Source organism: Hymenobacter koreensis, assembly GCF_039541855.1.
GTDB lineage: Bacteria > Bacteroidota > Bacteroidia > Cytophagales > Hymenobacteraceae > Solirubrum > Solirubrum koreensis.
On sequence record NZ_BAABHA010000004.1, the window covers coordinates 1 to 115,343 of the forward strand.

Here is a 115,343-nt window from a genome sequence, read left to right on the forward strand (position 1 = left end):
CTGGATTCTGTGGGCCAACGTCACGCTCTGCTTGAATCGGTTTCCTTAATTCCCAAACAGGCTCTTAATAACCCTTGCCTTTGCCCGTTTTCATTGAATAGAATACTCTCATGAAATACGGGTTTGTATTTATTTTTAACAGAAATAACCCTTGAGAATGACATTGTATCTAACGTGCCACCCTTGTAATAAACCGTTTTTATGTCCTCCATAGCTATTGCGTTAATAACTGTATCACGTTTGTAGATATCCGCATGTAAAGTACCATCCTGACTGAACCACCGAACGTGTGTACGTGGCCCTTCATAAAACCATTCCTCACTTAACTTGCCGTTTTTATAAAATATGCTCCACCGGGAATATGGCTCAAAAATCAATTCCCCTTTAGCATTCATACTTACTCTTAGTGGACCTCGATAAAAAACTTGTTTTGATTTAAAAGATCGGTACGATGTATGAGTCTTATTAATAACCTCGCCAGCTTTTAGCTTGGCTCTTTCGTCTTGCGTTAATTGCCTTCCATAATCAGACACCTTGAATGCCTTAGGCGTGCAAGACTGATAAAGGAAATTAATAACCCCACAAAGCATTACTAATGTTAGTCTCGTCATTTTAATTTTTTGATAAGTATTGGCTACAACCTACTCCACCCCAAACGACGCATACTTCCGCTTGCGCAGCCACGCGCGCACCAGCCCAAACACGGCCAGCAGGGCCAGCGGGGCGCCGAGGTTCAGCAACTGCCACTGACGCCTTTCGGCGTTGATTTTCACCTTGTCCAGCGGGCGGAGGGTGATTTGCTTGCTGCGCACGGCAATGAGGCCGGTTTCGTCGAGGAGGTAATCGACGGCGTTTTGCACGAGCTGGCGGTTGGCGAATTCAGTGGTGGCGAGGCGGTCGAAGCCCAGGCGCAGGGGGCGGCTGGTTTTCGGGTCCACGTCGTTGCGCACAAAGTCGCCGTCGGAAATGATGAGGACTTTGCTGGGGCGGGCGTTCGGGCTCTGGGCTGAGAGATACTGCGTGGTGCCGGGCTTGGCGCGGTTGGCAAACAGGGAGCGGAACTGGCCTTCGAGCAGGTAGCCCACGGGCTTGGGGCCGCTGCGGTAGAGCTTGGGGTCGGGCGGCAGGCGGGCGTCGTTCAGGTTAATGGGCACCGGGGCGGGCAGTACGCGGGTATAGCGCGAGGTGAACATGAGCGGCGTTTTGCGGATGCCCTGGGCCTTCACGGTGTCGATGGTGCTGACGAACTTGAGGTAGACCGCATCGAGGTTGCGGGTAATGGGGTGCGGACTGAAGTTGTTGACGAGTGGGTAAAACGGCCACGGCATGGGCTCTACCTGAGGTTTGTCGCCGGTGCGGCCCGTCACCAACGGAATCAGGCCGGAGTTGACGTCGAGCAGCAGGTCGCCGTTTACGCGGGCGCCGTAGGTGAAGAGCAAGTCGGTCAGGTTCAGATCGAGCGGGAACGAGAGCATGCCGCCGCGGTTGGCGCTGTCCAGGTTCACGCGCATGGCATCGAGGAAGAACAGGGCCCGGCCGCCCTGGGTGATGAACTCGTCGAGCTTGAACTTCTCGGCGTCGGTGTAGGCACGCTCGGGCTTGGCTACGATGACAGCCGAGAGGGACTTCATGTCCTGGTCTTTCACCTTGTTCAAGTCGATGCGGTAAATGCCGTAGTCGCGCTGTAGGGTGCCGATGAGGTCGGCAAGGTGCAGGTTGTCCGGCTCGCCGTGCCCCTCTACAATTCCAATGAGCTTGCGCTTGGTGGGCTCTAGGCGGCGTACGGCCGATGCCAGCTCATATTCCAACCCTTCGATGCTCTGGTTAAGGCGCACATCGGGCGGGGCGGCTTGGTTGCCGCGCAGCAGCAGCACGTTTTCCTCGCGGTTGCCCACGGTAACGGTGGCCCAGGGGAAGATGATTTTCTCCACGCGCTTGCCGCCTTCGTTGGCGCCGAGGTTGGTGGGACTCAGGCCCTTTTGCACCAAGCGCTGGTACTCCTTGTTGCGGTCGGCTTCGGAGGTAGCGGCAGAAGGGTCCACGAACACGTAGCGCAGCTTGGAGCCGGCGTGCACCTGCATTTCGTTTAGCGTTTCGCGGGTGGCCTGGGAAAGGCGGCGGAAGGCGGGCGGAAAGTCGCCGGCCAAGTACACGGTTACCGTAACCGGCTCGGGCATGGTTTCCAGCAGCTGCCGGGTGGCCGGCGACATGCTGTAGCGCTTGTCTTCGGTGAGGTCGACGCGGAAAAAGAATTGCTGGGCCACGAAGTTCAGAACCACGAGGCCTAGAATAACAAGTCCGAAGCGCAGCAGGTCGCGCTGCTTGCGCGGGGTGGCAGCGGGCGGGGTAACGGGGGCAGGCGTGGCGGCGGGAGTGGTTTCCATTCGTCAGGAGGTCCGGGTTACCAGTTGCGGCTTTGCAGCACGAGGCGAGTGGCGAGCAACATGCCGGCCACCACGGAGAAAAAATACAGCAGGTCGCGCGAGTCGATAAGGCCTTTGCTTAGGTCGCGGTAGTGGGCCGCAATACCCAGCTGCCCGATGTAGTAAGCCGGGCCACCATCGAATAAGGATGCCAGAGAATCGAAGCCGGAATACACCAGAAAGCAGCCGACAACGGCTACGAGGAAGGCAATGATCTGGTCCCGCGTCAGAGCCGAGGCCAACACCCCGATGGCGGCAAATACAGCCGCCAGCAAAGCCAACCCGATGAGCGAGCCGGCAAAAGCGGCCGAGTCGATGTTGCCGACGGGCGAGCCAAGCCGGTACACCGAGTAGTAGTAAAGCAGCGTGGGCACTAGGGCCAGCAGGGCCAGCAGCAGGCAGGCGAGGTACTTCCCTCCTACCAGCTGCCCGTCGGTGAGGGGGCGGGTGAGCAGCAGTTCAATGGTGCCGGCCTTTTTCTCCTCCGCAAATGTGCGCATGGTTATAGCCGGAATCAGGAACAGGAAAATCCAGGGGGCCAGGTTGAAGAGGGTTTGCAGATCGGCAAAACCGTAATCGAGCACGCTGCTGTCGGGAAAAACCCACACGAACAGACCGGTGGCCACCAGAAATACCCCGAGCACCACGTAGGCCACGGGGGAGTTGAGGAAGGCGTTGAATTCTTTGCGAAGTATGGCGAACATTCGAGGGAATGTGGCGGGGATGATGGGACGGTGAGCTCCCCTCCTTTTTGAAAGAGGGGACGCATCGGCTGGCCGATGCTGGAGTGGTTTGTCGATAGATAGTAAACTAATTACTACCTCACGCTTGTCGTTCGGCGCCGGGTCAACCACCCCGGCCTTTGGCCACCCCTCCTCGTCTGAGGAGGGGAGCTTTCGTTCTTATTTCTGCTTGGTGGTCAGTTCCTGGAACACTTGTTCCAAGGACTGCTCGTCCTGTCGCAAGCCGAGCAACAGCCAGCCTTGCTGAGCAGCCAGGCGGGAAATAGCGCCGCGCTGGTCGGTGCTGCCGGCCGTGCGAATCAGCCAGATGCCGCCCTGCCCCTGCTCTACCGACTTAATGCCGGGCAAGCGGCGCAGCGGCTCGGGGTCAATGGGGCCTTCGAACTCGGCGCGGATAACGGCGCCGCCTTTGGTGAGGCCAGCCAACTCACGTACGGGCGCATCGGCAACCAACTGGCCGCGACTGATGATAACCACCCGGTCGCAGAGGGCTTGCACCTCGGGCAGAATGTGGGTGCTGAAGATGACCGTTTTGTCCTGGCCCAACTCGCGGATGAGCTGGCGGATTTCGCCGATCTGGTTGGGGTCGAGGCCGGTGGTGGGTTCGTCGAGGATGAGCACCTGCGGGTCGTGCACCAGGGCCTGGGCCAGGCCCACGCGCTGCCGGTAGCCTTTCGAGAGGGCCCCGATTTGCTTGTTCTGCTCGCGGGTGAGGCCCACGCGGCCCACCAGGTCTTTCACTCGTTGCCGCAGCGTACCACCCGACAGGCCGTGCACCCGCCCGATGAAATCGAGGTACTCGTGCACATACATGTCCAGGTAAAGCGGGTTGTGCTCGGGCAGGTAGCCCACGCGCCGGCGCACTTCCAGAGGGTGTTCCACCACGTCGAAATCGGCCACGCGCACCGAACCGGCGCTGGGCGGCAGGTAGCCGGTGGCAATTTTCATGGTGGTCGACTTACCGGCGCCGTTCGGGCCAAGGAAGCCCAGGATTTCGCCGCGGCCGGCGGTAAACGTAATGTCGTTTACAGCGGCCTGCTCACCAAAGAGCTTGGTTAAATGTGTGATTTCAACCATAAGAGAGGCGAAAGTACGCGGTTGGCGGCGCATTGCCCGCACGGGTTCCCAAGGGAGTTATTTCGGGTTAAGGGTTGCTTCGCCAATCCAGGAAGCCACCAGCGGCACGATTACCCACAGGCCCAGCAGCACCAGCCAGGCCGCAGCCAGCAGCACAAACAGGGCCTGTACCCGCCGGCGTTCTGGCCGCGCCGCCCGCCATTGGCGCAGCGAATACCAAAGCAGCAATCCGGAAGCCCCCCAAATCAGCAACATACCAGAAGCGGCGAGTTATTAACCATCGGGTTTGCCCTCCGTGCCGGCCTCACGGCCGAACCGTGGGGGAATACGGTTGCCAATCGTTGAGCTCTATGCCGTAGGTCGTGCCTATTTTTTTAGCTTCGGCCATCGTCTGGTGCCAGGTATCGAAGCCAAACTCCGGATTGAGCGACGCCAGGTAATACAGGTAATACCCTTCGGTGTCGTCCGGGTCATCTTCAATCAGCAACCATTTCACCTCATCTTCCTGGTAAGCGGCTGGTACTTCGGCTATCCATTTCATGGGCTTTACTTTTTCTTGGGCTGGAGGGGCCGCATCTCTACGTCTACGATGTGGAAATTGAACGGGGTTTGGATGGCGTACAGAATCGCGCTGCCAATGTCTTCGGGCTGCATCATCTGGTTGTGGGCCGTGGTGCCGGGAATGTCGTCGAAGAAGTTGGTTTGCGTGGAGCCAGGGTAAATGCACGTTACCTTGATGCCGTCGGAGCGCACCTCCTTGAACAAGGAATGTGAAAAGCCGCGCACGGCGTACTTGGTGGCGCAGTAACCGGCCATCATTTCGATGCCGTTCAGGCCGGCAATGGAAGAAATGTTGATGATATGGCCCAGCTGCTGGCGCTTCATTTGGGGCAGCACGGCTTTGGTGCAGTAAAACAGCCCGTGCACGTTGGTATCGAACATCAGGTGCCAGTCGGCGGAGGAAAAGCCGTCGACCTCTCCGGCAATGCCCAGGCCGGCGTTATTTACCAGCACGTGAATTTCCTGACCCAGCTCGCGTTGGGTATTGGTAAAGGCCTCCTGCACCTGCACTTCGTCGCGCACGTCGCAGGCAAAAAACTGGAACCGCTCGTGCTGAAAGTTCTCGGGCGCATGGCGGCCCCAGCCGGCCACTACGGCGCCCTGATCGAGCAGCAACTGCGCTGTGGCCAGGCCAATACCTTTGCTGACGCCCGTGACTATGGCTACCTTGCCGTTCAAATCCATATCAGTTGGGAGGGGAAAAGTGGTTCAAGAAGCGTTAACGAATCGGAAGCCGGAGGGCGCGCAAGATAACCGCCCGCCTTTACGCGCATACGTGTGGCCGCTGCTGCTGGCTGTGCTGCTGAGTTTCGGCGGCTGCCGCAAAGACCACGAGCTTGACTGTTTTAAAAGCAACGGCAAGGTGACGGTGGAGCGGCGCGAGCTAAAGCCCTTCACCACCTTACGCGTGTTCGACAACATTGAGGTAATTGTGGTGCAGGACAGCGAGCGGTACGCCGAGGTGCGCACCGGCCGCAACTTGCAGGAAGATATTGTTCTGGACGAGCGCGACAATACCCTGCGTATTTCCAATACCAGCCGCTGCAACTGGGTACGCCGCTACGATGTGCCCCGGCAAGTATTCCTGCACACTCCCAATCTGAAAGAGGTGTTTCACATCGGCGAGAAAGTTGTGCGCAGCGAAGGTCCTTTTCGCCAGGACACGCTCTTCCTGCACCTCTCCCGCGCCGGCGACATTGAGTTCGATGTGGAGAGCAACTACCTCTGGGTTGATCAATACGAGTTGGGCGACATGCGCCTGTCGGGTCATACCAACGAGTTGCATGCCACCGTGGGCGACCTGGGCAGTCTGTACGCCAAGCCCCTGCGTGCCCGCCGCGGCTTCGTGACCCTTAACTTCAACGGCGACGGCAATGCCCACGTAACGGCCACCGAATTAATCAGCGCCGACATTGAAGGCCCGGGCTCGTTGTACTACGCCGGCTCACCACCCGAAAGGTACTTTCGCATTACCGGTAAGGGCCGGGCCGTAGCGGAGTAGCGAAGGCTACTAAATATCCCCCAGCTGCGGCCGGATTAATAACTCCTCTACTACGGCCTGCGGCGAGAGGCTGTAGGCCCCAAACACGGCTTCCGCTACGTCTTCAACTTTAATAAACCGTTCTTCGGGCAAGCCAGCGGCTTCCCAGCTGGCGGTATAGGTGGCGCCGGGCAGCACGGCCGTTACGCGTACGCCGGTTTCTTTCAGCTCTTCGCGCAGGTTTTTGGTGAAGCCGTACAAGGCGTATTTAGCCACGCTATACGCGCCGCCGTTGGCGTACGCCTTAATGCTGGCCACCGAGCAAATAGTAAAGACGTGGCCGGTGCGTTGCTGCAGCATAACGGGCAGCAGGGCCCGCGTTACGTCGTAGGCGCTGTACAGGTTCACGGCCATCATTTGGCGCAGTTGGCCTTCGGGCTCGGTGTGCAGGCTACCGGGCTGAAAGGCACCCGTGTTGTTTACCAGTACATCGATGGAACCACCTAAGCCAAGCACGAAAGCCGCGAAGCGCTGGGGACCTTCGGGCTGGCTGAGGTCGGCGGCACAGGTATGCACTGCTACATTCGGAAACTGCTGGGCCAGTTCCTGGCGTAGCTGATCGAGGTCGGAAGCCGAGCGGGCGCAGGTGATAAGGCGGAACCCGGCTTGCGCAAACCGCTCCAGAATGGCGCGCCCAATTCCCTTGCTGCCGCCCGTTACTACAATTGTTTTCTGCATAAGCCGTAAGATTGTTTCGCCGTTGCGTACGTAAGTGCGACCAGGCAGCTCGGCCGCTGGGCAGCCGTCGTGATTTTTCCTTTCTCCTCTGTATTATGATCCAAGTTTTCGGCCGGTTTCTGCTGTTTCTGCAGAGCATGCTCACCCGCACCGAGCGGGCAAAAGTACTCTGGAAGCGCGTTATCGACGAGGCCATTCTCATCGGCGTCGATTCGGTGTTTATCGTCAGCATTGTGGCAGCGTTTATTGGCGCCGTAACCTGCGTGCAAATTGCCTACAACCTCACCAATCCGCTCATTCCCAAGTCCACCATCGGCTTCATGGTGCGCGAAATGACCATTCTGGAGCTGGCCCCTACCATTTCCAGCATTGTGCTGGCCGGCAAAGTAGGGTCCAGCATTGCGGGCGGCTTGGGCACCATGCGCATCACCGAGCAAATCGACGCACTGGAAGTAATGGGTATTAACTCGGCCTCCTACCTCGTGCTGCCGCGCATACTGGGCGCCATCATCACGTTCCCGCTGCTGGTTATCCTGGCCATGATGCTTTCGATTCTGGGCGGTTACATTGCCGGTACCTTGTCGGGGGCGCTGTCGGCGCAGGAATACATTGAGGGTATTCGCGAAGCCTTTGTTCCGTATAACGTTACGTTTGCCCTGATCAAATCGGTGGTGTTTGCCTTCCTGGTGTCCACCATTTCGGCGTACCAAGGCTATTACACCCGCGGCGGGGCCCTGGAAGTAGGCGCGGCCAGCACCAAGGCCGTTACCAATTCCATCATTGCCATTCTGCTGGCCGACTACGTTCTGGCTCAGACGCTGCTCTAAACAATGCGTGAATGGTTGAATGAGTGGATGAGTGAATGAATCCAGAACGACATCCTTCAGCCATTCAGCCATTCACCCATTCAGCCATCGACTCCATGATTGAAGTTCATAACATACATAAAGCCTTTAATGGCAACCCGGTATTGAAGGGCGTTAACTGCGTCTTCGATACGGGCAAGTGCAACTTGGTACTGGGTGGCTCGGGCACCGGCAAATCGGTGCTGCTGCAGTGCATTGTGGGCCTCATGAAGCCCGATATCGGCTCCATCACCTTCGACGGCACCATGTTCACCAACAACAAGGTGGACATCCGGCAGGAAATCCGGAAGCAGATTGGTATGCTGTTCCAAGGCGGCGCCTTATTCGATTCCATGACGGTGGCCGAAAACACCGAGTTTCCGCTGAAAATGCTCACCCCTAACATGACCAAGGAGGAGCGCCGCGACCGGGTGGAGTTTTGCCTGAAGCGCGTGGGACTCGAAAACGCAGGCAACAAGATGCCGTCGGAAATTTCGGGCGGCATGAAAAAGCGCGTGGGCATTGCCCGCGCCATTGCCCCGAACTGCACCTACCTGTTCTGCGACGAGCCCAACTCCGGCCTCGACCCCGCCACCAGCATCAAAATCGACGAACTGATCTACGAAATTACCCACGAGTACAACATCACCACCGTCGTTATTACCCACGACATGAACTCGGTGGTGGAAATCGGGGACCATATCATCTTCCTCCACAAAGGCGAAAAGCTCTGGGACGGCAACAAAGACGAAATCCTGTACGCTGAGGTACCCGAGCTAAAAGACTTCATTTTTAGCAGCAGCCTCGTGCGCGCCGCCAAGCGCGTAGAAGACGAAGGCGGTAGCCTCGACGAGATTCGTAACGAGTCGTCCCAGGACCTATAGTTCCGGCTGCATAGCCTAACATCAGCAACGGTTCCGTTCAACGACGCGGGGCCGGCAAGCTTAGCTTGCCGGCCCCGCTGCGGTTCCGCGCAATTGTGGCTTCTTTCTCATCCGAAGAGGAGCCGCGAGGGTAGAACTTCACCAGCCCATGCGCTTGCGCAAGCTGGTGATGTGCGCCACGTGGTGCTTGCCGTGCCAGGCGTACATCACCAAAGCTTGGTCAAGGCGTACGGTTTGCTGCATGCCGGGGTGGTACCACGTGCGCAGCCATTGCGCATCGGTGAGCTGACTGCAAAGCACCACCCAGCGGGCATGAAGAGCATCAAGCAGGATAAGCGACACATCGGGCGGCACAATGGCCACGTCGGGCAGCTGGGCCCAGCCCGCTTCGTCGTAGGGTTTAATGGTGGGGTTATCCTCGGTTAGGGCCAGCCGAAAACGCGTGTAAGAATTCAGGTGCGAGTCGGGCAAGTGGTGCAGCACCTGGCGAACCGTCCAGCCGCCGGGGCGATATGGTGTTTCGAACTGGATTTCATTCAGGCCATCCAGCGCCTGGCGAAGCTCAGTAGGCAGCTGCATAAGCTGTTGCAGGTACGCAGCGCGTTCGGCCGCCGTTAAGGGCTGCTCGGGCAGCGTGTAATGGCCAATGGGGTAACGCAGGGTTTCGTCGGTTTCCATGGAGAGGAGCAGCAGCTGATAAGTAGGAAAGTGGCGCAAGTCTAACAAAAAGCCCGCGCTTGAAGCGCTGCGTATCCGGGATGGGGTCCGTTTGGTGCAAGCAATGCTTGCTTTGCAAAACGCCTTAAAAAGCCGCGCCCTGCTCCCGAAATCGGGAGCAGGGCGCGGCAGTATGCGTTGGAAAGTTACTCTTTCGTGCCGTTGCGGTTATTCAGCTCGTCGCGAATCTTGGCGGCTTTCTCGTAGTCTTCGCGCTCCAAGGCTTGCGCCAGCATCTTGGTCAGCTCGTCGGTCGAAACCTGCCCGCTGGGCTCACGGGGTTCAGCCGCAGGCTTGGAGCTGGTTTCGTCGCCGGCGTCATCGTCCTCGTCGGTATCGTCGTCCTCGTCGGAGTCGGCCGCATCGTCGAGGTCGGAGAGAATGATACCGGCTTCGCCCATTACGCTTTCCACCGTGTAAATGGGTACGCCAAAGCGCAGCCCAATGGCAATGGCATCGGACGGACGGGAGTCGAGGTCGAAGGTCGTGGCGCCGTCGGAGCACACGATTTTCGAATAAAACACGCCTTCCTTCAAATCGGAAATAAGCACTTCCAGCACGGTAACGTGCACCTGCTCGGCAAACGACTTAAACAAGTCGTGGGTGAGCGGGCGGTTGGGGTTTATTTTCTCGATTTGAATGGCAATGCTCTGCGCCTCAAACATGCCAATGATGATGGGCAGACGGCGGTTACCGTGCTTCTCGCCCAGAATCAGGGCAAAGGAGCCGGACTGCGACTGGCTGGACGAGAGGCCCAGTATTTCGAGCTGGATTTTCTTCACGCGGAGAATAATGACTGAATGAGCAACTGAGTGAATGAGTGAGGGACCAACGGCCTGGAGCGCGGTTCCGGAAGGCGGCACTTCCGGAACACGCTCGTTCAGTCATTCAATCATGCATTAACCCAGTTCCTTTACGGCTTGGGTCAGCTTGGGCAATACGTCAAAAACGTCGCCCACGATGCCGTAATCAGCCGCTTTGAAGAAGGGAGCTTCCGGATCTTTGTTGATGACCACAATCACCTTCGACGAGTTTACGCCCGCTAGGTGCTGAATGGCCCCCGAAATGCCGCAAGCAATGTACAGGTTCGGCGACACGGTGATGCCCGTTTGACCCACGTGCTCGTGGTGAGGACGCCAGTCCACGTCGGATACCGGCTTCGAGCAGGCTGTAGCCGCGCCCAATGCCTTGGCCAGGTCCTCAATGAGGTTCCAGTTCTCCGGGCCTTTCATGCCGCGGCCACCCGATACCACTTTGTCGGCTTCGGGCAGCAGCACGCCGCCGGCCTGGTCTTGCATCACCACTTGCTTCGGCGCATCGGTGAAATCAGCATCGGCGAGTTGCGCCGAGAACGACTGCACCTGGGCCGTTTGGCCGGCGTTGTGCAGCGCTTCGATGCTGTTCTTTTTAACGGCAATGATTTTACGGTCGCCGCTCAGCACCACGTTTGCAAAGGCTTTGCCCGAGAAGGCACCGCGCTTTACCATGAACGAGTTGCCGTTGGCCTGGGGCAGCTCTACTACGTTAGTAGCAAGGCTAGCTTTTAAGCGAATAGCGAGGCGCGAACCCACAGCCGCACCAATGTTCGAGTTGGCCAGTACAATTACCTTGGCTTGCTCCTGCTCGGAGGCGGCGGCAATCAGCTTGGTGTAGGCACCGTTCACGAAGTCTTTCAGACGCGGCTCGGCGTCGTACAGCACTTTGGTGATGCCTTGCTCGCCCAGTTGGGCCAGGCTGGCTTCGGAAGCTTCGCCCACGGCTACGGCTGTGGCGGTGGTGCCCAGCATTTGGGCCACTTGCGCACCGTACGAGGCCACTTCCAGCGAAGACTTTTTCACTTCGCCCTTATCGCATTCTACTACTACGAGTACAGACATTTTCGGAGGTGTTAGAAACTGAAAATCAGAACTGAGAGTAGTTACTCTCTACTGGCTTACGACTTGCTTACTACCAACAAACGGCTGAAAGCGAAGTTCTAAGCGCTGGGGTCTGACTTCTGGTATTAGATAACTTTGGCTTCGTTGCGGAGCAGCTTGATCAGGTCGCCAGCCGTTTCGGCCGGAATGAGCTTCACACCTTGCTTCTTGGGCGGCAACTGGTACTCGGCTACTTCCGTGGCCGCACCTTCGCCTACGGCTTCTACCACTTTCAGGGGCTTGGTGCGGGCCGTCATGATGCCGCGCATGTTCGGGATGCGGGGCTCGCACATCGGCTGCTGGCACGAGGCCACAAACGGGGCGTTTACTTCCACGATTTCCTTGCCGCCTTCAATTTCGCGCTCCAGCGTAGCGGTGTTGCCGCTCATATCCAGCTTCATGGCCGGGGCCACCGTGGGAATACCGAGCAGCTCGCCTACCATGCCGTGTACCTGAAAGCCGTTGTAATCAATGCTTTCCTTGCCCATCAAGATAACTTCGTAGCCGCCTTCTTTGGCGTAATGCGCGATTTGCTGCGCCACGAAGTAAGCGTCTTTGGGGGCGGCGTTAACGCGAATGGCGTCATCGGCACCAATGGCCAGGGCCTTGCGAATGTTGGGTTCGGTGTCGGCCTCGCCTACGTTCAGTACCGTAACGGTACCGCTGCCTTGGGCCTCTTTCAGCTCGATGGCGCGGGTGAGGGCGTATTCGTCCCAGGGGTTGATGACAAACTGCACACCAGCCTTATTGAACTCCTTGTTATCGGGCGTGAAGGTGATTTTGGTGGTCGTGTCGGGCACGTTGCTGATGCAAACCAGAAACTTCATCCGTATATCGTATGGGTCAGAAGATGCGGGCTAGGCCCTAATTTCGGGCCGAAGATACTGGAAAACTAACGCCCATGGAAACCGCACCAACCCGCTTGCAGCAACTGCTGGCCTTTTACGAAGAAGACCCCTCCGACCCGTTCACGGTGTATGCCATTGCAACCGAATACCGTTCGGCGGGCCAGCAGGAACAGGCCTGGCAGTATTACAATGAGCTGTTGACAAAGCACCCTTCTTACGTGGGCACTTACTACCACGCGGCCAAGCTTTTAGCCGAGCAAGGCGATGTTACCCAAGCCGAGCAAGTATACCGCACCGGCCTGCAAACGGCCCGCAAAGCCGGCCAGATGCACGCCGCCTCGGAGTTGCAACAGGCCCTAAACCAACTGCTGGGCCTGGATTACGAGGACGACTAAGCCGGCTGGGCTTCCGATAAACCAAAGAGCCGGTTCACTACCTCCACGGCCGAAGCGGCATCGGGCGCCCACACATCGGCGCCCACGTGCCGCCACAGCGCCGGATCTTGGTTAAACGGCTGCCCGCCTACCAGAATCTTGGCTTGGTTTACGGCCGGGGTGCTGCGGTAAGTGCTAATCAATTCCTTAATAAGCGGCACGTGGTGCGGCAAGGATGCGCCCAGCACCAGCAAATCGGCCCGGCGCGTTTCAATGGTGCGCAAAATGCTGCCCGTGGGCGTACTGGCGCCAAGGTAATAGGCGTCCCAGCCGGCATGTTCCAGAAAGTCGGTAACCATGCGCAGGCCCACGGCGTGCAAATCACCGGCTACGTTGGTGGCCACCAAGCGGCGACCATTGCGCGGTGTACTCACCAAGTACGGATTCAGCAACGACATCGTCAGCTCGGTGGTAGCGGTGCAGAAGTGCTCTTCGGCCACGCTCAGCTCGCCGTTGTGCCACCTTACGCCTATTTCCCGTTGCACGGGCTGCAATACTTGCAGGTATAAGTCGCGCACGTCGGTACCGGTTTTGGCCGCTTCCAGCAGCACATTGTAAGCACCGGGGCGGTCTGCTGCCAAAAGGCGTTCCAGATAATTGTCTACCAAGTGCTGCAACGGATTAACCGACGGCAGCGCCGGAGCGGCATTCCCATTCCATTCGGGTAAGGCCTCGGCCAGCTGACTAAATCCACTGCTTAATACGCCCGCGGCCAGCACGTACTCGGCCACAGGTAAGCGCAGCAGCAAGGCTTGGCGCAGCGCCGAGAGCTGGAGGGTGAGTTCCTGGTCGCGCTCGGGGCCGGGATTCTCCTGCCGGGCATGCAGCAAATGAGTTTCAAAAAGGGCCGGGCTATGCATGAGCACCGCGTCGGCTAGCGGCAGCAAATGCTCCCGCAATTGGCGGCGCACGTTGCTTTCATCAACTGAAGAAGTAGCCTGCTGTTGGTAGTGGGCTGTGGCAGCCAATGCCAGTTCGTTGGCTTCCTGATAGAATAAGTGGGCGACACGTTCCCGATTGGCAGAGTTATTATACGGCATGGGCGGTTAAACGAAACTATTCTCTTGGCGTTGGCTGGCTATCAGTTCAACTGACCCCAGTTCGGCCCTGGGCAGAAAAAAATTATTAAGGGTTGGTATTTCGCGTAAAAAATCGAACTGAACAGTTTCTAACTCCTGGCAGCGGAGCCTGCCAAACGGCATTATAACACTTACAATCAGCGCTTAAGTAACTGTCTCCGTTTTTCTTCCGGCTCCTTCCAACTGTGCTGGCTTCTTAGTACTAAATGCAAAATACAGGTTTCCTAAAATGCTTTTAACCCCTAAAAAAAAGTACAGATCATAGAAAACCTTAGTCCAGACAATACCGTAAAAGGCTGTTTTGCACGGCAGTTTGAACTATACCGGGCCAGGGTCTGTCGGTAGGGGATGCGTACGACCACTCTGTTGACCGCCGTCCTTTTTTTGGGCGCCTCCGGCCACACCTTGGCCCAGACCACCGATCCGACTGAAAACGAGGACGCGCCGTTCGTGCGCAACATCCGGCCCGACAGACCGGGACAAACGGTAACCACCAGCATGTTGCGGCCCGGCCAGTTTCAAGTAGAAGCCGGCACCTTGCGCCGCTTGCCTGGCAGTGGCCCCGCCACCTCCTACTCCACCGGTTTATTACGCGTGGGCTTCTGGAACCACATGGAGTTGCGCCTCACCCAGAACTACTTGGCTGCCCAGCCCCGCTCGGTGGTAGAGGGCACAGCCCCTGCTCCCTTTGGCATGGCTCCTCTCACAGTAGGCGCTAAATGGCTGGCTTCCTCAGAGCAGGACGCTCGTTCGCAAGTAGTGTTTCTGACCGAACTCACCTTGCCCAACACCGGCGACCGGTCCCTGAACATCGACAAGCCCGTAGCGGCTGCCCGCGCCTTGGTTTCCCAGCAAATTGGCAAGCGGTACGGCATTGAGGGCAACCTGGGCTTTAGCCAAAGCGGCTTTAAAGCGGCCGATACCAAGGTTGGCCAATTTCTTTACACGCTGGCGCTTAACGGTCCGATCAGCAAGAATTTTGGATTCTTTGCCGAAGGTTACGGCAGTGGCCGCGGTACCTACACCCACGGTGCTACCGCCGGCCTGAACTGGCGGCCTCTTCCCGGTTTGCGCCTCGATGTTACGGCGGGCCGCAGCTTAACCGGCCCCAGCCTCACAACTTTCGGCGGGGGACTTAGCATGCGCTTGCCCCGGTAGGCACCAGTAAATTATTAGCGGGCAGCAGGAGCCTCACATGTTTGTGTGATTGGCGGCAATGGACAATTCCCTTAGATTTGTCCCAATCATTCGCCGCATTCTCACAACCACTCCATGTCGCTCCGCTCCTTCTTCCGTTTTATCGTGTTGCTGGCCTTGTTGCTGGTGGGCCATTTTGCAACCCGGGCGCAATCGGCCTTGCCGGCTACGTCCTTCAATAAAACCACCACCGGGTTCGGCGACCCAGAGTCTATGGATCCACGCTACGCCTCGGCCTCCGAGTTACAGCAGTTGCAGGAACAGGTGCAGAATCTTACCCAGGCCTACTCTAACCTGGTGGAGCAGTACAACGAGCATCTCGCTTCCCTGAAAGCGGTGCAGAGCACCAGCCAACCGAAAGCTATTCGGGTTGGTAAGGTTGCCAAAAGCAATACGATTACCCGTAACAGCACGTGGCGTGCAGCACCTCCTGCTCATGTAGAAGCCGCCGAACTTTAATCTACTTCCCGCGAATACAACAAACTTACAGTCTACCCCGACGCAAAACGGCCACTCCGTAATGGAGTGGCCGTTTTGCGTCGGGGTAGGTACCGTTTACGGTTGCTTGTCGGCGGCCGCTAGCAGCGCCGTCAGGTCGCTTTCGGTTTTCAGGTTTCGCTGGGCGCGTTCCGATACGGTTTTCATCCGTCCAGCCAGTTCAGGCGCCGCCGCGGCAAATGACTTTTCGTTGAGCTTTACTTCTGCAATGGTGCCGTTGGGGCGGCGCAGGTAATACACGGTGCGGTCTATTACTTCGTCGTAGGTACGGTTGTCGCTGTAAGCGCCTTTAAAGTTAGCCTTGCGGTATTCTTTGCGGTAATGCTTCAGCAGGCTGTACTGCCCCTCGTACAGAACCTCCACAAACGCCTGCTTCTCGGAGGGGCTTTGGGCCTCATCGAACCGGCGGAAAAGGCGGCGCTGGTTCGGCACTAGTGCATCCTGAAAGGCAAAGCTCTTTACCGATGCCGGGTTTAACAGCACGGAATCGGGTCGGGTATTGTCGGGACGGGCGAGTATGTGGTTACGGAGTGCATCGTACTTCAGCCGCACGCTGGGAATGCGCACGTTCGAGTTAAGCGTAATGTCGGCCGGCAGCCACATGCGCATCACGTACGGCGTGCCTCTAACGCCTTCGTACCGGTCGTCGTAGGCAAAAGCCATGGCTCCACGCGTAATGGAGTTGATGTTTTCCGTAGCAGCCAAGCCCGAAGCGTTGGCCGTAGAACCGGCTGGCGTGGTCTGCTGCGCCCAACCCGGCAGGCTTACGCAGGCCCCAACCAACAAAGCCGAACAAAAGCTCAAGGTGCGCAAACGGTGAACCGGAGCAAATGGAGAGAAGCGAATCATAGATACAGCAAGCAGTTAGTCGGTAAGGAAACGCGTAACCTACAAAAACAGTGCAAAGTACGGACCTACCGGATAAGGCATGCCCGTACTTTGCCTGAAAGTAACTATTACCCGGTCGTTAGTTAAGCGTCAGCACCAAATCGTCGGCGTTTACCAAGGTGCCTTCGGTCAGGTTAAGGGCCTGCACACTGGCATCGGCCGGAGCGGTAATGGTGGTTTCCATTTTCATGGCCTCAATAATGAAGAGCGGGGTGTTGCGCTTCACCTTCTGGCCGCTTTCCACCAACACTTTCGAGAGCAGGCCCTGCAGCGGCGCCCCAATTTGCTTGGCGTTGCCTTTATCGGCTTTAGGGTTCGATACCGTTTTCACCTCCACCGACCGGTCGCGAACTTCTAGGTTACGCGTTTGACCGTTCAAAGTGAAAAAGATAGTCCGCATGCCGTCGTCGTTCACCTGCCCTACCGAGCGCAGTTGCACAATAATGGACTTGCCGCGGGCAATGTCGATGATGGTTTCCTCGCCGGAGCGCAGGCCGTAGAAGAACACGCGCGTGGGTACCACCGATACGTCGCCGTATTGCTGCTGATGCTCCCAGTACTGCTCGAACACCTTGGGGTAAAGCAGGTACGAAAGCAGGTCGGTGAATTTCACACCCGGGCCGAACTTCTGCTCGAACTTCTTCCACTCCTTCTTGAAGTCGACGGGTGCGAGGTGCTCGTTGGGGCGGTCGGTGAAGGGTTGCTCGTCTTTGAGCACCGCTTTCTGTACCTCGGCCGGCCAGCCGCCTTCGGGCTGCCCAATGTCGCCGCGCAACAACTCGCGCACCGATTCGGGGAAGCTCAACTGGTCGCCTTTCTCCAGCACGTCTTGCGTAGTCAGCTTGTTCGAGACCAAGAACAGGGCCATGTCGCCCACCACTTTCGACGACGGCGTCACCTTCACAATGTCGCCGAACAGCTGATTGACATCGGCAAATGTCTTCTTAATGTCATCGAACTTATCGAGCAAACCGAGCGACGCCGCCTGGGGCCGCAGGTTGGAATACTGACCGCCGGGAATCTCATGTTGGAAAACTTCCGAAGTGCCGGCCTTCAAACCCGACTCGAACGGGTAGTAGTAGTCGCGAACGGTTTCGAAGTAGTTCGAGAAGTCATTTAGGCTCTCTTGGTTGTACTCGCGGTGGCGCTCGGTGCCGCGCAGCATCTCCACAATGGAGTTGAAATTCGGCTGCGAGGTAAGCCCCGACAAAGAACCTAAAGCCACATCGATTACATCAACTCCTGCTTCAACTGCTTTTAAGTAAGTAGCTGATTGCAAAGACGAAGTATCGTGCGTATGCAGGTGAATCGGAATCTTCACCGTGTCGCGCAGGGCGGTTACCAACTCACTGGCGGCGTAAGGCTTGAGCAGCCCGGCCATGTCCTTGATGCACAGAATGTGCGCGCCGGCGTCCTCAATCTGTTTGGCAAGTCGCAGGTAGTAATCGAGATTGTATTTCTGGTTGCGCTTGGGGTCCAGAATGTCGCCGGTGTAGCAAATGGCGGCTTCGGCCAGGCCCTGAGTTTTGTTGCGCACGAAGCCAATACACGACTCCATGCCCTTCATCCAGTTCAGTGAATCGAAGATGCGGAAGACGTCGACGCCGGTTTCCCAGGCCTGCTGCACAAACCGCTCGGTGAGGTTATCGGGGTAGGCTTTGTAGCCCACGCCGTTCGCGCCACGGATGAGCATTTGCAGCAGAATGTTAGGCACGGCTTCGCGCAGTTTCGCCAGTCGCTCCCAGGGGTCCTCGTGCAGGAAACGCAGGGCCACATCGAAGGTGGCACCGCCCCAGCACTCCAGGCTGAACGTTTGCGGATGCATGCGGGCGTACCGATCGGCCATTTTCAGCATGTCGAAGGTACGCATGCGGGTGGCCAGCAAGCTTTGGTGCGCGTCGCGCAGGGTGGTGTCGGTGTAGTGAATCTGCTTGTCCTCACGCAGCCACTGGGCAAAGCCTTCGGGACCGAGTTCGGTGAGCTTTTGCTTAGTGCCGGGCGCGGGCGGCTGGGTCATGTCGGCCAGCGGCAGAATGGGTTTGGGCAGTTCGCGCTTCGGGTCGATGAGACCCTTCACGTCGGGGTTGCCGTTCACAATCACGTCGCCGAGGAAGCCCAGCACGCGGGTGCCTCGGTCCTGCTGCACCCGGAATTTAAACAGCTCGGGGTGGTCTTTAATAAAGTCCACGTTGGCGTGGCCGGCCTGAAACTCGGGGTGGCCGACGATGTTGTGTACGAACTGAATGTTGGTGCGCACTCCGCGGATTCGGAACTCCTCCAGGGTCCGCATCATCTTTTGGGCCGCGCCTTCCAGCGTGGGCGCGTGTGCCGAAATCTTAACCAGCAGCGAATCGAAGAACGGCGAAATTTTCACGCCCTGGTACACGGAGCCCTGGTCGAGACGAATACCGAAGCCACCAGCCGAACGGTAGGCCACGATGGTGCCGTAATCGGGTTTGAAGTCGTTTTCAGGGTCTTCGGTGGTGATGCGGCACTGGATGGCGTAGCCCACGCGCAGCGGCTTTTCGCCGGGTTCCAGGCCAATCTGCGGGTCGGTGAGCTTGTAGCCCGAGGCAATGTAGAGCTGGGTTTTGATCAGGTCGACACCGGTAATCATTTCCGTTACCGTGTGCTCCACCTGAATGCGCGGGTTCACCTCGATAAAGTAAATCCGGTCGTGCTCGGGGTTCACCAGGAATTCCACGGTACCCACGTTGTTGTAGCCCACGGCGCGGCAAATGCGCAGGGCGTACTCGTACAGCAAGTGGCGCTGGTGGTTGGGCAAATCCAGGGCGGGCGCTACTTCCACCACCTTCTGAAAGCGGCGTTGCACCGAACAGTCGCGCTCGTAGAGGTGCACCATGTTGCCGTGGTTGTCGGCCACAATCTGGATTTCGATGTGCTTGGGCCGCTCCACGAATTTCTCCAGAAACACGGTGGGGTCGCCGAACGCTTTTTGGGCTTCGTTGCGGGCCTCGAAGAAGCCTTTCTCCAGCTGCTCGTCGTCGCGGATGATGCGCATGCCGCGCCCGCCGCCGCCCGAGGCTGCCTTCAGCATAACCGGGTAACCGATGCGCTGGGCCTCCTGCTGAGCTACCTCGAAGCTGGTCAGGTCCTGCTCGCTGCTCTGAATGATGGGAACCTGACACTGTACGGCCACGCGCTTGGCGGCCACTTTGTCGCCGAGGGCATCCATGACCTCCGGCCGCGGGCCGACGAACGTTATGCCTTCCTCACCGCAGCGGCGGGCCAGGGTAGCGTTTTCGCTTAGAAAACCGTAGCCGGGGTGAATGGCATCCACGCCATTGGCCTTGGCTACCCGCAGAATTTCCTCGATGTCGAGGTAAGGCTTCAGCGGCTCTTCGTCGCGGCCTACCTGATACGCTTCGTCGGCCTTATAGCGGTGCAGCGAGTAACGGTCCTCGTAAGTGTAAATGGCTACCGTCTTGATGTTCAGCTCGGAAGCAGCGCGCAGGACGCGAATCGCAATTTCGCCGCGGTTGGCAACGAGCAGTTTGCGGATGTTCATGGCTCGGGGAAAGGGTTTGGGAAGTGGGAGCGGATTTGGGTCGAAGCTACGCAAAAGCCGGGCTTTCGGCTACGTTAGATAGTAGGCATGCCGAATAAAGTAGATGAATCCCGTATTATCAAATTGTTATGCGCTACCCCGTTTCAGTGCATTTTTTAAATTTTACTTGCGCTTTAATTAGCGCTTTTACCTCGCTTGTACTCTGACTCCATGTCTGATGGCTGGAGCCGAGGAGAGAGTTAAGGCGCTTGTTAAACCATCCTTAATTGCACGTCTTCATTTCTGCCGAGCCATATGAGCTCCGTTCAGTTTTAATATATCCGCGGCTATTTTTCGGGATAGGCGCCGCCCGGCTTCGCTTTGAAGATGGTTACCATCGGTGGTTGGGTAAGCGGCCGACAGCGCCATGTAACTGAGGTAGGGTACCCGGAATGCTTCGGCTTGTCGCTGCATCAGGGAGTCGAAGTCCGGCCAGTGCTGCTGTTCCATTTGCTTCATGCCCACCCCCGCTGGCAACCGCAACAGGTACACTTGGCCGTGCTGCTGCAGGAAAGTGATGGTTTGTCGCAAGGCCTGCATCCGCACATCGGACAGCTGCCAGTGGTTGACAAAGCTTCGGTAGCGGCGCATGCCACGCGAGGTACGCTCCTGCACCGAGGCACTGTCTAGCGGCACCGTCATTTCCAGCCAGCCGTCGGCGTGCAGGTATATGTCGTAATTCTTTAGGGGTGGCACCGCGAAGAGTTGGTACAAAGGCCGGTCGCCAAACCGTAGAATATACTCGATATTGGGGTTGAGGGCGGCCGCGTGCAGCTTGCTCATGAAGCTTTTGTCCTCGCGGAGGCGCTGATCCTGTCGTTCGGTGGAGTCGCAGGACAGAACCCACGGGTCCACGGCAAGTAGAAACACACCGTTTCGAGTGTGGGCGGCCACTTTTTTCTTGATTTGCGCGAGATAAGCCGGGCCGTAAGGCGAGTTGGTAATGGTGAAGGCGAAGTTTAGCATGGGTCCCTGGTACCGGCCACGCCCCAGCAAAGCCGGAGCCAGCACCCGCGGCTGCAAGCCCTGCGCAGCCCTAGACGAACCAATGATGAGCGAGCTGGCCGGGCCGGAGGTAAAGCGGCGGTAAAACGGATCGACCCGACCGGCATCGATGCGCGGGCCCAGCAGAGCCAGCACAGCGGCTACTACCAAGCATAGCAACCCGAGTTTGAGCACCAGTTGCCGCACGGTTAAAACTGAAAATAGATGAACTGACTGGAGTTAAATACCCCGAAAAACAGCACCGCCAGCACCAGCCCCACATACACCGACCAACGCACCGGGGCGAAACGAACCTGGAAAACTGCCGGCAGGCTTTCCTCCTGCTGGCTCAGCTCGATGATGAGCAGAGCCGCCAAGCACAGCAACGCCAGCGCGAATTGCCCGGTAGAATGCTCTAAATAAAGCCAATGCGTACGCCCATAAGCCGCGTTCGTGACTACCGCCCGAAGACTTTCCGGCCAGCCGGTGAACAAATGAGTAGCAATGTATTGGGCATCGGCCAGCGTGTTAGCCCGGAAGAAAATCCAGGCGAAACATACCAGCGCAAACGTACTGCTCAGGTTCAGGAACCGATGCAGGACTGGCAGCCGCAACAGGCCGGTAGCGTTAGCCAAGCGGTGGCGCATTTTTTCGGTGACCAGCCCGAACACCTGGTAAAAGCCGTGCAATGCCCCCCAGATAACGAACGTCCAAGCAGCTCCATGCCACAGGCCGCTTACCAGAAACACCACCAGGATATTGCGGTACCAGCGCCATTTTTCCACCCGGTTGCCCCCTAGCGGAATGTAGAGGTAGTCGCGGAACCAAGTGGAAAGCGAAATGTGCCAGCGCCCCCAAAACTCCCGAATGGAACCGGCAACGTACGGCCGGTTGAAGTTGCGCATCAGGGAAAACCCCATGACCTGCGCCGAACCCAGAGCTATGTCGGTATAGCCGGAAAAGTCGCAGTAAATCTGAAAGGCGAAAAACACAGTAGCCACCACCAGCGGCAGGCCTTGGTAATCGGTGGGGTTGTTGTAGACCTGATCCACGAACAGGGCCAGCCGATCGGCTACTACTACCTTTTTGAACAAGCCCCAGGCCATCAGCTTTAAGCCGGCCGTTACACGCTCGTACTGGAACGTGTGCCGCTGCCGAAACTGGTGCAGCATGTTTTGCGGCCGCTCAATGGGCCCGGCCACCAGCTGCGGGTAAAACATGACGTACAGCGCGTAGATGCCGAAATGCCGTTCGGCGGGCTGCCGCCCTCGGTACACCTCAAAGGTGTAGCTCATGGCCTGAAACGTGTGGAACGACAAGCCGATGGGCAACAAAATAGACAGGTACGGAACAGGATTCCGGGTGCCCAGCGTCTCGGTTAGGGCCGTGAGGCTGTCGTTCAGGAAATTGAAGTACTTAAACACCGCCAGCACCCCCACGTTGGCCACAATGCTGGCCAGCAGCAAGGCTTTGCGCCGCTGCGGGGTAGTACTGTTTTCAATCCAGATGCCGGCCGCGTAATCTATTACGATGGTACCGAACAGGATGAGAATGTAAACGGGCTTAAAGAACATGTAGAACGCGCAGCTGGCCAGCAGCAGCAGCGCCCAACGAAACCGGTGCGGCAACAGGAAATACAGCCCCGTAACCACCGGAAAGAATAGCAGAAACTCAAACGAGTTAAAGAGCACCGCAATCGAGCATTAAGTAGAGCCCATCGGCTGCACCGGACCACACCGGCGCAGCTCCGCAGCCTCCGAAAAGGGCGCAATCTACGCCTTACGCAGCAGAGACCGTTCCACGGGTGCGGGCAAGTGGCGGAAGGAAGATAAACCTTACAGTGCAGCCTGGGTTGTAAGTCCATTTCCGCTTCAACCCTCCTGCCGCATGGATTTTTCCGACAAAACCATACTTATCGTCGGCGCTTCGTCCGGCATTGGACTTGCCACGGCACAGTTGCTGGCGCAGCGTGGCGCCACGCTGGTTACCGCCTCCCGCCACCACTCAGCCGAACTGGCGGCATTGGCAACCACCCACATCGACCTGGATGTAACGCAGCCGTTCGGATCGGCTTTGGATGCCCTGCCCGAAACATTGCACGGTGTGGTGTATTGCCCGGGCTCGATTCTGTTGCGGCCCTTCGAGCGACTAGCCCCGGATCAGTTTCGCCAGGATTTCGAGCTGAACGTGCTGGGTGCCGTGCAAGTACTGCAAGCCGCAATGAAACGCCTCAAGAAGGCCAACGGCGCTTCGGTGGTGCTGTTTAGCACCGTGGCGGCTTACAACGGCATGCCCTTTCACGCCAGCATTGCCACGGCCAAAGCTGCACTCGAAGGCCTAACCCGCTCTTTGGCAGCCGAATACGCCGGCAGCAGCATTCGGGTAAACGCGCTGGCTCCCACCCTCACCGACACCCCCTTGGCCGCTGCGCTGCTCAATACGCCCGAGAAGCAGGAAGCCGGCGCCAAGCGTCACCCGTTGCAGCGCGTGGGCCAGCCCACCGACCTTGCTGAAACTGCAGCCTTCCTGCTTTCTGACGCCGCCAGCTTTATCACGGGCCAAATTATTCGTGTTGACGGTGGCTACTCCACGCTGAAGTAAGAATCGACGCTTAGCACAGAAGTCACCATCTTCTTCGCTTCTTCTGTACCAAGTAGTTAAGCACAAGTGCATTCCATGAAAATAGCCCTATTCTGGCACCGCCGCGACTTACGCCAGCACGACAACGCTGGCCTGGCAGCGGCCCTGCAAAGCGGCCTGCCTGTAGCCCCGCTGTTCATTTACGATTCGGATATCCTGGATTATGTGCCGCGTCCCCACGATGCACGCCTCACGTTCATTTACGACCACGTAGAGCAGCTGGCAGTACAAACGGAACAAACCGGTGGCGTATTTCTGGCTCATTATGGCAAGCCGGTATCCATTTTCAGGCAGTTATTGGCGAAGTATGAAATAGGAGCCGTTTTCACTAACGAAGACTACGAACCCTACGCTACCCAGCGCGACACCGAAGTAGCCCAGCTGCTGGCTGAGCACACAATACCGTTTACGGCGGTGAAAGACCAGGTCATCTTCGCCAAAAACGAGGTACTGGCAAAATCGGGTAAGCCGCACAAGAGCTTCGGGCCTTACCGCGACGCTTGGTTGGCGGCCTTGTTGCCGGACATGTTGCATCCTTTCCCTTCGTCGGAGTTGTTCACGCAAGAACATTTAGCGCAGCTGCCAGATGTACCTGCTCGGCCAACGCTGGAAGACATGGGCTTCGAGCGGTTTGAGCAGCAGGTTCCGGTAGCCGAATTGCCGCCCGAAAGTCTGGTGCGCACCTATCACGAAACGCGCAATTTCCCGGGTATGGTGAACAGCAGCACGCGCCGCTCGGTGCACCTGCGCTTTGGCACGCTTAGCGTACGGGAACTCATGCGGCAGGCCCAGAAGCTAAATCCCAAGCTGCTGGCCGAGTTGGTGTGGCGCGACTATTTCATGACGCTGCTCTGGCATTATCCCTTTACGGCGCACGAAAGCTTCGAGCCGCGCCTGCGAGAGGTTCCGTACCGCAACAACGAAGAAGAATTTCAACGTTGGTGCGACGGCCAGACCGGGTACCCGCTTGTGGATGCTGGCATGCGCGAGCTAAACGAAACGGGCTTCATACACAACCGCGCCCGCATTGCCGTGGCCGGTTTTCTGACCAAGCACCTGCTCATCGACTGGCGCCTCGGGGAACGGTATTTTGCCGATAAGCTGCTCGACTACGACCTCGCCCTGAACGTGGGTAACTGGCAATGGGTGGCCGGTACGGGCGTGGTAGCCGCCCCGTGGTTTCGGGTGTACAGCCCCGAAAACCAGCTGCAGAGCTACGACCCCAACCTGGAGTATGTGCGCCGCTGGGTGCCGGAATACGGCACAAACGCGTACGTAGCACCCGTTGTTGACCACAAATTTGCCCGCACCCGCGCCATCGACACGTTTCGGGCAGCGTACCGAGCGGCTGCCCAACCATCCTAGCCCATTACAGCACCAATACCAAAAAGGCCCGCCAGCTGGCGGGGCTTTTTTGGTGAGGAAGTCGGCTATTTGGCCAGTACTTTCACGCTCAGACGCCGGTTCATGGCGCGGCCTTCTTCGGTAACGTTCGGGGCAATGGTGTAGCGCGGGCCGTACCCGCGGGCTTCCATGCGGCTGGGACTAATGCCCATTTCCACGAGAGCCGCCCAGGCGGTTTGGGCGCGGGCCTCGCTGAGCAAGCGGTTTACCTTGGCCGTGCCGGTGCTATCGGTATAGCCGCCCAGCTTAATGCGGGTTTGGGGGTAGGCGCGCAGCAGGCTGGCAATGTTGCGCAGCTGTACCACCGACTCTTTGGTGAGCGTGGCTTTGCCGGCCTCGAAATACACGCGGTCAAAATTCATCCACCCGGCTGTTAGGTCAACGGTGTCAACTTTGAATTGCGCATCGGTGAGAAAACGGTGCAACTGGCTTTCGGTTGAATTAACCCCTACCCCCTCAATAACGCCGCCACCCGCTAGTTTCAAGGTAACCGGGGCGCCGGTGTGGTAAATGTAGTTGCCGCTTTTGGCATCGTAGTGGCCGCTCACCACCGGCATTATGCCCTTGGAAGCAGCACTGGTTTTACGAGGGGTGTATTTGGGCCGGGCTGTTTTGGCCGGTACCGGTGCTGCGGTTGCGGCTGCCGGAGTGGGCGTTACCGCAACGGGCGCCGGTGCAGGCGCAGGTGCCGGGGCGGGCTGGTAGGCCGCGTAGGCCGCCAGCCCAGACCCACTTTGGCTGGGCTTGGGCGGTGCCGCGGCGGCCGTTTTGAGCGGGCGGCTGGCGCGCTTTTTCCCAGTTGAAGCGTCGGCCTTTTCCAGGGCGAAAGTAAAAACAGCCGGCTTCTCCGACGTAAGGAATAAATCGTTTACCACCTGGGTCTGGAAACCGGGCTGAATGACCTGCACGATGTAAGGTCCGCCCACGAGCAAATTGGGCAGCACGAAGTTTCCGGCGGCGTCGGTTGAAGTAGCCCGGCGCATCCCCGAGGGTAGGTGCACAACGGTTACTGCGGCTTTAGCCACGGCTTGGTCGTTGGCCTGCACGCTCCCGCTTATGCCTACGCTGCCCGACTGGGCGTGTGTTATGAACGTCAATAACCAGAGCCACCCAAAAGCAGCAATTCGCAAAGCAAACACCGTACGCGTCATCAAGAACTTTAGTCGAACCATGAACAATCAAACATACTATAAATTATTGAATGCATACAAACCATATTGCCGAGTTTAATCTTCTTCTCGCCTAGCATTAAGCCCTTGGGAAGGCGTTATCCTAACGGCTGGGTAACCAATGCCGGCTCCTACCTGTTCTGCTAGGGCCATGGAAAAAGAACGCATCAAACAGGCCTACCTCGATTACGTGTTGCGCAAAAACCAGCCGCCGGCATCGGTTTTTAAGCTCACCCAGAAGCTGGGCATTCCCGAAGCCGAGTTCTACCAGTTTTACGCCACGTTCGAGGCCATCGACCGGGAAATTTGGGCTGACTTCGGCCGCGACGCCCGCTTGCGCGCCGCCGCCGAGCCGGTGTGGGAACAGTACAGCGCCCGCGAAAAGCTGCTGGGTTTTTATTACACGCTGCTCGAAATTCTCAAGCACAACCGCAGCTACGCGCTCATGTCGCTGCACCGGTCCATCAGCCGCATGCCCGGTCTCAGCCCGCGCGTGCTCGACGATTTTCGGCAGGATTTTGAGGTCTTCGTGGCCGACGTGCTGCGAGACGCCCGCCGCACCGAGGAGGTAGCCAGCCGCCCCCTGGTGCAAGACCAATACCCGCGCGCGTTTTGGCAGCAGGCCTTGTTTGTGCTCGGCTTCTTTGCCAAAGACGACAGCCTGAACTTCGAACGCACCGACGCGGCCGTGGAAAAAGCCGTGCGCCTAAGCTTCGATCTGGTAGGCCCGAACACCCTGGATTCGGCGTTTGACTTCGCCCGCTTCCTGTTTCACAGCCGCCGCTAATGGCCGAAAACCCGCTTACCCCCACCCCCGACGCGCCCGAGCCCCGCGTCACGCCCTTGGTATCGTTGCCCACCACCAAGGTGGCTCGAGCGGCCCGGTTCGCTAAAACCGGCCTTAAAGTGGGCGCCAATTACGTAAAGCACTATGCCCGCCGCTCGGTGGGCGCCGAAAGCGCCACCGAAGACCTGCACGCGGCCAACGCGGCGGAACTCTACGGCGCCCTCAGCGAGATGAAAGGCTCGGTGCTGAAAGTGGCCCAAATGATGGCCATGGAAAAGAACCTGCTGCCCCCGGCCTATGCCGAGCAGTTTGCCCAGGCTCAGTATCAAACGCCTCCCCTTTCGGGGCCGTTGGTTATCAAAGCATTCCGCGACGCGTTCGGCCGTTCACCCTTCGAGCTGTTCGACGACTTCGACCCCAGCGCCCGGCAGGCAGCCAGCATTGGGCAGGTACATTACGCTACCAAAAACGGCCAGCCGCTGGCCGTGAAGGTGCAGTACCCCGGCGTAGCCGACAGCATTCGGTCCGATATTCGGCTGGTGAAGCCCGTAGCCCTGCGGGTGCTCGGCCTCGACGAAAGCCAAGTGCGGCCTTACCTGGAAGAAGTGGAAACCCGCTTGCTCGAAGAAACCGACTACGCCTTAGAAATGCGCCGGGGCCAGGAAATAGCGGCCCTTTGCCAGCATTTGCCGCATCTGCAGTTTCCGCACTACTACCCGGAGCAGTCGGCGGCGCGTGTGCTTACCATGGATTGGCTGCCTGGCCAGCACCTCAAGGAGTTTCTGGCCCAGGAACCCAGCCAAGCCGTTCGCGACCAATTGGGCCAAGCCCTTTGGGATTTTTACACCTTTCAGCTGCACACCCTCCGGCAGGTTCATGCCGATCCGCACCCCGGCAACTTCCTGTTTCAGACGGCCGCTGGCGGCACCGTGGGCGTGCTGGATTTTGGCTGCGTAAAGGAAATTCCGGCCGATTTTCAGCAGCTGTTCCTGGCCCTGCTGGCGCCCGGTTTGCTCGATGATGGGGCGCGGTTTGAGCAATTGCTGACGGAGCTGGGCGTGCTCCGGCCCGCCGATGCCCCGGCGCAACGGGAATTGTACATCCGTACCATTCGTGCCTCGCTGGCCTTGGTGGGCCGCCCGTTCTGGCAGCCCACGTTCGATTTTGGCGACCCGGCCTACCTGCAGCAGCTGTATGCCCTCGGCGAAGAGCTCATGCAGGAACCGGAGCTGCGGCGGCAGCGTGAGCCTCGTGGCTCTGAGCATTTTATTTACTTAAACCGCACCTACGTAGGCCTGTACGCACTACTTACCGAACTCAAGGCCCATGTGCGTACCGGTGTGCAAGCGCCGGTGGCCGCCGCCTGAGGCAAAAGGCCTTTCAAAACATTTAAGCGGCGTTGTGGCTTCCTTGCCGTCACTCTTCATTTTTCAGTTTCATGAAACACCTGTTCCTGCTTCTGGCAGCGTTAATAACCAGCAGCGCCACCTTTGCCCAAAAAGCCAGTCTGTCGTGCTGTGCCCGGCCGGCTGCAACCGAAGCATTTGCCATGCTGGCTTCCAACGAGGAATTCTCCGGTGGCCACGATGCGCCGCTGCCCTACACCTTTCAGGGCGAAGGCAGCGCCATCGAATTCAAAACCCCTGACGGCAAAACCGGCCGCGGCTTCGAGATTAAAAGTGCTACGCCTTCTACCAAGTACTTGTTGGTTATTCACGAGTGGTGGGGCCTGAACGACTACATTAAGAAGGAAGCCGCCACGTTTGCCAGCGAATTGCCCGGCGTGAACGTTATTGCCGTGGACCTCTACGACGGCCAGGTAGCCAGCACCGCCGACGAAGCCGGCAAACTTATGCAAGGCGTAAAAACCGACCGGGCCGAGAGCATTCTGAAAGGCGTTATGAGCTACGCGGGCCCAAAAGCGCAATTTGCCTCGGTGGGCTGGTGCTTTGGCGGCGGCTGGTCGTTGCAGGCGGCGCTGCTCGGCGGCAAGCAAACGGTAGGTGCAGTTATGTATTACGGCATGCCCGAGAAAGACGTGAACAAGCTCAAAACCCTGAACTCCGACGTACTGGGCATTTTCGCCAGCCAGGAGAAGTGGATTAGCCCAGTGGTAGTTGCCCAGTTTCAGAAAGACATGGCCGCCGCCAAAAAGAACCTGACCGTGAAAAGCTACGACGCCGACCACGCGTTTGCTAACCCCTCGAACCCGAAGTACAACCAGCAGTTTGCCGCCGACGCACACGCCCTGACGCTGGCTTACCTGCGCAAAAACTTCAAATTAAAGACCAAAGCGTAACACCAACCCGGCCGGTTTTCTGGTCGTTAGTGAATGAAAGCGCCGGCAAATGCTGGCGCTTTTTTTATCCCATCTTTTGTACCTTATTTCCCGCAGTGACCCGCCAGGTCACCTATCTGCACAGACTTGCGAGCGGTACTTATCCTGCTGCGCTCCTTGCCTTACTTTCCCCTTTTGCCATGCCAACCGCTGCCTTATCGTCGCTGCTTGCTGAATACGGTGAAAGCCACCAAAACCCCACTAACAAGCTGGTGCATTGGGTGTGCGTGCCCCTTATTATGTTTTCCCTGCTGGGGTTGCTGTGGTGTATTCCAGTGCCCTACGCTATAGCGCGCCTAAGCCCATGGTTAAACTGGGCTACGCTGGTCATGCTGCTGGCGGTGGTATACTACCTTCGGCTGTCGGTCCCGCTGGCTATTGGGATGGTGCTGGTTAGCACTGGTATTGCGCTGCTGCTGCGTGGCATTGAGCAACAGAACGCATTACCGCTCTGGGCCCTTTGTCTCATTGTGTTTGTAGCCGCTTGGGCGGGGCAGTTCTGGGGCCACAAAGTGGAAGGCAAGAAGCCGTCCTTCCTTAAAGACATTCAGTTTCTGCTGATCGGGCCGCTCTGGCTCCTGCACTTCGTGTACCGTCGTTTGGGCTGGGCGTACTAAACCTTTCCTCTTATTTCCCTGACAAAAAGCCCGCTGCCAGTACTTTCTGGCAGCGGGCTTTTTGTCAGGGAAATGCACCAAGGCTACTGTGCAAGCGCCGGCCATGGCACCGTGGCCAGCCGCACGGCTAATTCAGCGGTGGCATCGGAAAGCTGTTCCCAGTTTGGCAATACAAAATATCCCTCTTGAAACCCGTCGCGGACCACGGTGGCCTCCAGCGCCTTTTCCACGTCGAATTCGTGGCGAATGGTGCCCTCGCCGAGGCAGTGGTGCAGCTCCGCAGCCGACGACAACAACCCCGCGCCGTACACGCGCAAGTCGTCGCCCTCGCGCACCAGCCCAAACTCGGCGGTGTGCCAGAACAGCCGCACCAACTGCTCTACGGCCTGGGCATCGGCGAGGTGATGGCGCGCCATGTGGCCGAAGTGCTCCATCCAAGCGGCCCAGTGCGTGTCGGTAAGCAAAGGCAGGTGGCCGAAGGCATCGTGGAAGAGGTCGGGGCCGGAAATGTAGTCGAAGTGCTGCATGGAGCGCATCCAGCGGGTTACGGGCATTTTCCGCTCGCCCAGCAAGGCCAGAAAAGTGCGGTCGTCTACGCGGCCGGGCGCGGGCACAATGTCCCAGCCGGTGAGGTTGCGCAAATGCTGACTTAGTGCCTTTAGGTCGGGAGCAGCATCGCGCGTGAGACCCAAGCGCTGCAGCCCCGTGACGAAGGGCGCGGCGGCGCGACGGTGCAACAGCGCCGTCTGTCGGTCGAACAGCACTTTCCACACGAGGTGGTCTTCGGCAGTAAGGTGGTGAGCTTCCATAAGGCAATCGGTCAAAAAAAAGCCCGGCCTCCGTTGTGCGGAGCCGGGCTGGGTTGTTTTCAGGTCAGGTAGTGTAGCTGTATCAAGCTTCAGGTTCCGACATGCAACGGCACGGCTCCAGTCCCATACATGGGGCGGACGCACAGTGTAAAGTTGCAGTTAATGGATTGGTTGAGCATGATGGGACCAAATATAAGAACGATTGGGAGCAATGCAAATCTGCACCGGCTATAAACTTCATCTTCAAGCAATAACATGCCACCGTGAAGCTGCGGGGAAAGTCCCAAGTACCTATCGAACGCTCATCAGGCTTCCTATATGATTTTGTGAGATAGAGACGCATCAACTTCGTAAAATACCTAATCTCTCCTCACCTTAGCCCGAACTTCTCACCGTAGAGCAACCCCCGCAATTATTTTCTTCGGAAAAGTTAAGCACGCTTCCTTTTTCGGTCGCGAATCACATTTCTTTAGCTACTCCTTATTATCAGCATTAAAATCTTAAATCATGAACAACAAAAACAAATTCTGGCTATTCATTGCAATAGCAGTTGCAGCGGCAAGCTCCGGTTGTGGCCTAACAGGCAGCGAGGACCTCACCCCAAAAGCGCCAACAGTTCAACAGGAAGTGAAAGGGGGAATGCGCAAGACTTATTATGTAGTAGATGAAACTGGAACCATCTTCGGTGTCCATTGCACTGCACCCGCTCGTAATTGCTTTCCCGACGTCATCATTCGTCCAATAACATGGACGCGTGCGGTAGCTGATTTAGACAATGTAATTTCCGAAGGCCCGGCTGCCGTCGGGGAGTATTTCAGAACGGATAGGTGGCATGAAACAATGCCGTACTTGCTGGACGACGTTCATGCAGAAGATCTGGCAAAGCTGCAATCCGGGGAGTATACGCTATACCGCCAAAACTCAAACAATGGAGCGGTTTATTATTTTGCCGGACGGGGGACCGTTAACTTAGAAGACCCCGAAATGGCTTTCCCCCTCTTTAAAGGCGAAGAATAGTTGAATGGCCCGCCTCCGGCCACACAAAGGCCGGAGGCGGGCCAATTATTTTAACATGAGTAAACGAGTACTCGTCTTGTTATTGCTGGCTGGGCTCAGCTGCTGCCAAAAAAAACCGGCCACGCCGGGGAAACCCCGTTTCGTCCGCACCTTTATTGTTCCGCAAACGCGGGGCGTAGGCCTATTTTCGCGCTTGCCCTTGCGGTATTTGTATGCGCGCAACCAGGGCCATTTGTATTTCTACGACGAGCACCGCCAGGAATTATTGACGCACACCCTGGGCGGCCCGGTAGCAAGCACCCGAAGGCGCAGTACCCATGGAATTTTCCCGGGCGGCTTCCCCGAGTCGTTTGTTCCAATCTCTCTCGATTCTCTTTACTTTCTTAACCGTGACGGTGACTTGTTGGTCTTATGCGATTCGGCCGGTGCCCGGCGCGGACAATGGCCGCGCTCGGCCCCGCTTGCATCCGGGGCTACCAACTATTTCTGGCACACCGGCCTGAGTGGCCTGCATGCGCAAGGGCGCTACGTATTGATGCAGCAAAGCATCAACGGAGGCGACGTATTCACCAACGAAACAGCCCGAAAAAAGTATTACGCCGCCCCTTTTGGGATACTGCTGGATACGCGTACCAACCGGGCCGTAAATAACTTAGGCCGCATTCCAGCAACCATTAATTCCGCCAACACGCAGTACACTTTCTATGGCCAAACGGCTATTTCAAGCGCCGGCCATTTCCTGTTTACTTACCCGTATAGCGAAGACGTGTGGGCCTACCGCCCGGACGGGACGTACCAAAAAAAGCAGGTATCTGCTGCCGCCTTTGTGGCTCCGCGCCCTTACCCGGCCGACAGCCTCTCCGACGACAAATATTCAATCTGGTACACGTACAATCAATTCCGCTTTGTCGATCTGATTGCCGATCCTTACCACCATGTGAACTATCGCATCCTGCAACATCCATCCCGAGTTACTTTTCAGGACGGACTCCGTGTTGTTACGCCCCCGGCGGCGTGGACGCTTGTAGTGTTCGATAACGACTTGCGTACATTGGGTGAGGTTTCGTTTCCCATTCGGCTGGACAAGAACGTAGTGCTACCTACCCCGCAAGGGCTGTTGATAAAAAAGAAGCACGATTTAAAATCAGATTGGGAATTTGAGTTATACCAATTACCGCTACCCAAACGATGATACGAGGCAGCTGGGTTTTCGCCGCAGGAGCTTGGCTGGTGGCCACGGCCTGCTCCCCCTCCCCATCTTCACCCGTAGAACAAGGTCCTGCGGCCCGCGTGGCGGCAGGAGGCCACTTCAACAGCTATTTAAAACGAAACTTCAACCAATCCATTCCCGGTGAGCCCCACACATACATTATTCTGCCCGCCAAAGGATGCGCCAGCTGTAACCGCACCCTGATTCGGGCTATTGTACAGCAACTGGTGGGGAAAAAAGTCACGCTGGTCACGTCGCAACGTGAGCTGCAACGCCTCTCCTTGTTGCCCGCTTCGGCCCAGGTGCTATACGACACAACGGCTCTTCCCGAACTGGACAGACTTGAATTGCCTTTCCCCAACTTCACGGGCCTCATCCGAACGCGCGACGGGGAGGTTACAAGCTTCAGCGCTTTCCACGAAGGCAATGCCGAGTCGGTTTTAGCTGGGGCCACGGCTACAGACCGGCCATAACTCCGGATGAGTGGATACGCTCCCAAGTGGTTTTTTACTTACTACAGGTAGCACCCGAAAGTGTCTACGCTCAAAAGCCTTGTCCCGTCCTACACCCAAGCCCTGAAGTTAGCTTTAACGCTTGCCCTCCTGCTCGTAACCCATGCTGAGTTGCGTGTCGCCGCTGACGGTAAGTAGCAGGTTGGCTCGTTCATCGGAAGGGTTCAGCAACAGCGCCGCCGAACCGGCCATAAAGCGCAGCGTTGCGCGTTGCCCGGGCGCCAGCGTGGCCTTGCCGAAGATGCCCCCGCCCCGGGGCCGCTCCTTGATTTCCACCGGCACTTTCCCAATGTTGTGCGCCGATACTTTAAACGCGCCGCGCTGCTCACCACCCAACACGAATTGCTTGCGCGGCTCGATCAGCAGGTTGGATTTTAGGTTGTCGCCGGCAAAGCAAAGCGTAGATACGAGCGTCAGAAGCCCAAGTGCCGCCGCAACAACCGCGGGCCGTTTGTCGGAGGCAATTCTCAACTCTTTGCTCGCAGTATTCGCGGCATTGACCGCCCGGCGCGTCAACCAGTAATCAAGTGAGTAGCGGCCGCCGCCTAGCACCGTTACCAGCGCGAAGCCCCAGAATAGCAACTGCTGAAAGTACATGCCCGTGATGGGCGACGGGTTTTCGTACCACAGAAAGGCCACCACGAAGAACTGGAATGCCAGCTGCAGCCCGCTCCAGCGCGTGAACAGCCCCAGCGCAATCAGCAAGCCACCCACAAACTCGCCCCACACAGCCGCACCCGCCCAGAAGTACGGCGAAGGAAACGTAAACCCGAGGCCGGCCACTTGTTGCACAAACCAGTCGGGCGGGCCGGGCACCTGGGCGTTGGCCACGGCGGCGAGGTTGGTGAGCTTGGCCCACCCGGCGCCATCGGCAATGGACAGACCGATGTGCAAACGGAACAGCAACCACACCGCATCGGCGGCGCGGTTGGTTAACGGAGTGGCGGCAAACAGGAGCTTTTTCATGACCAGACAATGATGGGTTGATTGATGGTCCAAAAGTGCCTGGGGGCTTCTTGAAAAGCGCTTTAGCTTATGATTTGGGACGCCTCACTTTGTGATTTGAGCCGGGTAGCGGCTTCACTAGGCGTCTCGTTTTTCAGTTTCTTGAACACCCGGTTGAAGGTAGATTTCGAGTTAAAGCCCGATTCCAAAGCAATGGCTACCAAGGAGTAATGCTGAAAGCGCGAGTCAGCCAGGAGACGCTCGGCTTCGTTTACCCGGTACCCGTTCACGAAATCGTTGAAGTTCTGCCCAAAACCGGCATTAATGACTTTTGAGAGCGTAGTGGTGTTGGTGTTCAGGCGCCCTGCTAATTGGGCCAAGGACAGATCGGGCTCCAGATACGGACGTTCGGCACGCATGAGGCGTTCCAACTGCTCTACCCAGCGCAGCTGCTCCGGGGCCAGTTGGGTTGCATCGGCTGGGGCCGGCGCTGCTTCGGTATTTTGGGTAGCAACGGCTAGTGCGGCCCCGGCTTCGGGCTCGAATTGCAAGGGCGTGCGCCACTGGTGCTGGGCTTGCCAGCCGGCCACGCTGAGGTAGTAAATGATGAGGCCGGTGAACAGGTAGCCGTACCAAAACTGCACGTACGAGAGCCCCGCGCCCACGTCGATCAGGTTGAACACAAACGACACCGCTGTGCCGATGAGGACGGCCACCAGCACGTGCCGCAGCCAGCGGAAGCGCCGCCGCTCGGTGTCGGAAAAGTTGTCGTTCAGGTAACGCGTGTACTGGCGGTACTCGCGCAACGTCAGGTAACTGTACGCTGCCAACGATGCGTAATTCAGCGCCCCGGCTACATCGTGCACCAAGCCAAAGTTGATTAGCGTGCCTTTGGTGCCGAAGTGCTCGGGCAAGGGCTGGCCAAGCCACTGGTGGCGCAGCAAAACATCAACCCCGAAGCAGAATGCGTACCAGCCGACATAAGCCGCCATGGGCGCGAAGTGCCAGTACTGACGGCCCCGTAGCCGAAACTCCGGATTGGTGAGGCTGCGGAAGTACAGGTAAAACAAGGGCCCCGCTCCCAAATGAAAGGAAAACGGGAAGTAAAACATGAAGGTAGAGTAGCCGTTGTGGGCGTCGTACCAGCCGGCAAAGCCCAGCATCCACTGCGCAATGTTGGCCGTGTACAGCAGGACGAGCAGCGCCAGCCACCGGTCGGCGGGCACGGCCAGGCGCCAGCTCCGCACCAGCAACAGCACGCCAAACACAATGCCCTGCACGAAGAAGGGCAACAACAAAGAGCTGTATTGGCTGAACTGAAATAACATAGACACGCAAAAGGCTGGGCGGAGCCGTTCTCACTCCAACCCAGCCCCTGCTGCAATGTTCACCTTATTTCGGTGCTATACCAATTCCTGCTCTACCAGTTCCTGCCGCAGCGCGTAGGTGCGGCGCATGGCCTCCACCAGCCGCGCCGATTCGTGGAAGTTCAGCGTCTGCTGCCCGTCGGAAGCGGCCCGCTCCGGCACCGGAGCCGTTTCGTACAAAATGCCGTCGGCGCCGGCCATGATGCCGGCCAGGGCGAGTGGTGCCACATGCTCGCGCAGGCCAATGCCGTGCGAGGGGTCGACGAACACCGGCAGGTGGGTTTTCTCTTTGAGAATAGGTACGGCGTTCAAATCCAAAGTATTGCGCGAAGCCGTTTCAAAAGTACGGATGCCCCGCTCGCAGAGAATAATGTCCTCGTTACCGCCTGAGAAAATGTACTCGGCCGAGTGCAGCAGTTCCTCGATGGTGCCCGATACGCCGCGCTTCAGCAGCACCGGCTTGTCGACGCCGCCCAGAGCATCGAGCAGGTTGAAATTTTGGGTGTTGCGGGCACCCACCTGGAACACGTCCACGAAATCGTACATCTCCTCCACCTGCGACACTTGCATAACTTCCGTTACTATGCGCAGGCCGTGCTGCCGGGCCAGGCGGTAAAAGTCGCGCAGGCCCTCCAGCCCCAGGCCCCGGAACGAGTACGGCGAGGAGCGGGGCTTGAACACGCCGCCGCGCATCATGCGCACCCCGTTTTGCACCAAGTGCTGCATCACGGCCTCCATCTGGTCCACGTTTTCGATGCTGCACGGGCCGGCCACTATGCTCAGGCTACCCTCGCCGAGGTGAATTCCGTCGCCCAAATCCAGCACCGTGGGGCGCACGCGCCACTTGCGGCTCACCAGCTTGTAGTCGTCGGACACGCGATGCACGTCGCGTACGCCGGGCAGGGCCGCAATGCGGCGCAGGTCTACGTCTTTTGGGCCGAGGGCTACGAGGTAATCGGCGTGCTGGGTGCGTACGGGCGTTACTTTAAAACGCAGCTGCCGCAGCTGGTCGATAAGAGCGGCTTGGGCGTCGGGCGACAGGTTGGGCTGGGGATGAATGATCATGGAAAGCGGAAAAGCAGGCGGCAAAAGAAAAAGATGGCACAGCGGCTAAGGCTGCGCAACGGGCAACGACGCCCCCATGATTTGCTGCACAAACGTGCGGGCCGCGTGGTGCGGATCGGTGGCGCCGTCGAGGGCGCGCAACAACGCCGAGCCGATGATGGCGCCATGGGCGTGTTGGCAGGCCCCGTCGAAAGAAGCTTTATCGGCAATACCGAAGCCCACAAGGCGGGGGTTGCGCAGGTTCATGGCGGCCACGCGGCGCAGGTAGGCTTCCTGACCGCTGTGGTCGGCGGTTTGGTTGCCGCCCGTCAGGCCCGGGCCCGATACCAGGTACAGGAATGCATCAGTCAGTTCGTCGAGGCGGCGGATGCGGGCCTCTGAGGTTTGCGGCGTAATGAGAAATACCGGACGCAGGTTATAGCGACGGAAGGTCTCCTGATAGAACTCAGCGTATTCCTCGGCGGGTAGATCGGGCAGGATTACGCCGTCGATTCCTGCCGAGGCGCATTTTTGGCAGAACTCTTCCATGCCATACTGCAGCACCGGGTTCAGGTAGCCCATGAGCAACAGCGGCGTATCGGGCAGTACTTCGCGCACGCCCTGCAGCTCATCGAGCAGGCGGCGCAGGCTCATGCCGTTGCGCAGAGCAGCAGTACTGGTTTGCTGAATCACGGGTCCGTCGGCAAGTGGATCAGAAAACGGCACCCCGATTTCGAGCACGTCGGCACCGCAGTCGGCCAACGTTTTCAGCAGCGGAATGGTATCGTGCAGGCCCGGGTAGCCAGCTGTAATGTACAGGTTCAGTACGCCGGAGGGCTTGCGGGCAAACAGGTCGGCGAAACGATTTTGCATGGGAAGGGGTGTCGCGGAAGTAAGTACGCTGTGCTTCGGTTGCTGCTTTAGACGACGTCTGTAGAATCTAGGCCAGGTTCAGCTCGCGCAGGTACGTTTCGAGGTCTTTGTCGCCCCGCCCCGAAAGGTTCAGCACCACTACATCAGTCGATTTCAGTGGCAGCTGGTCGAGGGCCGAAATGGCGTGCGCGGTTTCCAGGGCCGGAATGATGCCTTCGAGGCGGCTGCAGAGCAACACGGCCTGCAGGGCTTCGTTGTCGGTAATGCCGATGAACTGCGCGCGTTTGGAATCGGCCAGAAAGGCGTGCAGGGGCCCGATACCGGGGTAGTCGAGGCCGGCTGAAATGGAGTGCGGCTCGGTAATCTGGCCGTGCTCGTCCTGCATGAGCAGCGTACGGCTGCCGTGAATGATGCCCGGTCGGCCCAGCACCGAGGTAGCAGCCGAAAAGCCGGTATCCACGCCTTTGCCGGCCGCTTCCACGGCTACCAGCTGCACGCTGGGCTCGTCGAGGAAATGATAGAACGCCCCGGCCGCATTCGAGCCGCCACCCACGCAGGCCACCACGTAATCGGGCAGCTCCGAGCCGGTTTTATCCAGCAGCTGCTTGCGGATTTCCTCGCTGATAACCGACTGCAACCGTGCCACCAGATCGGGGTATGGGTGCGGACCCACTACTGAGCCAATGATGTAATGCGTATCAGTAGGGTTGCTAATCCAGTCCCGAATGGCTTCGTTGGTGGCGTCTTTCAGGGTTTGGCTGCCGCTCACGGCGGGTCGCACCTCGGCGCCCAACATGCGCATGCGGGCCACGTTGGGCTTTTGCCGCTCCATGTCTACGGCGCCCATGTACACGATGCATTCCAGCCCGCGCAGGGCGCACACGGTGGCCGTGGCCACGCCGTGCTGACCGGCGCCGGTTTCGGCAATGATGCGCTTCTTGCCCAGTCGCTCGGCCAGCAGAATCTGCCCCACGGTGTTGTTCACTTTGTGGGCACCGGTGTGGCAAAGGTCCTCGCGCTTTAGGTAAATGGTAGCGCCGTACCGCTCCGACAACCGTTTGGCCTCAAACAGCGGCGTGGGCCGGCCCACGTAATCGCGCAAGAGCTGCTGGTATTCCTCTTGAAATTTAGGATCGGCCAGAATGTCGAGGTATTGCTCGCGCAACTCCTCCACGTTCGGATAAAGCATTTCGGGGATGAAAGCGCCGCCGAATTGTCCGTAGTAACCGCGGGCGGTAGGTTGGTATTGGCTCATGGTGGGTTTCACGTTGTTTCTCGCTGGGTCTCGATTAAGCGCTGAGCGAGGGAGGTTATCCGTGGAGTTCGGTTAGCACCTGTTTGACAAGGGCTGAGGCTTTTAGGCCGGGAGCTTGCTCGAGTTTGCTGTTGAAATCGAAGCCGGCCAGGCTCGGTAGCTGCAGTTCCTTTAGCTGCGTCACGTTATCGGTACCAAGGCCGCCGGCCAGCAGATAAGGCACCGGCAGGTCGTAGGCTTGCAGTAGGCTCCAGTTGAAGGCGAAACCGTTGCCGCCAGCCGCAGGCCCCGCCGTATCGAAGACGAAAAACGAGCAGTGCGGTGCATAGGCATCCAGGTGGCGCGGGTCGAAGGCCTGCCCTATCCCAAATGCCTTGATAACGGACAAATCGGCTTCAGCCAACTCGGCGCACACCGCCGCCGATTCCTGCCCGTGCAGCTGCACCGCATCGAGGCCAAAGTGCAGGGCGTGACGGCGGATGACAGCTGGCTTTTCGTTTACAAACACGCCCACTTTCGGCACCTTCAGCCCGCGCATCTGGGCCGCATCCAAGGTATCGGCGGCGTAGCGCGGCGACTTGGGCGCGAAAATGAAGCCCAGCATATCGGGGCCAAGTGCCACCACCTGGGCTATGTTTTCGGGGTACTTCATACCGCACACCTTCACCAACCGGCGGTCCTGGGCAGGCGTCGGGAGCGGGTTCACTTGAGTGCGGGCAGCGGTTGACATGGATGAGGAATTAACGGGCGGCTTCCAGTTCGCGCAGCTGCTGCACCAGCGTGGCGCAGGCTTTTTCGGGGCGGCTGTTGCGCATGAACGTTTCACCGATCAGGAACCCATCGAAGCCGGCGCGGCGCAGCAGCTGCACATCCTGCGCGGTGCGCAAGCCACTTTCGGCCACGCGGCCCAGGTGCGCGGGCAATAGCTCCACCAGCTCCAGGCTGCGGTCGAGGCTCACGGAAAAGTCGCGCAGGTCGCGGTTGTTCACGCCCACCAGGTCCACGGCGTCGAGGGCCGCGTCGAGGGTACGCTCCAGCTCCACGCGGTCGTGTACTTCCAGCAGCACTTCCAGGCCCATTTCCTTGGCTTGCAGGCCCAAACGGCGCACTTGCTGCGGCTCCAACACCGAGGCAATCAGCAGCACGGCGTCGGCACCAATGCTACGAGCTTCCAGCAGCTGGTACTCATCCACCACGAAATCCTTGCGCAGAATCGGGCACAGATTAAAGCGCCGAGCCGTGGTCAGGTCTTCGTTTTTACCGCCGAAAAACTCGGTATCCGTGAGAATAGACAAGGCCGAAGCCCCGGCCTGCATGTAGCCGAGCGTGGTGCGCTCTACCGGAGCAAACTCGTTAATCCAGCCCTTGGAAGGCGAACGGCGCTTGAACTCGGCAATGATGCCGCTGAGCTCGGGCCGCCGCAGGTAGTTGAGCAACGACAGCGTGGGCGACGTTAGAAACGCACTGCGTTCCAGCAATTTGGTAGGCACCAGGTCGCGGCGTTCGGCCACTTCCTGCTGCTTGTGCGCCACAATGCGGGCGAGTACGTCGGGGGGAGCTATGATGGTAGGTGACATGCGTCAGAAGAAAGCGGTGTGAGAATACGCTGGCGGCGCCAGCAAGCGGCTGATTGGGTTACTGCGCGTTCAGCAGTGTGGTGAATGCGCGACGGGCGCGACCCGAATCGAGGGACGCATAGGCCGCGTCGAGGGCGTCGGGCAGGGTAAGCTTGGGGTTGAGGCAGCGGATGCCGAGGGCGGCATTGGCCGCTACCACGTCTACCTGAGCGCGGGTTCCTTTGCCATCGAGCACCTGGCGAAACAGCCGGGCCGATTCCTCTACGGTTTGGCCGCCGGCCAAATCCTCGGGGCAACAAGTGGGCAGGCCCATGGCAGCGGCGCTAAGCAACGTTTCGCCGTCTTCGGAAGTAGCAATTTTGGCCTCGCCGGTGAGGGAAAGTTCGTCGTAGCCATCGAGGGCGTGCACCACGGCGTAGCGCGTGCCGCTTTCCTGCAACAGGTATTGATAGAGGCGCAACAGTTCCAGGCTGTACACGCCCAGCAATTGAGCGGCCGGGCGGGCGGGGTTCACCAGCGGCCCCAACATGTTAAAGAAGGTACGCAGCCCCAGTTCCCGCCGCACCGGACCGGCGTGGCGCATGGCCGGGTGGAAAGCCGGCGCGTGCAGAAAACAAATGTTGGCCGCGTCGAGCTGGCGCTGCAACTGGTCGGTACTCGCCTCAAAATCGTAGCCAAAGTAGGCCAAGATGTTCGAGGAGCCCACCGCCGACGACACGCCGATGTTACCGTGCTTGGCCACTTTGTATCCGGCACCAGCCACCACAAAACAAGCCAGCGTGCTAATGTTGAGCGTGTTTTTGCCGTCGCCGCCTGTACCTACAATATCAAGCACCTCGTGGCTGTTGAGTTGCGGGTCACGGCAAAGCTCGAGCAGCGCGTCGCGGAATCCGGCCAACTCGGGCACCGTGATGGGGCGCAGCCGGTACACGGTGAGAAACGCGGCGGTTTCGGCGGGGTTTAGTTCGCCCTGCCCTAGGCGCAACATCACCTCGTGGGCCTCGGAGCGGCTCAGCGTGTGGTGGTCGAATAAGGCGGTGAGGGTGGCTTTCATAAGATAAGGTGTGGCAACAGGAGCGGATTAGTTGTCGAGCCAGTTTTGCAGGATGCGGTGGCCGTGCTCGGTCAGAATAGACTCGGGGTGGAATTGTACGCCACGCACGTCATACTCGCGGTGGCGTAGCGCCATTACTTCACCGTCGGCGTCGAAAGCGGTGGTTTCCAAACAGGCCGGCATGGAGGCAGGCAGCACCGCCCAGGAGTGGTAACGCCCCACCCGAAAGCGTTCCGGCAAGCCTTGGAATAACCGTTCGTCGGGGGCCGTTACCACGGCGTCGGTGGCTACACCGTGCAATACATTTGGCAGGTTCAGCAGCTCCGCTCCAAAGCTTTCAGCAATACCTTGGTGGCCCAGGCACACCCCCAAAATGCGTTTAGTGGGCGCGTAGCGGCGGATCAGTTCGGGCATCAGGCCCGCTTCCGAAGGAATACCCGGACCAGGCGAGAGTAGCACCGCGTCGTAGGCTTCTACTTCGTCAAGGGTAAGCTGGTCGTTGCGGCGTACGGTTAGCTCGTCGCCGCGGCCCAGCTCGCGCAGCACCTGCACGAGGTTGTAGGTAAACGAGTCGTAGTTATCAAAAACGAGAATGGACATGGCCGTTTGCGAAGGTGATGTTGCGGCGGAAGTTGAACGCCCAGAGGCTATTGCGCCGTCGTTAATTGAGAAGTGGCATCGGCGGGCTTTAGCTCAACGACCTGCACATCTTCGTGCGCCGCCGATGCCTGTTGCAGGGCTTGCCGCAGCGCCGCCAGCTTGTGGTGTACCTCGTTCAACTCCGATTCGACCTCTGATTTTGCCACCACACCCGCGCCGGCCTGGTAGAACAGCGTGCCGCCGATGCTCACGAACGAGCGGATGAAAATGGCGTGGTTGAAGTCGCCGTCGAAACCGAGGTGGCCAATGCAACCGCCGTACATGCCGCGGGCGGTGGGCTCCAGTTGGTCGATGAGCTGCATGGCCCGCACCTTGGGCGCGCCCGAAAGCGTACCGGCCGGAAAGGTATCGGCTGCCACTTGCAGCGGGTCGGTACCCTCGGCCAGGGTAGCGGCCACGTGGCTTACCAAGTGAATAACGTGCGAGTAGTACTGAATTTCCCGGAAGCGCCGTACTTCCACGGTGCGGCCGTGACGGGCCAGGTCGTTGCGGGCCAGGTCCACCAGCATCACGTGCTCGGCGTTTTCCTTGGGGTCTTCCACCAACTTTTGGGCCAGGGCGGCATCCTCGGCGTCGTGGCCGGTGCGGCGGAACGTGCCGGCAATGGGAAAAATGCTGGCTTCGCGGCCGTTCACCAGCAGCTGCGGCTCGGGCGAGGAGCCCAGCAAGCGGTAATGGCCGTAGTCGAAATAGAACAGGTACGGCGAGGGGTTAATGGCCCGCAGGGCGCGGTATACCTGAAACTCGTCGCCGCGGAAACGTTGCTGAAAGCGGCGGGAAAGCACAATCTGAAACACGTCGCCGCGCAGGCAGTGCTGGCGGCCGGCCGTGAGCATGGTGCGGAATTGGTCGTCGGTCTGGTTGGTAGTTTCCTCCCCTTCCAACGAAAACCCAAACGTGGGCCGCACCGGGCTGCGCACCACGCTCAGCAGGCGTTGCAGAGCAGCTTCGTCGGGAGCGGCATCGGCCGGCGTGTGCTCGAAAATGTGCAGCTCCTGCCGGAAGTGGTTCAAGGCCAGCACGTAGCGGTACAGGCCATAGCGGGCATCGGGCAGCGGGCCGGCACTGGGCTTGGTGTTATTGAATTTCACGTCCTCGCAAAACTGCGCGGCTCCGTAGCCCATAAACCCAAACAAGCCACCGGTAATGAAGGGTTGCTCGGCTTTGGGCGCTTTAAACCGACCGGCGAATTGCCGGAGGCGGTCCAGCGCCTCGTGGCGCGGGTCTTCCAGCGTGGTGTGCTGCTCCGAGCCATCGGGCAGGCGTTCCAGTAGCTCGGCTCCGCGCAGTTCAAATCGCGCCAACTCGTGGCAGGCGATGTACGAAAAGGCATTCTGCTGGGTGTGGTAATCGGAGCTTTCCAGCAGCAGGCAGCCGGGGTACTGGTCGCGCAGCCGCAGGTAGAGCCCCACGGGAGTCACGGTATCGGCGGGCAAGCGCAGGTGGCGGGTTCTAAGCTGAATGGGCGCGACGGACATATACAGGAGTAACGAGCGGTGTGGGAAAGGCCGGAAATGCAAGCAGCCCGGCTGGTAGGCCGGGCTGCTTGCATTTGTCTGGTTACAGGCAACATCAACGGTTACCACTTACCAACAGACATAGGCTATGAGTCCTGGCCGGGAATTGGGCAGGGCCACCACCAAAGCTGAAGATGAGCGGTACGGCGAATCATGGTGAGTGAGTGGTTGACGGTGCAAAAGTACAACGTATTGCAATAAATGCAAGCACTGACTGCAATATCAATACACATTCAAGGCAATTATTGCAATATTTTCAATATAACATGCCTATATGCAGCATTCAGTTAGTACTAGACTCCTTTGAGAAGGTTTTGTTGTCAATCTGTCAATATTTCGCTTGATTATTCTTTCACCAGCGTTTCGGCGGCGCTCTTTTTGCTATTGCGCAACCGCAATGTATAGGTACCGCGAAGCAGAGCGGCTACGTTCACTGGGGTTTCGGATTGGCGAAGCGTCTGCCGCATCACCACACGCCCCGTGGTGTCGACTACCTCTAGCTTTGCTTCCCGCCAACCTGCCGGAAGCTGTACCAGCACCGTTTCCGCTGCCGGATTAGGAAAAACACTGAAGCGCACAAATGTGCCCGCTGTGCGGGCCGCGGTGGGAACAGCTGGCCGGTACAGCCACTGGTATGCCGCCGGAAACTCCCTGCGCCAAAACCATTCGGCGTGCTGGCCATCGGCGCGCACCTGGTAATTCAGATCGGCGGTGGCATGCCCGCCGCGCTGCAATGAGTCGCGCACGGCCTGCATGAGTGGTACCATGGTTTGGCTTTCCTGCGCTCCGCACACGAAGTAAAAGCGGGTGGGCTGCCCTGCCGTGGCCGGGTGCTGGCGTAAGTAATTCTTCAGCTGAGCTTCCGCAAACCAGAAAGCGGGCGAAAAAACCCCTACCCGGCCGTACACGGCGGGGTACTTTACGGCGGCGTACAACGAGATGAGCCCGCCCATACTGGAGCCGGCAATACCCGTATTCAGGCGGTCGGGCAGGGTGCGGTAATTGGTATCGATGTAGGGCTTGAGGGTTTGCACCAGAAAATCAACGTACTGGTCGCCTTGCCCGCCGCCGTACTGCGGGTTGTTCCAGGGCGAGTATTCGTTAAGTCGCTGGCCCCCGCCGTTATCCACGGCCACGGCAATGCAGCCAGCGGGGTCAATGCCCTGCTGCTGAAGCTGGCTCATCGTTTCATCGACGCCCCACTCGCCCGAAAAGCTAGTGCAGTTGTCGAACACATTTTGGCCGTCGTGCAGGTACACCACCGGGTAGCGCCGGGTGCTGGTGGCGTAGTCGTTGGGCAAATACACCCACACCCGGCGGGTGCGCCCCAATTGGGGTATCTGAAACGATGTGCTGATAACCTGCACATTCGGCTGTAGCGCCGTGGACTGGCAGGGGCCAGCACCGCCGAGGTCTTTCCAGTTTGCCACCTGAAAGTCAACAGTAACCGGGGTGCTGCCTACCGTGTAGCGCCGGTTGGGAATGTCGGCGTACTGGGCATCGGCTTCCACCGAGGCCCAGGCGCCACGGGTAAACTTGAATTCCAAGGTTCCCGTAACCGTGGGAGCTAACGTCAGCTCGTAGCTGCCGTTCGGCTGCTTCACAAAGGCATGCGCCGCACTACCCGGGTTCCAGTTGTTGAAATTGCCCGCCACATACAACGTGGCATTAGCCGGCGTATTAGCTGGTACGCTGGTGATGCGCAACGTGGTTTGAGCGGAAATACTGCCGCTGAGCAGCAGTAACAGAGGTAGCAGAAGAGTTGATAGTCGCATGTGGAAACGGGAAAAGGCAAATCAACGATGGCCGGAGGAGGCTGTGAAAACGAATAATGAAGCGGTCCAGGGTTATTTCTTAGGGGTCGGCTTTCCCCAAGGATTCTTTCAGGCTCCGGCCTGGGCTATATAACCATCCCCAGGCAAGTGCACAACACCCAGGGGCTTGATTTACCACGGAATTGTAACCCCTCCCCAAGTGCTGTTTGCGGCCGCCTGCACCGCGAAGTTGGCTGATAGTTGACTTTGCTGGCGGCAAAACTTTATCTTGCGGAGTTTATTTAGCAATTAGCACGCAGAAAGGCTAACTTAAAAACCCGCACAGCTGCTTTCGCAATCGTTCCCGGTAACGTTTTTCACGCCCCCATCCCCACTCCCTATTTCCCCGACGCGTCTCACCCTTCAACCAATTTCATGTTCCCCATGAAGCACACTTACCTGCCGAAACTTTGGTTTCTGCTTTTCTTATTCATCTGTTGCAGCCTGAGCGCCGCGGCCCAAACGGGTAGCATCAGCGGCCGCTTGCTCGACGACAAAAATCAACCGTTGCCGGGTGTTACGGTATTGGTAGAAGGCACTCAGCTCGGTACATCAACCAACTCCGAAGGCAGTTTCCTGATCCAGAACGTGCCGGCAGGTGCGCAAACCGTGGTAGCCTCGTTTGTAGGTTACACCTCCAAGCGTCTGCCCGTAACGGTAACGGCGGGCCAAACCGTAACAATTGCCAATACTGTCCTGGCGGAAAACACCACTTTGCTGAGTGAAGCAGTGGTAGTGGGCTACGGCGTGCAGCGGCGGCAAGACGTAACGGGCTCCATTTCCACGGTGCAGTCCAAGGATTTCGTGCAGGGCCAAGTAACCAACCCCGAGCAGCTGGTACAGGGCAAGATTGCCGGCGTAAACGTAACGACCGGCGGCGGCGCGCCCGGCGCCGGTACTACCGTTCGCATACGGGGCAACTCCTCGCTCAACGCCAGCAACGACCCACTCTTCGTTATCGACGGGGTACCGGTGGACAAAGGCGGCATTTCCGGCGCCAGCAACCCGCTTACCCTCATCAACCCGAACGATATCGAGTCGGTAACCGTGCTCAAGGACGCCTCGGCCACGGCCATCTACGGCAGCCGGGCTTCGGCGGGGGTAATTCTCATCACCACCAAGCGCGGCGTGCAGGGCGAAAATCTGACCGTGAACCTGAACTCGCAAACCTCCGTTTCGCGCCGCGCCAACAAGTACGAGGTGCTGGGCGCCGACGAATTCCGGGAGCGGATTCGTGCCAACGGCAACGCCGGCCAGATAGCTACGCTGGGCGCGGCTAACACCGACTGGCAGGGCGAGATTTTCCGCTCTGCCGCCACCTTCGACAACAACGTGAGCCTGAACGGCAACGTGAAGAACGTGCCGTTCCGCATCTCGTACGGTAACCTCAACCAGCAGGGCATCGTCATCACCAACAAGCTGCAGCGCCACACCGGCTCCATTAGCCTCACCCCCGTGCTGCTCGACGGCAACCTGCGCATCGACGTGAATGCCAAAGGCTCCCGCGTTGACAACCGCTTCATCGACAACGGCCAGATTGGGGCCGCCGTCCTGTTTGACCCCACGCAGCCCGTTCGGTCTCCGGAAGCGCAGTTCAACCCGTTTGGCGGCTACTTCCAGTTTCTGCAGGCCAACGGCAACCCCCGTGGCTTGGCCCCGGGCAACCCCGTGGCCGCGCTCAACAACACCAACAACGTCAGCGTAGTCGACCGCTTCATCGGCAACGTGCAGCTCGATTACAAGCTGCCGTTCGTGCCGGGCCTGCGCGCCAACATCAACCTTGCCACCGACCTCTCGCGAGGCGAAGGCTCCACCACCATTAACCCGCAGGACTTTGGCAACTTCAACGCCGACCCTGTGACCAACCCCAACCGCGACCCCAACCTGAGCGGCCGCTACACACAGTTCCAGCAAGACAAGGACATGCGCCTGCTGGAAACCTACGTGGCCTACGCCAAAGATTTCAGCGGCACCAAGTTTGACATCCTGGCCGGCTACTCCTATCAGGATTTCCAGGACCAGGGACCCAACTTCCTGCCCCTGCGCTTCGACCGCACCACCCAGGTAAACCCCACCGAACGGCTGACCGTGCCCGGCTTTTACAGCCAGCTGACGCTGCTCTCGTACTTTGCCCGTACCACCCTGAACGTAAAGGACCGCTACCTGCTCACGGCCACGCTGCGTAACGACAACACCTCGCGCTTTGCCGAGGAAACCCGCAGCGGCTACTTTCCCGCCGTGGGCCTGGGCTGGCGCCTGAAGGGCGAGAATTTCCTGGCCAACAACGCCACCATTTCCGAGCTAAAGCTGCGCGCCGGCTGGGGCCAGACCGGGCAGCAGGATGTGGGTGGCCTCTACGACTTCCTGCCGCGTTACGTGATAGGCAACTCGGCCGCGCAGTACCAGTTCGGCCAGAACTTCATTACCACGGCTCGGCCCTCGGGCTACAACCGCGAGCTGCAGTGGGAAACCACCACCACGCTGAACGCGGGCCTGGACTGGGGTATTTTGGACAACCGCATTTCCGGTACCCTGGACGTGTACGACCGCCGCACCACTGACCTGCTGGCCAATGTAAACGTGCCGGCCGGCGCCAACCTCACCAACCAGCTCAACGCCAACATCGGCTCGCTGCGCAACCGCGGCATTGAATTGGGCATCAACGCGGCGCCCATTCAGTCGGAGGCGTTTAACTGGGACGTGAACTTCAACGTGGCCTACAACACCAACGAAATTACGGATCTGGGCCCGCAGGACGCCAACTTCCAGGGCTTCAACGTGGGCGGTATTCCCGGCGGCACAGGCAGCAACATCCAGATTCAGTCGGTGGGCTTCCCCATCAACAGCTTCTTCGTGCTCCAGCAGGTGTATAACGCCGACGGCCGCCCCGTAGAGGGTCTCTACGTAGACCGCGACGGCAACGGCATCATCAACGAGCGCGACTACTACCGCTACAAGCAGCCGAACGCGCTGACCAACCTGGGCTTCACGTCCAACATGGCCTACCGCGACTTCTCCCTCTCGTTTGTGCTGCGCGCCAGCCTGGGCAACTACGTGTTCAACGCCACGGCCGCTAACCTGGCCAACTACGCCAACGCCACCGGCTCCACAGGCTTTTTAACCAACCTGCCCACCGACGTACGCAACACGGGTTTCCGCACCCAGCAGATCTTCAGCGACTACTACATGGAGAACGGCTCGTTCCTGCGCGGCGAAAACATCACGCTCGGTTACAATGTTGGCAAAGTATTCCGCGAAGGATCGAATCTTCGCCTCACGGCGGCTGTTCAGAACGCATTCCTGGTTACCAAATACTCTGGCCTCGACCCCGAGATTTTTGGTGGCATCGACAACAACTTCTACCCACGTGCCCGCACGTTCACTTTCGGGATCAACGCCAGCTTCTAATTTTCCCAGCCGATGAATATGTTTTTAACCCGCGGATTGCTGATTGCCTCCGCTGCTTTGGCACTGGGCGCCGGCACCGTTTCCTGTACCAAGGACCTGGACCGCACCCCCAAATTTGAGCAAACGCCCGATAAAGTGTACGTGGACCTGGCCGGCTACCGCTCGGTGCTGGCCAAGCTCTACGCCGGCTTCGCCGTAACGGGCCAGCAGGGCCCGGCCGGCGCCGGCGACATCGGGGGCATCGACGAAGGTTTCTCCGATTACCTGCGCCAGTACTGGAGCGCCCAGGAGCTGTCCACCGACGAGGCCATCATTGCCTGGCCCGACGCCGGGGTGCGCGACTGGCACAACATGAACTGGACGTCGAGCAACCCCTTCATCCGGGGCCTTTACTACCGTATCTACTACGAAATTGCCATCTGCAACGAGTTCATCCGGGAGTCGGCCGATGACAAGCTTTCGACCCGCCTTTCCGGCGGCGACGTAGCCTCGGCCCGGCGCTTCCGGGCCGAGGCGCGTTTCCTGCGTGCGGTTTCCTACATGCACGCGCTCGACCTGTTCGGGGGCGGCCCGTTCGTTACCGAAAGCGACCCGGTGGGCTCGTTCCGCCCGCCCTACGCCTCCCGGCAGCAGCTGTTCGATTACGTGGAAAGCGAGTTGCTGGCTCTGAGCACCGACGCAGATTTTGCCGACGCCCGCACCAACGAGTACGCCCGAGTCGACAAAGCCGCGGCTTGGGCCATGCTTTCGCGTCTCTACTTGAACGCGCAGGTGTACACCGGCACGGCCCGCTACAACGACGCGGCCACCTACGCCAAGCGCGTGATTGATGCCGGCTACTCGCTGGCCACCCCGGCCGCTACCGCTGTTTCCTCGTCGTACGGCCGCTTGTTTATGGCCGACAACAACGTGGCCCCGCTTACCAACGAGATTGTGTGGCCCATTGCCTTCGATGTGAACAACACGCAGAGCTTCGGGGGCACCACTTTCCTGGTGAACGGTTCCACAGGCTCGCAGGCAGGTTGGCAAGCCCGCGTGGGCATGAGCACTGGCTGGCAGGGCATCCGAACTACCCGCAACCTGTTCCAGCTTTTCCCCGATACGGCTGCAGACCGCCGGGGACGCTTCTGGACCCAGGGGCAGACCCTCGAGATTGACGACCAAGGTGTGTTTACCCAAGGTTTTGGGGTAACCAAATACCGCAACGTGAACTCGGCGGGCATTGCCCAGGGCGGGGCCCAGAACCAGTCTAGCATTGACTTCCCCATGATTCGCCTGGCCGAGGTCATGCTGAACTACTCGGAAGCGGTGGCACGCGGTGGCACGGGCGACCGAGCCCTGGCGCTTTCCTACATAAACCAGATTCGTCGCCGCGGTTTTGGCCTGCCCATTGGCACGCCCAGCTCGGCGGCCGATGTGGCCACGCTCAGCGCTGATTTTATCCTCGACGAGCGTGCCCGGGAATTGCATTGGGAAGGCTTCCGCCGCACCGATCTGATTCGTTACGGCCGCTTTGTAGAGGGCACCTACCTCTGGCCTTGGAAAGGCGGGACGCGTAACGGCCGCGGCGTGGAAAGCTTCCGCGTACTGTATCCAATTCCGGCTTCTGACCTAGCGGTAAACCCTAACCTACGGCAGAATACCGGCTACTAATGCCTGAAGCAACCGGCCCCACCAAGGGGCCGGGGGTTTGCAATTCACTTTAAATTTTTCACAAACATGAAAAACTGGTTAACTAAACTAGTTGGGCTATGGCTCCTGCTGTTTGTCTTCTCGGCTTGCGAGAAAGACGAAACGCGGGTAGTCATGACCCAGGGCGCTGCCCCCCAGCTAACGGCCTCCTCTACCACGGCTTCTCTGGTACAGGCCAACGCCGCCAGCAACGCGGTTACCTACACCTGGACCGCAGCCGATTTTGGATACCAAGCGGCTGTTGGCTATGTCCTGCAATTTGCCCGCCAAGGCACCAACTTTGCTAACCCAATGGAGTTCAACATGGGCGCCGAGCTCAGCAAAACCTTCACGGTTGGAGAGCTGAACGGTTTGTACATGTCTTTCGACTGCAACGCGGCCGGGGTGAATGCCCGCCTCGACGTACGCGTGAAGGCTACCCTTACCGATGCCATGCCGCCCGTATTGTCGAACGTAACCACTATTCAGGCTACGCCCTACCAGGCGCAGCAGCTCCCAAGCGAACGGTGGGCCATCATCGGCTCGGCTACGGCCAACGGCTGGGGCACCGAAACCCCCATGAACTACGATTTTTGCACCCGTACCTGGACCATTACGCTCCCGCTAACGGCTGCCGAATTCAAGTTCCGCGCCAACAACAGCTGGGACAAAAACCTGGGCGACGAGGGCACCGGCGACGCCATGACCACTGGCCGCAAGCTGGTTTACAACGTGGCGCCCACTCCTAACCCGCCAAACATCGCGCTGCCTGCTGCCGGCACTTACACTGTTACGCTCGATGTAAACGCAACCCCCAACCCAATCTTCACGCTGCGCCGATAAACCGGGGCGAAGTACTACCCGTTCCATCAAAGTCCCGCTCATAGCCATGAGCGGGACTTTTGCATTCCATGGCCTTCCTAGGAACCGATACGCAGCTTATCAGAGCACGGGGTTCCCATTGCGGGGCTGCTACACATTCGCTGGCCCTTCCCACTATTCTGGAAAGGGCCCCGCACGGTTGTAGAGGCACCAGAAACTTACCCTGACCTGCCAGAGCAACTTTCAGGTCGGTGTATGGTCTGCATGTAGCGCGAACTGTGTACGCGTACGCAACAATTGTCGCGCAAACAGAGCAGGCCCTAGCGCGAACATGAGCACCGGTGTAAGTACCCGTTTATACGCAATTATACAGATAGTGAGGCCCCGTAGGCTCACTCTTGGCCCTGCACCCAAAGAGCCGGGGCTAGGGTTAACAGGCGCCAATTGAAGCCTACTAATCTGTGACTACTTTACAGCTCTGTCCTATTTTGTCGCCGCACGTACCGCCACCCAGTTACTCCGGTTTGCCCAAGGGTTTTCTGCTGCCAGCGTTTGCGGTCCATAGCCACAAACGCTGGCAGCCCTTGCGCAGCACAGCTGCACCGGGCCGCTCGCAGTTGGCGCTGGCTATTTTTCGGTTTTACCAGCCACAGCCTTCGGCCTACACCTGTTTGGCTCGCTGGGCGGCCCGCGTGTCCCAAACCAGATTGGAGCGGCCCCTTTACAGCGCCGCTGAGCTACGCAGGCTACGGCCCCACTGCGTGCGGGTAGCCAAAAGTTTTGAAAGCCAGAATAGCTATACCAAGCCTGTCTGAGCGTGGCAAGAGCTCGTGTTGTGTCTCACTATGTGGTTGCAGACATTACTACCGATTGCCGCACCAGACTCTTGCTTTCGTTGCTCGTTGCCACTGAATGTCGCCCCTTATGGTTCTGGCTTTATTTCCGAAAAGTACAGATGAGCAACAAGCAAACTTCTAACTCGCGCACAAAAAAGCCCTGGTGCTTTGCGTGCGCCAGGGCTTTTTTAATGTAAACCAAGTAATTGCTCTACAGCAGCGTCACCTTGCGGGTGGCTACCTGGTCGCCTACTTGTACTTTCACCAAGTAGGTTCCAGCGGCTACGGAAGCCGATTTCAGCAGTTCCTCTTTTTCGCCGGCCGTTTGCTTGCCTTCGAATACGGTGCTCACTTTGCGACCCATCAGGTCGGTCAGTTCGATGCGCACGTCCTGGGTGCCGCTGAGTACGCGGTACGAAACAACGGTGTTGTCCTGAACTGGGTTCGGGAACACGCTCATGGCTACGGCAGCTTCGGCGGCGCGGCGGTTGTTGGTAACCGTCAGGTTAGCCGTGCCAATTTGCAGCGTGGCGGCCTGAGTGCCGGGGAAAGCAGCGCTGGTAAAGTCGGGGTTGGTACCAGGGTTGGCGTTGGTGGCAGCAACTCCGCCCATGGGGATGAAGTCAGACGACAGGAAACCGCCGTCCTGGTTATTCTGCACCACAAAAATTCGCAGCTCTCCACCAGCGGCAGGAATGCCCATGGCGGCGCGGCTTACGCGGATTTCGAGGCCGTTGCCCGGGGCGTTGCCAATGGTGGCGGCGTTGCCGGCGTTGTAGCCGGGGTTGCTCGACAAGTTGGCGCTGGTGCGGTAGGCAATGGACGCGTTGGCAAAGCCTCCGAACGGAGCGGGCAGCGTAGCTGGTGTGTTGAGAGCGGCACCCGTCGTTGCGTTAAGCGGGGTGGTGCCGCTAGCCACCGTAGCGGTAGCTGTGTTGGGTGTGCCGGGGGTATATGCGATGGCGTCTACTTTCAGCTGGCCGGCAACATCGTTGCGCGAAACGGCTACACCTAGGTCAGCCGCCAAGTCAAGCCGGGCTCCCATATTCTGAAAAGACGTATTGGCAGCTGGAGGAGTGGCAGCAGCCGGTAAAGGCAGTGCCGTGCCAGCAGGGATACCGGCTACGCCTGGCCGGTCAATGAACATTTGGATGGAGTTTTGCAGGATGCCACCGTTGGTTTCCAGCGTGCCTACTACGAAGAAGTAGAGGTTGTTGGCGTCGGAGGCAGCATACACGGCCAATAGACCAGCGTCGCCGAAGCCACGGGTTGCGGGAGAAAGCCCGGGCCGACGGCCTACGAGCTGATAGCCGTTAGCCGCAACTTCTGAGGCCGTCAGCTGACCGTCAACCGTAATAGGGGCTTGGGCTTCAGCACTGAACGATGATGCTGCCATGGCACCAACCGCTGCGAGAGTAAAGAGTTTTTTCATGGTAAGAAAAGGGTAAGAAGTAAAAAAGTGAGAGAAGGTGAAGCGAAAGGAATGAACGAAAAAGCTCTGGTGCGATTTTTTACGGCATTCGGGCCAAACCGTTACTTAATTTTCACCTTAAATGTAGTGTATGAACCGAGATGTAAAAATTGCAACGGTCTTTATTTTTAATAGCAATACTATCAGCATAAAATTCAAGCAGATCAAATTTCAATGCCTTGATGCTGTCGGCTTTACAAATCAATGCGTTAAATATTTTGTGCAAACGTTTGCACAAAATCAAACTCGGCAATTGAACTTTGGGAAGTATCTGATTGGTAGTTCGGTAGCTAGTTTTAGATTTCGGGGCCGGTTTGGTGTGTCCGCGCTGTGCAACCCATTCTTGGCCCGTACTGGCCCTAGCCTATCTGGCTTGCGGCACTGGTCAATGCGGGAAAAATTTCCGAATGAAAAGTTACCAGTCAGCCGCTTATAAAACCAAAAGGACCGCCCTCATGCCGAGGGCGGTCCTTTTTAATGGCACGATAAGCTTGCCTTTAGGGCTGTACCAACAGGCGCGTGGTGGCGCTAGCGGTGCCCGCCTGCACCTTCACCAGGTACAGACCAGGGGCCAGTCCTTGCAGCGGCAAGCCTACTTCCACGGTGCCCGCGGCCTGGCGGCCGGGCAGCGTTATGCGGCGCACTTCGCTACCGATAACGTTAGTCACGCTTACCTGTACCGGCGCGGCACTGCTCAGCGTGAGGCGCACCGTGGCGGTGGCCTGCGCTGGGTTTGGCGCTACGCTCAAGCCCAGGGCGGCAGCCTGCCGGGCAGCGCGGGTGGTGGTAATCACGGCCGGACGCGTGATGCGCCGCGACGTGAACACGCGGTACTCGCCGGGCTGCAGCGTGAGCAGGGCGTTGGTGTTGGTCACGGTGATGCTGTCGCCTGTCATGTAGTTGTACCACTTGCCCGTGGATTGAAAACGCGGGTCAATGGTGGTGCTGGTCACGTCGAAGTTGCCCAGGATAGCCACGCTCAGATTGGCGTCGCTCAGGTGGATGGACTTAGCGGCGCCGCTCAGGCGCTGCACGTAGGTGGTGGGGTTCTCAAACACCGGCTGCGTGGTGCGGAGCGTAATCAGGTTCCGGTACACGTTGTAGAGGCGCTGGCGGTTGGCGTTCTGCTGGTAGTCCCACCTAATGGGCTTGTTAGCCACGCGGCAGTTCGGATCGATGGTGCCGTTCGGGCAGGCGTTGATGGAAAAATCGTAGCCCAGCTCCCCGAACTGCCAGATCATTTTCGGGCCAGGCACGGTGAAGAAGAAGGCAGCGGCCGCTTCGTTGCGGGCCAGGCCCACGTTCAGGTCGCGCACGTTGTGAGCAGGGTTGGCCTGATTACCAAAAGTCAGGTTCTTGTACATCAAGCGCTCCTCGTCGTGGCTTTCCATGTAGCCCACGAGGTTAGGCTGCGACCAGTTGCGGGCCCCGTGGTACACACCGCCGAAATCCGACTGTGCCAAGTAGCCCATGGTGGCCTCGTTGTAATTGTGGGTCATATTGCCCCAGAGCATCATACCGGCATCCGCCAACACACGCTCCTCCGAGTTGTCGGCGAAGTGCTCGAGGATATTGAATACGTTCGGATCAACGGAAGTGAGGTGGCTGTGGTAATCGAGCCAGATGTTGATGCGCGACTGGTCGTAAGCGCCCCAAGCGCCCACGTCGTTGGGTGTATTGCGCTGAGTAAAACCCTTGGAAAGGTCGAAGCGGTAGCCGTCTATACGATATTCCTGCAACCAGAACTCCATTACGCGCTTCGAGAAATAGCGGGTAAACGGGCTTTCGTGGTTGAAGTCGTAGCCCACGTTAAAGGGGTGGGTAGCGTCGCGGTTAAACCACGGGCTGTTGGCCGTGGGCCGGGTGCCGTCAAAGTACATCTGCACCATGGGCGACTGGCCAAACGAGTGGTTGAGCACCATATCAAGCACCACGGCCATGCCGCGGCGGTGGCATTCGTCGATGAGGCGCTTCAGCTCGTTCTTGGTGCCGTAGTACTTATCGGGAGCGAAGTAGAAGGACGGGTTGTAGCCCCAGGAGTCGTTACCCTCGAACTCGTTCACCGGCATAAGCTCAATGGCGTTAATGCCGAGGCGCTGCAGGTAGTCGAGGGTATCGCGCAGGGTCTGGTAGTCGTGGCGGGCGATAAAGTCACGCAAGTGCAGCTCGTACAAAACCAGATCGGTTTTCTTGGGCCGGGTGTAGCCAGTGGTGGTCCACTGGTACGGCGTCTGGTTGGTTTGCAGCACCGATACGATGCCGGAGGTTTGCCCCGTGGGGTACGGCTTCAGGTTTGGGTACGTCACGGCCGGAATGAACCGGTCGTTGTTCGGGTCCAGAATTTTTTCGGCGTAGGGGTCGGCTACGCGCAGTTCGCCGTCTACCAAGTACTGGTAGGCGTATTCCTGCCCGGGCGTGAGGCCGGTAATGTCCACCCACCAGTCGTTGCCGTCGGGGGTGCGGTTCATGTAGGTAGCCTGCTGGGCCTGCCAGTTGTTAAACTCACCCAATACGTACACAAACTGCTTGCCGGGCGCCGTTAGCTTCAGGCGCACCGAGGTGCTGGAGAGGTAGGTGATGCCGTCTTTGGTGCCGGCGGGCAGCGCGGCCGTGGTTACGGCGGGCCGAACGATGAATACCACCGAGTCGGAGGCCGACAGCGCGGAGCTGGTTCCCCGCAGTCTGACCACGTTGCGGCCCGACTGGCTGAGGGTGATGTTTGCCGAAATGCTGCCGGCGTTGGCTTGCTGGCCTACCTGCACGTTGTTGAGCAACAGGCTCAGCTGGGAGGCGCTGCTAGAAGCCACGCCCGTAACGTTCACCGTGGTACCGCTGGCCACAAATTGCGGGTTGCCGCCGCTGGGCGGCGAGGTAATGCGCACGGCATAGCCGCCCTGGAACACGTCCACGAAAATGTCGCCGCCGTCGGATGCCCGGCCGACGATGCTTCCGTTCGCATTCTTGAAAATCATGCCCAGCCGCAGAATAGTTTCGTTGGCGGGCACCGGATAAAAAGTGCGGGGCGTGAAGGTGATACTCCAGCGGTTATTGCCCAACGAAGTCATTTCGGCGGCCGGATCAGCAGTGCCGAAGGAGGGGCTTTTTACATGGCGCCACGAGGTGTTGGTGGCGCTGAGGTTGGTTACCACCCCGGTCCAGATATACACCGGTCCGGTGAAACCGGCCAAGGCGCCGTTGCCTTGGCTGGCATCGAAAATGATGGTGACAGGGTCCGTTTCGCGGAAGAATACCGGCTGTGTGGTTACCACCTGCGCCTGCACCGCGCCGCTTATTAGCAGCAGCAGCAGGCCAAGGAGTCGAAGTATTTTCATCGGGATGAGAATGGGTGAAATTCGCTGACTATTCGGACTAGAAAAACTAAACCGCTCTTAAAGGTACTGAATGAAACCACCCAAAGCTAACGCACAGAGCCATATTCAGGCCCTTTACTCCTGTTTTTACTTGTGTTGTTTATTTAAGCCCGGCTACGGCATTTTGTTTTCCGGGCTGGCACCTCGGGCGTTCCGCCCCCACGAGTTTGTCCGTAGCTTTACCGGCTCCCGCTCATGCTTCAGATTTCGGTTTCCTTTCTGCGCAATTTGCTATTGCCGAGCCTGGGGCTGCTGGCTGGCAGTCTGGTGCCGGCAATAGCCCAATCAGTACCCCACACGGCACTGCTTGCTGGGAACCACATACCCACGTACCGCACAGATAGCACGAGCCAGCCCCTTACCAAAACGGCGCTGGCAGCAGTATGGCGGCGCAACCATGCCTTTTTGGATAACGCGGCTGCCAGACCTGCCGGTGCTGCCCGAAACTGGGCTGATAGCACGGCAGCTGTGCCCCGGCACCGCCTGCCCCTGCTGCTGGGCGGCATTGGCGCGAGCTACGGCGGCCTTTATTACGCCCTCGGCCAGAGCTGGTACACGGGCGAGAAGGCGCGCTTCCGCTGGTTCGATGATTCTCGCGAGTGGAAGCAGCTTGACAAAGCGGGCCACTTCTGGGGCGCGTTCCACGAAAGCCGGGGCACCATTGACATGCTGCGCTGGGCCGGAGTGGCCGATAACAAAGCCATTTTGTACGGCTCACTGGCCGGTTTCCTCATCCAGAGCCCCATCGAGTATTTCGATGGCCGCGACCCGGACTACGGCGCCTCGGCCACCGATTTAGCCGCTAATTTCCTGGGCTCGGCGGGCGTGCTGGCCCAGGAACTGGCGTGGCGCGAGGTGCGCATCATGCCCAAAATAAGCTTCCGGTTAACCCCTTACGCCCAGCGCCGGCCCAACGTGCTCGGCAGCACGTTCCCCGAGCGCCTCCTGAAGGATTACAACGGCCAAACTTACTGGCTCTGCACCGATGTAGGCGCGTTTCTGCCGGCCGAATCGCGCTGGCCCCGCTGGCTGCAGCCCGCCTTGGGCTACGGCGGCCAGCAACTGGTATACAACGACCCCGACGCCAGCCGCCTAGCCGGCCTGCGCCCCTACCGCCAATACTACCTGTCGCTCGATGTGGATTTGCGCCGCATTCCTACCCGCAGCAAAACCTTGCGCCGGGTGTTTTACGCGCTCAGCATTTTTCACCTGCCCGCCCCGGCGCTGGAGCTTAACAACCGCCGCGGTCTGGTGCTGCACGGATTGTACTGGTAGAAAAGAACCCGAATCCAAACCAACCACTCTAATTACTTGGTAGGGCCTTCCGGCAGAACCGAATTGGTGACGGCGCCGCACTGCGAAGCTGCGCTTTAAAACTACCCCGGCAACTTTTGTCATTCTCTGCCGACCTTTACCCCCTTCCCTACGCCCGCCGTGCCCTCGTGGTGGCTGAACTAGCGTATTGATTACTTCCCACCCTGAACTACCCCTGCCATGAATATTGGAGATAGAGTACGCCTGATGTCGGGCCGCGAAGAAGGCATTGTTACCCGCATCCTCGACAACGACCTGGTGGAAGTTACCATCGACGACTTTCCCGTGCCGGTAATGCGCCGCGAGCTGGTGGTTATTGCCGCCGAAGAGTTCAAGGCATTTGGCGGCAGCCAGTTGGCGCCTTCGCAAGTGGCTGGTAAATCGTCCGTTAAACCCAGTGGCAAAGGCGGCAACAAACCCGCCCCAGCCTCGCAAACCGCCACCGCGTCAGCCAGTGGCGTAACTTCCAAAGAAGAAAAGCCCGCGCCCCTGCCGCCCGCGCCCAAAGGCCTGTACCTGGCGTTGCTGATGCAGACCTCAGAGCTGATGGCCGTGCACCTCATCAACAACACCGACGCCGAGGTGCTCTACACCTTTGGCGAAGAGCGCGTGGGCGGGCAGTACCGCGCCCTAACGGCCGGCAAGCTGGAGCCGAAAACCGCCAGCCAGCCGCTGGGCCACCGCCACCTCAAGGATTTCGAGCAGTGGCCGGCCTCCATCGTGCAGCTGTTGCCCTCGCAGCCCAACTCGCCGGTGCTCTACGATGTGCTGCTGAAGCGCCTCACCTTCAAGGCTAACACCTTTTACTCCAGCCGCCGCGAAGCACCCGTGCTCAAGCGCGAGGCTTACCTGTTTCAGCTCGACGAAAAGCCTGCCGCGCCCATTGCTGTGCCCACCGAAGAACAGGCCGCAGCTCCCGCACCCAAAGCCCAAGAAGTACCCACCATCAGCCCCAGCCAGCTACGCGACCAACTAGCCGAGAAGCTGCGCGGCGACGCAAAATCCGTGGTGCCCTCGCCCAAGCCCGAGCCGGCCAAGGCCATTGTAGCGCCCAACCACGAAGTAGATCTGCACTTGGAAGCCCTGCAGCCCGAAGGCGGCACCGAGGGCCTGAGCAACACCGCCATGCTGGAGCTGCAAGTCAACGCCTTCGAGGATGCGCTGAGCCGTGCCCTGGCTACCGGCATGCACGAAATCATCTTCATTCACGGTACCGGCAACGGTACGCTACGCAAGGAGTTGCACAAGCGCCTGAGCCGCAACCGCGACATCAAGTTTTTCGAGGAAGCGCGCAAGGAGAAATTCGGCTACGGCGCCACGCTGGTGCGGCTGAAGTAAGGCGTCTCGCTGCCTAATAAGCCGTTGTTTACTTTGTCATCCTGAGCATAGCGAAGGACCTTGTCACAGCTAAACGGCCATTTCAATAATGGTTCGTTCGTGATAGGGTCCTTCGCCTACTTCTTAGGATGACACTACCTCACTCGCTTTTGCTTTTATGAACCTCTCCGGCCTTCTCGTTGCTTTCCTTCTTGCCTTTAGCTTCGCTCCTGGTCTCGCGCAACAACTTCCCGTTCCGCGCAACCTGCAGGCCACGTACGCCAAAGGCACCCGCTCGGAAAGCGGCCAGCCGGGACCAAATTACTGGCAGAACGCGGCGGACTATACGCTGAAAATCAGCTTCGATCCGGCCACGCGCCGCGTGGCGGGTACGGTGGACATTGCCTACCAGAACAACAGCCCCGATGCCCTCCCGCAACTTTGGTTTAAGCTCTACGCCAACCTCTACCAGCAAGGTGCTGCCCGAGCCTCCAGCATAGCGCCCGAAGACGTAACCGAGGGCATCAAAATCGAGCAGATGGTGGTGAACGGGCAGGCGGTGGATGTGCGCAGCCTGCGTATCGACGGCACCAACATGGTGGCTTCGTTGCCGCAGCCGCTGCTTGCCAAACAGGCGGTTAAAATGACCGTAACCTACTCCTACACCCTCAACAAAGGCTCGCATATGCGCACCGGCGAAATCGAGCCGGGTGCCGATTTCGTAGCCTACTTCTTCCCGCGCGTAGCTGTGTACGACGACATCGACGGCTGGAACAAGTTTGCCTACAACGGTCAGCAGGAGTTCTACAACGACTTCTGCAATTTCTCCGCTGACATTTCCGTGCCGCGCCACTTTGTGGTGTGGGCCACCGGCGACCTGACCAACGCCGACCAAGTACTCACCAAAAAGTACGTAAAGCGCCTGCGCGACGCCGAAACCAAAGACGCGGTAACCTACATCATCGACGAGAAGGACTTGCAGCGCCGCGACATTACCGCACCCAACGCTCAAAACACCTGGCACTACGAGGCCAAGAACATCACCGACTTCGCCTTCGCTACCGCCGACCATTACGTGTGGCAGTCCACGAGCCTGGTGGTGGACCCCGCCACCAAGCGCCGCACCCGCGTGGATGCCGTGTACAACACCAAGCACAAGGATTACGAGGAAGTGGTGCTATTCGCGCGCAAAACCGTGGAGGCTATGAGCTACACCTTCCCCAAGTGGCCCTTCCCCTACCCGCACATCACCGTGTTCGACGGCCTCGACCAGATGGAATACCCCATGATGGTGAACGACAACCCGGTGCAGTCGCGTGAGGATGCCATTACCCTCACCGACCACGAGGTGTTTCACACCATGTTCCCATTTTACATGGGCACCAACGAAACCAAGTACGGCTGGATGGACGAGGGCTGGGCCACCATCGGCGAGTGGCTCATCTCGAACATCATCGACCCCAAACTGTACGACGACTACGGCGTGCGGCCCTACGAGCAAAACGCCTTCACCGAGGTGGATGTGCCCATTGTCACGCTCAGCACCCAGCAAACCGGCACCGCCTTCTTCCTGAACTCCTACGTGAAGCCGGCCTTTGGCTACCTCTACGTGAAGGACTTACTCGGCGACGAGCTGTTCACCAAGGCCCTGCACACCTACATCCGCAACTGGCAGGGCAAGCACCCCATGCCCTACGACTTCTTTAACTCCATGAATGCTGGCGCGGGCCGCAACCTCAACTGGTTCTGGCAACGCTGGTTTTTCGACAACGGCTACCCCGACCTGGCCATCCAAAGTGTAACCAAACAAGGTACCGGTTACAATGTGGTGGTGGAAGCCAAAGGCACCAAGCCCGTACCCATCGACCTCACCATTACTTTCTCCGACGGCAAAACCCAGCAAATTCACCGCGCCATTGACGTGTGGGAATCGGGTGCCCGCACCGTAACCGTTCCCGTGCCCGGCGACAAAGCCGTGAAGCAGGTGAAGCTGGGTAGTTTGTACGTGCCGGATAGCTACCCGCAGGACAATGTGTGGGAGGCTAAATAGCAGTAAGCCTTAATCATCTCAATCTTCTCCCAACCGGACATAAAAAGGCCAGCCCTCAACAGGCTGGCCTTTTTTTCAATACCTAACTTTTCGATTACAAGTGCGCAATCGGGTCGGCGTTGCCGTCTGGGTCGCCTTGAACGGTGCCGCTGAGGGTGAAGTTCTTGCCGCGCAGGAGCAACACACCAGCCATGTGCGGAGTAGCCATAGAGGTTCCGCTGATGGTGTTGTAGCCACCGTTCAACCACGTCGATTGGATGTTAACGCCGGGCATGCAGTAGTCGATGGGCGGGTTGCCGAAGTTCGAGAACGAGGCCCATGCGCCGGTGCTGTTCATGGCCGAGATGGTGAAGATGTTCGCCCCATTTACCCGAGCCGGCGACGACGTGTTGGCGTCGACCGCAGAATTGCCCGCTGCTAAGGCGAAGAGCACGCCGCCTGCCGAGGCGCGCAGCACGGCATCGTCCAAGGCTTGCGAGGCGCCACCGCCCAGGCTCATGTTGGCTACGTCGCCGAGGCGGCCGTTGGCGCCCACGTAATCGACGCCGGCAATAACGCCAGAGGTAGTTCCGCTGCCGGCCGCATCTAGCACGCGCACCGACACGACGCTGGCGTTGGGAGCCACGCCTACCACACCAATCGTATTGTTTTTAGCGGCAATGGTGCCGGCTACGTGCGTGCCGTGGCCGTTAGCGTCATCGGCGGAGGTGGTGCCGGAAATAAACGAGCGGCTGCGTGTTACGCTCACATTCAGGTCGGGGTGGTCCAAGTCAATGCCGGAATCGATAACCCAGGCAGTTTTACCAGTACCATCGGCCGAACCTACGCGGGTAATGCCGTAGGGCGTGGTTTGGGTAGATGGCGCAGGCGGAGGCGTGCTACCGCCGTTCTTCACCGGCTTGCCCAGGGAAATAACGCGGTCTTGCTCCACGTACGCTACCCGGGCATCAGCCCGTAGTTGGTTGGCTTCGGCCGCGTTCAGAGCCGCCGTAAAACCTTTGAGCGCGTGGCCGTAAGCAAAACCCACGGCTTCGGGACGGGCGCCGCGGGCCCGCAGAATCCCTTGCCCTGCCTCTTTTACCTTTCGCACTTTCTCCGTGTAAGGATCGGAGTCGTTCACCTGCACCGCGTCGTCTTTCAACACCACAATGTACTGGCCTGGAATCAAGCTTTCCTCGTTGCGGGCGTCGCTGCTGTTGCTTAGCACATCGGCCGACTGGGAAGCCGGCTGAACGGCATCTTTTGAGCAAGCCGAAAACACAGTGCTGGCTGCAATAGCCGAGGCACCTAGCAACCAAGTGAAGCGGGCATTGGGTTGTTTCTTCTGCATTCTAAGGGAGTAATGGTGGAAAGAAAAGTGGCAAGCGGTGGGAGTCTGCCTTTGCACTACAGATGACGTTACCATCAGTAAGTACTATTGCGCCTCTCGTTCGACCAAACTGGCAACGGCCCAAAACAATTCAATTCTCATTGCCTAATCGGCATTATTGCTGCACGCCATTTGAACTATTGACTATAAAAGCATCTGTTAGCTACGGTTTTAGGCAATGATTTGCCGCTTCTATAAATTTTTCGTCAACGGTCAATTATTTAATAAAACCGTGGGCGGAGCACTAACCGCAATACTTACCAGCATCATTAAGTACTATTTACTAAATACAGAATCCTTGCCGCTTACCACTTATGCTATTGGCTTCGGCAATATGCCTGTCACTGCTTGCCATGCGGGACGACCCTTACCCGGTATAATGTATTGCGGCCTTTTCTCCTCGTATATTTGCCGGAAGTGATGCGCCGCCCCACCGCTGCGTTCTTCGGAACGGAGAGGAAAGTCCGGGCAACGCAGAGCACCCTGCTTCCTAACGGGAAGGACGGCGGCTGGGAACGGCCGCCGGACAGCCAGTGCCACAGAAAATACCGCCTGCTGCCTTCGGGCAGTCGGTAAGGGTGAAAAGGTGCGGTAAGAGCGCACCAGCGGGCGGGTGACCGTTCCGGCTGGGTAAACCTCAGGGGTTGAAAGGCCAAATAGGCCGGCAGGCAAGGTTTCGGCCTTGCAACGGGCGGCTCGTTCGTTGTCGGCGGGTAGGCTGATGGAGCCCCGGCGCGAGCCTGGGCCTAGATAAATGGTGGGGCCGCTGCCGCAAGGTGGCGGACAAAACCCGGCTTACAGGCGCATCACCACACACGAAACCGGCCGTCGTTGCAGCAGCAGCGGCGGCCGGTTTCGTTGTTGGAGGGCAGGACTTACTTCCTGTTCGCAGCCCGAATGGCTTTTACTTCCGGCGCACTCACAGCGCTGGCTTTGTTGCCGAAGCTATTGCGCACGTAGGTGAGCACATCGGCAAGCTGCTGGTCGGTTAGGTAATCGAAGGCGGGCATTACGTTCACGTACTCCTCGCCATCTATTTCCACGCCTTGCATGCCGTTAAGCAGTACGCGCACCAAGCGGGTTTTGTCGCCGGTAACCCACGTGGTTTGGGTGAGCGGGGCGTTCATGCGGTCAACCCCACCGCCGTCGGCCTGGTGGCACGTCAGGCAGCTTTGGGCGTACAGCGCCTTGCCCCGCGCCAGCGAAGCCGCCGAAACCGTGGCCTTGGGAGTTGCCGCTTTGGCTCCCGAGGCAGCTTTGGCCGCGGGCTTTTTTTGAGCGGCGGCCGGGAAAACAACGGCGCTCAGTACTATAAGCAGGAAGAAAACACGCTTCATCAAGGCACTTATTTTTTGGCGTATACGATTCGGTAAACGGTGCCTTTCTTGTCGTCGGTGACGTAAAGCGAACCGTCAGCGCCTTGGGCCAGTCCGCAAGGTTTGTGGTCGGGGCGGCCGGCGCTGGCGTTGGCCGGAGTACCCGCGAAATTATCGGCGAATACCTCCCAGTTGCCGGAAGGCTTGCCGTTCTTGAACGGTTGAAACACTACGTAATACCCTTTCTGGGGCTCGGGGGCACGGTTCCAGGAGCCGTGAAAGGCAATAAAGGCGCCGTTGCGGTACTTCTCGGGAAACATGGTGCCGGTGTAAAACAGCAGGGCATTGGGTGCCGTGTGCGCGGGGTAAGCCGCGGCGGGCTCCAGGTAATTTCCGGTGACTTCTTTCTTACCGTCGCCGCCGTACTCGGGCGCCAGCATTTTCTTGCGCTGGTTGCCGTCGTAGTACACGTAGGGCCAACCGGCATTGTCGCCGGGCTTGAGCGCGTACATGCACTCGGCCGGTAATTCTGCCGATTCCTTGGTGGTGTAGAGCTGGGGGAAATTGTCGTGGAGCTGGTCGCGGCCGTGCTGCATCACGAAAAGCTGATTGGCCTGGGCGTTCCAGTCGAGGCCGACCACGTTGCGTAGGCCCGTGGCATAGCGGGTGCCGTTGGCGTAGGTCTGGTTGAGCTTGTCGGCCTTAAACTGCCAGATACCGCCCGCCGAATCCAATATCGGGCAATTAGGCCGGCCTTTAGAACCCTTCTGACGGTCTTTTTCCTGGCAGGCATTGGAATACGCGCCAACGTTCACGTACAGGTTGCCCGCCTGGTCGAGCGTGATGGACTTGCTCTCGTGCTGCCGGCGGTTAACAAGACCGGTCACGACTTTTTCGGGCTGCTGGGGGTTGGTTACTTCGCCTTTGCTGTCGAGCTTGTAGCGAAACACCTCCTGATCAGAGGACGCGTACAGGTAATCCTTGGTGCTGTAGATACCCGTACCACCGTAATTACCAAAGCCACCGACCACGCTGGCCTTACCATTGCCGCTTTCGCGCAGCACCAGAATGCCTTTTCCTTCGGCGTTCGGGCGGTTTAGCTTCACGTAAATGGTACCCTGCGGCGTTACCGTGATGTGCCGAGCCCGGCCACCGGTTTCGGCCACTTTTAGTGCCCCAAAGCCTTCGGGCAGCTTCAGGCCGGCATTATCGGGGTCGGCAACAACGCGGTTCTCACTGCGCAGGGCAACCAACGACAGGCTGCCAACGGCAACCGTGGTCAGCAGCAGTGAACGGGCAATTATCTTCTTCATGGGTTACTGTAAGTGGAGTTTGGCGGCGCGGTGCATTGCGCCTGCTGGGAGGCAAAGTAACTACAGCTTGGTGCAGAAGTTTTAGCGGTGCCATCGAAGAAATACGCGCTTCTGCCCTGCCGAGCTTAACTGAATGCGGCAACACCCGCGTTTCGAAACGCAGCGTCCGGCTGCAGGTTTTGGCTCTGGCCGTTTGCTTCGAACCACGTCGCGCTGCTTTTCGTTACTTTCGGCCCCGACTGACCTAGCCTGCTTTCCATGCCTCGCATCCTGATTATTGACGACGAACGTGCCATTCGGCATACGCTCAAAGAAATTCTCGAATTCGAAAACTACCAGGTCGACCAAGCCGAGGACGGCCCCACCGGCCTCGACATGCTGGTGAAAGACAAGTACGACGTGGTGCTGTGCGACATTAAAATGCCCAAAATGGACGGCATTGAAGTATTGCAGCGCGCCCAGATCATTGCCCCTGACGCGGCTTTCATCATGGTTTCGGCCCACGGCAACGTGGAAATGGCAGTGGACGCCACCAAAAAAGGCGCGTACGATTTCCTCCAGAAGCCACCAGACCTGAACCGCCTGCTGGTAACCGTGCGCAACGCCCTGGACCGCACCAAGCTAGTAGCCGAGACGAAAACGCTCAAGAAGAAAGTTGCCAAAAGCTCAGAAATGGTGGGCACCTCGGCGGCGCTGAACACCGTGCGCACTGCCATTGAGAAAGTGGCTCCTACCGATGCGCGCGTACTGATTACTGGCCCGAACGGTGCCGGTAAGGAAATGGTGGCCCGCCAGATTCACGAGCAAAGCAACCGCTCGAATGGCCCCATGGTGGAGGTAAACTGCGCCGCCATTCCCTCTGAATTGATCGAGTCGGAGCTGTTCGGGCACGAAAAAGGCTCGTTTACCTCGGCCGTAAAGCAACGCATCGGCAAGTTCGAGCAGGCCGACGGCGGCACGCTGTTCCTTGATGAAATTGGCGACATGAGCCTCTCGGCCCAGGCCAAAGTGTTGCGGGCCCTACAGGAAAACAAGATTACCCGCGTGGGCGGTGAAAAGGAAATCAGCGTGAACGTGCGCGTGGTAGCGGCCACCAACAAGAATCTGCTGCAGGAAATTGCCGACCGCAACTTCCGCGAGGACTTGTACCACCGCCTCTCCGTTATCCTCATCAAGGTTCCCGCCCTCAACGACCGCCGCGACGATATTCCGGCCCTCGTAGAGAAGTTTCTGGCCGATATTGGCCAGGACTACGGCACCAAGCCCAAACGCATCAGTCCCGACGCTATGCAGTATTTGCAGAGCCTGGACTGGCGCGGCAACATCCGCGAGCTGCGAAACGTGGTGGAGCGCCTCGTCATTTTGGGCGGCGACCCAATCTCGACGGATGACGCCAAGAGTTTCGCGGGGAAGTAATTGCGCTGGTGATTTTTTGTTTTACAGCTATCTATTTACCAAAAAGCCCCTTCATCGTACGATGAAGGGGCTTTTTGGTAATTTCACTGTTTTACAGCACGCACGAAAACCAACTCAAGAAGCCATTTGGTTGCAGCCCCGGATATCGGAGTTGTCCAAGCGGCCCAGCACTTCAAAGGAGCCATCGGGGTGGCGGCGGGCTAGGTCGCGAGTTTCTAGGAAAGCGCAGCTGTCCACGTTGGCGAGGTCGATAACATTGATGGCGCCCGCCATGCGGTTTTCATCCACCGAAAACGGGTCCGACGGGTCGCGCAGGAGTATGCGCAGCTGCGGAGGGGCCCAAAAGCGGCCTTCGCCATTGCTGTACGCCTGGGAAAGCAGCTCCGTCATACCGTATTCGGAGTGAATGGGCATGGGGCCGAAACCGGCTTGCAACTCGGCGTGCAGCTCTTCCCGAATCATTTCGCGGCGCCGGCCCTTCATGCCGCCGGTTTCCAGCACGGCATCCAGCTGGCGCAGTTCGGGCGCATTGGCGTGGTCCTGAATTAAATCGAGCAAGGCGTAGGATACGCCGATGAGCATTAGGCGCCGGCCGGGGTCTTGGCGGGCTTCGCGAATGGCTTGAAGAAGCGCTGCGTGGTTGTGCAGAAAAAAAGCGGGCCGCACAGTTTGCCCCGATTCGCGCACGAAAAACTCGACCATTGCGACCAACGACGATTGTCCCTGTTCCAAATACGAAGGCAACAAGGCCAGGAAAGTCCAGTCCCGCAGCGGCCCGTAGGACTGCTCAAAAATGCGCGCGGCGTTCTGGCGGTACAGCTGTGGGTCGCGCACGAGGTGGCGGCTGCGCTGCTGCCGGGTCGTTCCGCTGCTCAAAAACTCTTCCTGTGACTGCCAGGCATCGGCGGGCTCAGCGGTTATTACTTCGTGGCTTTTAAAGAATTCAATGGGCAGGAAAGGTATATCGGCTACGCGCCGCACGCTTTCCACGGTGCGCCCCAACAGCTTCAGCCAGTGGCTGTAGGGCGCGCAGTGCACCGCCTGGTGCCGAAACAGGCGCAACGCCAGGGCATCGGCAGAAGCGGACGTAAGGTTGGCCAGCTCGCGCAAGTAATCGGGGCGGAAACTCATTCGGCGGCGGTGTAGTTTGCGAAGTAGCATAACAATCCGTTCGCGGTTGCGTTGGAAATACGTACTTTCCAGCAACCAGCCGGGACGCAACGTTCTTCCCCGTTTTTGCCTCTTACTGCTATGATGCGCACACGCTTACTCACTGGATTTGTGGTTTTGTTGGGGCTGATGGCTACTTCCTGCCTAAAGCCCCCGGAATACCCCGAAACGCCGTCGATTGAATTCAAGAGCGTACGGGTGGAGCGCATTACGCCTACCGATGGCAGTACTCCTTTCTTCAAGCCGATTGTAACGATTTCGTTTAAGGACGGCGACGGTGACCTGGGTATTCCCGATAACCAGCAGACCTATGCCCCGCCCTTCGACTACAATTACTTCATCGAAATCTTCATCCGCAACCCGCAGTCGGGCGCTTTTGAGCCGCTGATTCCAGGTAGTACCGGGGTATACGACAGCCGTTTTCCCCCGCTGGCTCCTACCGAAGACAAAAAAGCACCCCTGCGTGGCGACCTGGAGTTCAGCGTTAACTCTAACTTCAACGTGGTTACCTATACCGGTGCTCAGCTGCGCTTCACGGTACGTATCCGTGACCGGGCCCTCAACGAAAGCAACACGATTACAACGGATATTCTGACGCTGCGTTAGGCATTTCGCTGCGACCTTCACATAACCGCCCCCGCCGGCCGAAGCCAGCGGGGGCGGTTTTTGTGTGGAAAGCCCCTAGTAAATGTTCGGGAAACGCTCGGGCTCGGCCTCCTGCATCAGCTCATACACCACGTCGAACACGTCTTCGGCGTTAGGCTTGGAGAAGTAGTCACCGTCGGATCCGTAAGGCGGGCGGTGGGCCTGCGCGGCCAAGCAGCGCGGCTGCGAGTCGAGGAAGCGGAAGGCGCCTTGCTCGTCGAGCACCTGCTGTAGCATGTAGGCAGTAGCACCACCGGGCACGTCTTCGTCGGCGAAGAGCACGCGGTTCGTTTTCTTGATCGACTCCAGAATCTGGGCCTCGCGGTCGAAGGGAAGCAGGGTTTGCACGTCCACTACTTCGGCCGAAATACCCACCTGCTCCAGCTGCTTGGCGGCGTCGAGCACGATGCGGCACATGGAGCCGTAAGTGACAATGGTAATGTCGGTGCCTTCGCGCAGCACCTCGGGCACGCCCAGCGGCACGGTAAACTCGCCCACGTTGCTCGGAATGCGCTCTTTCAGGCGGTACCCGTTCAGGCACTCAATTACAATGGCCGGCTCGTCGCTCTTCAGCAGGGTGTTATACATGCCGGCGGCCTGGGTCATGTCGCGCGGCACGCACAGGTGCATGCCCCGAATGGAGCCCAGAATCATTTGCATGGGCGAGCCGCTGTGCCAAATGCCTTCCAAGCGGTGGCCGCGGGTGCGCACAATCAGCGGGGCTTTCTGGCCGCCTTTGGTGCGGTACTGCAGGCTGGCCAGATCATCGGAGAGAATCTGGATGGCGTACAGCAGGTAATCGAGGTACTGAATTTCGGTGATGGGGCGCAGGCCGCGCATGGCAGCGCCAATGCCTTGACCCACAATGGTGCACTCGCGAATACCGGTATCGGTGATGCGCAGCTCGCCGAATTTCTCCTGCAAGCCGGCAAAGGCTTGGTTCACGTCGCCGATGCGGCCCACGTCTTCGCCGATGGCAAACACGCGCGGGTCGCGGGTAAACATGGCATCGAAGCAGGCTTGCAGCACCTCGCGGCCGTCCACCTGCGGGGCGTCGGCGGCAAACTCGGCTTTTACTTCCTCCACCTGCAGCGCCGATTCTTCGCTCTGGCTGAACAGGTGCGAGTTGTAGCGGTCGGCGTTTTCAGCCACGGCTTGTTCCAGCCAACGGCGCAGCTCCCCTCGGGCGGCAGAGCGTTTCACGTCGCGCACCTGGCGCAGGGCGCGGCGGGCTGAGCGCACCAAATCGGCCCGAATGGGCGTGGGGTTGTGCTGAAGCTGGTGAATGAGTTCGTGCAGCTCGTTCTGGCGGCCCGTTTCGGCGGCGAGGTCCTCCAGCAGCTTTGCGCATTCGTCGCGCTCGGCTTTAATGGGGTTGAAGAAGGCGTCCCAGGCGGCGGCGCGGGCTTTGCGCACTTCCTCCTTGGCTTCGGCTTCAATCTGGTCGAGCTCGGCTTCGGTGGCGTGTCCTTCTTGCAGCAACCACAGGCGCATCTGGCGCATGCAGTCAAACTCCTGCTCCCAGGTGAGGCGGTCCTTGCTCTTGTACCGCTCGTGCGAGCCGCTGGTGGAGTGGCCCTGCGGCTGGGTTACTTCGGTTACGTGAATGAGCACTGGCACGTGTTCCCGGCGGCAGACCTCGGCGGCGCGCTGGTAAGTGTCTACCAGCGTGGGGTAATCCCAGCCACGCGCTACAAAAATTTCGAAGCCGTCCTGGCCTTCGCCTTCGCGCTGGAAGCCTTTCAGGATTTCGGAAATGTTCTGCTTGGTGGTCTGGTACTCGGCGGGCACCGAAATGCCGTAGTGGTCGTCCCACACGCTCACCAGCATGGGAATTTGCAGCACGCCGGCGGCATTAATGGCCTCAAAGAACATTCCCTCGGAGGTACTGGCATTGCCAATGGTACCGAAAGCTACTTCGTTGCCCGAGCGCGAGAACTGCGTGAACTGGTGGAGCTCAGGATTCTGGCGGTACAGCTTGGAAGCGTAGGCCAAACCCACGAGGCGCGGCATTTGGCCGCCGGTGGGCGAAATATCGGCCGAGGAATTCTTGAGGTCGGCGAGGTTGCGGAAGTTACCGTCTTCGTCGAGGGAGCGGGTGGCAAAGTGGCCGTTCATGGCGCGGCCGGCCGTGGCGGGCTCGGCTTCCACGTCGGGGTGGGCGTAAAGCTGGGCGAAGTACTGCTGCAAAGTCAGCTCGCCAATGGCCAGCATGAAGGTTTGGTCGCGGTAGTAGCCCGAGCGGAAGTCGCCGGCTTGAAAAGCGCGGGCCATAGCCAGCTGCGGCAGCTCTTTGCCGTCGCCGAAAATGCCAAACTTGGCTTTGCCCATGAACACCTCCTTGCGGCCGGTGAGCGAGGCTTGGCGGCTTTCCCAGCCGAGGCGATAATCACGGAGCAGTTCTTCCTTGCTGAGCATAGCGGCGGCCTGAAGTGCAACGGCCGATTCGGCAGTAGACATGCGAGAGGTGGCGGGGAAATAATAGGGGAAACGCCCCGGGGAGGGCGCCCCGTCCGCACGGACGGGCTGGCAAAAGTACGCAAAACCGAGGCTTTGGTATAAAGACCCAGAATGGTGGGGTATACGCAGGATTCGCTTTACCCGGAAGCGACCTGCCTTTAAGGCGTATCAGGTAAGAACGGCTTGCTAAGTATGGCTTGTCATTACCGACACAAGCCCAAATTTTACAATCGACTAGCCGTTTCACCCTGTGTAACTGATGTACTTCCTTTCCTGCTGGCATCGGCATTGGATACGGCATGCGTATATTTGCTAATGAGCCCGGTTGTGTGCCACAGCCTCTCGTGTTTTACCAGCTACCACCCCCAGCCCATGATTACCATTTCTACTCTTGTGCGTCGCGGCTTCGTACTCGCTGCGTTTTCGCTGGCTTGCCTCAGCGCCCAAGCCCAGGGCGTGCTGAACTTCGAGAAAAAAGACCACGACTTCAGCAATGTGGTTGAAGGCTCGGTGGCCACTTACGAGTTCAAGTTTAAGAACACCGGCAACCAGCCCGTAGTAATTGCCAACGTGCAGGCTTCCTGTGGCTGCACCACCCCCGACTGGACCAAAACGCCCGTATTGCCCGGCAAAAGCGGCTTTATTCGGGCTTCCTACAACAGCGCTGGCCGGCCCGGCCAGTTCAACAAAACGGTAACGGTAACCAGCAACGCCAAGGAAACCAGCACCATGCTTACCATTAAGGGTACCGTGCTGACCAAAGACGAAATGCGGCCCAAGTACACCGAAGCCGAGCTGGCTAAGTCGCCCAAAATGGTGCTCGACCGCGCTGCACACGACTTTGGCAAGTTCGAATCGGGCCAGACGCCCACGGCGCGCTTCACGGTGAAAAACACCGGCAAAAGCCCTCTGGAACTGACTTCGGTTACCTCGAACTGCTACTGCGTGAGCTTTAAAACGGCCCCCAAGGCCATTGCTCCCGGTCAATCGGCTACGGTGGAGCTGCAGTACGCCCAGCGCCAACTGGGCCAAACCACCGAAACAGTTACGCTGCACTCGAATGACATTACCGGCCCCGACGCCAAGGTTACCCTGAAAGCCACCGTGGTGCAGAGCCTTTCGCAGCAAAGCATGCTGAAAGAAGGCGGCGCTGCCGTACCATTTAAATAACAACTGCTGAATTTGCGGGCTTGTTATTCGTCGTCAGGTCCACCAAACATTCAGATAAACAGATTTTTACCCGTGCCGCGGCTTTCCAGTCGCGGCACGGGTTGTTTTAGGGCCGGGGCATCTGGCGGGAAGTTTGCAGACGGCGCTTTCGGCTTCTCTCAACGGCCTCCCTCCTATGCGTTACGCTCTACTTGCATTGGCCGGCGCTGCGGCCCTCCTCGGGGCCTGCACCCGAAACATTTACGTGCCCCAGGCCACGCCGCAGCTGGGCCTGCAGCTGCGGGTAAAACTGCCCGTGATGAATGCCAATACCGCGCTGGATACCGTGCGTACGGTATTGGAGCTGGTCAACAACAACGATGAACCCTACGTGGTATCGAGCCCGGCCCGGCCGCAGGCCAGTTTGCCAGTGGTGCAGGTAGACGGCCGTATTGTGCCGTGGGAGTTGCGCCAAAAACGCGGCAAGGACCGCCGCATTACCATTCCCGCCCACGGCACCTACCGCACCACGTACGATTTACCGCTGAGCTTTTACGCCGGCGGCAACCGCCTGCCACAGGGCAACCAACGTCAGATTCAGGTGTTTTATCACGGCCGCGTGTACGGCCCGAAAGGCCAGAAGGCCACGCGCCTGGAAATTCCCAGCAACAAGCTCGCCTTTTAAGTCGGGTCCGGTTCGGGTTTACGCGGCGGCGGTGCGTATATTTGCGGCCGTTTTCCCCGTCATTTCACCTCTCGTTTCTTCCCCATGATCATCGGCGTACCGAAGGAAATAAAGAACAACGAAAACCGTGTGGGCCTGACCCCCGCCGGCGCAGCTGAATTCCGCAAAGCGGGCCACACCGTGTACGTGCAAAGCACGGCCGGCGAAGGCTCGGGCTTCTCCGACGCCGAGTACGAGCAAGCTGGTGCCCAAATGCTGCCCACCATTGAGGAAGTGTACGCACAAGCCGAAATGATTGTGAAGGTGAAGGAGCCGATTGCGGTGGAGTATCCCCTCATCAAGGAAGGCCAGCTGCTGTTCACCTACTTCCACTTTGCCTCGAGCGAGGAGTTGACCCACGCCATGATTGAGCGGAAGGCTACTTGCTTGGCTTACGAAACCGTAGAGCGCACCGACCGTTCGCTGCCCCTGCTCGTGCCTATGAGCGAAGTAGCCGGCCGCATGGCCCCGCAGGAAGGCGCTAAGTATCTGGAGAAGCCCCTGAAAGGTCGCGGCATTCTGCTGGGTGGCGTACCCGGTGTTCGTCCGGCCCACGTGCTCATTTTGGGCGGTGGTGTGGTAGGCACGAACGCCGCCAAAGTTGCTGCCGGCTTCGGTGCCCAGGTGACCATCATGGACATCAGCCTGAACCGCCTGCGCGAGCTGGACGACATCATGCCGAAGAACGTGGTTACGGAATACTCGAACGAGTACAACATCCGCACCGCCATTAAATCGGCCGACCTCATCATCGGTGCCGTGCTGATTCCGGGTGCTAAGGCTCCCCACCTCATCACGCGCGACATGCTGAAGGACATGAAGCCCGGTACCGTATTGGTAGACGTGGCCGTGGACCAGGGCGGCTGCATCGAAACCTGCAAGCCCACCACCCACGAAAACCCCACCTTCATCATCGACGACGTAGTTCACTACTGCGTAGCTAACATGCCCGGTGCGGTGCCTTATACCTCTACCCTGGCTCTGACCAACGCTACCCTGCCCTACGCCCTGAAACTGGCGAACCTGGGCTGGCGCGAGGCTTGCTTGCGCGACGACGCTTTGCGCCTCGGCCTGAACGTGGTAAACGGCGAGGTGGTGTACAAAGGTGTTGCCGATGCCTGGAACTTGCCCATGACCAACGTGGCCAAAGTGTTGCAGCCGGCTCACGTGTAATTCAACTTACCCATTCTTCAAAAGGCCTTCCCGACCCAGTGTTGGGGAGGCTTTTTTGATCATTTGAGTTGTCGTAGTTTGACAGCTTCTTTTACTACCATGCAAGACATTACTTATGTAGGTGAGCCGGTTTCCGACGCGGCCACGTTCAAGCAGCTACCCTACGAGCTGCAAAGCTTTCTGCTTCAGCACAACGGTCTAATTGCCTACCTAGGCGGTATTCATTTTCGGGGCTGCTGCCACGAGCCGAAATGGCATTCCTTGCGCGAGGTGTGGACCGGCGACACGGCCTTCTGCAAAATTTACCCCAAGGTAAAAGCCTCTGACATTCCGTTTGCACAGGACAGCCTGGGCAACCAGTTCCTGCTTCGCAAGGGCGTGGTGTGGTTTTTGGACTCCGAAACCGGCGAGGTGGCCAACCTAAACGTGCCTTTTCAGGTATTTCTAATCGGCATAGAGCGGCAACCCGATCAGGCGCTTGACCTCTCGGCCGTAGCCACGTTCCGGCAGTTGGGCACGTACCTGCAACCCGGCGAGCTATTGGCTATTTTCCCGCCCACATGCATTCAAACCGACGGGCAGAACGTGAAGATTTCGCGCATGTCGGTTGAGTCGCGCTTGTACTCCCTCGCCGACCTCTACCGCCAGATTCGCCGCCTGAAGCCCGGCCAGAAAATCACCGTTCGAACCGACGAGAACCACCCGTAAGTGGCCCGTACGCTGCCCTGGTTTTCACACACGTTCTCCTTGCTGCTGCGGCGCTTTGCGCTGCTGCTGCTGGTGTATGCGCTGCTGCGAGCCATTTTTTACGCGGCGAACTACGACGTATTCGCCGCCGCAGCGGCCAGCGAAACCCTTTGGGCCTTTTGGCACGGTTTCCGGTTCGATGCAGCGGCGCTGCTGATACTGAATGCCCCGTTCCTGCTGCTGTCGTTCGTGCCTGCTTACGGGCCCGGGTGGCAACGCACGTTACGGGGCATTTTCCTGACGTTGAATGCGGTAGGCATTGCCCTGAACCTCATCGACACCCAGTACTTTAAGTTTATCGGGCGCCGCACTTCCGATGAGTTGTTCACCATAACCGGCGACATAGAGCGGCAAGCGGGCCAATTGGTAGGTCACTACTGGTTTTTGCTGCTGCCGTTTGCCGTGCTTTTTGGCCTGCTGTGGTATTTCTACCCGATGCCCGCCACAAATAGCCCAGGTGGGAAAACGCGGCAACCGTTGCAGCAGTTTGCGCGGGGCTTTTTGGAACTGAGTTTGGTAGCCGCGCTGGCGGTGCTCGGCATTCGGGGGGGCTTGCAACTGAAGCCGTTGCGCACCGGCCATGCCTTTGTGCAAACGCCGCCTTCGCTTGGGCACCTGGCCTTGAACAGCACGTTCACTTTCCTTAAAAGCACGATTTCGTACTTCGACCACAACGGCAAGCCCACCCTAGAGCGCAGCACTTATTTCGCCTCGGACAAAGCCATGAACGAGGCGCTGCAAAGGCGCCCAGTTACGGCCGACACTGGCGCCCCGCAGCGCGACAACGTGGTGATTTTGCTGGTAGAAAGTTTTTCCTCGGAGTACAATGGGATTGAGAACGGCGGGCAGAAGAGCTACACGCCATTTTTCGACTCGCTGGCTACTCAGGGCCTCTTTTATCGGGAGCATTACGCTAACGGACGCCGTTCCATTGAGGCGCTGCCGGCCGTGCTGGCGGGCTTGCCGGCCCTGATGGAAAGCTCGTTCATCACCTCCAACTTCCAGACCAACGAGCTGCACGGCCTCGGGGAGCTACTGGGCCGCGCAGGGTATAGCACGTCGGTTTTTCACGGTGCCGAAAACGGTACCATGGGCTTCAACACCTTCGCCGGAAAGGCCGGCATTCAGCGTTATTACGGCCTCAGTGAATACCCGGGTGGCCGCAACAGCCCCGATTTCGACGGCCATTGGGGCATTTTCGACGAGCCTTACTTACAGTATTTCGCCCGCCAGCTCGGCCAGCAGCCGCAACCATTTTTCTCCACCGTTTTCACGCTCACCTCGCACGAGCCGTTTCCGGTACCAGCCCAATACCAGGGCCGGTTTGCGCCGGGTGAATTGCCTATTCACGCTTCCATCGGCTACACCGATTTTGCCCTGCGGCGCTTCTTCGAGGCAGCAGCTAAACAGCCTTGGTACCGCAACACGTTGTTCGTGCTGCTGGCCGACCACACTTCCCAAACGCTCCGGCCGGATTATCAGAACCTGCTGGGGGCTTACAAAACGCCGCTGCTTTTTTTTCATCCCGGCAAGCCGCTGCCCGCTGCCGATGTGCGCCGCATTACTCAGCAAGCCGACGTACCCGCGTCGGTGCTCGATTACGTGGGCATTCCAGCCGGTGCAGCCGATCTGCTGCCCTTCGGCTATTCTGTATTCGATGCCCAGGCACCCGGCCGCGCTCTGTTCCTTTCGGGAGGGGCACATTACCTCGTGCACCGCGACTACGTGACCGAGCTAACGACCGACAACAAAGTACGGCTCTACCCTTACCGCACGCACGACCTGCCCGCAACTCCGCTGCCTAACCCGCCTGCCGACAAGCTGCGCCAGTACGGCGACGAGCTGCGCGCTACTGTACAGTACTTCACAAACGGTCTGCTCGACAACAAGCTGTACCCGCGCCCCAAGTCTTAACGAAGGGCTCGGCTCCTATTGCTGTTCGGGTTGCTCTGCTGCACTTTGGGCAACCTCCAGCAGCTCCAGAGCTTCGGCGTAAGTGGGAATGAAGGTGAGTTGCTGGGTCCGGTTTTCGGTGGGCACCACGCGCCAGCAGCAGTGCTGCACGCCGTTGGTGGCCAGTAGCAGCGGGGCACCTATGGTTTGGTTATACGTGGCAATCTGCATTGCCACGGCCCCGGTAAGCGGCACCGAGGCGGCCTTGCACTCCACCAGCAGCAAGGGGTTTCCATTGGGGTCGAGGGCGTGTAAATCGGTGCGTTTGCGGCGCTGGTTGTAGGTGTGGCCGCGCTCCAGGCTAAGCAGCCCGCGCGGGTAGCCGAGGTGCTCCACGAGGTAATGCACCACGTGCTGCCGCACCCATTCTTCGGGCGTGCACACCACTTGGCGGCGGCGCAGTACGTCCCATATCATGAGGTTCGGGCCCGATTGTGTAAGTTTGTGGGCGAAAGGCGGCAGGTTCAAGGCTTGCATCACCTCCAAAGGTACGGCTCCCGGGAACTACTGCTTCCGCTTTTCGCTCCCGCTCTGCCGTCGTACAGCCTCTGCACGACGGTTTTTTTGCACCCGTTTCTTTGGTTGTCGTTCGGCCGCACTGCCTTCATTAGGTTGTGTGCCTCCGCATAACCTATCTTCTCACCCCATATTTCCCTTCGCCTCCGAAACACCCCTTCCCTACTGCATGAAAGATAAATCCGATATCGTCAAAAACTGGCTGCCGCGCTACACGGGCGTGCCGCTGGAAGAGTTCGGTCAGTACATTCTGCTGACCAACTTTATTAACTACGTGGGCATGTTCGCCGAGCAGTTCGGCGTGGAAATCCGCGGCATCGACAAGCCGATGCAAACGGCCACGGCCAACGGCATTACCATTATCAACTTCGGCATGGGCTCGGCCATGGCGGCCACGGTAATGGACCTGCTGTCGGCCATTAAGCCCAAGGCAGCCCTGTTCCTGGGCAAGTGCGGGGGCCTGAAAGGCAAAACCAAAGTGGGCGACCTGATTCTGCCCATCGCCGCCATCCGGGGCGAGGGTACGTCGGACGACTACCTGCCGCCCGAAATTCCGGCCCTGCCTTCGTTCCGCCTGCAGCGCGCGGTGTCGTCGATGATTAAGAAGCACGAGAAGGACTACTGGACCGGCACGGTGTACACCACCAACCGCCGCGTATGGGAGCACGACGAGAACTTCAAGACCTACCTGCGCCAAATCCGGGCCATGGCCGTGGACATGGAAACCGCCACCATCTTCGTGGTAGGCTTCGTGAACGAAATTCCCCACGGTGCCCTGTTGCTGGTGTCCGACGAGCCGATGACGCCGGAAGGCGTGAAAACGGCCGAAAGCGACAAGACCGTAACCACGAACTACGTGAACACGCACCTGCAAATTGGCATCGAGTCGCTGCTGGAACTGAAAAACTCCGGCGAATCGGTGAAGCACATGCGCTTCGAGTAAGCCTTTGTACCTGCAAGGATAAAGCACCCTGGTCAGCAATGGCCGGGGTTTTTTATGAGCCCTGAGGTCGAATCAAGCGCATGCTGCGTTTTGCCCGCCGCAAACTAGCTTTGCTGCATGTCTCGTTCTCTCCGTCTCGGTGGCGCCGCGCTGTTGCTACCATTGCTCTTCGGCCTCACGGCCTGCCCCCCGGCCCGCTACGCCGCCGACCTCGTGGTCTACAACGCCACGGTATACCCCGTCGATTCCGCCTTCAGCAAGGCCGAAGCCTTTGCCGTGCAGGATGGCAAAATTGTGTTTGTGGGCACGTCCAAGGAAGTTGGGCAGCGCTACGATGCCAAGGAGAAAGTGGATGCCCAGGGCAAATTCGTATACCCCGGTTTTTACGACGCGCACTGCCACTTTTACCGCTACGCCCTGGGCCTACGCGACGCCAACCTGGTGGAAACCGCCTCGTGGGCGGCGGTGCTGCAGAAGCTGCAGGCCCACCGCCAGCAGAACCCCCAGAGCGCGTGGCTAACCGGCCGCGGCTGGGACCAGAACGACTGGGACGTAAAACAGTTTCCCACGAAAGACGAGCTAGACCGCCTGTTCCCCGATGTGCCGGTGTTCATTACCCGCATCGACGGCCACGCGGCCCTGGTGAATCAGAAAGCCTTGGATTTAGCCGGCGTAACGGCCCGTACGCCCATTAGCGGCGGCACCATTACCCGCGACGCGCAAGGCCGCCTTACCGGCTTGTTGGTAGATAACGCCGTGGACCTGGTGTCGGCTAAAATTCCGGAGCCAACACCCGCCGAAGCCGCCAGGCTGGTGCTGCAAGCCCAGCAGGAATGCGTGGCGTTGGGCCTCACCAGCCTCGCCGATGCCGGCCTGGAGCGCGCCCAAATTGACCGGATTGACTCGCTGCAAAAAGCGGGGCAGTTGAAGCTGCGCCTCGACGCCATGATTAGCACCACTCCCGCTAACCTGGCGCACTACCTGAAGCGTGGTCCCTACCGCACCGACCGCCTGACCGTTAACTCGTTTAAGGTGTACGGCGACGGCGCGCTGGGCTCCCGCGGGGCCTGCCTGCTCCACCCCTACCAGGACCGACCCAACGAAACCGGCTTTCTGCTGCAATCGGTAGCCGATTACCGCAAGCTGGCGCAGCAACTGGCGGCCAGCAAGTTTCAGATGAATACGCACGCCATCGGCGACTCGGCCAACCGCGTGCTGCTCGATATTTACGGCGAGGTACTGCAAGGCAAAGCCGACCGCCGCTGGCGCATCGAGCACGCTCAGGTAGTCAGCCGCGCGGATGTGGCCAAGTTCAAGCAGTACGGCATCGTGCCCTCGGTGCAACCCACCCATGCCACCTCCGATATGTACTGGGCCGGCGACCGGCTGGGCCAGGAGCGCCTGAAAACGGCTTACGCCTACAAAGACCTGCTTAACGCCACTGGCCGCGTGGCCATCGGCTCCGACTTTCCGGTGGAGTACCTAAATCCGCTATTCGGTTTTCATTCGGCCGTAGCCCGGCAAGACGCTAAGAACTTTCCCAAGGGCGGTTTTCAGCCCGAAAACGCCCTTACCCGGGAAGAAGCCCTGCGCGGCATGACGGAATGGGCCGCCTGGGCCGCGTTTGAGGACGACCAGAAAGGCACGCTGACCCAAGGCAAGTGGGCCGATTTCGTGATTATGGAGCAGGACCTGATGACCGCCCCAGCCGAGCATTTGCGCAACCTGAAGGTGATTAGCACCTACATTCAGGGCGAACGGGTGTATACCTCGCGCTAAACAACGCCCGGCCTACGCGCAATATTGACGAGGCCAATCCGTCCACACTTTTTACATACCAGCGCAAGCCAAAAAGCCACGCCTTGACAACAGGCCGTGGCTTTTTGGCTTGCGCAGTTAGCTGGATGAGCAAATACTACTGTACCACAACGCGGCGCGTAGCGCGGCTGCCGTCTGCATAAAGGACCTGCAGCTGATAAGTTCCGGCCGGTAATCCACGCACGGCAATGCGCTGCTCGTCGGCGGGTCGGTCCAGGGTGCACACGGCTCTACCCAGCACGTCAAGCAACTGCACCCGCTCGGCGCGCGGTGTGCCTTCCCAGCGTATGTTCAGTTCGTCATGGGCGGGCAAGGGCCATACGACCAAGCGCGCATCGGTTGCAGCGCGCACGCGCAGTACATTGGCGTCGGTGAGACGCACTAAGTTGGTCAACGTCGTCGAACCGGGTAACGTGAAGGCTCCGGCTGCAAGGATGGCTCCGTCGGGTTGAACCAGGATGCGGCGGATGAAACTGTATCCATTGGCAGTAGGTCCATTAGCCGATGAGAAACCAGCGTCCACGCTGCCGTCGGGCAGTAGTCGATTCAGCACATCGGTGCTAGCCAATAAGCGCCCATTAGGCTGCATTGCCAGAGCCCCAATGTTCGACATGGGAAGGAATGTACGCTCCAGCGTACCCGAACTTGAATAGCGCCGCACGCCGAAACTGTTGTTTGTGCCTGCGGCATAAATCCGGCCTGCCTGGTCCAGTACCAACTCGTTGTAGCCCGATACGAAAGCGGTTGAATGAATGGTAAACGTGTTGTCGATGGCGCCATTGGGCAGCAGGCGGGTCAGCAACGTACCGGGTACATATGATGACGTGAGGCCCCCAAACAAAATCTTGCCATCGGGCTGAATCAAAAGGGCGCCGGTCCAGGCCGAGCCAGTTATGTTGGGTTGGAAACCGGCATCGTACTGGCCGCTGCCAGTGAGCCGGGCTAGTCTTTGCGAAGTACTACCGGGCCCACGCACGTTAAACTCGCCACCAATTAATACTCCGCCATCAGGTTGCAGGGCAATGTGACTTACATGGTAGCCTGTGCTGGCCGGGCTGGCAAACGGTCCGAAGGCAGCGTCTAAGTTGCCGTCGGGCAATAGCCGCCCGACATATAGACGGCTCCCGCCGGACAAGCGGCCGAAAAGTCCGCCGACGAGGATCTTGCCATCGGGCTGCTGAACTAAGGTCATTACTTCGGCATCGGCCGAGCCAAGGAACGTGGCATCAAGTGTCCCGTTGGGTAGTAGCCGGGCCAAATTGGCAACGCCTATGCCGTTGATGTGGGTAAACTGACCGCCCACTATGTACTTGCCATCGGGTTGGCGTACCACGTCGTTGATTATCCCGGCGGAGAACTGCCCCGTGTTGTTAACGGTGGTAACAACAGGTGGTTGAAAAGTTGGATCAAGCGCAGGACCTTGGGCGCGGGCGACGACACCTATAATCAGCCCTAACAGTAGTAGGATGGTGCCGCGAAAAACAAAATGAGTAGAATGTTTTATCATTTGAGAACAGATAAGTGGGTATAAATCTGCCTACCATTATGGGCAACAATAAGTTACAACTCAGCTATAACGAAACTAATTAACCTCCACTCTTCTCATCGGCGGAGGGGCCGTAGAGGCCCGGTACCGGAATATCGAGCAAGCGCAGGTACACCGTAAGCTGGCCGCGGTGGTGAATGCTGTGATTCAAGCCCATGAGGCGAATGGCAGTGCTTTTTGGCTGCTCAAAAATCGTATGCTCGCCGCGGTGCAGGCGGAAGTTTTGGGTCATCTGTTCGTCATCGGAGGCTTCTAACGCTTGCCGTAGGGTGGCGCTGTCCTGGTCGAAGCGAGCCAGCAGTTCGGCGTGGCTGGTGGGCGTGGGCCCGGGCTTAGCACCGTTCGGATCGAGGAAGTCGCGCCCGGCAGCTTCGAGGAACAAGGTTTTGAACGAGAGCAGGTTTACCACGTGCGTAGCCAATTGCCAAAGCGTCATGCTTTTGGGGTGCGGCCGGTACTCTGCCTGCTCAAATGGAACGCGTTCAAGTACCCGGCGGGTATTGGTAAGCTCGTGGTCGAGTTCGGCCAGGAAGTTCTGGCGCAGGGATGACGTGTGCATAGTTGGAAACAAAAGCAGAGAAGAGCAAAGCAAGCCGGTAACTCTACCGGGTAGCGGGCATACCAATATTGGGCGTTGCGGGTGGCGGGCCTAGTGTAGGCTCGGCGGCCGGTTCATCGCGCAGCTTCTTACCGCGCAACGTGAGCAGGAACACCAAGCCGAGGATAAAAAACACGATGAGGGCCAGAATGCTGTTGCGCATGGAACCAGTAATCTGGGCTATGACACCAAAAACCGCCGTGCCGATAACGATGCTGAGCTTTTCAGTTACATCGAAGAAGCTGAAGAAGGCAGCTGTGTTGGGCGTGTTTTCGGGAATAATCTTGGAGTAAGTGCTGCGCGAAAGGCTTTGAATGGCGCCCATGGTAAGGCCAATGACCGACGCCAACGCATAAAACGACCACCCGGCCTGCACAAAGTAGCCGGCAATACAAATCAGCATCCAAATGACCACTGCCCAACTCAAGGCACGGGTATTTCCAATTCGCTCGGAGAGCTTAGCAAACAAGTAGGCGCCCAAAATACCAACCAGTTGCAACAGCAAAATGGTGGTTATAAGAGCCGTACTTTCCAGGTGCAATTCTTTGTCGCCGAAAATGGTGGCTACGTACATCACGGTTTGCACGCCCATGTTGTAAGTGAAGTAGGCTAGCAAAAACCGCTTCAGGTTGGGCATGTGTTTGAGCTGGGCCCACACCTTACCTAGCTCATGGAAACCATTGAGCAGCCAGCCCGAATCGGAAACGGCACCGGCTGGACGGCCGGGGTCTTTGGGTAAAATGGTAAAGGGTATTTGCGCAAAGCCAGCCCACCAAACACCCGTCAGCAGGAAACCAATCCTGGTAGCCTCGCCTTTGTCCAAACCAAATTTGTCGTGCCCCATGATGAGCACCAAGCACATTATAAGCAGCAACACCGAGCCGATGTAGCCCATGGAAAAGCCCCGCGCCGATAGGGAATCGTACTTTTCTTCGGTGCTGATGATGGGCAGGTAGCTGTTATAGAACACAATGGAGCCTGAGAAACCCACCGTGGCCGCAATAAAGATGAATGTAGACATGACCAGGGTGGTCTTGTCGAACAGGTACAACGCTGCGCACGACGCGGCCCCCAGGTAGCAGAAAAACTGCATGAACAGTTTCTTGCGGCCCGAAAAGTCAGCCAGGGAAGTAAGGAACGGACTGACCAAGGCAATGAGCAGGAACGCAGCCGAAATGGCGTAAGTCAGCAGCGAAGAACCGGGTACCTGGTAGCCCAGGAAGCTCACTACATCGGTTTCGGGGCTTAGCTCTTTGGTAACACTGCCCCAGTAAATGGGGAAAATGGAGCTGGTAATAACCAGCGGATACACGGAATTGGCCCAATCGTAAAACGTCCAGGCGCGGGTAATGCGCTTATCGTCTTTGGGCACGTTATCAAAGCCCGCATCGGCGGAAACGACGGGGGCTGCGGCTGTGGTCATATAGCTTGGAGGTGAGAGGGTAGCAACGGGCAAACTACGCAGAAATAGGTAGTGCGGCCATTACGCAACCGTTATTCTGGTTTCTGAGGGGCGTGCGCCAGCAGCGCCGCGTATTGCTCGGGCGTGTCCACATCGGTGGCGGCGGCGGCAAAAAGCACCACGCCCAGTTCATCGCCTAAGCGTTGGAGAAGTGGCTTGGCACCTGCTTCGGCTGGTAGCGCTAGCAGTTGCGGCCACACCATTCGGCCAAATACGGCCGGTACACCTACCGTATCGGCATAGCCAGTGGCCACGGGGAGGCCGCTTTGCTGCCAGGCCTGCAGAAGCTGCCGCAGAAAATCGGTAGTCACAAGCGGCTGGTCGCTTAGCAACAGCAGCACAGCGGCAGCGTCGGGGGCCAGCTCTTCCACGGCCTGCACGCCCACTCCTATTGAAGTTCCCATGCCGGCGGCCCACACTTTGTTTTGGACCAGTCGCACGGGCAAGCCGCGCAACTCCGCCGCCAATTCGTCGTGCAAGGCGCCGGTTACCACAACTACGGGGGCGCAGCCAGCGGCCAAAGCCGTTTCGGCGGCATGCCTCACCAAAGTGCGGCCCTGATACGGCAGCAACTGTTTAGGGCGCCCCATGCGGGTAGAAGCACCTGCCGCTAACAGCAGGGCAGCAACGGGGGCGGGTCGTGGATTCATGTTCGGTAGCTGAGGGAGTGCCGCTGCGGGTCGATAAAACAGCCGCTTATTACTTAACAAATCTAGTGTAAGCGCGTAGAGTTAAGGTTTAGGCGCGACAACCTTTTGGCCGGTTTGTAGTCCTGTTACCGACCATCCGCCATTCGTTTCGGGGCCACGGCCTAATTTCTGAGTAGCCTACCACTGCACCTACGCCATGGATAACAAAAAGCCGCCGCAACCGGCCAATGAAAGCAGCGGCCACAACGAGGCCCGCCGCACGTTCCTCAAGCAGTCGTCGTTGCTGACGGCTTTTGCCCTGGCGCCCGGTCCCATCGTAAAAGCCGCCGAAGCGCAGTTCGATGAGAAGGTAGCCGCGGCGTTCGAAAAAATGCCGTTGAAGCTGGAAATCAACGGTAAGAAACACAAACTATCGGTGGAGCCGCGCACCACGCTGCTCGATTTACTCCGCGAACAGCTGAACCTTACCGGCACCAAAAAAGGCTGCGACTACGGCCAGTGCGGCGCCTGCACCGTGCACGTAGACGGCCAGCGGGTGAACAGCTGCCTCACGCTGGCCATCATGCAGGAAGGCAAGAAGATAACCACCATCGAGGGCCTGGCCAATGGCGACAAATTGCATCCCATGCAGGAGGCATTTGTGAAGCACGACGGCTTTCAGTGTGGTTACTGCACGCCGGGGCAAATTATGTCGGCGGTGGCCTGTATTCGCGAAGGGCACGCGGGTTCCGAGGGCGAAATCCGGGAGTTCATGAGCGGCAACATTTGCCGTTGCGGGGCCTACCCCAACATTGTGGCGGCCATCCAGGAAGTGAAAAACGGCGGTCAGAAGGTCTAAAGCGCAGCAGCCATGAACCAGTTTCAATACGTACGACCGACCAAGCAAAACGCCGCCATCGATGCCCGCGCCAAAGACGCCAACGCCCAGTTTATTGCCGGCGGCACCAATCTGCTGGACTTGATGAAGCGCGGGGTGATGACGCCCCAAAAGCTCATCGACATCAATAAACTGCCGCTCGACAAAATTGAAAAGCAAAGCGGCAGCCTGCGCATCGGCGCGCTGGCCCTGAACAGCACTGTATCGGAAGACAAGCAGGTACTGGCCCAGCACCCGTTGCTGGCGCAGGCCCTGAGTGCCGGGGCCTCGGCGCAGCTCCGCAACATGGCCACCGTGGGCGGCAACATGCTGCAACGCACCCGCTGCCATTATTTCTACGACACGGCCCTACCCTGCAACAAGCGCGAGCCGGGCTCGGGCTGCGGCGCGCTGGAAGGCATTAACCGCATGCACGCCATCTTCGGCTTCTCCGATAAATGCATTGCCGTGCACCCCTCCGACATGAGCGTGGCCCTGGTTGCCCTGGATGCGGCGGTGCTGGTGAGCGGCCCCAAAGGCGACCGGCGCCTCGCCTTTGCCGACTTGCACCGCCTGCCCGGCGACACGCCCGAAAAAGACACGAACCTGGAGCCCGGCGAATTGATTACCGCCGTGGAAATTCCCGATAGCCCGTTCACCAAAAACGTGCACTACCTAAAGGTGCGCGAACGGGCTTCCTACGCCTTTGCCCTGCTCTCGGTAGCCGCGGCGGTAAGCCTGGATGGCAACACCATAAAGGATGCCCGGCTGGCCATGGGCGGCGTAGCGCACAAACCATGGCGCTTGGTGGAGGCCGAAAAGTCGCTTATTGGCAAGCCCGCTACCGAAGCCACGTTCCGGCAGGCGGCCGAAATAGCCATGCAGGGCGCCAAAGCCTTCAAGCACAATGCTTACAAGTTGAAAATGGGCCCGAACGCCATAGTGCAGGCCCTGAAAAACGCTACGGCTGCCAGCTAACCGGCCGCATCACTTTGCCCTTACCACACCGCCATGCCCACCAAAGCCAAGCCCGTTACCGGTGAACCGCTTAACCGCGTGGATGGCCGGCTGAAAGTAACCGGCAGGGCCCGCTACGCCGCCGAACACCCCATACCAGCGGTAACGCACGGCGTGCTGGTAACCAGCACCGTTGCCAAAGGCCGCATCAAAAGCCTCGATACCAAAGCTGCCGAACAAGCCCCTGGGGTGCTGGCCATCATTACGCACCTGAATTCGCCCAAAGTACCCGGCTACGAAGGCAGCGTGAACAACAACGGCGCCCGGCTGGAAGGCCAGGAGCACCGCGTGTTTTACGACGACCGAATCTATTTCAGCAACCAGCCGGTGGCCTTGGCCGTGGCGGGCACCTTGGAGCAGGCGCAACTAGCGGCTTCACTGGTGAAGGTGCAATACGAGGCCGGCGCCCACCAAACCGACTTAGAAGCCAACCTCGCGAAAGGCGTAACTCCGAAACGCGGCGAGGATTACAGCCGCGGCAAAGTCAACGCCTACAAAACTGCTGCCGTGCGCGTAGAGGCCGAATACCGCACGCCCGTAAACGTGCATAACCCCATGGAAACGCACGCGGCCATTGCCGCTTGGCAAGGACCGGAAAAGCTAACGGTTTACAACAAGACCCAGGCCGTTAAAATCGCGCAGCAGGACCACATGAAGGCGTTCCAGCTAAAGCGCGAAAACGTGCAGGTATTCTCGCCGTTCGTGGGCGGGGCATTCGGCAGCTCCTCGCGGGTGTGGCCGCAGGAAATGGCGGCGGTATTGGGTGCTAAAGTGGTAGGAAGGCCCGTGAAAATCATGCTGCGCCGCGACCAAGTGTTTAACATGGTGGGCTTCCGGCCACGGTCCATTCAGCAGGTAAAGCTGGGTGCCACCAAAGACGGTACGCTCACGGGCATCACCCACGAGGCGTATGGACTTACGTCGAGCTACGAGCAGTTTACCGAGCGCATTGTGGACCTCACGCAAAGCATGTACCGCTGCCCCAACGTGAACACCGTGTACAAGCTGGTGCCGCTGGACGTAAGCACGCCTTGCTGGACGCGAGGCCCCGGCGAAGCCAGCGGCTCGTTTGCGCTGGAATCGGCCATGGACGAGTTGGCCTACGCCCTGAACATGGACCCGTTGGCCCTGCGCCTGAAAAACTACGCCGACACCGATCCGGCCGAAAACCACCCATGGTCGACCAAGTTCCTGCGCGAGTGTTACGAGCAGGGTGCCGCGCGTTTCGGCTGGAGCAAGCGCAACCCCGCACCCGGCGCCACGCGCGACGGCGACTGGCTGGTGGGCCAAGGCATGGCCACGGGCATGTACCACGCCAACCGCCGCCCGGCTTCGGCCCGCGCCCTGCTGCGCGCTAACGGCACCCTGCTGGTGCAAAGCGCCACCGCCGACGTAGGCGTGGGCACGGCTACCATCATGACGCAAATTGCGGCCGACGCGATGGGCATGGACCCGGCCAACATTCAGTTTGAACTGGGCAATTCGTCGTTGCCGCCGGCGCCGGGGCAGTTTGGGTCGCAAACCACCACGTCGGTGGGCTCAGCAGTGCACGACGTGTGCTTGGCGCTACGGCAAAAACTGTTGGCGCTGGCGCAACAAACCGACGGCTCGGCGTTGCGCGGAGTAGCCACGACGGACTTGATGTTTGAAAACGGAACCGTGGCCCGCTTCAACAACGATGCGTCTCGGCTTTCCTACGCTGACATTCTGAAGCGAAACAACCTGCCCAGCCTGGAAGTAACGCTGGAATCGAAGGGCGGCGCAGAGCAGGAGAAGTACTCCAGTCAAGCCTTCTGCGCGAACTTCGTGGAGGTGCGCGTGCACGCCTTAACCGGCGAGGTACGCGTGAGTCGGGTGGTGTCGGCGCTGGACGTGGGAAAGGTGATGAACCGCAAAACCGCCCGCAGCCAGGTGTACGGCTCGGTGGTGTGGGGCATTGGCATGGCCCTGATGGAAGATGCCATGATTGACCACCGCTACGGCCGTTTCCTGAACCGCGACCTGGCTGATTACCACCTGCCCGTAAACGCCGACGTGCCCGCCATCGACGTGCTCTTCATCGACAAACCCGACATGATTTTGGACCCCATCGGCGCCAAAGGCATGGGTGAAGTGGGCTTGGTTGGTTTCTCTGCGGCAGTAGCCAACGCGGTGTTTCACGCCACGGGCAAACGCATTCGGGAATTGCCCATCACCCCCGATAAGCTGGTGTAAGCCCGCTGTTCAACTTGCAGTCCACTGAACCTAACCGCACTGGACTGATGACCCCTCCCCCGCAATTACTTAGTTATGAGCAATACAACAGCATTCGACGGCGTAGTCGGCGACCGGATGAACCGGGTAGACGGCCGGTTGAAAGTAACCGGCGCGGCTAAGTACTCGGCTGAATACCAGATACCGGGTTTGGTGCACAGCGCCCTGGTGGGCAGCACCATAACCAAAGGGCGCATCAAAAGCATCGACACCAAAGCCGCCGAGCGTGCCCCCGGCGTGCTGGCCGTTATTACGCACCTGAACTCGCCCAAGGTGCCCGGCTTCGCGGCAAAAACCAATCCCGACGAGCCACCCGCCATCGGGCAGCCGCTGCGCGTTTTTTACGACGACAAAATCCTCTTCAACGACCAGCCCATTGCCATTGTGGTAGCCGATACCCTGGAGCGGGCCCGGTACGCGGCGCGGCTGGTGAAGGTACAGTACACGCCCGAGGAACACCGCACGCATTTCGAAGCGAACAAGCAACGCGGCTTCCTGCCTACCCAGGCCAAGCGCAACCCCAAATCGGCGCAAAACGACTACGATCGGGGCCAGAAAGACGGCTACCAAACCGCTCCTGTAAAGCTGGAGGCCGAGTACGTGCACACCTCGGAAATGCACAACCCCATGGAGTTGCAAAGCATTATTGCCCATTGGGAAGCGCCCGACCGCCTTACTGTGTACGACAAGGTGCAGGCCGTGAAAGGCACCCAAAAAGCTTTTGCCAAGGATTGGGGTCTGCCAGAAGAAAACGTAAAAGTCATTGCCACTTTCGTGGGCGGCGCGTTTGGCAACGGCTTGCACAACTGGCCCCACGAAACGGCCGCCATTATTGCCGCCAAGGTTACCAACCGCCCCGTGAAGCTCATGCTCACCCGCGAGCAAATGTTTACCATGGTGGGCTACCGGCCTTACACCTGGCAACGCATCGGCATTGGGGCCACGCCCGATGGCAAGCTGGTAGGCATCACCCATGAATCGGTTGGCCAAACGTCTACTTACGAGGAGTTTACCGAGTCGACGCTGCAGCAAACGCGCATGATGTACACGTCGCCGAACGTATCCACGCGCTACCGCATTCTGGGCCTCGACATTAGCACGCCCATCTGGATGCGTGGCCCTGGGGAGGCCACCGGCGCCTTCGCGCTGGAATCGGCCATGGACGAGCTGGCCCACCTGCTAAACCTCGACCCCATCGAGTTTCGGCTGCGCAACTACACCGAGAAAGACCCCGACAACGGCAAGCCGTGGTCGACCAAATACCTGAAGGAGTGCTACCAAATGGGCGCCGAGCGCATTGGCTGGAACAAGCGGCAGATGAAGCCTGGCTCGGTACGCGACGGCGACTGGTTCGTGGGCTACGGCATGGGCGTGGGCACTTTCGGTGCGAACCGCCGCGGCGCCAAAGCCAGCGCCCGGCTGCTGGCCAACGGCAACGTAGTACTCCGCAGCGCCACTACCGATATTGGGCCCGGCACCGGCACCGTAATGGTGCAAATAGCGGCCGATGCTTTGGGTATGCCGGCCGAAAAAATCAGCTTTGAGCTGGGCAATTCCACGTTCCCGGAGGCTCCTTCGCAGGGCGGCTCGGCCACGGTAGCCAGCGTGGGCTCGGCGGTGGTGGCTGCCAGTACTGCCCTAAAGCAGAAGCTACAGCAGCTTGGTGGAGCTTCTTTCGCATCGGCCAAGCCGGAGGAAATTCGCATCAACGGCGGGCAAATTACGCTGGCTTCGAATGCTGCCGCCAAGGTGTCGTATGCGGACCTGATGAAGCAGAACGGCGGGCAGGAAGTGGAAGTTATTGCCGAAGCCAAGCCCGGCAACGAGCGGCAGCAATACTCCATGTACTCCTTCTCAGTCCACTTTGCTGAGGTGCGCGTGCATGCCCTCACCGGCGAAGTGCGCGTATCGAAAATGGTATCGTGCGCCGATGCCGGCACCATTGCCAACCAGAAAACAGCCGGCAGTCAGATGATAGGCGGCGCCGTGGGCGGCATCGGAATGGCCCTGACCGAAGGCGCGGTAATGGACCACCGCTTCGGCCGCTACGTGACCAAAGACTTAGCCGACTACCACGTACCCGTGCACGCCGACGCGCCGCACATCGACGTGGCGTTTGTGAACAAACCCGACCTGCTAGTGGACCCCATGGGCACTAAAGGCATCGGCGAAATTGCCATTATTGGCGTGGCACCGGCCATTACCAACGCCATTTTCAACGCCACCGGCAAGCGCATTCGAGAGCTGCCGGTTACGCCGGATAAGCTGATTTAGGTAGTAATTCAGCGGGCAAAGCGTTCCGGTTGGGCTCATCATGACCCCGGCCGGAACGCTTTTTCTGTTGCTGTAATCGTAGCTGTCAGCCGGAACTGCCACCCCGCAATTGGTGGTGCAAAGGGTTACTTTTGCTTGCTCTAGTTCTGCCGCCGTTGCTGAAAACGACCGTCCCCCGCCCCTCCCGCTGGCCCGACCCGCTACCGCAGTTGCTGTTTCTGCTGCGTTGGCTGCTGCTGTGCACCTTGGTTAGCGTGCTGGCCGGTACCGCTTCGGCAGTGTTCCTGGTTAGTCTGGATTGGGTTACCCGCTACCGCGAGGCGCACCCTTGGTTGGTGCTGCTGCTTCCCGTGGGCGGCCTGTTGGTTGGGTTAATGTACCAGTACTTCGGCCAGAGCGTAGCCAAAGGCAACAACCAGCTGCTGGAAGAAATCCACCAGCCCCGCGACGTTATTCCCCTGCGCATGGCCCCGCTGGTGCTTCTCGGTACCCTGCTCACGCACCTGGTAGGCGGCTCGGCTGGGCGCGAGGGTACGGCCGTGCAAATGGGCGGTGCCTTGGCCGATCAGCTCACCAAATGGCTTCCCCGTGCGTTGCGTCTGCGCCCCCGCGACCGGCGCCTGCTGCTGGTGGCGGGCATCAGCGCGGGGTTTGCCTCGGTATTCGGTACGCCGCTGGCTGGGGCCGTCTTCGGCCTGGAGGTTTTTCTGATGGGGCGCCTGCGCTACGATGCCCTGCTGCCGAGCTTTCTGGCTGCATTTGGGGCCGATTGGGTGACGCAAGCCTGGGGCGTGGGGCATACGCACTACGCTATTCCCGTAGTGCCCTCTTTTTCACCCTCCACCCTTGCCGTTACGCTGGCGGCGGGCGTGCTGTTCAGCATAACGGCGCGGGGCTTTGTGGCTTGCGCGCACATACTGGTAAACGCGTTCAAACGCTTCATTGCGTGGCCACCGCTACGCCCTGCCGTGGGCGGCGCGCTGCTGCTGGCGGCTGCGTGGCTGCTGAGCATCAGCGCCGTACCCGATATTACCCGGTACCTGGGGCTGGGCGTGCCTACCATTGTGGCCGCATTTGAAGCTCCCCTGCCCTGGTATGCCTTCGGACTGAAATTGCTGATCACCTCGCTCACGCTGGGCTCGGGTTTTAAGGGAGGCGAGGTAACTCCGCTGTTCTTTATTGGGGCGGCGTTGGGCAGTGCCTTGGCTTGGGTGTTGCCGTTGCCCGTGGCGCTGCTGGCGGGCATGGGCTTTGTGGCGGTGTTTGCCGGTGCAGCCAATACGCCTCTGGCGTGCATTCTGATGGGCATGGAGCTTTTCGGCACGGGCAGCGTGGGCTACATAGCCTTGGCCTGCGTGGTGGCCTATCTGTTTTCGGGGCACCGGGGCATTTACGGCGCTCAGGTAATAGGTGAAGCCAAACACCCCCGCCTCGGTCGTGAGACCGGAAGGAGCCTGCAACATTTGTCTTAATGCCGCGCCCGTCAGGGGCCCGGTCCTGCGCCGGAAGCGGCTTGGTGCCCTGACGGGCGCGGCACATATCAAAGCCTGGCAATTTTCCATCACATCATTATGCGACGGCCTGCAACGGCTTATACCTTTCCAAGACAAAACATGTAATTGCCCGGCTTTTGTAGGCACGGTTGCTTTGCGGGTACCAAACCTCTTGCGCCCGGCTTGCCTGCAAAACCACGCCCGCAGCACAAGAGGAGTCACGACCATCCGTCAACAATCCTAGCTGCTTGCTATGAATAAACGCCTACTACTGCTCAGTCTGATGAGCAGTTGGGCCTGGACTGCCCAGGCTCAAAGCTGTCCTGCTCCCGCCGTTACGGCCAACGGCCCCACCACGTTCTGCAACGACGCGGTCAGCCTGAAAACCGACCTAGGCCCGGTGCGCTATGCCTCGTCGGTGCTGCGCTTTAGCTCCGAATACAACAGCAGTTGGGCCGCTGCCACCGCGCTGGGCGCCCCCACAGTTTACCCCCGCTACGGCGACATCAGCGGGGCCTGGGCCAGCAGCGGGCAGGACAACCAACGCGAGTACCTGGTGCTACGCTTCGCCAACCCAGCCCCGGCCAAACGCATTCTGGTGTGGGAAACCTATAACCCCGGTGCTATTGACACGGTGTGGGTGCGAAACCCTAATACCAACTCCTGGGAAGCCGTGTACACCGCCACAGCCGCGGCCGCAGGTGCCAACTCCCGCATTCTGAACATCAACTTCCCCCAAACGAGCTTCCCAGTTCAGGACGTGCGCTTGGCCATCAACTCACCCGCCGTTTCGGGCTGGAACGAGATTGACGCCGTGGCGTTGTCGGGCGAATCAATAGGATATCAGTGGGCGAAAAACGGCAGCGACCTGCCCGTAACCGTAGTGGGAGCCAACGGCCCGGGCTTGTCGAACATTGATGCCAGTGGCACCTACTCGGTGCGGGTAACCAACAACGCCGGATGCACAAACACCAGCACCCCGGTAAACGTGTTATCCGATGCGCCTCCTAGCCTGACGATAACCCCCACTAACACAACCATTTGCCAGGGAGGCTCGGCCACACTGGTGGCCACGGCTACTAACGCGGGCGGCACAGCGGCAGCAAACGCCCTGTCCTTCGATGGTAGCAATGATGTGGCCAGTGCGCCTCATCAGGCCAATCTGAACCTGACAACGTCCCTTACCGTGGAAGCCTGGATTAACGCAAACGGCCCGGGCACCGCCATTCAAAACGTGGTTAGCAAGTCCTCGAACGCGGTGAATACGGGCTACATTTTCCCCCGCACCGACGACAACTTCAACAACCTGACGCTGTACCTGCACATCGGCGGTGTCTGGCGCATATTCACGGTGCCGTACGCCAGCCTGCGCGGCGCCTGGCACCACACCGCCGCCACCTACGATGGCAGCCGGGTGAAGATTTTCATCGACGGCAGTAAGGTGCTCGACCAAGCTTGCACCGGCGCCATTGCTACCAACACCAACGCGCTGGCTCTGGGCAACCAACCCGGTTTCAACGAGTATTTCAACGGGCAAGCCGATGAAATTCGTATTTGGAACGTGGCCCGGTCCGAGGCCGATATTGCCGCCGACTACAACAAAACTGTGCTGGCCACCCAGCCGGGCTTGGTGGCCTACTACCGCTTCGACGAAGGCAGCGGCACCGCCACCTCTGACGCCACTCCTAACGCCAATCACGCCACGTTTGCCAGTGCTACAGCAGCGCCGACCTGGGTTGCCTCCACCGCGGCCATCGGGCAAGGCATTGCTTACAGCTGGTCGCCGGCCACAGGGCTGAACTCGACCACCTCGCCCTCGGTGGTAGCTAACCCCACCACCAGCACCACCTACCGCGTGCGGGCTACCAATGTGCGCAGCGGCTGCTTTGCTGAAACCACCGTGCGCGTAAACGTGGGCGGCCCCTTCACCTGGAGCGGCGCCAGCAACACCGACTGGTTTACGGCCGCCAACTGGGCCTGCGGCAGCGTACCTACTTTCGGCGACGACATCACCATTCCGGCCGGCATGCCGCGCTACCCGGTTATCAGCAGCGGTTCGGCGGCCGTGCGTAACCTTACCATTCAGGGCGGTTTGCTTACCATGACGGGCGGCAACCTGGACGTTATGGGCTCTTTCACCAACAACGGCAGCCTGAGCCACACTGGCGGTAATATTATCATGATTGGGGCCATCCGCGACGACATTGGCGGCACCGGTCAGCTCGTTTTCCAGAACCTGCAAATTGGCACCACCGGCGCCCGACTTACCAGCCCGGTACAAGTTCGGGGCCTGCTTACGCTAGCCGGTAACTTACTCACGAACAACCACGAGCTGACTCTGGTCTCGAACGCCAGCGGCACGGCCATGGTGTACAACAACCCCGGCGTGGTAGAGGGCACGGTGAAAGTGCAACGCTGGATTGACCCCAGTCTGAACGCCGGCACCGGCTACCGCCACCTTTCTTCCCCGGTGCGCAATACCACCGTGGCCGATTTCAGTACCTCAGGTTTTAGTCCGGTACTGAACCCGGGCTACAACTCGGCTACGAATCCGGGCTCGGTTACGCCTTTCCCGAACGTATTTACTTACAACGATGTGCGCCTGCAATTGGGTGCAGCCGGCGGATTTGATGCCGGTTGGGAGTCGCCCACCAGCACCGCCGACTCGCTGCAAGCCGGCCGCGGCTACACGGTAAATGTGGCGCCCGTGACTGTTGACTTTGTGGGCCGCCTGACGAACGGCGACGTGAACGTGCCGCTGCTGCGCGGCACCGCCGGCCAGGGTTGGAACCTGGTGGGCAACCCCTACCCTTCGCCGCTCGAATGGAACCTGGTAACTCTGCCCGCCGGGGTAGATGCGGCCGCGTACGTTTACCGTTCCAGCGGGCCATACTCGGGCGGTTACGTGAGCTACGTAAACGGCGTGGGTGCCCCCGGCACGAACCGTATTGCCATGGGTCAGGCGTTTTTCGTGCGGGCAAACTCCGGCTCGCCTACACTTGCGCTCCGGAACACGCAGCGCACCACCACGCTGCAAAACCCACCACTTAACCGCGCAAACGACACCCGGCCTTTGCTAGCCCTGGCCTTGCATGCCACCGGTACTCCGGCTTCAGCCGATGTGCTGTACGTGTACCAGCAAGCTGGCGCCACAACCCAATTCGATGGTGAGTTCGATGCTCTGAAAATTCAGCTGAATGGCGGGCAGCAGCCTTCACTGTTCCAGCAGGCAGGCCCTTCGGCCCTCTCAATTCAAGGCTTGCCCGTGGGGAATCAGCCACTGGCACTTCCCTTGGGCGTAAACGCGCCGCAGGCGGGAAACTTCACCTTCGTACCGCAGCAGCTTCTCCATTTCGGAGCGGGTGTACAGGTGCTGCTGGAAGACCGGCAAACCGGTACTTGGCATGACTTGCGCCAAGGAGCGTACTCCGTAGCACTGGCGCAGGGCCTGAGCACCGCGCGCTTCGTGCTGCACCTGAACTCGCAACGTCCGCTGACCAACGCAGCCGCCCGCCTCACCAACGCCGATTTGCAGGTGTACCCGAACCCTGCCAGTGGCCGTGCTGTCACCGTTTCGGCTGGCAATCTACAAGGCAACAGCGCCGAGCTGCGCCTGGTAAATGCCCTGGGCCAAACGGTACGCACCGAAACAGTGCCGTTAACCAGCCGACTGTTAGAACGCCTGCTAGAGGTACAAAAACTACCGGCCGGGGTGTACACTGTACAGCTACGCACCGCTGCCGGTACGCTCACCCGCAAGCTTATCCTGAACTAACACCCATATGAAAATTAACCGACTGCCCGCCTTCTTACTGTTATTCCTGCTGACAGCCGCCTCGGCCAATGCCCAGGGCCCCGGTTCGGGCGGTCCGCAGCCCGGCGGCTCGCCCACCGAGGTGCCCATCGACGGCGGTGCCTCGCTTATGCTGGCTGGCGGCGCGGCCTTCGCCCTCCGCCGGTTACGCAAGCGCCGCGCCTGACTCCCGTTTTACCGCACCAAGCGCTTCGATTAAACTTCGAAAACAAAACCGGCTACTCCATTGGGGTAGCCGGTTTTGTTTTCAGAAACTGAAATACTGAATGTGCGTCTTTGAACCGTCGGGCTACACGGCCCAATGCACCGTGAAAGTAGTGCCTTCGCCCACGGTGCTGGCTACCTCCAGGCGGCCGCCGCGGCTGGTCACAATTCGCTGCACCAGGTACAAACCCACGCCCGCGCCCGCTACGTTAGGGTGCTGCCGCTCGAAAAGCTGAAAAACCGGATCGGAGGTACTGCGCAGTTCCATGCCCAATCCGTTGTCGCGCACTGTTAATTGGGGCGTGCCGTTTGCATTCAGCTTACTGGTAAGAACGATGTGGGGCGGGCGCTCGGGGTGGGCAAACTTCAGGGCGTTGCTGATCAGATTGTGCAACACGCTCCGCAGGTTAGCGCGGTTGTAGACCAGCGTCGGCGCCTCCTCAAACTTGAGTTCAACGTTGGCCTCGGCATCGAGAACTTGCGCCCGCAGGCCCAGCAGAACTTCATCGGTCACGCTGCCCAAGTCAATCGACTCAGTGGAATCGGAGAGGTGACGTTGGTCCTGCACCGTAGCAGCTAAGTCCTGCAGGGTCACGTCGAGCTGCTGCAGCGCGCCGTCGACCATGCCCAAAAGCACTTCCTGCTCAGGGTCGTGGAAGGTAGCGGTTTGGCGTAGCTCGTCGAAAAGCCCGCGCAGGTTGTGCAAAGGAGCCTTTAAATCGTGCGAGGCCGTGTACACAAACGTATCCAGGTCGCGGCTGGTACGGGCCAGCTCGTCGTACTGGGTTTGCAACACTTCGCGCAGTCGGTGCTGATCGTCTACGTCGGTACAGGCGCCAAACCAGCGCGGGCCGCGGCCGTCGGCTAACTGCCGGGCCCGGATAATGTGCCAGCGGTATTGCCCGTCGTGGCGGCGCATGCGGTACAATCCCTCGTAGTTATCACCGGAGGCCACGCTCTGCACCCAACGCCGGGCCGCGCCCACCTGCTCGCTGGGCTCTAGCAGGGCCACCCAGCCGGTTGGTCCCATCTGGTCGGGCGACAAGCCGGTGTATTCGGCTGTGTGCTGGTTGTAGTAATCAATCAGGCCCTCGGCGGTGGCGGTCCAAATCAGCTGCGGAATGCTATCGGCCAAAAAGCGTAACTCGGCCTCTCCCCTGCGCAAGGCATCGGCCAGTTCCCGCTGGTCGTGTACCTCGGTAACAGCACCGTGCCAATACACGGCCTTGTCGGGAGCATGGAATTCGGGTAAGGCGCGGCTCAGCAGCCAGCGGTACTGGCCGTCGTGGCGGCGCAAGCGGTACTCGTAACTCCACCCTACGCCGGCTTTTCGCGCCGCCTCCGACTGATAAAGCACGCGAAGGCGGTCATCGGGGTGAATGAGCAAGGGCCACATGGCGTTCAGGTCGGCCGTAGGCGGCTGCCCCGTGAAGTAGTACCACTGCGGACTTACGTAACTGTACTCGCCGGCGGCGTCTACGGTAAACGTGATTTGGGGCGCAGTTTCGGTGAGTACGCGAAGGCGTGCGTCCAGGCGGCGGGTTTCAATAGCCAACTCGTGAGCACGCTGTCGAGCTTCTTCCTGCCCCGTTACATCCACGGCAAAAACGAGCAGGCCGCGCACCGCATCGTCGTCGTTCAGGGGCTCCAGGGCAATATCGAAGTACCTGACCGCGGGTTCTGTATCGGGCGCTTCAGGCCGGAGCAGGCGGTAGCCTTTGGCCACAAATGGCTCACCCGAGCTGTAAACCAGCCGCATTACCTCCAGCAAATCGTCGGGCAACGGGTTGGATAATTCCACCAACGGCACACCCTCGGGCGTGCTTCCCCCCAGCAGCGCCTGCATGGCCTCGTTTACGTAACCAAAACGCAGCTCGGGCCCCAACAAGGTGGCAATGCCGGCGGGCACGTGCCGTAAAATATGCTGAAGCTGGTAGTCGCGCATGGTGTAAGCGGTACTAAAATAACGAAAAAGCAGCCTGTGCGCCACGCTTCACAAGCTGCTTATGGCACACGGCAAAACCAAAAGAAAGCCGCGCAATGCGGTAGGGCGGAACTAAGCAGTAGATACTTGGCCAACGGCCTCCGGTACAGCCTAGGGGTTACGCTAAGGGGTCTGAATCTTCGGCTGCGGCTTCAGGACCAAACACCGCCAAGCGCACGAGGTTCACCAGCAGGGCATCTGCTATAGTGAGAGTTTCCGGGGTAGACGGAGCGTTGGCAGGCTGGAAAAAGCCAGCAAGAGCCTCGAATCCGCTAGGGTCGAGCGGGTGAAAGGCCATGGACCAATCCGCAAAACTCCGCGCCTCAATAGGTTTGTCGGTCAGCTTTACCACATTCGAATGCCGTCCGTCCAGGGCTATTTTTTCGAAGAGTTGTTCCGTAACGGCCGGGTCACCTTCGATGAGTTGGGCAATGTTGCCGTGGCTGTAAAAGAGCACCCCGGTCACGTTGTGAAGGGCATTATCGCGGCGGCATTGCTCCAGCAATTCCTGCAAATCCTGATCGGAAAGCGGGCGTACGGCCCGACTCATGTAAATAATGTGGTTCAGCACGCGGCAGGTTAGCAGTCAGATGGTTGCAGTAAATTCCCTCGAAACAGGTGTGAATGGAGCCGCAAGTTACGCATAGCTCGTGCAAGACGCCCTTGCAACGCCAAGGTGTAGGCGCTACGAACTAACTCCAATCAGGTCTTGCCCCCTCCCGCTGAACGCTACAGCCTTTGGTGATTCTCACTTGGAGGAAGCTTCAGGGACGTACCGAAACGCTTTCTGGAGAATAATTTTTGCTTAGCTACACGTAATTTCCTGCCTTTATTCCGCCATACCAGGCGATGGAGGGGTATTTGCCCAAATCAGGAAAAGAAACTGCAACTTGAAAGGCGCGTACACTGATTCTTTTGCCTACGTTTGGTGTTATACGCAATATGGCCACTTCAACCAAACGCTCCCGTGGGAGCAAGCCCTCCGAAACGCAAACGCAACCGCCTGTATCGCACGCCGACCAGATGGAAACGCTGCACGCCCGTGAACAGGGCAAAACCGTAATGTACAAGCAGGATGCTTGGGGCCACATCGAGACGCGCTTCGTGCGCACTCAGAATGTGAAAGCCTGGGAGGAAAAAGGGTTCATCGTCCGGTAATTACCCACCGGCGCAGGTAGGTGACTTAAATGCTTTTCGGTTTCTTGTTCTCAATGAACCGAATTGGTGAATTCGTCCTGCTCGCTCGTTCCCATGCATGCCCATTAGTAAGGTCCGGCAAAAATGTCGGACCTTATACGTGTGTGGTTACGGCTGCATTCTGCTGCTTATGCATTGGGGCACTGAAAGCGTTACTTAGACGCTTTGCTTGGCTACGATTAGCCCACCCTCACCGGCTGAGCGTTACTACGTATGCAGGAAGTGACCCCACCACTTACCCATGACCAATTGCCTGCTACAACGGGGCCTGATCGTTTCGCCTACTGGCTACAGCATAGAACCTAGTTCGGCCAGAAAAAAAAGCCCCGTCTCTGAGACAGAGACGGGGCTTTTTTGCAGAGGGGATGGGATTCGAACCCACGATGAGCTTTTGGCCCATACACACTTTCCAGGCGTGCTCCTTCGACCACTCGGACACCCCTCTGGATGCGGAAAGCTGCGCAAAGTAACGCCCGTTTTCCGGGATTCGCAACCTCAAAAACGCAAGCTGCCCGATGTGGGTTGGCCCAGCGAGATTTCGCCGCGCAAGTCAGCGGCTAATAAGCGGGTGGTGGTTTGCACGTCGTTGTTCAGGCCCAGTACAAACATGAGCTTGGTAATGGCCGCCTCGGTGGTAATGTCTTCGCCGCCAATAATGCCTAGCTCGGCAAACTGGGCGCTGGTTTCGTACTGCCCCTGAATCACGCGGCCTTCCTCGCACTGGCTCACGTTCAGCAGGTACACGCCGCGGTCGTGGGCGTCTCGTAGGGCCCGCAGAAACCACGGAGCCGTAGGGGCATTGCCCGAGCCATACGTTTCAATAACGCAGCCCCGCATACCGTCCAGCTCGAGTACAGCGCGCAGAACACGTTCGGGAATGCCGGGAAAGAGCTTAAGTATGGCCACTCCCTCTTCCAGCCGGCTGTGGGCATGCAGGCGGGCCCCGGGCAACAGGCGTATCAGGTTGTCGTTGTACTCCAGTTGTATACCAGCGCGGGCCAGGGGCGGATAATTTTCGCTTTTGAAGGCGTTGAAATGCTGACTTTCCACCTTTTTAGCGCGGTTGCCCCGGATGAGCACGTCGCTAAAGAAAATGCATACCTCGGGCACCCGCACCGTGCCGGCCCGTGGATGACGGGCGGCCGCAATTTCCAGGGCCGTTATCAGGTTCCGCCGCGCATCGGTTCGGATGCGGCCCATGGGCACCTGCGCCCCGGTAAACACCACGGGCTTACCCAGGTTTTCGAGCAAATAGCTCAGGGCGGCGGCCGAGTAGGCCATGGTATCGGTTCCGTGGAGCACCACAAAGCCGTCGTAGTGAGGGTAGTGCTCGGCAATCAGGGCGGCTATCTGCAGCCAGGCGCCGGGCGTTACGTTACTGGAGTCAATGGGCTCGGGCAAGCTCAGCACCGAAATGCGCATGTTAAGCTGGCGCAGCTCGGGCATGCGTTTCCGGATCTGATCGAAGCGCATGGGGGCCAGTTCGCCGCGCTTGTTAAACGACATGCCCACCGTGCCACCGGTGTAAATAACCAGCACGGCGGCCTCGGGCTGTTGACCAAGGGTACTGGCTTTAATGTCGATAACCGGCAGCATGGCTTGCATGGGCGGAAAAGTGGTTGGGTTACTCCTGAGTCCTGACTTATTCTGCAGCTCTGGCGGCTTTTTACCGGAGAAACCGCGGCGGGAAATTACAGATTGAACAGTTCGCGGGCGTTGCGTGTGGTGACTTCGGCCACCTCCTCCACGTCTTTTTGCAGCAATTCGGCCACGCGGTGCGCCACCAGCGGCAGGTAGCTGGGCTCGTTGCGTTTGCCGCGGTGCGGTACTGGCGCGAGGTAAGGGCAGTCGGTTTCGAGCAGCAGGTGTTCGAGGCCGAGGCCGGGCAGCACTTTATCGGACCCACCGTTTTTAAAGGTAGCCACGCCGCCGATGCCCAGCATGAAGCCCAGCTTGATGGCGCGTTCGGCCTCTTCGGGCGTACCGGAGAAGCAGTGAAACACGCCGCGCAGTGTGCCGTCCTGGGCTTGCTCCACGAGGTCGGCCGTTTCCTGAAAGGCGTCGCGGGTGTGCAGTACAATGGGCAGCTGGTGTTTTTTGGCCAGATTTAGCTGGATGCGCAAAGCCTCCTGCTGCTGGGCCAGGAACGACTTGTCCCAGTATAAATCGATGCCACACTCCCCTACCGCCGCGAACGGCCGCTTGCCCAGCCACTCTTCTACCTGGTACAGTTCCCGCTCGAAGTGCTTGCCCACCGACGTGGGGTGCAGCCCCATCATGGCAAAGCACTGTTGCGGGTGCCGCGCCTCGGTTTCCAGCATCACATCAATGCTGGTGTGGTCGATGTTGGGCATGACGATGGTGGTAACGCCGGCCAGCGCGGCCCTTTCCAGCGCGGCGTCGCGGTCTGGTTTGAACTGCTCGGCGTAAATATGGGCGTGCGAATCGGTGAGAAGCATAGCAAGGGAAGATCTGGGTGCAAAGAAAGGAGGCGGCCCGTTGGTTAGCGGCGGTACAGCCGTCCTTTCCAGTCGAAGGGCCGCCGCAACAGCCGAAACCACACGAGGCTAACCGTTAGGGCCAGCGTGTAAGCCTCGAAGGCCAGCAGTAGGTGCAACGGGGGCGCCAGGCCTACACGACGGAACACGGTGAAGGTAAGCAGCCCTTGCGCCAGCACTTTGCCCGCCAGTAGGCCCCATGCCGCTGTCGGGCTCCAAACAAGAGCGGCCGCCAGCAAAGCCGGGTATACGCTGCCGTACAGCAGCAGCCCCAGCTGAATAAACCACGGCAAAGATTCCACGCCGCGCAGCCAGCGGCGGCGCTGGTGCAGCAACTTACTCCATGAAGCCACGGGCAATGACTCGGCCAGCACGGTGGGCTCGAACAAGTTGATCCAACCGAACCCGCGCCGCAGTACGGCCCGAAACAGCTCGTAGTCTTCGGTGACGGAAAAGGGCAGGCTTTCGTAACCGCCGGTGGCCTCGTAGGCCTCGCGGGTTATGAGCATGTTATTGCCCATGGCCGTAACGGGCTGGCCACGGTCAGACACTACCTGCACCAACGACAACGACACCAGCCAGTCGAGCCCCTGCAGCTGGTCGAACAGGCGCGGGCCGCGCACAATCGTGAGGCCCGTGACGATGCCCCGCTTCGGCCGCAGGTAGCTCAGCAACCCCTGTACCCAGGTGCCGGGCAAGCGAATATCAGCGTCGGTGATAAGGAAAAAGTCGGTGGTGGCAGCGCGGGCGAGGTGCGCCAGCACGTTGGCTTTGCCGCGCGCCTCACCCAGGGTATCACGGATGGGCAGAATGCGGAAGGTGCCGGCGAAACCCTGCATGGTGGCGGCGGCAACGGCCGCAGTACGGTCGGTGCTGGCGTCGTCGCCGAGGAGCACATCCAGCTTGTCGTGCGGATAGGCAAGAGCCCGGACGCTGCGCAAGCAGCGGGCAATGGCAGCTTCTTCGTTGCGGGCGGCAATCAAGATGCTCACCCGCGGCGGATCGGGCGGTAGCGGCTGCGGTGCCGGGGACTTCCGGACCGCGAACAGCAACCAAGAGCCCAGCAGAATGGCAAACCAACCGATGAAAAACGCAATCAGAAATCCGCTAAGCATGGGTTACAGGGCTGCAAACTGATAGCCGCGCTCGGCCAGCTCCGCGAGGTAGCGAGGCAACACGTAGCGCAGGTTACGGCTGGCCTTGAGGCTGTCGTGAAACACGACCACGGCGCCGGGGCGCGTCAGGCGCAGAGCGTCGCGCAAACACGCCTCGGGGGCGTAAGATGCGTCGTAGTCGCAGGTGAGCAGGTCCCACATAATTACCTGGTACTGCGCAGATAACGTGCGGCTCAATCCCGGCGTGATACGGCCGTAAGGGGGCCGAAAGAAAGGTTGTTGCTGGGGCCTAACTCGTTCCAGAGCCTCCTGGCAGCGGGCTATATCGGCCAAGTACTGCGTGCGGCTGGTGGTCCAACCACTGAGGTGATGGTGGGTGTGGTTGCCAAGCTGATGACCGGCCTCCACCACTTGCTTTGCTATTTCGGGATGCCGCTCCACGTTGTCGCCGACGCAGAAAAACAAGGCCTTGGCGTTGTACTCGGCGAGTTGTTCCAGCACCCAAGGAGTTTCTTCCGGAATCGGCCCGTCGTCGAAGGTCAGGTACACCGTGCGCTCGGCCGCCGGCCCCCGCCAAATGGTACCGGGCAACCAGCGGTGCATAACATCAGGCAGGCGGTGGTGGGGCATAATTAGAGAGCAGCTTCAACCCGCGAAGGTAAGGCCGCCCGTGCAGACGGGCGCTTAGCCCCGTCTGCCTGTTGTGTGCACCGGCTGCACAACATGTAAGACAACCCCGATTACCTTGTTATGCAATCTGAAATTCCTGAGACTTTATTGTAACAGGTCCTACTGCCTGTCCGACGAGCTTTTGGCGGTTGCTACAATTTTGCGCACTTTGCTGCCCATCACCGGCTATCTAGGCCCGGTTATCTGTCCGTAATTCAAGTGCAGAAAGCCTGAAATACAAGATTGTAAACCAGCTTACCAAATTAGTAGACAAGTTTACTTACTCGGCAAAACGCTTTCTACACTCTGCCACAGCCGTTCGGCACTGCTGTCCCAGGAAAAACGCCGGACGTTTATCAGCCCCTGCCCTGCTAGTTGAGCCCGCAGAAGAGCGTCGGAATCCAGGCGCGTTAGGGCCGCCGCCAGCTCTTCCACCGAGAATGGATTGGCTAGCAGGGCGCCGCCGGGCCCGGCTACTTCGGGCATGGAGCTGCGGTCGGAGGTGAGGACTGGGCAGCCGCTTTGCTGCGCTTCCACGATGGGAATGCCGAAGCCCTCGAAATAAGGTACGTAAGCGCAGACGCGGGCAGCAGCGTACAGTTGCACCAGCTCGTCGTCGGTAACACGGCCGGTGAGGTGCACTGCGGCCTGGTGCTGCATTTGCTGGTACACATCGAACATGGAACCGGCTTTCCAGGCTTTGCGGCCCACAATAAGGAGCTGCGTGGCCGAACCGGTTTGCTGCTTAAATCGGTCGAATGCCAGCAGCAGGTTCACCAGGTTTTTGCGCGGCTGCAGCGCGCCCACGAACATAATATAGGGCTGCCCGCCGCTGAAACGCTGGCGCACGGTTACTTGCTGGTTTTCGGGCAGGGGCTGAAACCGTACGTCGGCGGCGTTGTACACCACGTCGATGCGGGCGGGCTCTATGCCATAGGTCTGCACCAGATCCAGCTTGGTGGCTTCGGAAACAGCCACAATGCGGCGTGAGGCGCGGGCAAAACGAGGGGCAAAAAAGTGGTAGTACTTGCGTTGCAGCAGGCCTACATCCTGCGGAAAATGCTCGAAAGCCAAGTCGTGCATGACGGTAACGCGCGGCACCTGCGTGGCGAGGGTGGTGAAACCGTCGGTACTCAGGAACGCGGCGGGCCGGTGGCGCTTCAGCCATAATGCCACTGCCCCCTCGAACCAGGCCACAAAGAGAAACGGGTGGCGAGCGGGCGGAAACAGCACGTGCGGCACCACGTTCGGCGCAAACAGGTACTGCGGATCGAAGGGCCGGTCGAACAGGAAATGGAACGTGTGCTCGGGGTGCTGGCGCACCATTCGGCTGAGGGTTTCGTAGGTGAAGCGCCCAATGCCCTCCAACTGGCCTCCCGGTAATAAAAAGCGGACGTTAACGGCTATATCCAAGGTGTGCGGTGAAGTGCGAATGTGGCATTTTTGCGGCTGGGGTGGTACGGCCGCTGAAGCCAATCCGAAAAGTCAAGCAGAGGCAAATAAAGAACGTCATGTCGAGCGCAGTCGAGACATCTCGCTGGGTAGTAATCTGCTCGTTGAACGATGCGTTTACTATCTGGCATCAGCACGCGAGATGTCTCGACAAGCTCGACATGACGTTCTGGCTTTTTCGGACAGACTCTTAGCCTCCCCGCTTCAGGAAAGGCTGCAGCTCGGCCGGGCGCACCACGCCGGTACCGAACAACAAACCCACGAATACTACGCCCGCCACCACGCTTTCGGCCAGCCAGTGCAGGTTTAACTGCGTTTGCAGCCCGTACCACGCGGCGCAAAGCAAGCCAAACGTAAGAGCCAGCCGCGCTAGCATGGCCCAGGGCACCGCCACGCCGGCGCGGTTTTGCACCAGCCACACGTACCCGCCCGACACGAACACGGCGCATACCAGCGTGTTTACGGCGCCGGCCACGGCCCCGTAACGCGGCAGCAGCAACAGGTTCAGGCCCACGTTCAGGGCAATGCTCAGGGCCACCAGCCAACTGACGTGCCGCTCGTAGCTGGTACTGGTAAGCAAGGTGCTGTAAATAACGAAGAAGCCGTGCACGAGCACGTTCACGAACAGAATCTTGAGGCAGAGCGTCATGCGCGCCAGCTCGGCGGGGCTGCTGTTGCTGAACTGCCAGAACAACACCTCGCCCCGAAACAGCACGAAGGCGCAGAACAGCAGCAAGGGAACGGCCGTTACGCGTTGCCCAAACCACAGCAGCTCGCGCTGCTCTTCCTTGCTTTGGTGCGCGTGGGCAAACTTGGCAAAAAACAGCGGCAGCACCGTCCACAGAAACATCATTACGGCATCTACCCACCGGTAAGCGCCCGCGTAATACCCGGCTTCCTGCGCCGAAGCCAGCCGCTCCAGCATCACCATATCTACGCGCTCATTCAGCCCGTAGAGCAAGGTAATGAGCGCGAACGGCAGGCCGCCGCGCAGCACCTCGCGGGCCTGCTGGCGGTTGGGCCGCCAGGGCACCCGGCCGAAAAGCCGCGCCACTAGGGCGTACAGCAGCACAAAAGTGAAGGCTGAAGCCACTGTGCGGGCCCCGATGTAGTTGGTGAGGGTAATGCCGATGGGCAGCAGCGCCAGCACCAACCCCAGCATCAGGGCCTTTTCCAGTACCGAAAGCCACGCGTCGGTGTTAAAATGCTGGTGGGCCTGCACCGCGCCGCGCAAAAACTGCGCGTATTGGGTGAGCAGCAGCCCACTGCCCACCAGCGCCAACAGCGCCAGCGTATAGCCGCGGTAGCCAATCAGCCACCCCACGCCCAGCATAATGCCGAAGAACAGCACGTTCAGGCCGGCCCGGAGGGGCAGAACGGTAGGAAAATACTCCGTCAGGAAGGCGGGCTCGGCCGCTACCCGCTTGGTAGTGTGCTGCGTGATGCCGATGTCGGCTACCGCAGCCAGTACCATGGTCAGGGCGTAGAGGGCGGTAAACGTGCCGAAGGCGGCGTGTCCGAGGCGGTCCTGCACCACGTTTTCTACCACCACCCAGCCGGGCTTGATGAGCAGGTTGAGCAGCACCGCGAGGCTGATATTTCCAAAAAAGCGTTTGATGCGAACGGGGAGTAAAGTGCGGGCGCAAAACTACCAAAAAGGCTGGCGTCAGCGGTTTTTGTGGTAACTTTGCCGGGTCGGTGCAGCCTGTTTATACGTGCATTAGGCGCCTTTCTCACTACTTGCATTGGCATGTCCGCTCGCCCTTTCTCGTTACTTAGCCTTTGGCCGATTGTTCAGCGCTGGAAAAACCTGGTATTAGCCGCGGTGGTGCTGGCCGCAGTGGTTAGCGTTATCGTTGCCCTTACGCTGCCTAATATTTATAAGTCGACATCGGTTTTTTACCCCACTAATCCACAAACCACCGACCCTGACCGCATTGTAACGGAGGGTGGTAAGCTGGAGCTTGGTGGCCGCGCCGAAGATCTGGACCGCGTGCTTACCATCGGCAGTTCCCTGCCGGTAGCCGAGTACATTATTACCAAGTATAAACTTCACGACCACTACAAAACCGGCCAGCCCGGCGTGGAAGAAGCCGATCAGGCCGTGCTCGACGAGTTCAACGACAACCTCGACATTGTACATAATGAGCGCGACGCCATTGAGCTGACTTTCCAGGACCGCGACAAGCAGTTGGCGGCCCGCATTGCCAATGACTTAGTGGCGGTTATCGACTCCTTTAACCAGCAGCTGACGCTGGATAACCGCCGCAGCGTGCTCGATTTGTACCGCACGCGCTACACGTTTCTGAGCCGGGAGTACGCCACCACCCGGCAGGCTCTCATTGCTGGCCGTCGCCGCTACGGCATTTACGGCATGGACCGCGAATCGCGCTACTTGGCCAAAGAGGTGGTGGAAACCCAGGCCGAGCTGCTTCGCGCTGAGGGAGAAGGCAACGGCAGCAAAGCCGCCGGCCTGCGCCGCGCCCTGAAAGGCCTCACCGAAGCCGACGGCGGCAACCTCCTGAATCTGGAAAACTTCGTGCAGGGCGCCGATTCCATGAGCACGCTCTACGCTCGTTTTAACGACCTGCAAGGGCGCCTGATTGGGGCCCGCTCGGCCTACGAAACCGCCGATTTGGCCCTAAAAGGCCGTATTTCGTCGCTGTACGTGGTGCAGAAAGCGTTGCCGGCCACCAAAAAATCCCAGCCCGTGCGGTGGCTGATCGTGGTGTCGTCGGTGGTCATCACGTTCGTGCTGTCCGTTATCGTTATTACGCTGCTGGAGCTGTACCGCCGGAACGCCGACCGCTTCGTGGCCCAGCCGGTGGCTTAATGAACACGTTACTAGCCCGGCTGCGCCCCCAAGACCCGGCCCAACGGATATTCGTTGCCTTCGTGGTATTGCTGGTAGTGGGCGGCGCTACAGCCGTTTTGGCAGGCACTAATCTGGGCCTTCTGCCCGTAGTGGCTGCCATTGGCTTGGGGGTGCTGGTAGTGGACTGGCGCTGGGTATACTACCTGCTGCTCACCACGCTGGCCTTTTCGCTGCAGTTTCCAATGCCCGGCGGCCTTAGCCTCGATGTGCCGTCGGAACCGCTTATGCTGGTGCTGCTTGGGTGCTTTGGCGTAGCTGTGCTTGCGGGCCGTACGGGCCTCACCCGGCGTGAAGTGGCGCACCCCTTGGTGCTGCTGCTGGGGTTAACGCTGCTGTGGGCCATGGTTTCTACCATGTTCTCCGTCGACACGGCGAAGTCGGTGAAATACCTGTTGGCCAAAACCTGGTACATCGGTCCGTTCCTGTTCGTAACCCTGATGTTGTTGCGGCGCCCTTCCGATGTGTGGAAAATAGCAGCCTGCCACACGTTTGGGGCCTGCTTAACGGTGCTGTATGCGGCGGCGCGCCACGCAGCCACCGGCTTTTCCTTCGACAGCATCAACCAAGCCCTTTCCCCTTTCTACATCAACCACGTGATTTACGCCACGGTGCTGGCCATGCTGCTGCCGTACGCATTTTACGCGGCCCGGTCGAAAACGGGCCTGAGTCGCACGGCGTGGCGGGTGGCTATGGTACTGATGCTGTTCGGGCTGTTCACTTCCTACACCCGTGCCTCCATTTTATCGTTGCCGGTAGCGGGCCTGTTTTACGTGGTGATGCGCCTACGTCTCACACGCTGGGTACTCATCGGGGCCATATCGGCGGCCGTGAGCGGGGCCCTGTACTTTGTGCAGGAAAACAACTTCATGCTGTACGCCCCCGATTTTGAAAAGACCATTTTCAACGGCGACAACTTCGAGAAGCACCTGGAAGCTACCTATAAGCTGGAGGATGTATCGGGCATGGAGCGCGTATACCGCTGGGTGGCCGCCGTGCGCATGCTCGCCGACAAGCCCCTGACGGGCAGCGGCCCTTCTACCTTTTACCCCGAGTACAAGCGCTACACGGTAAAGAGCTTCCGGACGTACGTGAGCGACAACCCCGAACGCTCCACCACGCATAACTATTTCCTGCTTCAACTCGCCGAACAGGGCCTGCCCGGCTTTGCCCTGTTCGTGCTCTTGCTATCGGCTACGTTGCTGTTTACTGAAACCCTTTACCACCGGGCCGCCCGTCAACCCCAGTTTCGACGGGTGGTGCTGGCGGCGGGCCTGTCGTTGGTGGTGATTGTGTTTCACCTGCTGCTTAACGAGCTGATTGAAGTCGATAAAATCGGCTCCTTCTTCTTTATCGGTCTGGCGGTGCTCATTCGGGCCGAAGCCTGGATAGACCTCACGACTACCGAAGAAAAGGCCTAGCCGAAAACGCATAGCCCTTAGCCCAAGGCGTTTCGGCCAGGACTTTATTTAAAGCGGCAGCTCAGAATGGTAATGTCGTCGGCGAAGTAGTTGCCTTTGGCATTGAACTGCTCAATGCGTTGCAGCAGGGAATCGTGCAGCTTGGGCAGAGGCACGTACCGCATTTCGTGCAGGGCCTGCAATACGCCTTCCTCCCCGTATTCGTCCCCGGCTTCGTTGAACACTTCGGTCAGGCCGTCGGTGTACGTAAGCAGCATGGTGCGCGGCGGCACGGTTAGCTCGCCCACTTGCAGCAGCGGCAGCTCGTCCATCACGCCCAGCATAATGGCACCGGTTTTCAGAAGCTGCACCGGCCCGTGGTCGGGCAGCAGCAGCGGGTCGTTGTGGCCGGCGTTAACGTATTGCAGGTGGCGCGTGGCGCGGTTGTAAATGCCGAAGAACGCCGTGATAAACCGGTCGCCGCCCGAATTGCGGAAGATCAGGTGGTTAAGTTCCTGCACTACGGTGGCCAGGTCTACGGGCTGGCGCAGCAGCGTGCGCAACCCGGCCTGGAAGTTCGACATCAGCAACGAAGCCCCTACCCCTTTCCCTGAAACGTCGGCGGCGCAGAACAGGAACCGATTCTTATCGATTTCCACTACGTCGTAAAAGTCGCCGCCCACGGCCGTGTGCGGAATATAGGTGGCGTGCACCACCACTGCGTCGTTGTTCGGCAGTTTGCCGGGGAAGAGCATGGCCTGCACCTCCTGGGCAATTTCGATTTCCTTGCGCACGGCCGCGGCCTGTACCTGCTGGCGCACCAACCGGCGCGAGGCCACAGCGCCCAGCAGAATCTGGCTGAGCGAGTCGATAAAGGTTACGGCTTCCCTACGCGCTTCGTCCGAGCTGGTGTAGTTCTGATTCAACTCCCCAATGAAAACCAACCCTAGCAGCTGGTCTCCTTCGTAGGCGGGCATAACGGTTTCGAACACTTGCCAGGGCTTACCCAATTCCAGATCGGCCACCGAAGCGGGGTGCTCCGGCGGGAAACGCTGAATACGCTCGGGCAGTTGGTGAGCTTGGAACTCGGGCATTTTGGGACCAAAAGCGGTGGCGCAGCGCCACTGGTGGCCTTCCTCCTCCACGTACACGGCTAGCTGCCGCACGCCCAGCTGGCCCAGCAGCGTAAACTGAAAAATCTTATAGAGGTTCTCGTCGTTCGGCTCGCCGTTTACAGCCTGGGTAATTTCCAGTAGCGCAGCCAGCTCCCGCTCTTTAAGCTTGAGCAGCAGGTGTTCCTCTTTGGTAAGCGCGGGCAGCGTATTAGGCATTGGTAAGCGGAGTTTTGGGGTCGTATGCGTCGCGGAGGCCGTTGCCAAGCAAGTTAAAGCTCAGCACCAACAGGCTGATGGCTACGCTGGGCATCAAGGTAAGCCACAAACCGGCTCGGGTGCCCAGCAAGTCGTAGCCTTCTTTCACCATCAGCCCCCACGACGGCGCGGGTGGCTGTACGCCCAGGCCCAAAAAGCTTAGGCCTGCTTCAAGCAGAATGGCCGCCGCGAAGTTGCTGGTGGCAATAACGATGAGTGGCCCGAACAAGTTAGGCAGTAGGTGCCAAGTGAGCAGGCGCCACGTGGGCAGGCCCAGCACGCGACCGGCTTCCACAAAGGTTTTTTCGCGCAGACTCAGCATCTGGCCGCGCACCACGCGGGCCACGTCTACCCACATCGTTAGGCCCACGGCTACAAACGACGTCCACACGCCTTTTGAGCCGAAAGCCAGTGAAATGGCAATGACCAGCATGATGCCCGGAATGCTCCACACCACCGTCATGAGGCCCAGCAACAGCGAATCGAGCCAGCCGCCGGCGTATCCGGCCACGGCACCCACGGTAATGCCAATGGCCAGCGAGATGAGCACCGCCACCAGCCCGATGCCCAGCGAAATGCGCGTGCCCAGCAGCAGGCGGCTCAGTTCGTCGCGGCCGGCTTTGTCGGTGCCCAGCCAGTAAGTGCGTTGCTCGATGTGGTCGGCTTCCAGCAAGCTTTTTTGCTCGGCGGCCGGGGCCGTGCGGCCGGTAATTCGGGCCAGGGCATAGCGCCGCACCGGTTCGGCTAAAGCTCCCTTGGCTTGGAACGGCTGCGCCACCAGCGTATCGCCGCTGATGCGGTAGCCGCTAATGGCGAGTTCCTCGAAGCGGGCCGGCGTACCGCTCAGCCATCGGTCGAAAACCGAGACCGGCTGGCGGGCCGACGAATCCATCAGTGGTACGCGCAGAATGGTGACGGTGGTACCGGGCGGCTGCTTTTGGAGCTGCACGAATCCGTTGTTGGCGTTGGGCGTGGCATCGGGCAGCACGAGGTAGCCCAGCAGCGCTACCAGGCTGCAGAGAGCAATAAACGCCAGCCCAGCCATAGCCGGGCCGTTGGCCAGCAGGCGCTGACGCACGTAATAGCTCGGCGTACGCACGGGCGCCGGTACGGGCACGGTGGCCACGGGGGCAGCCATTAACGGGTGTTGTGTTGGAGCAGGCCTTCTTTGGAAGCCAGAAAGAAAGAGTCGCAGCCGATGGCGCCGAACGAGGTAGGCTCGTAGGCCAGCTCGGTATCGGGGTCGGGCCAGTAGCAACGGATTAGCCCCTGCTCGAGCATGGTGCGCAGGTTTTGCTCCAGCTTAGCCGGCGACAGGTTGGTGCGTTGCTGCAGGTCGCTGAATGAGGTAACGAAGTACAGCTCGTCGAGAATGTCGAATTCGTGGTCGGTCACGGAAGAAGCGGATCGGCTGATGGTAAGCAAATGTACCACCCGGAAGCGGGAAAGGTCAATAGCAGCCTTGGGTAACGCGGCTACCGGCTGGCAACTGCCTCGAGCACGTAGTCGCTGCTGGAAGTTTCGGCCGGGGCGGCGTACCGAATGTAAGCCAGAATGCTTTCCACTTCGGCGGCGCTTAAGGCAAAGCTGGGCATTTGCTGCTGCTGGTACTCGTTGAAGATTTTCACCGCGTACTCGTCGCCGCTGGCTACCATTTTGCTGGAGTTTTTCACCCAACTTACCAGCCACGGCAAAGGACGGCGCTGGTCGATGCCGGCAAGGGCAGGCCCTATTACAACCTCGTTAAGCGCGTGGCACTGGGCACAATTGCTTTTGAACAGGGCGTCGCCGGCGGCCACCGCAGCAGCCTCCGCGTCGGATAGCTGCGCTACTACTGGGCTGTCGGTAGTATCGGCAGAAGTATGGGACTGGTTCGACGGTTTGGTCTCAACAGCAGCTACTGGCTTTTCACCGAGGCCCGTGAGGGTGGAAAAGGCCACCACCAACGTGCAAATCAGCAGGAAAAGAGCGACTGGAAATACCAGCTCCAGGGCAGAACGGTTCATGGCAACAAGGTTTACCTGACACAGTACTAAGCGCCCTAAACGTACGCCCCAACGGCTGACCAGCCAAGGTTTCCCTTCTATTTATTACACGCTTCTCCCCTTCCAGCGGTACCCGCCGCGCAGCCCCATCAGGCCGGTGGCTAGTGCATAAACAGGGTACACCAGCTGCAGCAACGGCACCAAGGCCAACCAGCGCCGACGGCCAAAGAAAGCCAGCACGGGCGTCAGGAAATACAGATCGGCCCCCAGCTTTAGCAGCCATGCCGCCGCCACCCAGGGCCACAGCACGGGCCACACCGCTGCCACAACCGGCAACAACGCCAAACTCAGGTTTGCGCCCAGCACCAAAACCGCCAGCCGCCGCGGCGCCGCAGTGCGGTAGTGCTGCCATTTACTAGCCCAGCGCACCCGTTGGTGGAGCAGGGCCAGCAAAGTAGGCTGCGCATCGGTGCGAACGGTAGCATCGGGATGCTGCAGAAACCGCACGCCACCGGGGAAAGTCGCGGCTATTTTGTGCAGCAAAAACTCGTCGTCGCCGCTGGGCACGTGCTCGTTGCCGGCAAAACCTCCCACCGCATCAAAGGCCTGGCGGCGGTAGGCCAGGTTAGCCCCGTTGCACATGGTGGGCGCACCGGCCCGAATACCGGCCGCGCCCACAGCCACCAGCGCAGCTAACTCCAGGCCTTGCAGCCGGGCCAGCAAGCCCTGCCCCGTTAGCAGCACCGGGCCGCTGATAAACTGGACAGTGGAGTCCTGCATCAGCGGGGCGTAAGCAGCCAGCCACTGGCGCGAAACCCGACAATCGGCATCGGTTAGCAACAACCAAGGAGCCCGCGCTGCGGCTATGGCGGCAGCCACCGCCGCTTTTTTTCCGATAGGCCGATGCGGAAGCTTGTCCAAGCGGAGCAGCCGAATAGCGAGTTTGCTCGTGGCCGCTGCCTGCTCTACTACCGCCGCAGTGGAATCGGTCGAATGGTCGTCGACGACAACGACTTCGAATTGATCCGCTCCTATTGGCCCTGTTTGCTGCTGCAAATCGGCCAGCAATTGGGGCAGATGGTGAGCTTCGTTACGGGCCGCGATGAGCACCGAAACCGCTAGGCCGGCAGCCGGCGCACTTGACTGATGCACCAGGGTAGGAGGACCTAGCCAATGCCTACGATACTGCAGCAGCCGAACGGCATACAGCATGGCGGGCACGCACAGCAGCGCCCCAAGCAGAAAAGCAGGCCCGTTGCTCCAGCTCATTGGGCGTTGGAAGAACGAGGCTTCTTCTTTCGGAACACCTTTAGCTGCAACACAAAGCCCAGCCCGGCCGCGCTGGGCAGGGCAATGTTCAGCACCCACAAGCTGAGGCTGGCACTAAGCACCGGCAACGCCGGAACGCCCAATAAACCGAATAAGTATGTAGCCGATAGCTCCCGGGCGCCCACGTCCATGAGCGCGTTCAGCGAAGGAACCAGCGACTTAAACAGCATGGTGCCCGCAATGGCCGCCGCAGCCGGCCCGACCGGGGGCGTGGTACCGTAAGCCAGCAGCAGCAAGCCAAACTGCGCTGTGAATACCGCATAGCGCAGCCCCGATAACGCCAGCACGCCGCTGAGCACCCGCGGCGGATAGGCCGGCATATCGGCTACGTACCGGCGGAAACGATGCAGCGGGCGCCATTGCGTAACGGCCTGCAGCAGCATGCGGTTGCGGTAGAGCGGCAGCAAGGCCAAGGCATTCACCAGTACCGCTGTAAGACCCAGACCCACAATAATGGTTGGGTACGCGGCTCCTATTTGCAGGGCGGCGAAATACAATAAGCCCATGGAACCACCCATTACAGTTATCAGCAATTGACAGTAACGGCCTAAGAAAATAGCGCCCAGGGCCTCGGGGCGGCGGTTTTTCATTTCCAGAATCCGACCAGCGTAGTCGCCCACACGGTTGGGGGTAACAAAACCCAGCGTGAGGCCCACGAGCACGGCCCGGAAGCTACGCCCAAACGACACCGGCTCCAGGTACTGGGCCAGGCGCCACCATTTCCAGGCTTCCACACCCCAGTTCACGGGGACCAGCAGCAAGGCCAGCAGCACCGGGCCGCGGCGGGCCGAGGTCAGCAGGCCCTGCCAGGCGGCGGCGGTATCGGCATCGGTTACCACCGAGC

Annotated in this window: 97 protein-coding genes, 1 tRNA gene and 1 other RNA gene (1 of these 99 running past the window's edge); 42 read left to right on the forward strand and 57 right to left on the reverse strand. The window is 59.2% G+C overall.

The genetic code is table 11. The annotated features are described in order from the left end of the window. Positions 1-20: 20 nt before the first annotated feature. The 7 genes from ABD903_RS08875 to ABD903_RS08905 form a co-directional block, all read right to left on the reverse strand. Positions 21-611, reverse strand: a complete 591-nt coding sequence (locus tag ABD903_RS08875) for a hypothetical protein (RefSeq protein WP_345223378.1) — start codon at positions 609-611, stop codon at positions 21-23. 30 nt (positions 612-641) lie between these two features. Further along, a complete protein-coding gene (gene gldG, locus ABD903_RS08880; protein WP_345223380.1) occupies positions 642-2,384 on the reverse strand; it encodes a gliding motility-associated ABC transporter substrate-binding protein GldG in 1,743 nt (580 codons plus the stop codon). A 17-nt stretch (positions 2,385-2,401) separates the two neighbouring features. Then, on the reverse strand, positions 2,402-3,127 hold the full coding sequence (gene gldF, locus ABD903_RS08885) for a gliding motility-associated ABC transporter permease subunit GldF (protein ID WP_345223381.1): 726 nt from the start codon (positions 3,125-3,127) through the stop codon (positions 2,402-2,404). A gap of 198 nt (positions 3,128-3,325) precedes the next feature. Beyond that, complete coding sequence (gene gldA / locus ABD903_RS08890) at positions 3,326-4,243, reverse strand: gliding motility-associated ABC transporter ATP-binding subunit GldA (RefSeq protein WP_345223383.1); 918 nt, start codon at positions 4,241-4,243, stop codon at positions 3,326-3,328. Between the two features lie 57 nt (positions 4,244-4,300). Beyond that, on the reverse strand, positions 4,301-4,498 hold the full coding sequence (locus ABD903_RS08895; protein WP_345223386.1) for a hypothetical protein: 198 nt from the start codon (positions 4,496-4,498) through the stop codon (positions 4,301-4,303). 49 nt (positions 4,499-4,547) lie between these two features. Beyond that, a complete protein-coding gene (locus tag ABD903_RS08900) occupies positions 4,548-4,784 on the reverse strand; it encodes a hypothetical protein (RefSeq protein WP_345223387.1) in 237 nt (78 codons plus the stop codon). Between the two features lie 5 nt (positions 4,785-4,789). Beyond that, a complete protein-coding gene (locus ABD903_RS08905) occupies positions 4,790-5,488 on the reverse strand; it encodes an SDR family oxidoreductase (RefSeq protein WP_345223389.1) in 699 nt (232 codons plus the stop codon). Positions 5,489-5,579: 91 nt separating this feature from the next. Here ABD903_RS08905 and ABD903_RS08910 point away from each other — a divergent pair, with 91 nt between their 5' ends. After that, positions 5,580-6,305: a head GIN domain-containing protein gene (locus ABD903_RS08910; protein ID WP_345223391.1), complete on the forward strand. Its 726-nt coding sequence runs from the start codon at positions 5,580-5,582 to the stop codon at positions 6,303-6,305. 9 nt (positions 6,306-6,314) lie between these two features. Here the strand turns inward: ABD903_RS08910 and ABD903_RS08915 are convergent, their stop codons facing one another. Continuing rightward, on the reverse strand, positions 6,315-7,022 hold the full coding sequence (locus ABD903_RS08915; RefSeq protein WP_345223394.1) for an SDR family oxidoreductase: 708 nt from the start codon (positions 7,020-7,022) through the stop codon (positions 6,315-6,317). Between the two features lie 95 nt (positions 7,023-7,117). Here ABD903_RS08915 and ABD903_RS08920 point away from each other — a divergent pair, with 95 nt between their 5' ends. Together ABD903_RS08920 and ABD903_RS08925 are read left to right on the forward strand one after the other, a co-directional pair. Next, positions 7,118-7,849 carry an MlaE family ABC transporter permease gene (locus tag ABD903_RS08920; RefSeq protein WP_345223396.1) on the forward strand — a complete coding sequence of 244 codons (732 nt, stop codon included), beginning with the start codon at positions 7,118-7,120 and terminating at the stop codon, positions 7,847-7,849. 95 nt (positions 7,850-7,944) lie between these two features. Further along, positions 7,945-8,751, forward strand: coding sequence for an ABC transporter ATP-binding protein (locus tag ABD903_RS08925; protein ID WP_345223398.1), 807 nt, complete (start codon positions 7,945-7,947; stop codon positions 8,749-8,751). Positions 8,752-8,889: 138 nt separating this feature from the next. Here ABD903_RS08925 and ABD903_RS08930 read toward each other — a convergent pair whose 3' ends face one another. The 4 genes from ABD903_RS08930 to ABD903_RS08945 form a co-directional block, all read right to left on the reverse strand. Beyond that, positions 8,890-9,429 (reverse strand): YfiT family bacillithiol transferase, encoded by a 540-nt coding sequence (locus ABD903_RS08930; protein ID WP_345223400.1) that lies wholly within the window; start codon positions 9,427-9,429, stop codon positions 8,890-8,892. Positions 9,430-9,614: 185 nt separating this feature from the next. Beyond that, positions 9,615-10,250 (reverse strand): bifunctional nuclease family protein, encoded by a 636-nt coding sequence (locus tag ABD903_RS08935; protein ID WP_345223402.1) that lies wholly within the window; start codon positions 10,248-10,250, stop codon positions 9,615-9,617. Positions 10,251-10,367: 117 nt separating this feature from the next. Beyond that, a complete protein-coding gene (locus ABD903_RS08940; RefSeq protein ID WP_345223403.1) occupies positions 10,368-11,345 on the reverse strand; it encodes an electron transfer flavoprotein subunit alpha/FixB family protein in 978 nt (325 codons plus the stop codon). 125 nt (positions 11,346-11,470) lie between these two features. Next, positions 11,471-12,211 carry an electron transfer flavoprotein subunit beta/FixA family protein gene (locus ABD903_RS08945; RefSeq protein ID WP_345223406.1) on the reverse strand — a complete coding sequence of 247 codons (741 nt, stop codon included), beginning with the start codon at positions 12,209-12,211 and terminating at the stop codon, positions 11,471-11,473. Between the two features lie 74 nt (positions 12,212-12,285). Here ABD903_RS08945 and ABD903_RS08950 point away from each other — a divergent pair, with 74 nt between their 5' ends. Further along, positions 12,286-12,627: a tetratricopeptide repeat protein gene (locus ABD903_RS08950; RefSeq protein ID WP_345223407.1), complete on the forward strand. Its 342-nt coding sequence runs from the start codon at positions 12,286-12,288 to the stop codon at positions 12,625-12,627. On the opposite strand, the gene ABD903_RS08955 is transcribed toward ABD903_RS08950, so the two are convergent. Next, positions 12,624-13,706 carry a cobalamin B12-binding domain-containing protein gene (locus ABD903_RS08955; protein WP_345223409.1) on the reverse strand — a complete coding sequence of 361 codons (1,083 nt, stop codon included), beginning with the start codon at positions 13,704-13,706 and terminating at the stop codon, positions 12,624-12,626. The two genes, ABD903_RS08950 and ABD903_RS08955, sit on opposite strands and share 4 nt — an antisense overlap. 387 nt (positions 13,707-14,093) lie before the next feature. On the opposite strand from ABD903_RS08955, the gene ABD903_RS08960 reads away from it, so the two are divergent. After that, positions 14,094-14,903 (forward strand): transporter, encoded by an 810-nt coding sequence (locus ABD903_RS08960; RefSeq protein WP_345223411.1) that lies wholly within the window; start codon positions 14,094-14,096, stop codon positions 14,901-14,903. A gap of 114 nt (positions 14,904-15,017) precedes the next feature. Next, the gene (locus tag ABD903_RS08965) at positions 15,018-15,401 is read left to right on the forward strand and encodes a hypothetical protein (protein WP_345223414.1); all 384 of its coding nucleotides are present in this window, start codon (positions 15,018-15,020) and stop codon (positions 15,399-15,401) included. A gap of 96 nt (positions 15,402-15,497) precedes the next feature. Here ABD903_RS08965 and ABD903_RS08970 read toward each other — a convergent pair whose 3' ends face one another. From ABD903_RS08970 to ABD903_RS08985, 4 genes are all read right to left on the reverse strand, one after another. Further along, positions 15,498-16,289 (reverse strand): hypothetical protein, encoded by a 792-nt coding sequence (locus tag ABD903_RS08970; protein ID WP_345223415.1) that lies wholly within the window; start codon positions 16,287-16,289, stop codon positions 15,498-15,500. 118 nt (positions 16,290-16,407) lie between these two features. Next, positions 16,408-19,857 (reverse strand): pyruvate carboxylase, encoded by a 3,450-nt coding sequence (locus ABD903_RS08975; protein ID WP_345223417.1) that lies wholly within the window; start codon positions 19,855-19,857, stop codon positions 16,408-16,410. A gap of 276 nt (positions 19,858-20,133) precedes the next feature. Beyond that, positions 20,134-21,051 (reverse strand): hypothetical protein, encoded by a 918-nt coding sequence (locus ABD903_RS08980; protein WP_345223418.1) that lies wholly within the window; start codon positions 21,049-21,051, stop codon positions 20,134-20,136. A 38-nt stretch (positions 21,052-21,089) separates the two neighbouring features. Further along, a complete protein-coding gene (locus tag ABD903_RS08985; RefSeq protein ID WP_345223419.1) occupies positions 21,090-22,571 on the reverse strand; it encodes an MBOAT family O-acyltransferase in 1,482 nt (493 codons plus the stop codon). A 196-nt stretch (positions 22,572-22,767) separates the two neighbouring features. On the opposite strand from ABD903_RS08985, the gene ABD903_RS08990 reads away from it, so the two are divergent. Continuing rightward, positions 22,768-23,481, forward strand: coding sequence for an SDR family NAD(P)-dependent oxidoreductase (locus tag ABD903_RS08990; RefSeq protein ID WP_345223421.1), 714 nt, complete (start codon positions 22,768-22,770; stop codon positions 23,479-23,481). A gap of 75 nt (positions 23,482-23,556) precedes the next feature. After that, positions 23,557-24,885, forward strand: coding sequence for a cryptochrome/photolyase family protein (locus ABD903_RS08995; RefSeq protein ID WP_345223424.1), 1,329 nt, complete (start codon positions 23,557-23,559; stop codon positions 24,883-24,885). Between the two features lie 65 nt (positions 24,886-24,950). On the opposite strand, the gene ABD903_RS09000 is transcribed toward ABD903_RS08995, so the two are convergent. Continuing rightward, on the reverse strand, positions 24,951-26,054 hold the full coding sequence (locus tag ABD903_RS09000; RefSeq protein ID WP_345223426.1) for an OmpA family protein: 1,104 nt from the start codon (positions 26,052-26,054) through the stop codon (positions 24,951-24,953). 190 nt (positions 26,055-26,244) lie between these two features. Here ABD903_RS09000 and ABD903_RS09005 point away from each other — a divergent pair, with 190 nt between their 5' ends. The 4 genes from ABD903_RS09005 to ABD903_RS09020 all read left to right on the forward strand — a co-directional run bounded on the left by ABD903_RS09005 (position 26,245) and on the right by ABD903_RS09020 (position 29,835). Continuing rightward, on the forward strand, positions 26,245-26,880 hold the full coding sequence (locus ABD903_RS09005) for a TetR/AcrR family transcriptional regulator (RefSeq protein WP_345223428.1): 636 nt from the start codon (positions 26,245-26,247) through the stop codon (positions 26,878-26,880). Continuing rightward, positions 26,880-28,247 carry an ABC1 kinase family protein gene (locus ABD903_RS09010; protein WP_345223430.1) on the forward strand — a complete coding sequence of 456 codons (1,368 nt, stop codon included), beginning with the start codon at positions 26,880-26,882 and terminating at the stop codon, positions 28,245-28,247. The genes ABD903_RS09005 and ABD903_RS09010 overlap by 1 nt, the downstream gene beginning before the upstream one ends. A gap of 71 nt (positions 28,248-28,318) precedes the next feature. After that, positions 28,319-29,179 (forward strand): dienelactone hydrolase family protein, encoded by an 861-nt coding sequence (locus tag ABD903_RS09015; protein ID WP_345223432.1) that lies wholly within the window; start codon positions 28,319-28,321, stop codon positions 29,177-29,179. 179 nt (positions 29,180-29,358) lie between these two features. After that, positions 29,359-29,835, forward strand: coding sequence for an Mpo1 family 2-hydroxy fatty acid dioxygenase (locus ABD903_RS09020; RefSeq protein WP_345223435.1), 477 nt, complete (start codon positions 29,359-29,361; stop codon positions 29,833-29,835). An 83-nt stretch (positions 29,836-29,918) separates the two neighbouring features. On the opposite strand, the gene ABD903_RS09025 is transcribed toward ABD903_RS09020, so the two are convergent. Then, positions 29,919-30,644, reverse strand: coding sequence for a phenylalanine-4-hydroxylase (locus ABD903_RS09025; RefSeq protein WP_345223436.1), 726 nt, complete (start codon positions 30,642-30,644; stop codon positions 29,919-29,921). 507 nt (positions 30,645-31,151) lie between these two features. Here ABD903_RS09025 and ABD903_RS09030 point away from each other — a divergent pair. The 3 genes from ABD903_RS09030 (at position 31,152) to ABD903_RS09040 (ending at position 33,344) form a co-directional block, all read left to right on the forward strand. After that, on the forward strand, positions 31,152-31,661 hold the full coding sequence (locus tag ABD903_RS09030) for a hypothetical protein (protein WP_345223438.1): 510 nt from the start codon (positions 31,152-31,154) through the stop codon (positions 31,659-31,661). A 232-nt stretch (positions 31,662-31,893) separates the two neighbouring features. Further along, positions 31,894-32,853, forward strand: a complete 960-nt coding sequence (locus ABD903_RS09035; protein WP_345223440.1) for a hypothetical protein — start codon at positions 31,894-31,896, stop codon at positions 32,851-32,853. Next, entirely contained in the window at positions 32,850-33,344 is a 495-nt protein-coding gene (locus ABD903_RS09040; RefSeq protein WP_345223442.1) for a hypothetical protein, read from the forward strand. The genes ABD903_RS09035 and ABD903_RS09040 overlap by 4 nt, the downstream gene beginning before the upstream one ends. Before the next feature lie 114 nt (positions 33,345-33,458). Here ABD903_RS09040 and ABD903_RS09045 read toward each other — a convergent pair whose 3' ends face one another. The 11 genes from ABD903_RS09045 to ABD903_RS09095 form a co-directional block, all read right to left on the reverse strand. Next, on the reverse strand, positions 33,459-34,349 hold the full coding sequence (locus ABD903_RS09045) for a DoxX family protein (protein WP_345223445.1): 891 nt from the start codon (positions 34,347-34,349) through the stop codon (positions 33,459-33,461). Between the two features lie 62 nt (positions 34,350-34,411). Beyond that, the gene (locus ABD903_RS09050) at positions 34,412-35,656 is read right to left on the reverse strand and encodes a helix-turn-helix domain-containing protein (protein WP_345224175.1); all 1,245 of its coding nucleotides are present in this window, start codon (positions 35,654-35,656) and stop codon (positions 34,412-34,414) included. 75 nt (positions 35,657-35,731) lie between these two features. Continuing rightward, positions 35,732-36,760 carry a bifunctional 3-deoxy-7-phosphoheptulonate synthase/chorismate mutase gene (locus ABD903_RS09055; protein ID WP_345223447.1) on the reverse strand — a complete coding sequence of 343 codons (1,029 nt, stop codon included), beginning with the start codon at positions 36,758-36,760 and terminating at the stop codon, positions 35,732-35,734. A 45-nt stretch (positions 36,761-36,805) separates the two neighbouring features. Then, complete coding sequence (gene trpA / locus ABD903_RS09060) at positions 36,806-37,612, reverse strand: tryptophan synthase subunit alpha (RefSeq protein WP_345223448.1); 807 nt, start codon at positions 37,610-37,612, stop codon at positions 36,806-36,808. Between the two features lie 67 nt (positions 37,613-37,679). Then, positions 37,680-38,867 (reverse strand): tryptophan synthase subunit beta, encoded by a 1,188-nt coding sequence (gene trpB / locus ABD903_RS09065; protein ID WP_345223453.1) that lies wholly within the window; start codon positions 38,865-38,867, stop codon positions 37,680-37,682. A 55-nt stretch (positions 38,868-38,922) separates the two neighbouring features. Continuing rightward, a complete protein-coding gene (locus ABD903_RS09070) occupies positions 38,923-39,597 on the reverse strand; it encodes a phosphoribosylanthranilate isomerase (protein ID WP_345223455.1) in 675 nt (224 codons plus the stop codon). Positions 39,598-39,607: 10 nt separating this feature from the next. Next, positions 39,608-40,444 carry an indole-3-glycerol phosphate synthase TrpC gene (gene trpC, locus ABD903_RS09075; protein WP_345223457.1) on the reverse strand — a complete coding sequence of 279 codons (837 nt, stop codon included), beginning with the start codon at positions 40,442-40,444 and terminating at the stop codon, positions 39,608-39,610. A 58-nt stretch (positions 40,445-40,502) separates the two neighbouring features. Continuing rightward, entirely contained in the window at positions 40,503-41,498 is a 996-nt protein-coding gene (gene trpD, locus ABD903_RS09080) for an anthranilate phosphoribosyltransferase (protein WP_345223459.1), read from the reverse strand. A 27-nt stretch (positions 41,499-41,525) separates the two neighbouring features. Beyond that, the gene (locus tag ABD903_RS09085; RefSeq protein ID WP_345223461.1) at positions 41,526-42,098 is read right to left on the reverse strand and encodes an anthranilate synthase component II; all 573 of its coding nucleotides are present in this window, start codon (positions 42,096-42,098) and stop codon (positions 41,526-41,528) included. A 47-nt stretch (positions 42,099-42,145) separates the two neighbouring features. Beyond that, on the reverse strand, positions 42,146-43,636 hold the full coding sequence (locus ABD903_RS09090; RefSeq protein WP_345223463.1) for an anthranilate synthase component I family protein: 1,491 nt from the start codon (positions 43,634-43,636) through the stop codon (positions 42,146-42,148). Positions 43,637-44,019: 383 nt separating this feature from the next. Next, positions 44,020-45,450, reverse strand: a complete 1,431-nt coding sequence (locus ABD903_RS09095; protein ID WP_345223466.1) for an alpha/beta hydrolase-fold protein — start codon at positions 45,448-45,450, stop codon at positions 44,020-44,022. 423 nt (positions 45,451-45,873) lie between these two features. Here ABD903_RS09095 and ABD903_RS09100 point away from each other — a divergent pair, with 423 nt between their 5' ends. The 3 genes from ABD903_RS09100 to ABD903_RS09110 all read left to right on the forward strand — a co-directional run bounded on the left by ABD903_RS09100 (position 45,874) and on the right by ABD903_RS09110 (position 51,411). Further along, positions 45,874-48,897: a SusC/RagA family TonB-linked outer membrane protein gene (locus tag ABD903_RS09100; RefSeq protein ID WP_345223468.1), complete on the forward strand. Its 3,024-nt coding sequence runs from the start codon at positions 45,874-45,876 to the stop codon at positions 48,895-48,897. A 12-nt stretch (positions 48,898-48,909) separates the two neighbouring features. Continuing rightward, complete coding sequence (locus ABD903_RS09105) at positions 48,910-50,550, forward strand: RagB/SusD family nutrient uptake outer membrane protein (protein ID WP_345223471.1); 1,641 nt, start codon at positions 48,910-48,912, stop codon at positions 50,548-50,550. 66 nt (positions 50,551-50,616) lie between these two features. Further along, a complete protein-coding gene (locus ABD903_RS09110) occupies positions 50,617-51,411 on the forward strand; it encodes a SusE domain-containing protein (RefSeq protein ID WP_345223474.1) in 795 nt (264 codons plus the stop codon). A 1,026-nt stretch (positions 51,412-52,437) separates the two neighbouring features. Here the strand turns inward: ABD903_RS09110 and ABD903_RS09115 are convergent. Beyond that, positions 52,438-53,658, reverse strand: coding sequence for a T9SS type A sorting domain-containing protein (locus ABD903_RS09115; protein WP_345223475.1), 1,221 nt, complete (start codon positions 53,656-53,658; stop codon positions 52,438-52,440). A 130-nt stretch (positions 53,659-53,788) separates the two neighbouring features. On the opposite strand from ABD903_RS09115, the gene ABD903_RS09120 reads away from it, so the two are divergent. Next, positions 53,789-54,133 (forward strand): hypothetical protein, encoded by a 345-nt coding sequence (locus ABD903_RS09120; protein ID WP_345223477.1) that lies wholly within the window; start codon positions 53,789-53,791, stop codon positions 54,131-54,133. Positions 54,134-54,194: 61 nt separating this feature from the next. Here the strand turns inward: ABD903_RS09120 and ABD903_RS09125 are convergent, their stop codons facing one another. Then, positions 54,195-57,029 (reverse strand): DUF4961 domain-containing protein, encoded by a 2,835-nt coding sequence (locus tag ABD903_RS09125; protein WP_345223479.1) that lies wholly within the window; start codon positions 57,027-57,029, stop codon positions 54,195-54,197. A 234-nt stretch (positions 57,030-57,263) separates the two neighbouring features. Between ABD903_RS09125 and ABD903_RS09130 the strand changes: the two genes are divergently transcribed. The 3 genes from ABD903_RS09130 (at position 57,264) to ABD903_RS09140 (ending at position 61,749) form a co-directional block, all read left to right on the forward strand. Further along, the gene (locus ABD903_RS09130; RefSeq protein ID WP_345223480.1) at positions 57,264-58,343 is read left to right on the forward strand and encodes a DUF2279 domain-containing protein; all 1,080 of its coding nucleotides are present in this window, start codon (positions 57,264-57,266) and stop codon (positions 58,341-58,343) included. A gap of 219 nt (positions 58,344-58,562) precedes the next feature. Next, positions 58,563-59,720: a Smr/MutS family protein gene (locus ABD903_RS09135; RefSeq protein ID WP_345223482.1), complete on the forward strand. Its 1,158-nt coding sequence runs from the start codon at positions 58,563-58,565 to the stop codon at positions 59,718-59,720. Between the two features lie 157 nt (positions 59,721-59,877). Continuing rightward, positions 59,878-61,749 (forward strand): M1 family metallopeptidase, encoded by a 1,872-nt coding sequence (locus ABD903_RS09140; RefSeq protein WP_345223483.1) that lies wholly within the window; start codon positions 59,878-59,880, stop codon positions 61,747-61,749. A gap of 94 nt (positions 61,750-61,843) precedes the next feature. On the opposite strand, the gene ABD903_RS09145 is transcribed toward ABD903_RS09140, so the two are convergent. Beyond that, the gene (locus tag ABD903_RS09145) at positions 61,844-63,079 is read right to left on the reverse strand and encodes a S8 family serine peptidase (protein ID WP_345223485.1); all 1,236 of its coding nucleotides are present in this window, start codon (positions 63,077-63,079) and stop codon (positions 61,844-61,846) included. 456 nt (positions 63,080-63,535) lie between these two features. Between ABD903_RS09145 and rnpB the strand changes: the two genes are divergently transcribed. Further along, positions 63,536-63,932, forward strand: an RNA gene (gene rnpB / locus ABD903_RS09150) — RNase P RNA component class A. 61 nt (positions 63,933-63,993) lie between these two features. On the opposite strand, the gene ABD903_RS09155 is transcribed toward rnpB, so the two are convergent. Both ABD903_RS09155 and ABD903_RS09160 read right to left on the reverse strand, forming a co-directional pair. Beyond that, on the reverse strand, positions 63,994-64,455 hold the full coding sequence (locus ABD903_RS09155) for a c-type cytochrome (protein ID WP_345224177.1): 462 nt from the start codon (positions 64,453-64,455) through the stop codon (positions 63,994-63,996). Between the two features lie 8 nt (positions 64,456-64,463). After that, positions 64,464-65,747 (reverse strand): PQQ-dependent sugar dehydrogenase, encoded by a 1,284-nt coding sequence (locus tag ABD903_RS09160; RefSeq protein WP_345223488.1) that lies wholly within the window; start codon positions 65,745-65,747, stop codon positions 64,464-64,466. A 258-nt stretch (positions 65,748-66,005) separates the two neighbouring features. Between ABD903_RS09160 and ABD903_RS09165 the strand changes: the two genes are divergently transcribed. Continuing rightward, positions 66,006-67,163 carry a sigma-54-dependent transcriptional regulator gene (locus ABD903_RS09165; protein ID WP_345223490.1) on the forward strand — a complete coding sequence of 386 codons (1,158 nt, stop codon included), beginning with the start codon at positions 66,006-66,008 and terminating at the stop codon, positions 67,161-67,163. A 114-nt stretch (positions 67,164-67,277) separates the two neighbouring features. Here ABD903_RS09165 and ABD903_RS09170 read toward each other — a convergent pair whose 3' ends face one another. Further along, positions 67,278-68,294: an acyl-CoA synthetase family protein gene (locus tag ABD903_RS09170; protein ID WP_345223492.1), complete on the reverse strand. Its 1,017-nt coding sequence runs from the start codon at positions 68,292-68,294 to the stop codon at positions 67,278-67,280. A 120-nt stretch (positions 68,295-68,414) separates the two neighbouring features. On the opposite strand from ABD903_RS09170, the gene ABD903_RS09175 reads away from it, so the two are divergent. After that, positions 68,415-68,939 (forward strand): hypothetical protein, encoded by a 525-nt coding sequence (locus ABD903_RS09175; protein ID WP_345223494.1) that lies wholly within the window; start codon positions 68,415-68,417, stop codon positions 68,937-68,939. A 75-nt stretch (positions 68,940-69,014) separates the two neighbouring features. Here the strand turns inward: ABD903_RS09175 and ABD903_RS09180 are convergent, their stop codons facing one another. Then, positions 69,015-71,438, reverse strand: coding sequence for an alpha-ketoacid dehydrogenase subunit alpha/beta (locus ABD903_RS09180; protein ID WP_345223496.1), 2,424 nt, complete (start codon positions 71,436-71,438; stop codon positions 69,015-69,017). Between the two features lie 372 nt (positions 71,439-71,810). Here ABD903_RS09180 and ABD903_RS09185 point away from each other — a divergent pair, with 372 nt between their 5' ends. The 5 genes from ABD903_RS09185 (at position 71,811) to ABD903_RS09205 (ending at position 77,145) form a co-directional block, all read left to right on the forward strand. Next, positions 71,811-72,608, forward strand: coding sequence for a DUF1573 domain-containing protein (locus ABD903_RS09185; protein ID WP_345223498.1), 798 nt, complete (start codon positions 71,811-71,813; stop codon positions 72,606-72,608). Positions 72,609-72,783: 175 nt separating this feature from the next. Continuing rightward, the gene (locus ABD903_RS09190; RefSeq protein ID WP_345223499.1) at positions 72,784-73,272 is read left to right on the forward strand and encodes a hypothetical protein; all 489 of its coding nucleotides are present in this window, start codon (positions 72,784-72,786) and stop codon (positions 73,270-73,272) included. Between the two features lie 84 nt (positions 73,273-73,356). Then, complete coding sequence (gene ald / locus ABD903_RS09195; RefSeq protein ID WP_345223500.1) at positions 73,357-74,484, forward strand: alanine dehydrogenase; 1,128 nt, start codon at positions 73,357-73,359, stop codon at positions 74,482-74,484. A gap of 99 nt (positions 74,485-74,583) precedes the next feature. Next, positions 74,584-75,192 carry an SMI1/KNR4 family protein gene (locus ABD903_RS09200; protein ID WP_345223501.1) on the forward strand — a complete coding sequence of 203 codons (609 nt, stop codon included), beginning with the start codon at positions 74,584-74,586 and terminating at the stop codon, positions 75,190-75,192. Continuing rightward, positions 75,193-77,145 (forward strand): LTA synthase family protein, encoded by a 1,953-nt coding sequence (locus ABD903_RS09205; protein ID WP_345223503.1) that lies wholly within the window; start codon positions 75,193-75,195, stop codon positions 77,143-77,145. It begins immediately after the preceding gene. A 15-nt stretch (positions 77,146-77,160) separates the two neighbouring features. Here the strand turns inward: ABD903_RS09205 and ABD903_RS09210 are convergent, their stop codons facing one another. Further along, positions 77,161-77,601: a type I restriction enzyme HsdR N-terminal domain-containing protein gene (locus ABD903_RS09210; protein WP_345223505.1), complete on the reverse strand. Its 441-nt coding sequence runs from the start codon at positions 77,599-77,601 to the stop codon at positions 77,161-77,163. Positions 77,602-77,869: 268 nt separating this feature from the next. Here ABD903_RS09210 and ABD903_RS09215 point away from each other — a divergent pair, with 268 nt between their 5' ends. Together ABD903_RS09215 and ABD903_RS09220 are read left to right on the forward strand one after the other, a co-directional pair. Further along, positions 77,870-78,643 carry an AMP nucleosidase gene (locus ABD903_RS09215; RefSeq protein ID WP_345223507.1) on the forward strand — a complete coding sequence of 258 codons (774 nt, stop codon included), beginning with the start codon at positions 77,870-77,872 and terminating at the stop codon, positions 78,641-78,643. Positions 78,644-78,760: 117 nt separating this feature from the next. Next, entirely contained in the window at positions 78,761-80,422 is a 1,662-nt protein-coding gene (locus ABD903_RS09220) for an amidohydrolase (protein WP_345223508.1), read from the forward strand. A 136-nt stretch (positions 80,423-80,558) separates the two neighbouring features. Here the strand turns inward: ABD903_RS09220 and ABD903_RS09225 are convergent, their stop codons facing one another. The 4 genes from ABD903_RS09225 to ABD903_RS09240 all read right to left on the reverse strand — a co-directional run bounded on the left by ABD903_RS09225 (position 80,559) and on the right by ABD903_RS09240 (position 84,717). Next, entirely contained in the window at positions 80,559-81,968 is a 1,410-nt protein-coding gene (locus ABD903_RS09225; protein ID WP_345223510.1) for a T9SS type A sorting domain-containing protein, read from the reverse strand. Positions 81,969-82,047: 79 nt separating this feature from the next. Further along, on the reverse strand, positions 82,048-82,566 hold the full coding sequence (locus ABD903_RS09230; protein WP_345223512.1) for a DinB family protein: 519 nt from the start codon (positions 82,564-82,566) through the stop codon (positions 82,048-82,050). A gap of 43 nt (positions 82,567-82,609) precedes the next feature. Next, the gene (locus ABD903_RS09235) at positions 82,610-84,028 is read right to left on the reverse strand and encodes an MFS transporter (protein ID WP_345223514.1); all 1,419 of its coding nucleotides are present in this window, start codon (positions 84,026-84,028) and stop codon (positions 82,610-82,612) included. Between the two features lie 71 nt (positions 84,029-84,099). Further along, entirely contained in the window at positions 84,100-84,717 is a 618-nt protein-coding gene (locus tag ABD903_RS09240; RefSeq protein WP_345223516.1) for a nucleotidyltransferase family protein, read from the reverse strand. 196 nt (positions 84,718-84,913) lie between these two features. Between ABD903_RS09240 and ABD903_RS09245 the strand changes: the two genes are divergently transcribed. From ABD903_RS09245 to ABD903_RS09275, 7 genes are all read left to right on the forward strand, one after another. Further along, positions 84,914-85,555 (forward strand): (2Fe-2S)-binding protein, encoded by a 642-nt coding sequence (locus ABD903_RS09245; protein ID WP_345223518.1) that lies wholly within the window; start codon positions 84,914-84,916, stop codon positions 85,553-85,555. Between the two features lie 12 nt (positions 85,556-85,567). After that, positions 85,568-86,551, forward strand: a complete 984-nt coding sequence (locus ABD903_RS09250; RefSeq protein ID WP_345223520.1) for an FAD binding domain-containing protein — start codon at positions 85,568-85,570, stop codon at positions 86,549-86,551. Between the two features lie 33 nt (positions 86,552-86,584). Beyond that, positions 86,585-88,804 carry a xanthine dehydrogenase family protein molybdopterin-binding subunit gene (locus tag ABD903_RS09255; protein ID WP_345223522.1) on the forward strand — a complete coding sequence of 740 codons (2,220 nt, stop codon included), beginning with the start codon at positions 86,585-86,587 and terminating at the stop codon, positions 88,802-88,804. A gap of 75 nt (positions 88,805-88,879) precedes the next feature. Beyond that, positions 88,880-91,117: a xanthine dehydrogenase family protein molybdopterin-binding subunit gene (locus tag ABD903_RS09260; protein ID WP_345223524.1), complete on the forward strand. Its 2,238-nt coding sequence runs from the start codon at positions 88,880-88,882 to the stop codon at positions 91,115-91,117. A 131-nt stretch (positions 91,118-91,248) separates the two neighbouring features. Then, positions 91,249-92,589, forward strand: coding sequence for a chloride channel protein (locus ABD903_RS09265; RefSeq protein ID WP_345223526.1), 1,341 nt, complete (start codon positions 91,249-91,251; stop codon positions 92,587-92,589). 274 nt (positions 92,590-92,863) lie between these two features. Further along, a complete protein-coding gene (locus ABD903_RS09270) occupies positions 92,864-96,385 on the forward strand; it encodes a T9SS type A sorting domain-containing protein (RefSeq protein WP_345223528.1) in 3,522 nt (1,173 codons plus the stop codon). A gap of 7 nt (positions 96,386-96,392) precedes the next feature. Beyond that, positions 96,393-96,590, forward strand: a complete 198-nt coding sequence (locus tag ABD903_RS09275) for a PID-CTERM protein-sorting domain-containing protein (protein ID WP_345223529.1) — start codon at positions 96,393-96,395, stop codon at positions 96,588-96,590. A gap of 123 nt (positions 96,591-96,713) precedes the next feature. Here the strand turns inward: ABD903_RS09275 and ABD903_RS09280 are convergent, their stop codons facing one another. Further along, on the reverse strand, positions 96,714-98,573 hold the full coding sequence (locus ABD903_RS09280; protein ID WP_345223531.1) for a PAS domain-containing protein: 1,860 nt from the start codon (positions 98,571-98,573) through the stop codon (positions 96,714-96,716). A 157-nt stretch (positions 98,574-98,730) separates the two neighbouring features. Further along, a complete protein-coding gene (locus ABD903_RS09285; protein WP_345223533.1) occupies positions 98,731-99,183 on the reverse strand; it encodes a BLUF domain-containing protein in 453 nt (150 codons plus the stop codon). A 371-nt stretch (positions 99,184-99,554) separates the two neighbouring features. On the opposite strand from ABD903_RS09285, the gene ABD903_RS09290 reads away from it, so the two are divergent. After that, a complete protein-coding gene (locus ABD903_RS09290; RefSeq protein ID WP_345223535.1) occupies positions 99,555-99,770 on the forward strand; it encodes a hypothetical protein in 216 nt (71 codons plus the stop codon). Between the two features lie 396 nt (positions 99,771-100,166). Here the strand turns inward: ABD903_RS09290 and ABD903_RS09295 are convergent. The 7 genes from ABD903_RS09295 to ABD903_RS09325 form a co-directional block, all read right to left on the reverse strand. Next, positions 100,167-100,254 (reverse strand) — tRNA-Ser (locus tag ABD903_RS09295). Positions 100,255-100,304: 50 nt separating this feature from the next. Continuing rightward, on the reverse strand, positions 100,305-101,414 hold the full coding sequence (locus tag ABD903_RS09300; RefSeq protein ID WP_345223537.1) for an asparaginase: 1,110 nt from the start codon (positions 101,412-101,414) through the stop codon (positions 100,305-100,307). 86 nt (positions 101,415-101,500) lie between these two features. Continuing rightward, positions 101,501-102,268 carry a TatD family hydrolase gene (locus tag ABD903_RS09305; RefSeq protein WP_345223539.1) on the reverse strand — a complete coding sequence of 256 codons (768 nt, stop codon included), beginning with the start codon at positions 102,266-102,268 and terminating at the stop codon, positions 101,501-101,503. A gap of 44 nt (positions 102,269-102,312) precedes the next feature. After that, complete coding sequence (locus ABD903_RS09310; protein ID WP_345223541.1) at positions 102,313-103,422, reverse strand: glycosyltransferase; 1,110 nt, start codon at positions 103,420-103,422, stop codon at positions 102,313-102,315. A 3-nt stretch (positions 103,423-103,425) separates the two neighbouring features. Then, a complete protein-coding gene (locus tag ABD903_RS09315; RefSeq protein ID WP_345223542.1) occupies positions 103,426-104,052 on the reverse strand; it encodes a polysaccharide deacetylase family protein in 627 nt (208 codons plus the stop codon). A 315-nt stretch (positions 104,053-104,367) separates the two neighbouring features. Then, positions 104,368-105,504, reverse strand: coding sequence for a glycosyltransferase family 4 protein (locus tag ABD903_RS09320; protein ID WP_345223544.1), 1,137 nt, complete (start codon positions 105,502-105,504; stop codon positions 104,368-104,370). Between the two features lie 229 nt (positions 105,505-105,733). Continuing rightward, positions 105,734-107,128 (reverse strand): oligosaccharide flippase family protein, encoded by a 1,395-nt coding sequence (locus ABD903_RS09325; protein ID WP_345223546.1) that lies wholly within the window; start codon positions 107,126-107,128, stop codon positions 105,734-105,736. 165 nt (positions 107,129-107,293) lie between these two features. Here ABD903_RS09325 and ABD903_RS09330 point away from each other — a divergent pair, with 165 nt between their 5' ends. Continuing rightward, positions 107,294-108,376, forward strand: a complete 1,083-nt coding sequence (locus ABD903_RS09330; protein ID WP_345223548.1) for a GumC domain-containing protein — start codon at positions 107,294-107,296, stop codon at positions 108,374-108,376. Further along, complete coding sequence (locus ABD903_RS09335) at positions 108,376-109,836, forward strand: O-antigen ligase family protein (RefSeq protein ID WP_345223550.1); 1,461 nt, start codon at positions 108,376-108,378, stop codon at positions 109,834-109,836. The genes ABD903_RS09330 and ABD903_RS09335 overlap by 1 nt, the downstream gene beginning before the upstream one ends. A gap of 44 nt (positions 109,837-109,880) precedes the next feature. Here ABD903_RS09335 and ABD903_RS09340 read toward each other — a convergent pair whose 3' ends face one another. The 6 genes from ABD903_RS09340 to ABD903_RS09365 all read right to left on the reverse strand — a co-directional run. Beyond that, positions 109,881-111,146 carry a PP2C family protein-serine/threonine phosphatase gene (locus ABD903_RS09340; RefSeq protein WP_345223551.1) on the reverse strand — a complete coding sequence of 422 codons (1,266 nt, stop codon included), beginning with the start codon at positions 111,144-111,146 and terminating at the stop codon, positions 109,881-109,883. Then, positions 111,139-112,323, reverse strand: coding sequence for an ABC transporter permease (locus ABD903_RS09345; RefSeq protein ID WP_345223554.1), 1,185 nt, complete (start codon positions 112,321-112,323; stop codon positions 111,139-111,141). The genes ABD903_RS09340 and ABD903_RS09345 overlap by 8 nt, the downstream gene beginning before the upstream one ends. After that, the gene (locus ABD903_RS09350; protein WP_345223556.1) at positions 112,323-112,580 is read right to left on the reverse strand and encodes a helix-turn-helix domain-containing protein; all 258 of its coding nucleotides are present in this window, start codon (positions 112,578-112,580) and stop codon (positions 112,323-112,325) included. Before ABD903_RS09350 ends, ABD903_RS09345 begins: the two co-directional genes overlap by 1 nt. Positions 112,581-112,660: 80 nt before the next feature. Next, the gene (locus ABD903_RS09355; RefSeq protein ID WP_345223558.1) at positions 112,661-113,191 is read right to left on the reverse strand and encodes a c-type cytochrome; all 531 of its coding nucleotides are present in this window, start codon (positions 113,189-113,191) and stop codon (positions 112,661-112,663) included. Positions 113,192-113,275: 84 nt separating this feature from the next. Continuing rightward, the gene (locus tag ABD903_RS09360; protein WP_345223561.1) at positions 113,276-114,439 is read right to left on the reverse strand and encodes a glycosyltransferase; all 1,164 of its coding nucleotides are present in this window, start codon (positions 114,437-114,439) and stop codon (positions 113,276-113,278) included. Then, a protein-coding gene (locus ABD903_RS09365) for a lysylphosphatidylglycerol synthase transmembrane domain-containing protein (RefSeq protein WP_345223563.1) crosses the window boundary here: on the reverse strand, positions 114,436-115,343 show its 3' portion. The gene runs 34 nt beyond the window's last position; 908 of the gene's 942 nt are visible here — the last part of the coding sequence; its start codon lies off the right edge, out of view; the stop codon is at positions 114,436-114,438. The genes ABD903_RS09360 and ABD903_RS09365 overlap by 4 nt, the downstream gene beginning before the upstream one ends.

Bases quoted from the DNA above. Each gene is read 5' to 3' on its own strand.
- ABD903_RS08875 (WP_345223378.1), bottom strand. From the start codon at position 611: ATGACGAGACTAACATTAGTAATGCTTTGTGGGGTTATTAATTTCCTT.
- gldG (WP_345223380.1), bottom strand. From the start codon at position 2,384: ATGGAAACCACTCCCGCCGCCACGCCTGCCCCCGTTACCCCGCCCGCT.
- gldF (WP_345223381.1), bottom strand. From the start codon at position 3,127: ATGTTCGCCATACTTCGCAAAGAATTCAACGCCTTCCTCAACTCCCCC.
- gldA (WP_345223383.1), bottom strand. From the start codon at position 4,243: ATGGTTGAAATCACACATTTAACCAAGCTCTTTGGTGAGCAGGCCGCT.
- ABD903_RS08895 (WP_345223386.1), bottom strand. From the start codon at position 4,498: ATGTTGCTGATTTGGGGGGCTTCCGGATTGCTGCTTTGGTATTCGCTG.
- ABD903_RS08900 (WP_345223387.1), bottom strand. From the start codon at position 4,784: ATGAAATGGATAGCCGAAGTACCAGCCGCTTACCAGGAAGATGAGGTG.
- ABD903_RS08905 (WP_345223389.1), bottom strand. From the start codon at position 5,488: ATGGATTTGAACGGCAAGGTAGCCATAGTCACGGGCGTCAGCAAAGGT.
- ABD903_RS08915 (WP_345223394.1), bottom strand. From the start codon at position 7,022: ATGCAGAAAACAATTGTAGTAACGGGCGGCAGCAAGGGAATTGGGCGC.
- ABD903_RS08920 (WP_345223396.1), top strand. From the start codon at position 7,118: ATGATCCAAGTTTTCGGCCGGTTTCTGCTGTTTCTGCAGAGCATGCTC.
- ABD903_RS08925 (WP_345223398.1), top strand. From the start codon at position 7,945: ATGATTGAAGTTCATAACATACATAAAGCCTTTAATGGCAACCCGGTA.
- ABD903_RS08930 (WP_345223400.1), bottom strand. From the start codon at position 9,429: ATGGAAACCGACGAAACCCTGCGTTACCCCATTGGCCATTACACGCTG.
- ABD903_RS08940 (WP_345223403.1), bottom strand. From the start codon at position 11,345: ATGTCTGTACTCGTAGTAGTAGAATGCGATAAGGGCGAAGTGAAAAAG.
- ABD903_RS08945 (WP_345223406.1), bottom strand. From the start codon at position 12,211: ATGAAGTTTCTGGTTTGCATCAGCAACGTGCCCGACACGACCACCAAA.
- ABD903_RS08950 (WP_345223407.1), top strand. From the start codon at position 12,286: ATGGAAACCGCACCAACCCGCTTGCAGCAACTGCTGGCCTTTTACGAA.
- ABD903_RS08955 (WP_345223409.1), bottom strand. From the start codon at position 13,706: ATGCCGTATAATAACTCTGCCAATCGGGAACGTGTCGCCCACTTATTC.
- ABD903_RS08960 (WP_345223411.1), top strand. From the start codon at position 14,094: ATGCGTACGACCACTCTGTTGACCGCCGTCCTTTTTTTGGGCGCCTCC.
- ABD903_RS08965 (WP_345223414.1), top strand. From the start codon at position 15,018: ATGTCGCTCCGCTCCTTCTTCCGTTTTATCGTGTTGCTGGCCTTGTTG.
- ABD903_RS08970 (WP_345223415.1), bottom strand. From the start codon at position 16,289: ATGATTCGCTTCTCTCCATTTGCTCCGGTTCACCGTTTGCGCACCTTG.
- ABD903_RS08975 (WP_345223417.1), bottom strand. From the start codon at position 19,857: ATGAACATCCGCAAACTGCTCGTTGCCAACCGCGGCGAAATTGCGATT.
- ABD903_RS08990 (WP_345223421.1), top strand. From the start codon at position 22,768: ATGGATTTTTCCGACAAAACCATACTTATCGTCGGCGCTTCGTCCGGC.
- ABD903_RS08995 (WP_345223424.1), top strand. From the start codon at position 23,557: ATGAAAATAGCCCTATTCTGGCACCGCCGCGACTTACGCCAGCACGAC.
- ABD903_RS09005 (WP_345223428.1), top strand. From the start codon at position 26,245: ATGGAAAAAGAACGCATCAAACAGGCCTACCTCGATTACGTGTTGCGC.
- ABD903_RS09010 (WP_345223430.1), top strand. From the start codon at position 26,880: ATGGCCGAAAACCCGCTTACCCCCACCCCCGACGCGCCCGAGCCCCGC.
- ABD903_RS09015 (WP_345223432.1), top strand. From the start codon at position 28,319: ATGAAACACCTGTTCCTGCTTCTGGCAGCGTTAATAACCAGCAGCGCC.
- ABD903_RS09020 (WP_345223435.1), top strand. From the start codon at position 29,359: ATGCCAACCGCTGCCTTATCGTCGCTGCTTGCTGAATACGGTGAAAGC.
- ABD903_RS09025 (WP_345223436.1), bottom strand. From the start codon at position 30,644: ATGGAAGCTCACCACCTTACTGCCGAAGACCACCTCGTGTGGAAAGTG.
- ABD903_RS09030 (WP_345223438.1), top strand. From the start codon at position 31,152: ATGAACAACAAAAACAAATTCTGGCTATTCATTGCAATAGCAGTTGCA.
- ABD903_RS09040 (WP_345223442.1), top strand. From the start codon at position 32,850: ATGATACGAGGCAGCTGGGTTTTCGCCGCAGGAGCTTGGCTGGTGGCC.
- ABD903_RS09045 (WP_345223445.1), bottom strand. From the start codon at position 34,349: ATGAAAAAGCTCCTGTTTGCCGCCACTCCGTTAACCAACCGCGCCGCC.
- ABD903_RS09050 (WP_345224175.1), bottom strand. From the start codon at position 35,656: ATGTTATTTCAGTTCAGCCAATACAGCTCTTTGTTGTTGCCCTTCTTC.
- ABD903_RS09055 (WP_345223447.1), bottom strand. From the start codon at position 36,760: ATGATCATTCATCCCCAGCCCAACCTGTCGCCCGACGCCCAAGCCGCT.
- trpA (WP_345223448.1), bottom strand. From the start codon at position 37,612: ATGCAAAATCGTTTCGCCGACCTGTTTGCCCGCAAGCCCTCCGGCGTA.
- trpB (WP_345223453.1), bottom strand. From the start codon at position 38,867: ATGAGCCAATACCAACCTACCGCCCGCGGTTACTACGGACAATTCGGC.
- ABD903_RS09070 (WP_345223455.1), bottom strand. From the start codon at position 39,597: ATGTCAACCGCTGCCCGCACTCAAGTGAACCCGCTCCCGACGCCTGCC.
- trpC (WP_345223457.1), bottom strand. From the start codon at position 40,444: ATGTCACCTACCATCATAGCTCCCCCCGACGTACTCGCCCGCATTGTG.
- trpD (WP_345223459.1), bottom strand. From the start codon at position 41,498: ATGAAAGCCACCCTCACCGCCTTATTCGACCACCACACGCTGAGCCGC.
- ABD903_RS09085 (WP_345223461.1), bottom strand. From the start codon at position 42,098: ATGTCCATTCTCGTTTTTGATAACTACGACTCGTTTACCTACAACCTC.
- ABD903_RS09090 (WP_345223463.1), bottom strand. From the start codon at position 43,636: ATGTCCGTCGCGCCCATTCAGCTTAGAACCCGCCACCTGCGCTTGCCC.
- ABD903_RS09095 (WP_345223466.1), bottom strand. From the start codon at position 45,450: ATGCGACTATCAACTCTTCTGCTACCTCTGTTACTGCTGCTCAGCGGC.
- ABD903_RS09100 (WP_345223468.1), top strand. From the start codon at position 45,874: ATGAAGCACACTTACCTGCCGAAACTTTGGTTTCTGCTTTTCTTATTC.
- ABD903_RS09105 (WP_345223471.1), top strand. From the start codon at position 48,910: ATGAATATGTTTTTAACCCGCGGATTGCTGATTGCCTCCGCTGCTTTG.
- ABD903_RS09110 (WP_345223474.1), top strand. From the start codon at position 50,617: ATGAAAAACTGGTTAACTAAACTAGTTGGGCTATGGCTCCTGCTGTTT.
- ABD903_RS09115 (WP_345223475.1), bottom strand. From the start codon at position 53,658: ATGAAAAAACTCTTTACTCTCGCAGCGGTTGGTGCCATGGCAGCATCA.
- ABD903_RS09120 (WP_345223477.1), top strand. From the start codon at position 53,789: ATGAACCGAGATGTAAAAATTGCAACGGTCTTTATTTTTAATAGCAAT.
- ABD903_RS09125 (WP_345223479.1), bottom strand. From the start codon at position 57,029: ATGAAAATACTTCGACTCCTTGGCCTGCTGCTGCTGCTAATAAGCGGC.
- ABD903_RS09130 (WP_345223480.1), top strand. From the start codon at position 57,264: ATGCTTCAGATTTCGGTTTCCTTTCTGCGCAATTTGCTATTGCCGAGC.
- ABD903_RS09135 (WP_345223482.1), top strand. From the start codon at position 58,563: ATGAATATTGGAGATAGAGTACGCCTGATGTCGGGCCGCGAAGAAGGC.
- ABD903_RS09140 (WP_345223483.1), top strand. From the start codon at position 59,878: ATGAACCTCTCCGGCCTTCTCGTTGCTTTCCTTCTTGCCTTTAGCTTC.
- ABD903_RS09145 (WP_345223485.1), bottom strand. From the start codon at position 63,079: ATGCAGAAGAAACAACCCAATGCCCGCTTCACTTGGTTGCTAGGTGCC.
- ABD903_RS09155 (WP_345224177.1), bottom strand. From the start codon at position 64,455: ATGAAGCGTGTTTTCTTCCTGCTTATAGTACTGAGCGCCGTTGTTTTC.
- ABD903_RS09160 (WP_345223488.1), bottom strand. From the start codon at position 65,747: ATGAAGAAGATAATTGCCCGTTCACTGCTGCTGACCACGGTTGCCGTT.
- ABD903_RS09165 (WP_345223490.1), top strand. From the start codon at position 66,006: ATGCCTCGCATCCTGATTATTGACGACGAACGTGCCATTCGGCATACG.
- ABD903_RS09170 (WP_345223492.1), bottom strand. From the start codon at position 68,294: ATGAGTTTCCGCCCCGATTACTTGCGCGAGCTGGCCAACCTTACGTCC.
- ABD903_RS09175 (WP_345223494.1), top strand. From the start codon at position 68,415: ATGATGCGCACACGCTTACTCACTGGATTTGTGGTTTTGTTGGGGCTG.
- ABD903_RS09180 (WP_345223496.1), bottom strand. From the start codon at position 71,438: ATGTCTACTGCCGAATCGGCCGTTGCACTTCAGGCCGCCGCTATGCTC.
- ABD903_RS09185 (WP_345223498.1), top strand. From the start codon at position 71,811: ATGATTACCATTTCTACTCTTGTGCGTCGCGGCTTCGTACTCGCTGCG.
- ABD903_RS09190 (WP_345223499.1), top strand. From the start codon at position 72,784: ATGCGTTACGCTCTACTTGCATTGGCCGGCGCTGCGGCCCTCCTCGGG.
- ald (WP_345223500.1), top strand. From the start codon at position 73,357: ATGATCATCGGCGTACCGAAGGAAATAAAGAACAACGAAAACCGTGTG.
- ABD903_RS09200 (WP_345223501.1), top strand. From the start codon at position 74,584: ATGCAAGACATTACTTATGTAGGTGAGCCGGTTTCCGACGCGGCCACG.
- ABD903_RS09210 (WP_345223505.1), bottom strand. From the start codon at position 77,601: ATGATATGGGACGTACTGCGCCGCCGCCAAGTGGTGTGCACGCCCGAA.
- ABD903_RS09215 (WP_345223507.1), top strand. From the start codon at position 77,870: ATGAAAGATAAATCCGATATCGTCAAAAACTGGCTGCCGCGCTACACG.
- ABD903_RS09220 (WP_345223508.1), top strand. From the start codon at position 78,761: ATGTCTCGTTCTCTCCGTCTCGGTGGCGCCGCGCTGTTGCTACCATTG.
- ABD903_RS09225 (WP_345223510.1), bottom strand. From the start codon at position 81,968: ATGATAAAACATTCTACTCATTTTGTTTTTCGCGGCACCATCCTACTA.
- ABD903_RS09230 (WP_345223512.1), bottom strand. From the start codon at position 82,566: ATGCACACGTCATCCCTGCGCCAGAACTTCCTGGCCGAACTCGACCAC.
- ABD903_RS09235 (WP_345223514.1), bottom strand. From the start codon at position 84,028: ATGACCACAGCCGCAGCCCCCGTCGTTTCCGCCGATGCGGGCTTTGAT.
- ABD903_RS09240 (WP_345223516.1), bottom strand. From the start codon at position 84,717: ATGAATCCACGACCCGCCCCCGTTGCTGCCCTGCTGTTAGCGGCAGGT.
- ABD903_RS09245 (WP_345223518.1), top strand. From the start codon at position 84,914: ATGGATAACAAAAAGCCGCCGCAACCGGCCAATGAAAGCAGCGGCCAC.
- ABD903_RS09250 (WP_345223520.1), top strand. From the start codon at position 85,568: ATGAACCAGTTTCAATACGTACGACCGACCAAGCAAAACGCCGCCATC.
- ABD903_RS09255 (WP_345223522.1), top strand. From the start codon at position 86,585: ATGCCCACCAAAGCCAAGCCCGTTACCGGTGAACCGCTTAACCGCGTG.
- ABD903_RS09260 (WP_345223524.1), top strand. From the start codon at position 88,880: ATGAGCAATACAACAGCATTCGACGGCGTAGTCGGCGACCGGATGAAC.
- ABD903_RS09270 (WP_345223528.1), top strand. From the start codon at position 92,864: ATGAATAAACGCCTACTACTGCTCAGTCTGATGAGCAGTTGGGCCTGG.
- ABD903_RS09275 (WP_345223529.1), top strand. From the start codon at position 96,393: ATGAAAATTAACCGACTGCCCGCCTTCTTACTGTTATTCCTGCTGACA.
- ABD903_RS09280 (WP_345223531.1), bottom strand. From the start codon at position 98,573: ATGCGCGACTACCAGCTTCAGCATATTTTACGGCACGTGCCCGCCGGC.
- ABD903_RS09290 (WP_345223535.1), top strand. From the start codon at position 99,555: ATGGCCACTTCAACCAAACGCTCCCGTGGGAGCAAGCCCTCCGAAACG.
- ABD903_RS09300 (WP_345223537.1), bottom strand. From the start codon at position 101,414: ATGCAAGCCATGCTGCCGGTTATCGACATTAAAGCCAGTACCCTTGGT.
- ABD903_RS09305 (WP_345223539.1), bottom strand. From the start codon at position 102,268: ATGCTTCTCACCGATTCGCACGCCCATATTTACGCCGAGCAGTTCAAA.
- ABD903_RS09310 (WP_345223541.1), bottom strand. From the start codon at position 103,422: ATGCTTAGCGGATTTCTGATTGCGTTTTTCATCGGTTGGTTTGCCATT.
- ABD903_RS09315 (WP_345223542.1), bottom strand. From the start codon at position 104,052: ATGCCCCACCACCGCCTGCCTGATGTTATGCACCGCTGGTTGCCCGGT.
- ABD903_RS09330 (WP_345223548.1), top strand. From the start codon at position 107,294: ATGTCCGCTCGCCCTTTCTCGTTACTTAGCCTTTGGCCGATTGTTCAG.
- ABD903_RS09335 (WP_345223550.1), top strand. From the start codon at position 108,376: ATGAACACGTTACTAGCCCGGCTGCGCCCCCAAGACCCGGCCCAACGG.
- ABD903_RS09340 (WP_345223551.1), bottom strand. From the start codon at position 111,146: ATGCCTAATACGCTGCCCGCGCTTACCAAAGAGGAACACCTGCTGCTC.
- ABD903_RS09345 (WP_345223554.1), bottom strand. From the start codon at position 112,323: ATGGCTGCCCCCGTGGCCACCGTGCCCGTACCGGCGCCCGTGCGTACG.
- ABD903_RS09355 (WP_345223558.1), bottom strand. From the start codon at position 113,191: ATGAACCGTTCTGCCCTGGAGCTGGTATTTCCAGTCGCTCTTTTCCTG.
- ABD903_RS09360 (WP_345223561.1), bottom strand. From the start codon at position 114,439: ATGAGCTGGAGCAACGGGCCTGCTTTTCTGCTTGGGGCGCTGCTGTGC.